The sequence below is a fragment of the Allobosea lupini genome (assembly GCF_900109525.1).
In the GTDB taxonomy this organism is placed as follows: Bacteria; Pseudomonadota; Alphaproteobacteria; order Rhizobiales; family Beijerinckiaceae; genus Allobosea; species Allobosea lupini.
Window position 1 is genome coordinate 388,021 of record NZ_FOAN01000001.1, and the last position, 111,358, is coordinate 499,378.

Sequence of the window (111,358 nt, forward strand, 5' to 3'; positions counted from 1 at the left end):
TGCGGCGGCATCCATCGCTGGCTACTGGGCCGCCAGCACCGTCTCCGAACGCGGCTTGATCTCGACCGATTCGCCACAGCCGCAGGCCGAAACCTGGTTCGGGTTGTTGAAGACGAAGGTCGAGGAAAAGCGGTCGGTCTTGAAGTCGAGCTCGGTACCGAGCAGGAACAGCACCGCCTTGGCGTCGACGACCACGGTCGCGTCCTTCTCGGTCACGACCTCGTCGCCCTTCCCGGCCGCGCGCGCGACCTCGAAGGTGTATTCCATGCCGGCGCAGCCGCCCTTCTTGACGCCGACGCGCAGGCCGAGCGCGGGCGCATCGGGATTGTCGCGCGCCGACTGCGCCATGATCTCGCGAATGCGCCGAGCAGCAGCATCGGTCAGCGAGACCACCTTAAGGCCGGGTATCGAAAACATATCCTCGTCCCTCCTCGACCGGATTCAAGGTCCGGTGAAAACAGGATTGCTGACGGCAACATAAGGATTGGTGAGCGCAACGTCGAGATGCACCGGCCGGGACGGCGCCATTTGCTTGCGTCCATTGCATGGAGCGCACGCCCGTGCACTCTGGCCGCACCCTGCCAGCATCCGACAGACAGCCATGACATCCTATCGCCTGCACCGGCCCGAGGCGCTCCGTGCCCTCACCCGCGCCATGATCACCGCCGCCGGCTGGAGCGAGGACGAGGCGAAGGAGACGGCCGAGCATCTGGTGCTGGCCAATCTCAGCGGCCATGACAGCCACGGCGTCGGCATGCTGCCGCTCTATTTCAACTCGCTTGCCGACGGCAATCTGAAGCCGGAGGCCAAGCTGGCCGTCCGCAGCGAGCTCGGCTCCTTCCTGATCGTCGACGGCAATATCGCGCTCGGCCAGCCGACCGCGCGCAACGCCGTCGACCGCGCCATCACGATCGCCCGGACTGGCGGCGTCGCCGTGCTCAATCTGCTCGATTCCCACCATATCGGCCGCATCGGCCACTATTCCGAGGTCGCGGCGACTGCCGGGCTGATCTCGGTGTTCTGGGTCAATGTCGCCGGGCGTCCGCCGATCGTCGCGCCTTTCGCTGCCAAGCAGGCACGCTTCGGCACCAATCCGATCTCCATCGGCCTGCCGGTGCCGGGCGGCGAGCCGTTGATCCTCGATTTCGCCACCAGTCGCATGGCGCATGGCAAGGCGCGCGTCGCCTTCAACAAAGGCGTCGACGTGCCCGAGGGCTATATCATCGATGGCGAGGGCCGGCCGACCGTCGAGCCTCGCCACGTCTTCGCGCAGCCGGACCTGCCATTGGGGGCGCTGCTGCCCTTCGGCGACCACAAGGGCGCCGGCCTCTCGCTGATAGCCGAACTGCTCTCGGCCGGGTTGATGGGAGCCGCCCGTATCGACCAGAAGCCGCATAAAACCTGGATCATCAATTCGCTGTTCGGCGTCCTGATCGATCCGGCGCGGCTCGAGCCGGATGCGAACCTGCGTCGGCAGCGGATCGAGAGCTATCTGAAATTCGTCCGCGCTGCCGCGCCGCAGGATCCCTCGCAGCCCGTGCTGGCGCCGGGCGACAAGGAGCGCGCGATGCGGATCGAGCGCGAGCGCGACGGCATTCCGCTCGACGACGAGACCTGGTCGCAGATCGTCGCCGCCGCCAAGGCTCATGGCGTCGACGCCGAAAGGGTCTGATCGCGCTCAGCCGTCAGGCTTCTCGCGATCACGCGTGTGCTGCTCGGCGCCCTTCTGGTGTGCCAGCCAGGGCTCGCGGCGGATCGTCCAGAGCTCATAGGCCGGGACGAGCGCGCTCGGTGGGCTGTCCAATGTACCGAGCTTGACCTCGATCTCGTCGGCCCCTTCCGCCCAGCAGAACAGCGGCGAGCCGCAGGCGGGACAGAAGCGCTCGCCGCCGGCGCGGGCCTGCCAGCAGCCGAGTTCGCCGGACAGGGTCGCGCTCGCCCGCGGCCAGATGCCAAAATAGGAGAACGCCGAGCCGGAGCTTTTCCGGCAGGTCTCGCAATGGCAGATGCCGACGCGAATGGGCTCGCCGTCGAGCTCGTAGCGGACCTGTCCGCAATTGCAGCCGCCGGAGAGTTTCATCGTCGCCTCGCATTCGGGTCTTCGCCATCGGCAGCGACAGGGCAACGACATATGAGCCGGTCGGGTTCCATCATTCCGGCAGGCCGGCCTTGCGGAAGCCGTCGACGAAGCGTTCGCGCAGCATGTCATCGCGAAATGGCTCCATCGTCGCCCAGTGGCGAACGCTGAAATCCGGATTGCCGACCAGGAACAGTTCGGCCTCCGCCCTCGCCTCTTCGAGATGGCCGAGCTGGGCAAGGCTCGCGGCCAGGAAGCGGCGCGAGCTCGTCCGATGGGTCTCGTCCCGGCGCAGTGCTTCTACAGCCGCTTGATAGTCGCCGGCGGCGTAGAGCGCCTGGCCGAGCGGCAGATAGTACCAGCTCGCCGGAAACGGGTTCAGCCGGAAGGCCTTGCGAATATGCTCTAGGCCCTCCTCGACCCGCCCGGCCAGCACCGTGATATCGGAGAGCGCTGCCCATGCATCGGCTTCGTTCGGATCGAGCTCGATCGCCCGGGCGAATTCCGCATCCGCCGTGGCGAAGTCGCGCTCATAGGCGAGCAGATAGGCCAGCGTCCAACGGCAGCCGGCATCGTCCTGATCGAGCGCTACGGCCTTGCGCGCCAGGTCAAGGGCGGTGCCGCGAGAGGCTTCGCTCGGCCCGCCGGAGTGCACCCAGCCCATCCAGTGGTTCAAGGCGAGCCAGCGATAGGCCTCGGCATAGTCCGGATCCAGCGAGATCGCGCGTGTCAGCAGGAGGTGCGCTTCCTGCGCGGCCTGCGGCGTGTCGTCCATCAATCGGCGCGCCCGCACGCAGAGTTCATAGGCGTCGAGGCTCTTCGGCCGCTGGCGCGGCAGCGGGGTGCGCAGACGCCCGAGCAGGGCCTCGACGATCCTGGCGGTGACCTCGTCCTGGACGGCGAAGATGTCGCCCAGCTCGCGATCGAAGCGTTCGGCCCAGAGATGATCGCCGGTCAGCGAATCGACGAGCTGGGCGTTGATGCGAACCCTCCCGGCAGCGTGCCTGACGCTTCCTTCCAGCAGGTAGCGCACGCCGAGTTCCTCGGCGATCTCGCGCACCTCCCTTGCCTTGCCCTTGTAGGCGAAGGCCGAATTGCGGGCGATGACGAAGAGCCCCGGGATCCTCGACAGGTCGGTGATCAGGTCCTCGGTCAGTCCGTCCGCAAAGCTCTCCTGCCCGGGATCGTTGCTGACATTGACGAAGGGCAGCACGACGATCGACGGCTTGCTCGGCAGCGGCAAGGGCTCTCGCCTCGCACTGCCCAGTTGTTCGACCACTCCGGCGAAGCGGTAGCCGACACGCGGTACCGTGACGATCCAATCACCACCATTTGCGGGCTCGCCGAGCAGCTTACGCAGTTGTGCGATCTGGACGGTGAGATTGCCTTCCTCGACGGCCATGCCCGGCCAAGCGGCCTCCAGTAGCTCGGCCTTGCTCAGGATGTCGCCGGGCCGTCCGACTAGGGCCGCGAGCAGCTTCAGGCCACGATAGCTGGCGCTGACGGGGACATCGTTCTCGAGAAGCGTTCCCGTGCCCGGATCGAGCACGAAAGGGCCGAAGGCGAAGCGCGATCCCTGCATGGGCTGAATCCATAGTCCGTTTGGAAGTTTTTGGAACTCTTCGGGCGGGCTTAAGGACCAGGCTGCCCGCATCAAGCAGAACGAAACCTCCCTTCACTCCGGGTGCCGTGCGCCCCCGAACCATGGGAGGTTGCCATGCACGATGGTCCCGTTCTCGCACCCAATTCACCTCCGGCTGCCCCACAAGGCCTGCTGGCAACCTGGCGCGAACGCATTCGCGCTCGCTGGAAGCTGGCGCAGATGGCGCAGGAGAATCCGCACCTGCTCAAAGATATCGGCCTGACGAAACAGCAGGTTGAGACCGAGTTCGCCAAGCGCTTCTGGCAACGCTAGCAGATCGTGGCGCCGGCTCCGGACACCCGCCGGCTGCGATTAGGATATCAAGCGATCCGACCCAGCGACTCGCATAGCAGGACGACATGACACTCGCCGAATACAACGCCTTCTGCGCCGCCCTGCCCGCGACCAGCCATGTCGTGCAATGGGGCGGGGCCGATGTCTGGAAGGTTGGCGGCAAGGTGTTCGCGCTCGGCCGCGACGATGCCGAGGGCACACTGTTCGTCTCGTTCAAATGCTCGCCGATGGCCTATGAGATGCTACGCGACGCGCCGGGCTGCCGCCCGGCGCCCTATCTCGCCTCGCGCGGAATGAAGTGGATCCAGCGCTTCTCCGACGAAGGCCTGCCGGACGACGCCTTTCGCGACTATCTGCGCGAGAGCCACCGGCTGGTCGCGGCTGGGCTGACGCGGAAGGTTCGCGCGGAGCTCGGGCTCTCGGCTTGAGCCTTCCAATCCAGAAGCGCGAGTCATCCCGGACAAGCGGCGAAGCTGCCCATCCGGGATCCATTCTGGAGCCTGTCCGAAACAGGTTCCGGAATGGGTCCCGGGTCTCCCTTCGGTCGCCCGGGACGACCCGCGCTCCAAGGATGGAGCTCTAAACCGTCGCTTCGCCCCGCAGCACCGGCACGCAGCCGCCGCCCACCGTCGCGCGGATCTCGCTGCCGACCCGCCGCGCCGTGACCTGCAGCAGACTCGGCCGCCCCATCTCGACGCCCTGTGCGATCTCGAAAGCGATGTTGTCCTTGTCGGACAGCGAGAGGGTCAGGGCGGCGAGCGTCGCGCTGGCGCTACCTGTCGCCGGATCTTCCCAGGTGCCCGATAGCGGCGCGAACATGCGGGCGCGCACCCTCTCGCCATCCCAGGCGTAGAAGAAGATGGACAGGCGCCCCTCCAGGGCCGGATTGGCGGCCGATAGCCGGCGATAGGCCGCGATGTCCGGTGTCGCCCGCGTCAGCGCCTCCGGCGTGACCTCGACAAAGAAGAACTTGACCCCGACCGAGGCCTGCTGCGGCAAATGCCGGCCGGTGAGGATATCTTGCGCCTGAAGTCCGGCACAGCTAGCGACCGCGTCGACCGGCAGCTGGATGCCGAGCGAGAGTGCCTGCGGCGCGGCGATGGTCGCGCCCGTCACCAGCCCGCCGGCATCGCGCGCCACCCGGACCTCGACTAGTCCGGCTATCTCCTCGAACAGCAGGATGCCGTCGCGGTCGCGTCCATGGCTTGCAAGCACGCAGGCCGTGCCGACATTGGGATGGCCGGCGAAAGGCATCTCGGCGGTACGGTGGAAGATGCGGACGCGCGCCGAGTTGGCCGGATCGCTCGGCGGCAGCACGAAAGTCGTCTCGCCGTAGTTCATCTCCGCCGCCAGCGCCTGCATCTCGGCATCGGACAGGCCGCGCGCATCGGTGAAGACGGCGAGCTGGTTTCCGCCGAAGCGGGTGTTGGTGAAGACGTCGACAGTCTCGAACGGATAGGACGGCATGGCGGTCTCCGGCAGCCTGGTCAGGCGCGGAGACTGCCACCCGCTGCAGCGCCGGGGAAATCAGGATTCGGAATGCGACCGATCACGCGCTGACGGGCTTTGATCCAGCCGCACCGGATTCGCCCGAAAAGTGGATTCCACTTTTCGGTCCGGTGCTTAGGCCCACCAGCGCTCGCCGACCGGGAAGCGGCCGGCCGCTTCCTCGATGACCTGGCCGAGCGAGAACAGCGTCTCCTCGTCAAAGGGGCGGCCGATCAGCTGCAGCCCGAGCGGCAGGCCCTGGCTGTCGAGCCCGGCAGGCACGGCGATGCCCGGCAGGCCGGCCATGTTCACCGTCACCGTGAAGACGTCGTTGAGATACATCTCGACCGGGTCGGACGAGCCCTTCTCGCCGATGCCGAAGGCGGAGGATGGCGTCGCCGGCGTCAGCACCGCGTCGATGCCCTGCTCGTAGACAGCTTCGAAATCGCGCTTGATCAGCGTGCGCACCTTCTGGGCGCGCAGGTAATAGGCGTCGTAATAGCCCGAGGACAGCACATAGGTGCCGATCATGATGCGACGCCTGACCTCGGCGCCGAAGCCGGCAGCACGGGTCTTCTCGTACATCTCGACGATGTCGCGGCCCTGCTCGCGCAGGCCGTAGCGGACACCGTCATAGCGGGCGAGGTTGGACGAGGCTTCCGCCGGCGCGACGATGTAATAGGCCGGCAGTGCGTATTTGGAGTGCGGCAGCGAAACCTCGACGATCTCGGCCCCGGCAGCCCTCAGCCAGTCGATGCCCTGCTGCCAGAGCGCGTCGATCTCGGGGTTGAGACCTTCCAGGCGATACTCCCGAGGGATGCCGATCTTCATTCCCTTGATCGAGCGGCCGACAGCCGCCTCGTAGTTCGGCACGGGGCGGTCGACCGAGGTGGTATCCTTCGGGTCGTGCCCCGCCATGGAACGCAGCATGACAGCGGTGTCGCGAACGGTCTTGCCGATCGGCCCGGCCTGGTCGAGCGAGGAGGCGAAGGCGACGATGCCCCAGCGCGAGCAGCGGCCATAGGTCGGCTTGATGCCGACCGTGCCAGTGAAGGCGGCCGGCTGTCGGATAGAACCGCCGGTGTCGGTCGCGGTCGCGGCGAGGCAGAGATGCGCGGCAACAGCCGCGGCCGAGCCGCCGGAGGAGCCGCCCGGCACGAGGTGATTGCCCTCGATCGCGCCAGCAGCCCCTGCCCCGACATTGGAACCCTGCCGACGCCAGGGGTTGACCACCGGCCCGAAAGCCGAGGTCTCGTTCGACGAGCCCATGGCAAACTCGTCATTGTTGAGCTTGCCGAGCATGACGGCACCGTCGCGCCAGAGCTGCGACGAGACGGTCGATTCATAAGGCGGCACGAAGTTGCCGAGGATGCGCGAGCAGGCGGTGGTGCGCACGCCCTTGGTCGCAAACAGGTCCTTGATCCCGAGCGGCAGGCCTTCGAGCGGGCCGGCCTCGCCCCTGGCGAGCTTCTCGTCGGAGGCGGCGGCCTGCTTCAGCGCATGCTCGGGCGTCTCCAGCACATAGGCGTTGAGCGCCCGGGCCTGCTCGACGGCGGCGATATGGGCCTTGGCGAGTTCGGTGGCGGAGAACTGCTTGGCCTTAAGCCCGTCGCGAGCGTCGGTCAGGGTCAGGCGGGTGAGATCGGTCACGGGAAATATCCGGTTCTGACAAGCGGACGGAAATCCCCGGATCGTGCTTCGCACATCCGAGGAAGATCGAATGAGCGCGTCAGGCGCTCACTCGATCACCTTCGGCACCATGAAGTAGTCGTCCTCGGAAGCCGGCGCGTTGGCGACGATATCGGCGGCGATCTCGCCATCGGTCACGACGTCCTGGCGCTTCTTCATCACCATCGGCGTGACCGAGGTCATCGGCTCGACACCTGTGACGTCGAGCTCGTTGAGCTGATCGACGAAGCCGAGGATGGCGTTGAGCTCGCCTTGCAGCTTCGGCACATCCGCATCATCGACGGCGATGCGCGAAAGATGCGCGACGCGTTTGACGGTGGCGGCGTCGACCGACATGGGCTGGCTCCTGCTGGGATCGGCGCAACGACGCCGGACATGGTTCGCCAGCGCTATAGCGCGCGGACCGCCAGTAAGTCAGCACTTACTTGCGGTCCACCGGCTGCGGCTGCTCACAATGGCTGCGGCGTCAGACCGTGACCGCCTTGCCCTTCTCCGGCACCAGCGCCTTGATGCCGCTGCCCTTCAGCCCCTCGACGAAGACTGCTGCATCCTGGGCGATGATCGGGAAGGAGCCGTAGTGGCAGGGGATGGCGAGCTTCGGCTTGACGAAGCGGGTCATCGCCAGCGCCGCGGTCCTGGCGCCCATGGTGAAGCGATCGCCGATCGGACAGATGCAGGCCTCGACGCCGTGGATCTCGGCGAGGAGGGCCATGTCGGAAAAGATGTCGGTGTCGCCCATGTGCCAAAGCGTCTTCTCGCCAGGCGCCTTGATGATCGCGCCATTGGCGTTGCCAACCGGGACGGCCACCCCCGCTTCGCCCATGCCTGCCGAATGATCGGCGCGGACCAGGGTCACCGAGAAGGCGCCGAGATCGACAGTGCCGCCTGTGTTCATCGGCTGGAACGTCTTCAGCCCTTTCGAGGCGAGGTGCATGCAGAGGTCGTAATTGGTGATCACCGTGGCGTCGTTCGCGGCAGCGATGGCGAGCGTGTCGCCGACATGGTCGCCATGGCCGTGGGTGATAACGATATGGCTGACGCCCTTGCCGGCCGCTGCAACATCGCCCTCGAAAGCCGGATTGCCGGTGAAGAACGGATCGATCAGGACCGAGGCGCCGGGCAGGTCGAGCCGAAACGCCGAATGGCCGAACCAGGTGAGCTGCATGATGGTCTCCGCGAAAAGGCGACTGGACAGCGCCTGTCTAGGCCGGCGAGATGGCATAGCCAAGTCGGCCCGAACCCGGAGCTCACGCCTATGACCGACGCAGCCACCCTCGCCCGCCGGATCGCGCAAGGACGGGGCGACGAGCCGGCCGATCTCGTCATTCGCGGCGCGCGGCTGTTCGACCTCGTCTCGGGCGATCTCGTCGAAACCGACATTGCGCTCTGCGGCGACACCATCGTCGGCACCCATGGCCGCTACGAGGGCAAGAAGAGCTTCGACGCCAAAGGCCTGATCGCGGTGCCCGGCTTCATCGACACGCATCTCCATGTCGAATCCTCGCTGGTGACGCCGCTCGAATTCGAGCGCTGCGTCCTGCCGCACGGTGTCACCACCGCGATCTGCGACCCGCACGAGATCTCCAATGTGCTCGGCGTCGAGGGCATCCGCTATTTCCTCGCATGCGCGCAGGCGATGCGGATGGATCTACGTGTCCAGCTCTCGAGCTGCGTGCCGGCGACGCATCTGGAGACGGCGGGCGCTGCGCTCGAGGCCGCCGACCTCACCCCGTTCATCGATCATCCCAAGGTGATCGGCCTCGCCGAGTTCATGAACTTCCCCGGCGTCCTCCATCGCGATCCCGGCTGCCTCGCCAAGCTGGAAGCCTTCTCACACCGGCATATCGACGGCCATGCGCCGCTGGTGCGCGGGCTCGACCTCAACGGCTATCTCTCCGCCGGCATTCGCACCGACCACGAGACCACGACCGCCGACGAAGCGCGCGAAAAGCTCGCCAAGGGCATGGCCATCCTGATCCGCGAGGGCTCGGTCTCGAAGGACCTGCATGCGCTGATCCCGCTGATCACGCGCGACGCGTCGCCCTTCCTCGCCTTCTGCACCGACGACCGCAACCCGCTGGACATCGCCGAGGAAGGCCATCTCGACTACATGATCCGCACCGCGATCGCGCATGGCGCCGACATCCTCGCGACCTATCGCACCGCGAGCCTGTCGGCGGCACGGAACTTCGGCCTGTTCGATCGTGGCTTCATCGGCCCCGGCAAGCGCGCCGACATCGTGCTGGTCGACGATCTCGCGGCCTGTCGCGTCAGACGGGTCTTCGCCGGCGGCAGGCTGGTCGAGGACGCCCTGTTCTCCGACAGGGCAACGGTTCCACCCGTCGGCCTCGCCAGCGTCCGCAGCCGCAGGCTCGCGCCGGAGGATTTCGCGGTGAAAGCGCGCGAGGGGCAGACGCCGGTGATCGGCGTCGTGCCCGGCCGCATCATCACCGAGCGCCTTTCGATGCGCCTGCCGATGCAGGACGGCCTCGCCGTTCCCGATCTCGACCAGGATGCCGTCAAGGTCACGGTGATCGAGCGCCATGGCCGCAATGGCGGCATAGCCTCAGGCTTCGTCCATGGCTTCGGCATGAAGCACGGCGCCATCGCCTCGTCGGTGGGCCATGACAGCCACAATCTCTGCGTCGTCGGCGTCGACGCGGCCTCGATGGCGGCGGCGGCCAACCGGCTTATCGAGACCGGCGGCGGCTTCGCGGTGGCCGATGGCGGCAAGGTCGTTGCCGAGCTGGCGTTGCCCGTCGCCGGGCTGATGAGCGATCAGCCCTTCGAGACGGTGCGGCATGGGCTGGAAGGCCTGCGCGCGGCGGCGAAGGCGCTCGGCGTCGTGCTGGCCGAGCCCTTCCTGCAGGTCGCCTTCCTGACCCTGCCGGTGATCCCGCATCTCAAGATCACCGACAAAGGCCTTGTCGATGTTGATCGATTCGATTTCGTGTGAGCGAGAGACTGCGGTCTTTCCGGGGCTTTGCGCAGGAAAGAGTCCGGAATCCATGAACACCGGAGGCTGCTGAAGAGGCGCGTCGAGTGCCGTTGTCTTCTGGAAGCGACCTGTGTTCATGAGTTCCGGGCTCAGCCCTTCGGCCTGCCCCCGGAAGGACGCGGCATCGTTAGAATGCGACGTCGATGCCCTCCGCCCGTGCCTTGGCCCGCAAAGCATAGCGCCGCATGCCGGGCAGCCGCGTCCCCGGCTGCTCCTCGATCGCATGCGTCAGCATCCGCATGCGCTCAGCGAACCAGTTGCCGCCCATGCTCGCCGGGTCGATGGCGAGGATGAGCTGGCCGGTGTCGGGCGGGCCGCCCTGGTCGTCGAGGAAGGACGAGGCCTGGAAGGCGAAATGGGTGCCGACCAGCGCCGCGGCGAGAATCTCGACCATCATGGCAAGCGTCGCGCCCTTGGCGTCGCCGAGCGGCACCATGGTACCGGCGATCGCCGCCGCCGGATCGGTCGTCGGCTTGCCCTGGGCGTCAAGGGCCCAGCCTTCGGGGATCGGCTCGCCCTTCTGCTTGGCCGCGACGATCGGACCGCGCGCCACCTTGGACAGGGCCATATCGATCACCAGCGGCTCGCGGCCGGCCAGCGGCGCGGCAAACGCGATCGGATTGGTGCCGAAGACCGGCTTGGCGCCGCCCCAGGGCGCCATCGCGCCGGGCGTGTTGGCGAAGAGAAGGGCCACGAGCCCCTGCTCGGCCAGCCGCTCGACATGGAGGCCGGCAGCGCCGCAATGGTTGGAACGGCGGATCGGCGCGGCGGCGATGCCTTGCTTGCGCGCGATTTCGGGCAGTTCGATCACGGCGAGGTCGATCGCAGGATAGGCGAAGCCGTGGGCGGCGTCGATCGCCAGCACGCCGGGCTTGGGCTGGCGCGCGATCGGCACGGCCTGACCGTCGATCTTGCCGGAGCGCAGCATCGAGATGTAGGTCGGCACGCGCGACAGGCCGTGGCCCTTGAGCCCGTCCGCCTCGGCCATGACCAGCGCCAGCGCGACTGAGGCGGCGTTGGCGGCAGAGGCGCCGGCCTCGATGAAGAGATCCGCGACCTTCTGCTCGGCCGCTTCCAGCGAGAGCTTCGTCACGCCCTGCCCTCCAGAGCCGCCATCACCCGCTCTGCCACGAGACCGGAGACGCGCCCGTTCGATTCCACCGTGTTGCCGGCGATGTGCGGCGTCAGGATCAGATTGGGCGTGCCCGCGAATATCTTGGCGCCGTCGGCCTTGAGCGGCTCCTGCTCGAAGACGTCGAGCGCCGCGCCGCCAAGGCGCCCGCCCTTCAGCGCCGCAACGAGCGCCGCTTCGTCCATGATGCCGCCGCGCGCCGCGTTGATCAGGATCGCGTCGGGCTTCATCCTGGCGAAGGCGGCCTTGCCGATCAGTCCGCGCGTCTCAGGCGTCAGCGGCAGATGGATCGAGATCACGTCGGACGTCGACAGCAAAGCGTCGAGCTCGAGCTTCTCGATGCCATTCCAGGCATCGCCAGCGGGAACATACGGGTCATAGGCCGCGACGGTCATGCCGAGCGCCCTTGCGTGCCGCGCCGCATCGCGGGCGATCGCGCCGAAGCCGACCAGGCCCATGCGCTTGCCGGCGATCTCGCGGCCGATCAGCCTGGTCTTGGGAAATTCGCCGGCGAGCATGGCGGCATTGGCAAAATAGGCGCCGCGCAGGAGCGTCATCGCGGTGCCGATCACGTACTCGACCACCGACAGGCTGTTGGCACCAGTCGCCGGGAAAACCTTGATGCCACGCGCCGAGCAGGCTTCCATGTCGATATTGTCGAGCCCGACCCCGAGCCGCCCGACGACTTTCAGGTTCTTGGCGGCTGCCAGCACTTCGCCACGGACCTGCGTCTGGTTGCGCACGATCAGCGCGGGGATGTCGGCGACCAGCCGCGCGAGCTCGTCCGGCTTGCCGAAGAGCTCCGGGTCATGGTGCACGATGTAGCGCGCCTTGAGCGCCGCGACCGCCGCCTCGTCCATGAATTCGGTGATGACGATCTCGGTCATGGCTGTTTCCGCTGTGAAGTCCAGTCAGCCGAGCAGGATGATCCCGCCCGTGGCGACGACGAGGATGACGAGGCTGGTGCCGGTGACCACGGCGAGATGCCGCCAGCCGAGCCGGGCCATCGCCGCGATCGAGGTGCCGAGGCCGAGCGCCGCGATGGCGATCAGCAGGCCCCAGCGCGAGATTTCGAGCAGGATGTCGCGCATCGGCATGTAGATGCCGGCGAGCCCCGCCTGCGTGCTCAGCACGCTGTTGATCAGGCACATGATCAGGAAGACGAAAGCGAAGACCGGTACCGGCACCTTGGCGTCGCCATGGGTCTCGCCATGGCGGGTCAGCCACCAGCCGACGATCAGCACCGCCGGCAGCAGCAGGAAGACCCGGAACAGCTTGACGATGACAGCCGCATTCGCCGCCTCGTCCGAGACCGCCTGGCCGGCACCGACGACCTGCGCGACGTCATGGATGGTCGCTCCAAGCATCACGCCGGTCTGCTGCTGCGAGAGGCCGAGCCAGGCGCAGAGCAGCGGATAGGCCAGCATCGCGATCGTCGAGAGCACGTTCATCGCGATCACGGTGAAGGCGGTGTCGGCGGCCTTGTTGCGGTAGTCGGGCACGACGGTCGAGGTCGCGAGCGCGGCCGAGGCACCGCAGACCGCCGTTGCGACGCCGCCGAGCGCGCCGACGCCTGGCTCACGGCCGAGCAGGCGCGCCAGCACGAAGCCGGCGACGATCGTCGCGGTCATGGCGACGATGACGAGCAGGGCCGTGCCGAGGCCAAGCGCGACGATGTCCCCGAGCGCGACGCGCAGGCCGAGCAGCGCGATCGCCCAGCGCAGCAGCTTCTTGACGCAGAAGGTCATGCCAGGCTCGAAGCGCTTCGTATTGGCGATCGGGTGCAGGGTCATGCCGATTACCAGGGCGATGACGACGGCCGGGAGGCCGACGCGCCCGCCGGCGAGCTGCTTCACGACAGGCTCGGCCAGCACGGAGGCGATCGCCACCGCCGCCGACAGGGCGATGCCCGGTGCGAGCCGGCCGAGCCCGTTCGTCAGGCGCAAGGTCGCCGTTTGGCTCATGATTGCAAGTCGATCCGATACATCAGCCGCTCTTCCGGCCCGTATAATGGCGCAACGAAGCTCTCGACGAAACGTCCGCCGGCCTTCTCGATGATCCGGCGCGAGGCCGCATTCGCCACGTCACAGGTGATCTTCAGGAATGGCAGGCCGACGGTGCGCGCCTCGGCGAGCACCGCCGCCAGGGCGGCGCTGGCATACCCTCGCCCCGCGTGCTGCGGCAGGATGGTATAGCCGACATGGCCGAGCACATGCGGCGGCAATTCCGTGACCGGCTTGCCGGATTCATCTTCCTGCCAGCGCAGATTGATGCTGCCGACGAAGGGCCGCTCCGGCCGGTCGGTCGCGATGATCCAGCGGATCATGTCAGGCAGGCGCGCGACCTCGCTGCCGTCATGCAGGCGGATGGTGCCGCCGCGCTGGTTGAGCCCGGCGACGAAGGCGTCCGGATCGGCCGCGATCGCTGCGAGCTGCTCCGGCGCGACGTTGCGCATCGTGTTCGGCGACCAGCCTGCTTCGAGAGCACGGACATAGGCGGGCAAGGCATCCCGCCCCGGCTCATGCAGTGAAACGATGCTGGAAGCGATGCTGACCGACACGTTTGCCTCGTCGCGCCCGGAGACGCAGTTCCTCAGGCGCTGCGGTATAGCTTGGTCATCGAGAACTCGCGATGGCCGAGCGCCTCGGCTGCCGTGAGGCGGCCATTCGCGGTGCGCACGATGTTTTCGATCAACGCATCACCGGCCTGGGGGATGGTGAGATCACGGCGCAGGATGCCGGAGACGTCGACGTCGATGTGCTCGGGCATGGTCCGCATGGTCTTCGGGTTGCCGGTGATCTTGATGACCGGGACGATCGGATTGCCGATGACGTTGCCCTGCCCGGTCGGAAAGGTGTGCACGACGTAGCCGCCCGCCGCCATCAGGGTCACGCATTCGGCCGCGGCCGAGGAGGTGTCCATGTAGTAGAGGCCCGGCCCCTTTTCCGGCGCCTGCGCCGGCTCCAGAATGTCGATGAACTTGCACTCGCGGCCGATCTTCTCGAGGTTGCCGAGGGCCTTCTCCTCGATCGTGGTCAGGCCACCGGCGATGTTGCCCTTGGTCGGCTGCGAATCGGAGAGGTCGTCGGTCTTGTGAGCCTCGATGACGTCGTCCTGATAGGCCTTCCACATCTTGTACCAGCGCTCGCCGACCTCCGGCGTCGCGGCGCGCGCCTTGCAGAGATGCTCGGCCCCGGTGATCTCGGATGTCTCGCCGAAGACGCCGTAGACGCCGCGCGGGATCCACTTGTCGTACATGTTGCCGACCGTCGGGCAAGAGGACAGGCCGGTCGTGGTGTCCGACTCACCGCACTTGGTCGAGACCCAGAGCTCCTCGATGCCGCATTTCACGCGCGGGAGCTCGGTCGCCCACTGCACGAACTCCTTGGCGACATAGGACGCCTTGGCGATGGTGGCGATGTCGCCATGCCCCTCGATGCCGAAGCCGACCACCGGCTTGCCGGTCCTGGCGATGCCGTCGACGACGCGCTTGGTCCAGCCATCCTCGATGCCGATGACGACCACCGCCGCGACGTTCGGGTTCGAACCGGTGCCGATCAGGGTGCGGAAATGGACCTCGAGGTCTTCGCCGAACTGCAGGCGGCCATAGGCATGCGGGATCGCCAGCGTGCCCTTGATATTGTTGGCGACGGCCTCGCAGGCGGCGTTGGAGAGGTCGTCGAGCGGCAGTAGCAGCACGTGGTTGCGCACGCCGACGCGGCCGTTCTCGCGGCGCCAGCCCATGAAGGAATCGAGGCTGCGGCCGGTCGGGCGCTTGACGAAGGGCGTCTTGAATTCGGGCGCCTCGATCTTGCGGCCCTTCACCTTGGCGAGCTTGCCTTTGACGAGGTCGAAATTGGCGACGATGGAGGACATGGGCGTTTCCTGAAAGGTTGCGGGCTCGACCTGACGGGAGCCTCGTGACGTGATCGGCGAAGAGCCGCGCTCACCAGCGCTTGGTCTTGACGTTATGGACGTGGAGATGCTCGCCCTTGGCGATATCGGCGATCGCCTTGCCGATGTCCTGGCCGTATTTCCAGATCGTATCGCCCTTCTTGATGTCCTTGAGCGCGACCTTATGGCCGATCGGGATGTCCATCTTGGCGGCGAGGCGGAAGTCGGAATTGTCGTGCGTGACGACACAGAGCATGTCGGTTCCGGCCTTCAGGCCCTCGACCACGACGACGCCGACCGTGTCCTTCTTCTCATGCACCAGCAGATGCGGCTTGCTCATGGCTGATATCCCTGACCGTTCCCGTAATCCACGCTTCGCGACCCCTTTTCGAATGGGGCTCGACGCGGCTGCGCCCAAGTCTTATATAAGACATATGAGTGTGCACAAGCTCGAAATCACAGCGCAGCCTCGTGAGCCCGACATGCCGGAGACGCTCGGCTTCCGCCCGCTCTACCGGCAGGTCAAAGCGATCTTCGTACGCCGGCTGATGGATGGTGTCTGGGCTCCCGGCGCGGTTCTGCCAAGCGAAGGGCAACTCGCCGCCGAGATCGGCGTCAGCCAGGGCACGGTGCGCAAGGCACTCGACGAGCTTGCTGCCGAGAACCTCGTCGTGCGGCGCCAGGGTCGCGGCACCTTCGTCGCCGAGCATGACGAGCGCCGCATCCTGTTCCAGTTCTTCAAGCTGGCGCCGGACCAGGGTGCGCCGCGCTTTCCCGACAGCGTCGTGCTCTCGGTGACGACGGGACCTGCTGACGACGCGGAACGTACGGCGCTGGACCTGCAGGAGGCGGCCCCCATCACCCGAATCCGGCGGCAGCGCTCCTTCGACGGTGCGCCGCTGATCGTCGAGACGGTCAGCCTGCCGCAAGCCCTCTTCCCGGGGCTGGAGAACGGGCCGATCCCGAACAATCTCTACAGCCTGTATGCGGGGCACTACGGCATCACCATCGCCAATGCGCGCGAACGGCTGAAAGCGGTGGCGCTCTCGGCGAAGGACGCTGCGGCGCTGGGAGCTGCGGCTGGCGAACCGGCCCTGCAGATCGACCGTATCGCCCTGTCGCTCGATGGCACGCCTGTCGAGCACAGGCTCAGCCTGTGTCTGACCCAGGAGGTTCACTACCTGTCGGACCTGCGCTGAACCGTCCCTGCCCGATTTCGTGCGAGCACCGATCATCTGTATCGGCGCAAGATCAGTTTGTTGCCCTGGATTTCTAAAGTTCCGCTCGAAATCGAGCGAACCAAACTCGAGGACCGAAAAGCCACGAGATTTCGACCAAGCCGACGCAGAGCGGCCGCCCTATTGGAGGAAACGAATGATCGCGCATATCCGCAGATTCCTCATGACGCGCCGCAGCGCCCTCGCTGGGCTGGCCCTGCTGGGCCTGGGCGCTCCTGCCCTGGCCCAAGGCTTCCCGACCAAGCCCATCACCCTGATCGTTCCCTTTGCCGCCGGCGGGCCCAGCGATGTTATCGCCCGCCTGCTCGGCGAGCATATGGGCCGCACGCTTGGCCAGCAGGTCATCGTCGAGAACATCGCCGGCGCCGGCGGCACGGCCGGAGCCAAGCGCCTCGTCTCGGCCGAGGCGGACGGGCACACATTGCTGATCCACCATCTCGCGCTCGCGGCAGCGCCGGCGCTCTACAGCAATCTTGGCTACGACACGCAGACCGCCTTTGCACCAGTCGGGCTCATCAACACCGGGCCGATGGTGATTGCCGGCAAGCTCGCGCTACCCCCGGTCGATGGCAAGTCATTCTTCCCCTACGCCAAGCAGCAGGCCGAGAAGCTCACCGTCGCCCATGCCGGTGTCGGGTCGAATGCGCATCTGTGCGCGGTGCTGATCTCGCAGGCCCTAAGCGTCAAGCTTGCCCAGGTCGCCTATCGCGGCACCGGGCCGGCGATGAACGACCTGGTCGGCGGCCAGGTCGACGTGCTCTGCGACCAGTCGACGACGGCGGTGCCGCAGATCCAGTCCGACAAGATCCGCGCCTATGCGGTGACCTCGCCGGAACGGCTCGGCGTGCTGCCGAACGTCCCGACCTCGCGCGAGGCCGGCACCGAGATCGACATGACGATCTGGCACGGGCTCTACGCCCCCACGGGCACGCCGACCGCTGCGCTCGACAAGCTCAACGGCGCACTGCAGGCCGCATTGAAGGACCCGGTCGTGCTCGAGCGCTTCAAGGCCGTCGGCACCAGCGCCTTCCCGGCGAGCGAATGGACGCGCGAGGCCCATGCCAAGCGCTTCGCCGCCGAGGTCGCCAAATGGGGAGCGGCGCTGAAGGCCGCCGGGCTGACGCCGCAGAACGCCAACTAGAGTTGGCTGGGCCGCTCGCCTCTGCGGGCGGCCCATGCTACCGGCGGCAGATGAGCAATCTCGTCGCCCTGGATCATTTCGTCGCTCTGCCCGAGCACGCACGCCTGCTCGGGCTGGATCTCGGCACCAAGACGATCGGGCTCGCTCTGTCCGATGTCGAGCGCCGGATCGCGACGCCGCTGGAGACGATCCAGCGCATCAAGTTCCGCCAGGACGCTGCGGCGCTGTTGAAGGTGGCGGACAAGCACGCGATCGCCGGGCTGGTGATCGGCCTGCCGCTCAACATGGATGGAACGGAAGGTCCGCGGGTCCAGTCGACCCGCGCCTTCGTGCGCAATCTCGCGCCGCTGACGGCGCTGCCGATCGTGTTCTGGGACGAGCGGATGTCGACGCTCGCGGTCACCCGCACCCTGCTCGACGCCGATGCCTCGCGCGCCCGGCGCGCGGCCGTCGTCGACAAGATGGCCGCCGCCTATATCCTGCAGGGCGCGCTCGACCGGCTCGGCCGCCTCACGGCCGATGCGAGCGAGCCGGGGGAGGACGACTACGGAATGACGTAGCCGCGCTTGATCGCCTTCTTCTGCGCGTCGCGATGGTTCTTGATCGCCCGCTTCTGGTCTTCGATGCTCATGCCGGCGAGCGGATTATTGGGATTGGGGCCGCGCCGATAGCCGCCACCGTCCTGGCCGCCATAACGGCGGTCGTCGCGCCCATAACCGCGATCGTCGCGACCATAGCCCCTGTCGCGGCGGCCCTGATCGTACCCGCCGTCATAACCCCGATCATAGCCGCGGCGACGGCCGTAGCCGTCATCGGAATAGTACTGGGCCGTTGCCGCGCCGGAACAGAGCACCGCCAGGGCGACCGCGCCGCAGCCGGACAGCAGTGTCTTGAGCGAGGGTTTCATCGTTTTTCTCCAAGGTCGGCAAGGCAACGCCCCGGGATCGGAGCCGCGAGCTCCCGTAGGCCATGAAAAGGGCCGCCCCCGTCATGATACGGAAGCGGCCCTTCAAGCCTAGGCGCCAGGCGTTCAGAATTGATTAAGGCTGTTTATCCTGGTCAGCGTTCAGCGATAGCTGCCGCCGGCCGGGTCGCGGATGTTGTCGGGGGCGTAGTAACGCGGCGCGTAGTAGCGGCGCGGCGCCACATAAACCGGCTGCTCGTCATAATAGCCGTCGTCATAGCCATAGACCGGTTCGGCATAGGCTGGTCGGCTGGCAGCGATCGCTGCCGCACCGAGGATGCCGAGGCCGACACCGGCCGCAATCGCTGCGCCGCGATTGCCACCCCGCCAGCCGCGACGATAGTACTGCGAGTAGTCGGCCTGCGCCGCATCGAGACGGCTCTTGTCGAAGCCGACCGGGCGGGTCTCGCCCGCCATGACGGGCGTCAGGCCTGCCGCCAGAACGCTGCCGGTGACGGCGAGCGTCACGAGGAAACGGCTCTTTCCGAAAGCTGACATGGCATTCTCCTTCTCGGCGGGTTCCCGCCTTGACGCCTGATCTAGCTCGCTCCGGTTGAACCGGGCCTGAACCAATCGCGGCGGAATTGCGACTGGCAATCAACCCGGCAATCCGGAAAGTGTTCCTTTCGAGAAAATAACTGCACGCAGTGATTGCATTTCTGGAGATCGAGTAGCAAGAATAGCGGCGTCGAACGCCGGTTCGTTTCCCGAATTAGTGCGGCCACAGGGTTGGGCGAGATGAGGAAAGCAGCATCGCGGCGAATCAAGGAGGATAAAATCTATCGGGATGACAATCACTTGCCTCGAGCTTCCGGCATCGGCCGCAGCACCTCGGCCTCGCCCGGTCCGTACAGCATGGACGCGCTGGCGCGCATGCAATTGGAGGTTGCATCCTATATCGAGGAGATCACCATCGAGCTCGGTGCGATGGCCCGGGCGGCGCAGCTCAGCAGCCTGGCCTATTTCGTCGAAATGACGCGGCTTGAGGCGGCGATCAATCGACGGACCTGCCAATTGCAGCTCGGCGACATGGCCGATCCCGATAGTTCGCCTTGAGGCCGGGTTTTTGCAGATTATTAAACTATAGGTTGCATGAATTCGATTCAGCAACCTGACAGGAGTGTCCGATGCCGGCTTCTCCGACGATCGCCTACCCAAGCAGCGCCCCTCTCTCCTCGCAAGGCCTGTACCGTCATGGCGAACCGGAGGCACTGGCCCTGCAGCTTCTGGTCGAGAAGCGAGCCCGCCAACGCGACCTGCAGCGCGACGTCGCCGTAAAGGCGGCGACTATGCTCGTCGAACTTGGCAACCAGACCCGCGCCGCCGAGCTCGACCTGCTGGTGATCTTCATCGAGCTTGCGGCGGCGGAGGCCGAGCGCGAGCGCAGCCGCTGGGGCGAGGCGGCCGGCTGACCGTCCCGCCTCCAGGGTCAGGTCGACCGTGAAAGCGCGCCGCCGGCGTGGCGCTGCACCATACCCTCCAGTTCCAGTTCCAGCACGATGCGGCTGACCTCGCGCACCGGCTGGCCGCTGGCGCGAACGAGATCGTCCAGCGCCGTCGGCGTTGCCCCGATCAGGTCGAGCAGGCGCCGGCGGGGAGCATCTTCGACGTGCCCCTCCTGCGAGATGGGCTCGCGTTCGAGCTCGAGCTTCGGGGCCGGCAGGATCTCCGGCAGATCGAGCTCGTCCCAGAGCGCTTCCTTCCGGGGTTCCGTACCGGCCTCTTCGCGCGCCAGAATCGGCGCTGACCCGAACAGATCGCCCTGCCGTAGCATCGGCGCCAGGACATCGACGACATGAGCCGTCTCGGCGCAGAGGATCGCGCCTTCGCGAATCAGGTGGTTGCCACCCTCGGCCCGTGGATCGAGCGGCGAACCCGGCACGGCGAAGACCTGACGGCCCTGCTCATTGGCGAAGCGGGCGGTGATCAGCGAACCGGATTTGCGCGCTGCCTCGACGACCACCGTCCCTAAAGCCAGCCCCGAGACGAGGCGATTGCGCCTCGGGAAATCGCGCCCGCGCGGCACCCAGCCGAGCGGCATCTCGCTCAGCGCTGCGCCGCGCCCGCGGATACGATCCAGCAACGGGATGTTCTGCGGTGGGTAGACCTCGTCGAGCCCGCCTGCGAGCACCGCGATCGTGCCGCTCTCCAGGCTCGCCTGATGCGCCGACGTGTCGATCCCTCGGGCAAGACCCGAAACGACGACGAAGCCGGCCTCGCCCAGCTCCCGCGCCAGCGTCGCGGTGAATTTCAGTCCGGCGGCGGAGGCGTTGCGCGAGCCGACCAGAGCGACGCAGGGGCGACCCAGCACCGCCGGGTCGCCTTCGATCGCGATCAGCGGCGGAGCCGAATCGATCGCCTGCAGCGGCACGGGATAGGCGGCCTCGCCGAGCGCGATCAGATGGGCACCACGCCGGCGCAGCGCCTCGAATTCCCGCTCGGCCTCCGCTGGCGTGCACAGCCGAAGCGTCCGCCCGGCCTGCCGGCCGAGCTGCGGCAATGCTTCGAGAGCCCCGGCGGCACCGCCGAAGCGATTGACCAGGGTACGGAAGGTGCGTGGGCCGATGCTCTCGCTGCGGATCAGGCGGAGCCAGTCGAGGCGTTGCCGGTCGTCGAGAGCGAAACCGGCCATCACCATTCAGCCCTTCTGTCCGATCTTGCCCTCGCGGCCGGCGAGCAGCCTGGCGATGTTCTCGCGATGCATGAACCAGAGCAACAATGCGAGGATCGCCATCAGCCCGGCCGCCTGGGCATCGCGCATCCAGAACCAGAGCGGCAGCACCGTGAGCAGGCTGGCGATCAGGGCCGAAAGCGAGGAATATTTGGTCAGATAGGCGATGCTGAGCCAGACCGCCGCGAAGATCAGCGCGATCGACCAATTCAAGCCGATCAGGATGCCGAGGAAGGTCGCGACGCCTTTCCCGCCCTTGAAGCGCAGCCAGACCGGGAAGAGATGGCCGAGGAAGGCGCCGAGGCCGGCGGCGAGCGCAGCCGCCTTGCCGCCGAGCAGCCAGCCGGCGAGTACGACCGCCGCCGTGCCCTTCAACATGTCCCCGAGCAGCGTCAGCGCCGCCAGCTTCTTGTTGCCGGTGCGCAGGACATTGGTCGCGCCGATATTGCCGGAGCCGATCGTGCGCAGATCCGGGCCGCCGCTCAGCCGGGTCAGGATGATACCGAACGGAATCGAGCCGAGGAGGTAGCCGAGGACAAGCGCGGCGAGCCCTATCTGGCTCGGATACGCCCAAGCGAACGCCTCAGCCATGCAACCTCTCCCGCCCGTACGGCCGCAACCCTAAGCTGCTTCGCCGCGATACACCACCCGGCCACCGACCCAGGTCGCCTGCACCAGGCCTTGCAGCCGCGCCTCGTCGAAGGGCGAATTCTTGGCGCGCGATTTCAGCTTGCGCTTGTCGACGACGAAGGGCGCGTCGATGTCGATCAAGGCAAGATCGGCCGGTGCGCCGATCGCAAGCCGGCCGCAGCCAAGCCCGAGCAATTCAGCCGGCCGGCTCGACAGGGCGGCGAACAGCGAGGCAAGGCCGACCCGCTCGCCGTGATAGAGCCTGAGCGCCGCCGGCAGCAGCGTCTCGATGCCGAGCGCGCCATTGGCGGCTTCGGCGAAGGGCTGGCGCTTGGTCTCGACGTCCTGCGGGTCGTGGTCGGAGACGATGACATCGACCAGGCCCTCAGCCACGGCCTCGATCATCGCCAGCCGCTCGTCCTCGTGCCGCAGCGGCGGCGAGACCTTGCAGAAGGTGCGGTACTCACCGACATCGTTCTCGTTCAGGCAGAGATTGTTGATCGAGACGCCGCAGGTGACGGAAAGCCCGTCCTCCTTGGCCCGGCGGATCAGCGCGAGCGAATCCGAGCAGGAGATCATGGCGGCGTGGTAGCGGGCGCCGGAGGCGCGAGCGAGGCGCAGGTCGCGCTCGAGCATCACCGTCTCGGCCTCGTGCGGAATGCCCGGCAGGCCCTTGCGGCTGGCGAATTCGCCCTCGTTCATCACGCCGACGCCGCGCAGATCGGGATCCTCGACATGGTTGATCAACAGCGCGTCGAAGTCGCGGGCATAGATCATGGCGCGGCGCATCACCTGCGGGTTGCGCACGCCATTGGCGCCGTCGCTGAAGGCGACCGCGCCGGCTTCCAGCAGCAGGCCGAACTCGGTGATCTCCCTGCCCTGCAATCCCTTGGTCAAGGCCGCAGCGGGCAGGACATTGACGATCGCCTTGTCGCGGGCACGGCGCTTGATGAAGTCGATGACGGAGGGATCGTCGATCGGCGGATCGGTGTCGGGGCGGCAGATCACCGTGGTGACGCCGCCGGCCGCGGCGGCTTGCGAGCCGGTGCCGAGCGTCTCGCGGAATTCGGCGCCGGGCTCGCCGAGGAAGGCGCGCAGGTCGACGAGGCCGGGCGCCAGCACGAGGCCTTGGCCGTCCTCGACCGGGATGCCGGCGGGCAGCTCCGGACGATCGCCACCCCAATGGACATCGGCGATCACACCGTCGCGGATCAGGACGCTGCCGACGCCCTCGCGGCCGGAGGCCGGGTCGACCAGTTGCGCGCCGATGATCGCAAGATCGCTGCTCTCAGCCATCGCTACGCTCGATCCCATTCTCGCGCTCGCGGCGCTGCGTGAAGACATAATGCCAGAACCCGACCAGCCCCCAGATGCCGATGCACAGAAGCGCGCCGAGCAGCACGATCAGCCAGGTCCAGGCGGAGCGCGGCTCGGCATAGACGAAGCCGGCCACGACCACGAGATAGAGTCCGACGAAGACGATCCTTGCCCGGCGCATCTGTCGCAGCAGCCAGGCGAGGAAGAGCTCCATCCGGCTCAGCCATTCGGGAGATGCTGCGCAAGCGCATCGAGCACCGCCATGCGCACGGCCACGCCCATCTCGACCTGCTCGCGGATCAGCGACTGGGCGCCGTCCGCCACCTCGGACGAGATCTCGACGCCGCGGTTCATCGGGCCGGGATGCATGACGAGCGCATCCGGCGCGGCCAGCGAGAGCTTGTCGCGGTCGAGCCCGAAATAGCGGAAGTACTCCTTCGAGGACGGAACAAAGGCGCCGTTCATGCGCTCGAGTTGCAGGCGCAGCATCATGACGATGTCGACGCCCTCCAGCCCCTTCTTCATGTCGCGGAAAACCTCGACGCCCATGCGCTCTACACCGGTCGGCAGCAGGGTCGAAGGCGCGATCAGGCGGACCTTGGCGCCAAGGGCGCTCAGCAGGATGATGTTGGAGCGGGCGACGCGCGAATGCACGATGTCGCCGCAGATCGCGACGGTCAGCCCGGCGATCCGGCCCTTGTTACGGCGGATGGTCAGGGCGTCGAGCAGGGCCTGCGTCGGATGCTCATGGGCGCCGTCGCCGGCATTGACGACCGAGCAATCGACCTTGCGGGCGAGCAGATTGACCGCGCCGGCGGCATGGTGGCGCACGACCAGAATGTCCGGCCGCATCGCATTCAGCGTCGCGGCAGTGTCGATCAGCGTCTCGCCCTTCTTCACCGACGAGGAGCCGACCGACATGTTCATCACATCGGCGCCCAGACGCTTGCCCGCGAGTTCGAACGAGGCCTGCGTCCGTGTCGACGGCTCGAAGAACAGGTTGATCTGGGTGCGGCCGCGCAGCGTGGCCGTCTTCTTCTCGATCTGGCGCGAGAGCGCGACATAGGTCTCGGCGCGCTCGAGCAGCGCCTCGATATCCAGATGTGACAGCCCCTCGATCCCGAGGAGGTGCCGGTGCGGATAGAGCGATACGGTCGATGTCATTTGAAGACCGCTGTTTAGGGGCGAGTCGTGGCCGGCGCAAGGCGGCGCGCACGTTCTTCAGTGCGTCACTCTGCTTTCAACGCGTAGACATGTGCTTCACCTGGGAACTGGCGGCTGCGCACCTCGGCGGCGTAGGCACGCACCGCCTCCCGGGCCTGTGCTGCGAGATCGCCATAGGCCTTCACGAATTTCGGCACGCGGCCGGTGAGGCCGAGCATGTCGTCGAGGACGAGGACCTGCCCGTCGCAGGCTGCCGAGGCGCCGATCCCGATGGTCGGGATCGCGACCTTTTTGGTGATCTCGACCGCCAGCGGCTCAGCCACCGCCTCGATCACAAGGGAGAATGCCCCGGCATCGGCGATCGCCGTGGCGTCGGCGATGAGGGCCGGCCACTCAGCCTTGCTGCGACCCTGCGCCTTGTAGCCACCGAGCGTGTTGACCGCCTGCGGCGTAAGCCCGACATGGCCCATCACCGGCACGCCCCGCTCGACCAGGAAGCGCACGGTCTCGGCCATCCTCGCGCCGCCTTCGAGCTTTACGGCGCCGGCGCCAGTCTCCTTGAGCAGCTGGGCGGCATTACGGAAGGCCTGTTCACGGCCCTCTTCATAACTGCCGAACGGCATGTCGATCACGACGAGGGAACGCGTCGTCGCGCGCGTCACGGCCTGGCCGTGCAGGCTCATCATCTCCAGCGTCACCGGGACGGTGCTGTCGAGGCCGTAGACGACCATGCCGAGCGAGTCGCCGACGAGCGCGACATCCGCGACCTCATCGACGATCCTGGCCATCGGCGCGGTATAGGCCGTCAGGGCGACGAGCGGCTCGCCGCCCTTGCGTCCGCGGATATCGAGCGAGGTCAGCCGACTTGTCCGGTTCTGCGACGACATGCCAAGCTCTCCATATCAGACGCCGAAACGGCGGCGGCTGCTGACGTAGCCTGACCGCCCTGCCCCGGAAAGCAGAATCGGGTTTGACAGGACCGGCCGCGTGAACCACTTTCGCGCGCAATCCCGAACCGCTATCAACGCGCCCCGCGCCAAGTTCGGCGAGGCTGGCTGCTAGTGCCCGCCTTACCCTTGTCTATGAGATCGAAAGCGTCATGAAGCTCCTCGTCGTCGAGTCGCCGGCCAAGGCCAAGACGATCAACAAATATCTGGGCCCGGACTACGAGGTCATCGCCTCGTTCGGGCACATTCGCGATCTCCCCGCGAAGGACGGCTCGGTCGATCCCGAGAACGACTTCGCCATGCTCTGGGAGACCGAGGGGCGCGGTGCCAAGCAGGTCGCCGAGATCGCCAAGGCGGCGAAGAACGCCGAGAAGGTCATTCTCGCCACCGACCCGGATCGCGAGGGCGAGGCGATCTCCTGGCACGTGCTGGAAGCGCTGAACCAGAAGCGGGCCATCAAGGGCATTCCGGTCGAGCGCGTCACCTTCAACGCCGTGACCAAGGATGCCGTGCAGAAGGCGCTGGCCAATCCGCGCCCGATCGACCAGGCGCTGGTCGACGCCTATCTCGCCCGCCGCGCCCTCGACTATCTCGTCGGCTTCACGCTGTCGCCTGTGCTGTGGCGCAAGCTCCCCGGTGCCCGCTCGGCAGGGCGCGTACAGTCGGTGGCGCTGCGCTTGGTCAGCGACCGCGAACGCGAGATCGAGGCCTTCCGGGCCCGCGAATACTGGTCGCTGATCGCGACGCTCGCAACTGCCAGCGGCGCAACCTTCGATGCACGCCTCAGTGGCGCCGACGGCAAGAAGATCACCCGGCTCGACATCGGCACGGGCGATGAGGCCGCGGCCTTCAAGGCCGCGCTGGAGACCGCAAGGTTCTCGGTCGCCGAGGTCGAGGCCAAGCCGGTCAAGCGCCATCCGCAACCGCCCTTCCAGACTTCGACCCTGCAGCAGGAGGCCTCGCGCAAGCTGGGCATGGCGCCGGCCCGCACCATGCAGGTCGCGCAGCGCCTCTATGAGGGCGTCGACATCGGCGGCGAGACCGTCGGCCTGATCACCTATATGCGGACCGACGGCGTCGACATGGACGGCTCGGCGATCACGGCGGCGCGGCGGGTCATCGGCAAGGAGTTCGGCGACAACTACGTGCCGGACGCCCCGCGCAAATACACGGTCAAGGCCAAGAATGCGCAGGAAGCGCACGAAGCCATCCGCCCGACCGATCTCGGCCGCTTGCCGGCGATGGTCGCGCGTCATCTCGAGCCCGAGCAGGCGAAGCTCTATGAGCTGATCTGGAAGCGAACCATCGCCAGCCAGATGGAATCGGCCTCGATGGAGCGCACCACAGTCGATATCGCCGCCCAGGTCGGGGCCCGCGCGCTCGAACTACGCGCGACCGGCCAGGTCGTGCTCTTCGATGGCTTCCTGACGCTCTATCAGGAGAGCCGCGACGACGAGGAGGACGAGGACTCCAAGAAGCTGCCCCCGATGAAGGGCGGCGATCCGCTGGAGAAGCGCGCCATCGCCGCCGACCAGCATTTCACCGAGCCGCCGCCGCGCTTTTCGGAAGCGAGCCTGGTCAAGCGCATGGAAGAGCTCGGGATCGGCCGGCCTTCGACCTATGCCGCGACGCTGGCAACGCTGCGCGACCGCGAGTATGTCCGCGTCGAGAAGAAGCGCCTGGTGCCCGAGGACAAGGGCATGCTGGTCACGGCATTCCTGGAGTCCTTCTTCAAGCGCTATGTCGAGTTCGACTTCACGGCGAGCCTGGAGGAGAAGCTCGATCTGGTCTCCAGCGGCGATGTCGACTGGAAGGTCCTGCTGCGCGAGTTCTGGGACGAATTCACCAAGGCGATCGGCGAAACCAAGGAACTGCGCGTCGGCGACGTTCTGGAAGCGCTGAACGGCATCCTGGGTCAGCACGTCTTCCCGCCGCGCCCCGATGGCAGCGATCCGCGCAGCTGCCAGGTCTGCGGCACCGGCACGCTCTCGCTCAAGCTCGGCAAATTCGGCGCCTTCGTCGGCTGCTCGAACTATCCCGAATGCCGCTTCACCCGCCCGCTCACGGCGTCCGCCGCCGATGGCGAGGCGTCGGCCGAAGGCGGGCAGGCCGTCAATGGCGTCCGCATCCTCGGCAAGGATCCGGTCACCGATCTCGAAGTCACCGCGCGCGACGGCCGCTTCGGCCCCTATATCCAGCTTGGCGACGGCGAGAAGCCGAAGCGCTCCAGCCTGCCCAAGGGTGAGACCGTCGGCTCGCTGACGCTGGAGAAGGCACTCGCCCTGCTCTCGCTACCGCGGGAGGTCGCGAAGCACCCGACCAGCGGCGAGCCGATCCTCGCCGGCATCGGCCGCTACGGCCCTTACGTCCAGCACGGCAAGACCTACGCCAATATCGACAAGGGCGACGACATCCTGGAGATCGGCGCCAACCGCGCCATCGACCTGATCGTGGCCAAGGAGAGCGGTGCGGGCGGCCGCCGTTTCGGCAATGCCGCGGCGACGCCAGGGCGCGATCTCGGCGAGCACCCGCAGGGCGGCAAGATGGAGGTCAGGGCCGGCCGCTACGGTCCTTATGTCGCATGGGGCAAGGTCTACGCCACGCTGCCGAAGACGATGGCGCAGGAGAGCATCACCACCGAACAGGCGATCGAGCTGGTCAACGCCAAGGCGGCGACCGGCGGTGGCACCAAGAGCAAGGCGAAGGCACCCGCCAAGAAGCCGGCAGCTGCCAAGAAGCCGGCAGCAGCCAAGAAGGCGCCAGCGAAAGCAAAGAGCGCCAAGGCCAAGAAGGCCAGCGCCGCGGAGGAATAGCCGCCATTCGCCCGCAGCGATCTTTCAACCGATTGAAAAAGCGCTCTAAAGCCGATCACGGTTAACTCCGGATTCAAAGCCTCTCGCTAGGTTTCAGCGCCGCAGTCGAGCTAGCGGCCTGCGAGGGGACATCATGAAATCCATCAGGACCCAGATTCTGGGGCTGATCGCGATCGTCGCGGCCGGCGCCTTGGTTGCACTCGGCTGCGCCTTGCTGGCGATGACCCGCATCGACACGATGAACGATCGTTCGTCGCAGCAGAACCACATCGCCCTCGCCGCCGAACGGCTCAATGCCGCGGTCAATCTCGTCGTCGCCGATTCCTACCTCGTCTACACCGCCCGCAACCCGCATTTCGCCGGCATCGCGGCGACGACGGTCGAGGGCGGCCTCGCCAAGGTCGAGGAGCGCCGCAAGGATCTCGCCAGGCTCGTCCCGCCGGCCGAACGCGAGCGGATGGAGAAGATCAGTGGCCTGATCACCGAATTCGTCGCCATCCGGCTGGAGACGACGCGCATGGTCCGCGAGATCTCGGCCCGTGCGGCGGAAGCCTGGGGCAACAGCGACGCCAGCAAGAAGAACCGCGCGACGCTGCAGGAAGAGCTGACGTCGCTGAGCAGCTTCAACGAGACGCTCGCCAACGAGGTCGATGCAGCCTCCAGCGCCTTTTCGGAGCAGGTGCGGACCTGGCTGCCGGTCGCGCTGATCGCGGTGCTCGGCGGCGCGATCTTCGGCGCGCTGGTCTTTTCGCGGCGCTCGATCATCCGTCCTCTCGTCGACCTCGGCGGGACGATGAGCCGCCTCACCGCCGGGGAGATCCAGATCGAGGTGCCACATACCAAGCGCCGCGACGAGATCGGCGAGATGGCCCGGGCAGTCTCGGTCCTGCGCCAGAGCACCGAGCAAGTCGCGCTGCTGCAGGAGCAGGAGCGTGCCGCCTCCGCAGCGCGCATTCGCTCGGCGGATGCGATGGCCTCGGTGGTGTCCGATGTCGGCGAGGTCGTCGCCGCGGCCGCCGCGGGCGATTTCTCCGCTCGGCTCCAGATAGATCATGGCGACGAGCAGATGCAGAAGCTGGTCGCCGGGATCAACGAGATCAATGCTGTCGTCGACAACGCCACCACGGAGTTCGTCGCGGTGCTGCAGGCGCTCGCCGCCGGCGACCTGACCCGTCAGGTCCCGACGGCCTATCGCGGCCGCTTCGCCGAATTGAAGGATGCGATCAACGAAACGTTGTCGCGGCTGTCGGCGACCGTCAGCACGATCCAGACGATGTCGGCGGATGTCGGCCTGTCGGCGCGCGAGATCAACATGGGCGCCGACGATCTCTCCAAGCGCACCGAGGAGCAGGCCTCCTCGCTGGAGGAGAGTGCTGCGACCACCGAGGAGCTCGCCGCCTCCGTCAAGGCCGCCGCCCAGGCCGCCCAGCAGGCGGTGCGCCAGGCCGGCGAGGCGATGCAGGTCGCGCAGGCCGGCGGCAACATCGTCACCGACGCCGTCTCGGCGATGGAACGGATCGAGGCGGCCTCGAAGAAGATCTCCGACATCACCCGCGTGATCGACGACATCGCCTTCCAGACCAATCTGCTGGCGCTCAATGCAGCGGTGGAAGCGGCGCGGGCCGGCGACGCCGGCAAGGGCTTTGCGGTCGTCGCGTCGGAAGTCCGCACGCTCGCCCAGCGCTCGGGCGAGGCGGCCAAGGGCATCACCGGCCTGATCTCCTCCTCGAACACCGAGGTCGAAGCGGGCGTCAAACTGGTTCGCCAGGCCGGCGACGCGCTGACCCGCATCGTCTCCGCCTCGCAGAGCGTCCAGGCGACCGTCTCCGAGGTCGCTGCGGCCTCGAGCGAACAGGCGAACGGCATCGAGGAGATGAGCCAGACCGTCGCCCATATGGACGAGATGACCCAGGCGAACGCGGCACTCGCCGAACAGAGCGCCGCCTCTGCCGGCGCGTTGTCGAGCAAGATCGGCGAACTCAACGCCCTGGTCTCCGGCTTCCGGACCAGTGAGAGCGCCGGCGCCGCCTCGCCGCAGTCGGCTGCGTTCGTCTTGGTCAACGCGTCGGAGCCGGTACGGCTGCAGCAGCGTGCGGAGGCCGCCTTTGCCCAACACAAGCCGGCACCGCGTCGCGAACATGCTGTGCCGGCAGCCATTCCGGCCCCTGCCCGCAAGGTCGCCAATGCCCGCGGCGGCGACGCGGGCTGGGAAGAGTTCTGAAACAGAACACTCGGCCGGGGCCCGCGGCACGCCCCACGCACTTGGTTGAACAGAGACATCGTCGGGGCCAGCTGCAAGCTGGCCCCTTTTCGTTGGTCAGCGCCACCTGATGCGCTGCAGATGGCAGATCTTGACCCGCCCACCCCTGCCATCCGCATGCCAGGAGCAACCAGGACTGCGCGGCCGCCCTTCGTAGACGCGGTAGGCGCCGCGATTGCGGCGATCGAAGCGCTGGTTCGAGGCATCGTGGCCGCCGATGCGGACATTGCTGCCTAAACGCACTTCGGCGGCGGCCGGAGCGGCCACCGCCAGAGGGAGCGCCAGCACAGCAAGCGCCAGCAGAGAGGTCGGAACAGTGGGCGGTCTCGTCATCCGCCGATCAGAGCAGCCGGGCTCCTATGGGGCAAGGCTGGCGGCGCCGCCTCAACTCCGCCCGCCCACCACGACGAGCTGCTTGATCTCGCCGCGCAGGAAGGCCTGCAGGAAGCGGTCGTAGTCCTTGACCGATACACAGCCATTCGAGTCGCCGCGCGGCCCGAGCAGGTAGCTGTGCACCAGCAGGCCGGCGCGGCCGAAGATCTTGCCGCTGCCGCCAACCGGATGCATGCGGATGGCGCGCACGCCGTGGAATAGCGCCTCGCGCTCGGTCAGATTGTAGACGTGCGGCGGCGTCGGGCCATGCATGCGGACATGGACGTAGCGCAGGTCGTTCATCTTGTCGCCAAGGCCGGAATTGGCTTCCAGTCGCTCGCCATTGGGCAAGTAAACGGTGCGAGCGCTGATGTCGTAGACTGCGGTCTTGCCGCTGGCAGCCGGCGCCGTCGATGCGATCGGCGCCGGCATGGGCGCCGGAGCGACCGTGAGGCCGCTGCCTCGGCCGCTGCGCTGGGTGATGTCGTCCTGCGGCGCGGCATAGGCGAGACGTTCGCCGGAGCTCTGCGGGGCATTTGCATTCACGCCGAAAAGCTTCTCGAAGAAGGAGCGGTTGTCGGGGGCAGGCTCGGCCTTGGCGACGATATCCTTGCCCTGGCGCGAGATTGCGCGCGTCGCGAGGCGCGGCTCAGGCGGTGTCGGCAGCTTGAGATCGGACGGGCGCGGAACTGGACGCGGCGCGATCAGCGCGATTCGCGGGGCTTCAGCGGTAGCGGGCTGGACGGCAATAGTGGCCGTCGCCAGGCTTGGGCCGGCCGCCGGCTCAGACGGCGCGATCGAGCCGGTCGTCTCAGGATCGAATACCACGGCCTGCGGGGCGGCGACTGTCGACTGGAAGCGACTGGAGAGCGGTGCGCTCTCGGCGAGAGATTGCGCGACATAGCCAGCGACATAGCCGGGGCGGAGCAGCGGTGTTGCGCTGTGGGGCGATGTCGAATGGGCCAGCGCGTGCTTCTGGGGCGGCAGTGTTGCGGTCGCCGCCTGCTCGGTCTGCCTGCCAGACCAGACCGACGCCCCCGCCATCGCGCCGGCGGCAACGGCCACGACGACGCCAAGGCGGATGAAGGGGCTGCCGCGCCGACGCTTCAGGCTATAGGAATAACCGGCGAACTTGTTCGAGCTACGCATACGCAACGCCTCGGGACACCTTGCAGGCCTCCCGCTGAGGCGCAGCGCCCTGCTCGTCTCGCCGCCGCGCTCGATACGCACCGGGAGACCGTAGCGGCCTGCTAATCAGTCTCGGGAGGCCCCAACCTCACGAGGTTCATTCAGCGCGACCTTGGTTAATTCGCGATGAATCAAAAGCATTTTAGGGAATGCTTCTCGCGCTGCGGCCGTCATCGCCGCAGCGCGTTTCTGTGGCCCGGGCGCCGTCAGGCCAGAGGCTTCAGCCCGGCCTCGATCGCCGTCCGCTTCGGCTCCAGGAAAGGCGGCAGCGAGAGCCCCTCGCCCATGGTCTCGAAGGGCTCGTCGGTGGCGAAGCCGGGCCCGTCGCTGGCGATCTCGATCAGCACGCCATTCGGCTCGCGCAGATAGAGCGAGCGGAAATAGAAGCGATCGACCGGCCCGCTGTTCGGATAGCCAGAGGCGCGCAGCCTCTCGGCCCAGGCGTCGTACTCCCCGAAGCTCGGCGTCCGCAGAGCCAAGTGATGGACGCCGCCGGCGCCTTCGCGGGCCGGAGCAAGACCGGGCTCGACTGCGACATTGAGCTCGGCCCCAGGGCCGCCCTCGCCGATCCGGAAGACATGGATGTCACCGCTGGCGTGGCCCGCGTCGCGATAATCCGCGATGCGCTCCAGCCCGAGCAGCTTGGTCAGAACCAGCTCCGTGCGCTCGATCTGCGGCACCGAGATCGTCACCGGCCCGAGGCCGCGGATCTGATGCTCAGCCGGAACCGGGCTCTTCTCCCAGGCGACGAAGGGAATCGCACCGCCATCGACGATGAGCGTCAGGCGCTGGCCCTCCGGGTCCTCGAAATCAAGCGCCGCGCGGCCATTGAGGAGGCGCGTATCGGAAACCGCGATACCGGCCGCCGTCAGCCGCTCGCGCCAGAAGTCGAGCGAGGTCTCGCTCGCGACCCTGAGCGAGGTGCGGGTGATCGAATGCGTGCCGCGCTTGGCCGGAGCGGCCGGCCAGTCGAAGAAGGTCAGGTCGGTCCCGGGCGAGCCGGCGCCGTCGGCGTAGAACAGGTGATAGGCAGAGGTGTCGTCCTGGTTCACCGTCTTCTTGACCAGGCGCAGGCCGAGCGTCTCGACATAGAAGCGCCGGTTCTGCGCGGCCTGGGCGGTGATGGCGGTGACATGGTGGATGCCGGTGAGCTGCATAATGCGGACCCCTTGGTTGCGTGCTTCATCTGACGAAGCGCTTGCGCTGCTCACCAAGATAATCTTTGCGCCTACGCCATAAAGACGGCGCGCATCCAATCATAAATTGCATGAATGCAATCATGGAACCTGTTTCGGCGGCGAGGACGATTGCGTGGGCAAGCTGCTCTTGTCACCCGGGGATGGCGGCGTGGTGCAATCCTGCGGCTTGTTCTTGCAGTCATAGACCATGGTCGGCGCGGCCGACTGCCCGGCCTGTCCCGCCGAAGGCAGGATCATGTTCTGGCCCTTGTCGACCTGGCTCGGATGCGTCGTAGTCGGACCGACGCCCGAGTTGTCGGGCTGTTTCGTGGTTTGAGGTGTCTGCGCCACGGCTGCGGCAGTCAGCGCGAGCGTCGTCAGCAGGGCAAGCAGCGTCGTCCTGGCAGTCATGGCGGATCTCCGGTTGATCGAGGAAGTCCTTGATCAACCGGCCACCGCCCAATCAGGTTCCGCCTACTCCGCCGCTCGCGCAGCCGGAATGCTCGTCGGATCAGCCGGTGCGCCACCGTGCCGGCTCGGCTTGGCCTTGAGCTTGAGTGTCTCCAGCTCCTCGCGCTCGCGCGGTGTGTTGCGCATGAGCTGGTCCTTGCCCGGCTGGTACTGGACCGGCTGCGCGACGTCCGCCCCATACCAGGCGGCGGCCCTGAGCACGAAGGAGGGGTCGGCAAGGTGCGGGCGTCCCAGCGCGACGAGATCGGCGCGGCCGGCGGCCACGATCGTGTTGGCCTGGTCGGCCGTGGTGATCGCGCCGACGCACATGGTCGCGACGCCGGCCTCGTTGCGGATGCGGTCGGCGAACGGCGTCTGGAACATGCGGCCATAATGCGGGCGGGCGCGCGGCGTCGTCTGCCCGGTCGAGACGTCGACGAGGTCGCAGCCGGCCCCGGCGAAGGCCTCGGAGATCGCGACGGAGTCTTCCGCGCTGATGCCGCCCTCCTGCCAGTCGGTCGCCGAAATCCGTACCGACATCGGCTTGTCCGCCGGCCACATCTGGCGAAGCGCGTCGAAGACTTCGAGCGGGAAGCGCAGGCGGTTCTCGAGCGAGCCGCCGTACTCGTCGCTGCGCTCGTTGGTCAGCGGCGAAAGGAAACTCGCCAGCAAATAGCCGTGGGCGCAGTGCAGTTCGAGCATGTCGAAGCCGGCGCGCAGGCCGCGCTCGGCCGACGCGACGAAATCGGCCTTGACCCGCTCCATGTCGGCTCGGGTCATTTCGCGTGGCACCTGGCTTTCGGGGTAATACGGCAGCGGCGATGCCGAGATGATCGGCCAGGCGCCGTCGGCGAGCGGCCGGTCCATGCCGTCCCACATCAGCTTGCTCGCCCCTTTTCGCCCGGCATGGCCGAGCTGCAGGCAGATCTTTGCAGCCGAGTTGCCATGGACGAAATCGACGATGCGCGTCCAGGCGGCTTCCTGCGCATCATTGTAGAGCCCGGCGCAGCCGGGGGTGATGCGGGCATCGGCCGAGACGCAGGTCATTTCGGTGAAGACGAGCCCTGCCCCGCCGATGGCGCGCGCGCCGTAATGCATCAGGTGCCAGTCGCCCGGAAGGCCGTCCTGTGCGGAATACTGGCACATCGGCGAGACGACGAAGCGGTTCGCCACCTTCATCTCGCGCAGGAAGAAGGGCTGGAAGGCCGGTGGCACCGGCGTGCCGTCGCGGCGCGTCGCTTGATCTGCGCCGAGATCGTCGGCGACCAGCCTGTCGATCGCCGCAACGAACTCGGGGGCACGCAGCGCGAGGTTATCGTAGGTGATCGCCTTGGAACGGGTCATCAGGCCGAAGGCGAAGCGCAGCGGCTCGAAATCCCAGAAGCGCTTCAACTGCTCGAACCAGACCAGCGAGACGTCGGCGGCGTGCTGGGTCTTCTCGACCTCCTCGCGCCGCCCGGTCTCGAAGCCGGCGAGCGCCGCCTTGACGTCGAGCCCGGCGCGATGGAAGGCGCGATGCAGCGCGATCGAATCCTCCATGGCGAGCTTGGTGCCGGAGCCGATCGAGAAATGCGCCGTCGCCTTGGCGTCACCGAGCAGCACGACATTATCGACGACCCAGTTGCTGCAGCGGATCATCGGGAACTGCCGCCAGAGCGAGCGATTGGTGATCAGCCTGTGACCCTGCAGTTCCTCGGCGAAGACCTGTTCCAGGAAGGCAGCTGTGCCGGCCTCATCCAGGCCCTCCAGCCCGGCGCGGGCGAAGGTCTCGGGGTCGGTCTCCAGCACCCAGGTCGATTGCCCCGGCTCGTACTGGTAGCAATGGGCGATGAAGACGCCGTGCTGCGTCTGCTTGAAGAAGAAGGTGAAGGCGTCGAAGGGCCGGGTCGAGCCCATCCAGACGAAGCGGTTCGGCCGCAGATCGACCTGCGGCGCGAAGCGTTCGCGGTCGGCCTCGCGGATGCGGCTGTTGATGCCGTCTGCGGCGACGACGAGGTCGTAATCGCGCTTGAGCGCGGCGACGTCCTCGATCTCCTGCGAGAAGACGAGCTTGACGCCGACCTGGCGCGCCCGCTCTTGCAAAAGCATCAGCAGCGTGCGGCGCGAGCAGCCGCAGAAGCCGTTGCCGGGCACGCGACGCACCGTGCCTTTGAAATGGATCTCGATATCGTCCCAATAGGCGAAGCTGCGAACGATCGCCTCATAGCTCGGCAGGTCGGCCGCCTTGAAGAGGTCGAGCGTCTGGTCGGAAAAGACGACGCCGAAGCCGAAGGTGTCGTCGGGGCGGTTGCGCTCGAAGACGGTGACGTCGAGCTCCGGCCAATCCCGCTTCATCAGCAGCGCGTAATAGAGGCCTGCCGGCCCGCCGCCCACCACCGCAATCCGCATGACGCTCTCCCTCGCTCGTGAAATCATTTTAAACCTAAAATAATTTCGGCTCAAGCCCCGATGGATCGGCCATGTTCCCGACCACAGCGCAGGCTGATCGAGTCAAAGCTAAATCCGCATAATACATTGTCATATCAACGATATTTGTCCTCATCCCTGTTTCTCTCCATCCCTCTTGCAAAATGTTTCAGACCTAAAATATATTGACTGCCAAGAGGGAGTGAACGGCATGGCATCGGCTCTGGCGGGACAACATGCCCTGGTGAGCGGCGGCGGACGCGGCATCGGCCGCGCCATTGCCTCCATCCTGCGCCAGGCCGGCGCCCGCGTCTCGATCATCGGCCGCAATGACGGCATCCTGCAACAGGCGGTGATCGCTGGCGCAGCCGATGCCGCCCATGCCGTCGACGTGACCGATGAGAGCGCCGTGAGCGAGGCGATGGCCGGACTCTCGGCGGGACAACCCTTCGACATCGTCGTCGCCAACGCCGGCGCGGCCGAAAGCGTCAGCTTCCAGCGCAGCGACGCGGAGCTGTTCCGACGCATGGTCGAGATCAACCTGATCGGCACGGTGAACTGCTTCCGTCCCGCTTTGCCGGGCATGACCGAGCGCCGCTCGGGCCGGCTGATCGCGATCGCCTCGACCGCGGGGCATCGCGGCTATGCCTATGTCTCGGCCTATGTCGCCGCAAAGCACGCGGTGGTCGGCCTCGTGCGCTCTCTGGCGCTGGAGACGGCGCGCTCCGGCGTCACCGTCAACGCGGTCTGCCCCGGCTACACCGACACCGACATGGTCGCCGGCAGCCTGACGACGATCGCCGCCAAGACCGGCAAGAGCCGCGACGAGGCGCTGGCGGAGCTGACCAAGGACAATCCGCAGCACCGGCTGATTACGCCGGAGGAAGTCGCGGCCGCCGTGCTCAATCTCTGCGGGCCGCAAAGTCGCGGCATCACCGGGCAGTCCATCCTGATCAATGGCGGGGAATTCTGACCATGGAAATCCCGTCCACCGCCCCCTTGCTCGACCGCGAAACCAAGGCGAGCGAGCGCCCCGGCGACCACAAGGATGAGCTGCGCCTCTGGCTGCGGATGCTGACCTGCTCGACCCTGATCGAGAGCGAGATCCGCACCCGCCTGCGCGAGGAATTCAAGACGACGCTGCCGCGCTTCGACCTGATGGCGCAGCTCGAGAAGTCGACCACCGGCATGACGGTCGGCGAGGTCTCGCAGCGGCTGATGGTCTCGAACGGCAACGTCACGGCCGTCGTCGCCGGCCTGCTCACCGACGGGCTGGTCGACAAGCGCCCGGCGGCGCAGGACCGGCGCGTCCAGGTGCTGACGCTGACCGCCCAGGGCAGGCGCGCCTTCAAGGCGATGGCCGAGCGTCATGAAGGCTGGATCGCGGAGCTCTTCGCCGACCTCGGCCCGGCCGAGATCGGCCAGCTCTTCCGTTTGCTCGGTGGGGTCAAGGCCTCGCTCCACCAGGCCATCAGCAACCGCCAGAACGGCACGCCGACCGCGGCGGGAGAGACCGAATGACCAGCGCAAACCCCGTCACCCTGCCGCTTTCCGGCTTCAAGCCGCAGCATTTCCAGCTCTCGGTCGCCGGCAAGGTCGCGACCGTGACGCTGAACCGGCCGGAGAAGAAGAACCCGTTGACCTTCGAGAGCTATCGCGAGCTGACCGATTTCTTCCTCGCAGCGCAGAAGGAGGAAGCGGTCAAGGCGATCGTGGTGACCGGCGCCGGCGGCAACTTTTCCTCGGGCGGCGACGTCTTCGAGATCATCGGGCCGCTGGTCGCGATGGATACCAAGGACCTGCTCAAATTCACCCGGATGACCGGCGAGCTGGTCAAGACCATGCGCGCCTGCCCGCAGCCCATCGTCGCCGCGATCGACGGCATCTGCGCCGGCGCCGGCGCGATCATCGCCATGGCCTCGGACCTGCGCCTTGGCACGGCCGAGACCAAGATCGCCTTCCTGTTCAACCGCGTCGGCCTCGCCGGCTGCGATATGGGCGCCTGCGCGATGCTGCCGCGCATCATCGGCCAGGGCCGCGCCGCCGAATTGCTCTATACGGGCCGGGTACTCAAGGGCGAGGAAGCCGAGCGCTGGGGCTTCCTCAACCGGCTCATCGCCCGCGAGACCGTGCTCGCCGAGGCACAGGCGCTCGCGGCCGAGCTCGCCGACGGGCCGACCTTCGCCAACGCCATGACCAAGCGCATGCTGGAGATGGAATGGGCGATGTCGGTCGAATCCGCGATCGAGGCGGAGGCGGTGGCGCAGGCGCTGTGCATGCAGACCGAGGACTTTTCCCGCGCCTATCACGCCTTCGCCGAGAAGCGGAAGCCGGTGTTCGAGGGCAACTGAGATGGCTGCGCTCGGCACAGGAATCTTCGGCGACACGCTCGACTGGCCCTTCTTCGAGGCGCATCACCGCGACTTCGCCGGGCGGCTCTCCGCCTGGGCCGACGCCACCCTGCCGGGCCTGCCGCATGACGATGTCGACGAAGCCTGCCGGGCCCGGGTGAAAGCGCTGGGCGAGGCTGGTTTCCTGAGGGCCGCCGTACCGGCCGAATACGGCGGACTGCATGCCGCGCTCGACGTACGCACGCTCTGCCTCGCCCGCGAAATCCTCGCCGCCCGCGACGGGCTCGCCGATTTCGCCTTCGCCATGCAGGGGCTGGGGACCGGCTCGATCAGCGTCGCCGGTTCGCCCGAGATGAAGGCGCGCATCCTGCCGGCGGTGGCGCGCGGCGAGAGGATCGCGGCCTTCGCCCTCTCCGAGAAGGAAGCCGGCTCCGACGTCGCCGCCCTGGCGACAACGGCGACGCCGGACGGCAATACCCATGTCCGGATCGACGGCGAGAAGACCTGGATCTCGAATGGCGGCATCGCCGATCATTACGTCGTCTTCGCCCGCTCCGGCGAGGCGCCCGGCGCGCGCGGCCTCTCGGCCTATCTGGTCGAGGCCGATACGCCTGGGCTTTCCATCGCCGAGCGCATCGACGTGATCGCGCCGCATCCGCTCGCGACCTTACGCTACGATGGCTGCCGCATCCCCGCCGCGAACCGCATCGGCGGTCCTGGCGACGGCTTCAAGGTCGCCATGGCGACGCTCGATATCTTCCGATCGACGGTCGGCGCCGCGGCGCTCGGCTTCGCGCGGCGGGCGCTGCACGAAACGGTTTCCCATGCCAAGAACCGCAAGCTCTTCGGCGGGACGCTCGGCGACCTCCAGCTCTCGCAGGCCGCGATCGCCGACAGCGCGACCGAGGTCGATGCCGCCGCCCTCCTCGTCTACCGCGCCGCCTGGACCAAGGATCGGGGCGCGCCTCGCGTCACCCGCGAGGCGGCGCTCGCCAAGCTGGTCGCGACCGAGAACGCTCAGAAGGTGATCGACCGCGCCGTGCAGATCCATGGCGGGCTCGGGGTCACCCGCGGCGTCAAGGTCGAGGAACTCTATCGCGAGATCAGGGCGCTCAGAATCTACGAGGGCGCCAGCGAGGTGCAGAAGGTCGTGATCGCACGCGACCTGCTGAAGTAGGCGCGAGCATGGTCCGCAAAAGTGGGAACCGGTTTTCCGACAAGACCACGCTCAAAAAATAGACCAGGGGAACGAGATGGGTACCGCAGATCTCATGCGGTCGGGACATGTGGACTCTTTCGCGCGGGACAACCTGCCGCCGCGTGAAAGCTGGCCGCGCCTCGACCTCGCAGCCGCCGGGCTGAGCTATCCGGAACGGCTCAACGTCGTCACCGAGTTCGTCGATCGCCATGTCGCCGAGGGGCGCGGCGAACGCGACGCGGTGATCGGCCCGAGCGAGACCTGGAGCTATCGGGCGCTCGCCGAAATCGTGAACCGCATCGCCAATGTGCTGACCCGCGATCTCGGCATGGTGCCGGGCAACCGGGTACTGCTGCGCGCCGCCAACACGCCGATGATGGTCGCGACCTATTTCGCGGTGCTCAAGGCCGGCGGCGTGGTGGTCGCGACCATGCCGATGCTGCGTGCCGGCGAGCTCGCCTATCCGATCCGCAAGGCAAGGATCGGGCTGGCGCTGTGCGATGCGACGCTGGTCGATGAACTCAAGGCTGCCCAACAGCTTGCAGCAGAACTCTCGACCATCGTCACATGGGGCGATGGCGAGCTAGAAGCCCTGATGGACAAAGCCGGCTACGAGAGTTTCGAGCCGGCTGACACGGCGCAAGACGATGTCTGCCTGATCGCCTTCACCTCGGGCACCACCGGCGAACCCAAGGGCACGATGCATTTCCAGCGCGACCTGTTGGCGATCTGCGACGCCTATGGCGCGCGCGTGCTGCAGGCTGCACCTGACGACCGCTTCATCGGCTCGCCGCCGCTCGCCTTCACCTTCGGGCTTGGCGGAATCGTGCTCTTTCCCTTGCGCATCGGCGCCGCCTGCATCCTGCCGGCCAAGGTGGCACCGCCCGATCTCGCCGAAGCGATCGAGCGCCATCGTGCGACGGTCTGCTTCACCGCTCCCACTGCCTATCGCGCCATGCTCGGCAAACTCGCCGAGCGCGACCTCTCTTCACTGCGCATCTGCGTCTCGGCCGGCGAAACGCTGCCGAAGGCGACCTTCGACGCCTGGCAGGAGGCGACCGGGCTGCCATTGATGGACGGGATCGGTGCCACCGAGATGCTGCACATCTTCATCGGCGCGCCGCGTGGCAAGATCCGGCCGGGCTCGACCGGCCTCCCGGTGCCCGGCTACGAGGCGAAGGTCGTTGACGAGGACGGCAAGGAGGTGCCGGACGGCACGCCCGGGCGCCTCGCCGTGCGCGGCCCGACCGGCTGCCGCTACCTCGCTGATCCGCGACAGGCCAAATACATCCTCGATGGCTGGAACGTCACCGGCGACACCTATCTGCGCGATGGCGACGGCTATTTCTGGTATCAGGCGCGCTCCGACGACATGATCATCTCGGCCGGCTACAACATCGCCGGGCCGGAGGTCGAGGCGTCCCTGCTGACGCATGTGGCGGTGGCCGAATGCGGCGTCGTCGGAGCGCCCTGCCCCGAGCGCGGCCAGATCGTGAAGGCCTATGTGCTGCTGCGCGAGGGCTTCACTGGCGATGCAGCGCTGGCCAAGGCGCTGCAGGAGCATGTCAAGGCGACGATCGCGCCCTACAAATACCCAAGGGCCATCGCCTTCGTGACAACCCTGCCGAAGACCTCTACCGGGAAGCTGCAGCGCTTCGCCCTGCGCGAGATCGCGCGCCTGGAAGCTTCGGCTTCCTGACTATTGCTCGAGAAAGACCACGCCCATGACCAGCGGCACCTCGCCATCCGATTCCGCTTCGCGCCGCGCCCGCGCGGTCCTGCCCGAAGGCTGGCCGCAGCCGCGCGGCTATGCCAACGGCATGGTCGCCGAAGGCAAGGTTCTGGTGACCGGCGGTCTCGTCGGCTGGGACGTCCAGGGCGTCTTCGCCAAGGGCTTCGTCGCCCAGGTCGGCCAGACGCTCGCCAACATCAAGGCCGTGGTCGAAGCCGGCGGCGGCAAGGTCGAGGATATCGTGCGCCTGACCTGGTACGTCACCGACATCGAGGCCTATCGCAACAGCCTGGCCGAGCTCGGCCCGGCCTATCGCGCCAATCTCGGCCGGCATTTCCCCGCCATGGCGGTGGTCTCCGTTCCCGCTCTGGTCGAGCCGGAGGCGATGGTCGAGATCGAGGCGACAGCGGTGCTGCCGGGCTGAGCCGTCGCTCCGGCGCAGTGTAAGACGCGCTAGGAATTTACCAAGAATTAGCCACGATACTCGACGGCGCCGCCTGATCCGGGCGGTGAATCGTCAGGAGTATCGCATGACGAGTATCAGCGGCGCTGGGGGCTTTCGCCCGCCACCGCCAGGAGAGCCGCCGAGTTTCGACAAGCTCGACAGCAATAGCGACGGGGTGCTCAACCTCGCCGAATTCTCCGCCGGCGCGCCGAAAGGCGCCGACAACGCCAAGACAGAGAAACTGTTCAAGGCGATGGACACCGACCAGGACGGTTCGGTCAGCAAGGCGGAATCGGACGCCTTCAAGGCGAAGGCGGAGAAGGCCGACCAGCAGACGCAGGCCCTCCTGCTGATGCTCCAGTCGGATACGGCCAACGCCAAGACGACGGCCGAGACCGACGCCAAGGATGGCGAGGACAAGAACTACTTCGCCAAGCTCGATGCCGATTCAGACGGCAGCGTCGCCAAGGACGAATTCCTGAAGGTGGTCGCTCCCGACGGAGACAGCTCGAACGGCCTGCTAAGCCGCCTCTTCGCCGCGATGGATGCGGACAAGGACGGCCAGGTCTCCAAGGAGGAGATGGCCGACTTCAAGAAGCAGATGGAAGAACGCGCCTCGCAGCGGCCGCCTCCGCCACCATTGCCGGCGGAGATCAGCGGCGCGTCGGAAGCTTATGGCCAGACCTACCAGCTCGGAGCGAAAGCTTCCGCTGGCACGACCTATTCCCAGGCGGCCTGATCACCGCTTGCGCAACGCCGGGCCGGCAGAAGGCCGTCCGGCGCTCTTCGGGATACGCGGTTCAGATGCCCGCCCCGTCATAGAGCGAAGGCGGTGCCTGCTTTGCCCACAGCCTCGCATGCAGGCCCTTCAGCAGCGGCCGCAGCGCGATATCGCCGAGTGCAAGCACGGCCGCGAGACCCCACTGCCCCGTCGACAGCGCCACGACGGCGAAGACGAACAATCCGCTTGCCAGGCGCCAGCTCGCGGCCTCGAACCAAGCGCGTCGTTCCTGCGCACCGCGCCCGCCGACGAGACGCAGGACCGCGCGGCTGACCGCACCAGCCTCAGTGATCGAACGAGCCTTGTCCTGAGCTTTATGGGTCTCGACAAAGCCGAAGGCGACCGTCTGGTTGCTGAGCCTGTCGATCAGAATGAAGCCACCGAGCTCGCGGCTATGCGTGTAGTCGAGCACTGCGAGCTGCCGGTCGAGCGTCAGCGTCGCCAGGCCGATGCCGTTCATCGCCAGGCTGTCGGCCGGTGCCTCGGCATAGCTTTCGATATCGACGCTGTGGTGCAGGCGCACGATCTGCGCGTTGGCGCTCGCAGTGGCGAGCTTCACGATGAACTCGCCGCCTTCGCGCAACGCCGCCTCGCCGGTCCAGAGCAGGCGCGCCTGTAATTCCTGCTTCACCACCGGAGCGTGAGCGACCGAGGCAATGACGTCGCCGCGCGAGACGTCGATCTCGTCCGCAAGCGTGACCGTCACCGACTGGCCGGCGCTCGCCTGCGAGACGTCGCCGGACGGCGCGAGGATGCGGGCGATCGTGCTGCGACGGCCCGACGGCAGCGCCGCGACCGCATCGCCCACGCGCAGGCGCCCGCGCGCGACCGTGCCGGCGAAGCCGCGGAAGTCGAGATCGGGACGGTTGACCCATTGCACCGGCAAAGCGAAGCCGGTTTCGACTTCCGCCTCAGCGACGACCACGACGGATTCGAGCAGGGGCAGCAGCGCCGGGCCGCGATACCAGGGCGTCAGCTTGGAAAGACCCGTGACGTTCTCGCCGTCTCGAGCCGAGACCGGGACGAAGTCGATGCTGGCGAAGCCTAAGCCCGCGACGGCCTTGCGATAGTCCTGCTCGATCTGGCGGAAGACCGCCTCGTCATAGCCGACCAGGTCCATCTTGTTGACGGCGACGACCACATGGCGGACGCCGACCAGCGAAACGATGAAGGAGTGCCGGCGCGTCTGCGGCAGCAGGCCCTTGCGGGCGTCGATCAGGATGATGGCGAGGTCCGCGGTCGAGGCGCCGGTCGCCATATTGCGGGTGTACTGCTCGTGACCGGGCGTGTCGGCGACGATGAAGCTGCGCTGGTCGGTCGAGAAATAGCGATAGGCGACATCGATGGTGATGCCCTGCTCGCGCTCGGCCGAGAGCCCATCGACCAGCAGAGCGAAGTCCGGCGCCGCGCCCTGCGTGCCGAACTTGCGGGAATCTGAGTCGAGCGCAGTGAGCTGGTCGTCGAAGACCGCGCCGGCCTCATAGAGAATCCGGCCGATCAGAGTCGACTTGCCGTCGTCGACCGAGCCGCAGGTGATGAAGCGCAGCAAGGCCCGCGCGCTGCCCTCGGTTCTCTGGCTCTGGTCGTTGGCGGGGTGCGGCTGACCAGCCGGAGCGGGCTGGCCCTTCAACTTCGCGAGCGCCGCCATCAGAAATAGCCTTCCTGCTTCTTCTGCTCCATCGAGCCGGAGCCGTCATGGTCGATGACGCGCCCTTCCCGCTCGGAGGAACGTGACGCACGCATCTCGGCGATGATGTCGGTAAGGTTCGCCGCTTCGCTCTCGACCGCGCCGGTCAGCGGGTAGCAGCCGAGCGTGCGGAAGCGGACCATGCGGGTCTCGAGCTTTTCGCCGGGCAGCAGCTCCATGCGCTCGTCGTCGCGCATGATCCAGGCGCCGTTGCGGCGCACGACCGGGCGCGGCGCGGCGAAATAGAGCGGCACGACCGGGATGTTCTCGAGCGCGATGTAGTCCCAGACGTCCTTCTCGGTCCAATTGGAGAGCGGGAAGACGCGGAAGCTCTCGCCCTGGGCCTTGCGGGTGTTGAACAGCCGCCAGGGCTCGGGCCGCTGGTTCTTCGGATCCCACCGATGCTGGGCCGAGCGCAGCGAGAACACCCGCTCCTTGGCCCGGCTCTTCTCCTCGTCGCGACGGGCGCCACCGAAGGCCGCGTCGAAGCCGTATTTGTCGAGCGCCTGCTTCAGCCCTTGCGTCTTCATCACATCGGTGTGCAGGCGCGACCCCGAGGCGAACGGGTTCACGCCGGCCCTCCGGCCCTCCTCGTTGATGTGCACGATCAGGTCGAGCCCGAGCCGGCTCGCGGTCTGGTCACGGAAGGCGATCATGTCCCGGAACTTCCAGGTCGTGTCGACATGGAGCAGCGGGAATGGCGGCTTGCCGGGATAGAAGGCCTTCATGGCAAGATGCAGCAGGACCGCCGAATCCTTGCCGATCGAATAGAGCAGCACCGGCTTTTCGCAGGTCGCGGCGACCTCGCGGATGATGAAGATCGCCTCGGCTTCGAGCTTCTGCAGATGACTGAGCTGGATCACGCCAAAACCTCCGCGGCCGGCTTGGACCGCACCAACCGGCCGTCCGGGCCGACATGCAGGCCGCACTCCTTGGCGGCTTCCTCTTCCCACCACCAGCGCCCCGCCCGCTCCGGCTCGCCCGGCTGGATGGCGCGGGTGCAGGGCTGGCAGCCAATCGAGAGGAAACCCTTCTCATGCAGCGGGTTGAGCGGAACATCGTGCTTGCGGGCGAAGGCCAGCGCCTGGTCGCGCGACCAATCGAGCAGGGGATTGAACTTGATGAGGCTGCGCTCCCGGTCGGCCTCGGCGAGCGCGACGCCACCGCGTGCGGCCGACTGGTCGGCGCGCAGGCCGGTGATCCAGGCGGCGGCTCCGGCGAGCGCCCGGCCGAGCGGCTCGACCTTGCGGACATTGCAGCAGGCCTTGCGGGCCTCGATCGAATTGTAGAAGCCGTTGATGCCGTGGCCGAGTACGAAGGCCTCGACCGCGTCGTGACGCGGATAGAACGGCATGATCGTGATGCCGTAGCGCGCCTCGGTCTGCGCCCAGAGCGCATGAACCTCACCGAAGAGCCGGCCGGTATCGAGCGTGACGATCTCGATCGGCAGGTTCTGGGTTGCGATCAGATGGGTGACGACCTGATCCTCGAGGCCGAAGCTGGTGGTGAAGACGAGGCGCCCACCAGTGTTCCGCACCAATCCTGCGAGGCGCTCGGCTGCATCCGACGTTCCGAACGCAGCATTGAGGTTTTCGGCCTGTTCCTGCAACTCGACCATGTACTTGCTCTGCGCAGACAAGGCCGACGCGGCCGGCACGATGCCGCCCTCGCCCGCCACGACCTGCCATGTCGTCAGTCAGTGGGATGTTCTGTAAATCGAACAATCCACATATAACTTGAAAGCCTATCAATCAATTTACATCAGATAGCGTGAATTTTCTTATTTCGAGGAAGAAGGAGAAAATCCTTCCCGATCCACCGACTCCGTAGCCTGCTCGCAAGCGCGCCTGAGCCGTTGCCACAGGAACTTTCGCTCAAGCACCTGCGTTGACGGGACATGCAGGCTGGTCCTGCGACACTACAGGGGGACTATCATGGCGAATTCGGCAAACCACGCGGTCGAGAGCTTGCGCAAGGAGCAGCGCGAACAGCGCAATGACGCGAAGAAGGCGGGTGGCTCGGCCGAGAAGGAACTCGACAAGGCGCTGAAGGACACCTTTCCCGCCAGCGATCCGGTCGCGCCGCAAGTTCCGACCAAGCCCGGAGCGCCCAAGCACCGGAGCTGATGCTGACACGCTCCATCGCGGACGGAGCTATTCTCCATCATCTCGGCCTGACGAGATGGAGATGGCTATGCCTGACCGTGCGAGAGTCGATGCCTTTGTCGCCGCCGTCGTGAGCGGCGATCATGTCGGCGCCATTCGCGATTTTTACACTGACGACGCGACCATGCAGGAGAACGCCAACGAACCGCGCCGCGGCCGCGAGGCGCTGATGGCGCACGAGGCGCGCGCGCTGGAGCGGCTCGAGAAGATGCACACGCATCCCCCCGCCGCAGTGCTGGTCGACGGCGACCATGTCGTCGTCCGCTGGATTTTCGACGCGACCGACAAGACAGGCGTGACGCGCCGGCTCGAAGAGCTGGCTTTCCAGCGCTGGCGGGGCGACCGCATCGCCGAAGAGCGCTTCTTCTACGACACCGGAAGCGCGTGGCGGGAGGTCGGTTCAAGCGCAACCTGACAGCAAGGTCAGATCGGGACACCTGAGCTCTCACTTGCAGCTGGTCTCGCCGGAGCGCTATCGACGTGGAAGCGAGAGCGTCGATGATTGCTGGTGATGAGAACGAGGTCCGTCCTGCTGCGGCGTTCCTGCCCAGCGGGGTCCGGCTTCATCTGAAGGAATTCGGATCCCGGGATGCCGAGCCGGTCCTGCTCCTGCATGGCTGGCCCCAGACGTCTTATGCCTGGCGGCACGTTGCGCCGCTGCTAGCAAAGGCCGGATACCGGGCGATCGCGGTGGATCTGCGTGGCTTCGGCCACAGCTCGAAGCCGCCCGACGGCTATGACAAGAAGAGCGTCGCACGCGACCTGCTCGAACTGCTCGACAGCCTCGCCATTCCGTCGTGCTGGGTGGTCGGTCACGACATGGGCGGACAGGTGGCCTATCCGTTCGTGGCGCAATGGCCGGAGCGGGCGAAGGGCCTGGTGTTCATCGAGTCGGGCCTGCCCGGCTTCGGCCAGGAGAACGCCATGAACATCGCGCAGGGCGGGAGCTGGCATTTCGGCTTCAACGCCGCCGGCGACATCGCCGAAGCCCTGGTCGCCGGCCGCGAGCACATGTTCATCCGCCATATGCTGCATCGCGACAAGGTCGGGCTGTGGGACCGCACGGCCATCGCCGAGGCGGACATCGCGGTCTATGCCGCAGCAGCAGCAGCCCCCGGCTGCCTGCGGAGCATGTTCGCCTACTACAGAACCCTGTTGTCGCATGACCTTCAGGACAACCTGGATTTCGGCTCGCGCAAACTGATGCTCCCGGTCCTGGCGATCGGCGCCGAGCACGGTTATCGCGGCGCAGCCCTCGCGACGATGCAGCGGGTCGCGGCAAATCCACAAGGCTGGATCGCCAGCCATAGCGGGCACTATGTTCCTGAAGAGCGCCCGGCCGAACTGAGCGAGCGGCTCGTCTCCTTCTTCGCCGGCGCCGGCTAGAGCAATTCCAGCAACAGTGCGCAGCGGTTTTGCGTCAGGAGTTGCGTGAAAACAGAGAGATGGAGCATTGGAGGCGAACCCGCGTTCGCCGGAAATGCTCTAGGCGCCGGACGGCACCTCGCGCCCACTCAGCGCAGGCCGCTCGGCCCGACCGTCAGCTTGTCGCCAATCTGGATGAATTTGAGGGGATTGCGCGCCTCGTCCGAGAGCCGCGTCTCATAGTGAAGATGCGGGCCGGTCGAGCGGCCGGTCGAGCCGACGCGGCCGATGACCTGGCCTGCGGCGACGATCTGGCCGGCCTTGACGTCGAAGGCCGAAAGATGGCCGTAGCGCGTCGTCACGCCATTGCCGTGATCGAGTTCGACGAGGTTGCCGTAGCCGCCGGCAACCTCTGCACGCAGCACCTTACCTGCCCCGGCAGCGTGCACCGGCGTGCCGGTCTCGCCTCGAAAGTCCATGCCGGCATGCATCGCGGTGCCGCCGGTGAACGGATCGGAGCGCGGGCCAAAATTGCTGGTGGTGGTGTCGTCGGTCGGGACCGGGCGCTGGAATGGGACGATGGTCGCAAGGTCACGCCAGCGCCCGAAAACTGCGCGCGCTTCGCCGAGCTGCATCAGCGCATGCTCGAAGGTACCGGGCTTCACCGTCATCGGTATGAGCGGGCCGCCCATGCCCGGCTGGCCCGGCGGCAGCTTGACCTTGGCAGGATCGAGCCCGATCTCGGACAGCGCTGCCTTCACTTCCTGCACACGGCCGACGAGCTGGCGCCCGAGCGCCGGAAGCTGCTGGTTCTGGCCGTTCTGCACCCGGTCGAGCGATTGGCCGAGTATGGCGATGCGCTGGTCGAGCGACATCGTCTCAGCTGCCTTGACCGCTGCCGCGACCTGCCTGCGCTGTTGCGCCAGTATGGCGGGATTGACGCGATCCAGTACATTCTGGCCATCGGCGAACTGATTGCCGCCCTGCGCCTTGGCGCCGCCCTGCGGCAGGATCGGCCCGACTGCCTGGCCGGTCAGCGCGCCGAGCAGGGCCTGGCGGGCCTCGAGCTCGATCTGACGCGTGATCAGGTCGGCGAGCTGGTCGCCCGCCTTGCCGGACGCAGCGGGCTGGCCCGGCTGCGACGGCAGGCCGGGCGAATTGCCGGATGCGACGATGGCGCTGACGAGGCGACGCTGCAGCGCCTTGAGCTTCTCGTCATAGCTGCTCTGCAGGATGGCCTGCTCCTGCTGGAGTGCCGCGACGCGGCTCTTCTCCTCATAGAGCAGATAGCCGGTGACGCCGGCAGCGACGATCGCCAGGACAGCCAGCATCCAGGGCAGCACGCTGCCGCGTCCCGCCCCTGACCGTCCGCCGCCGCTACGTGGACGCCGCGCTGTCTCGCTCTCCGGCTGGAGAGAGGTGGTGCTGGCGGCCTCGTCGGGCCGTCGCTTCAGGCGAACCGGTTGCACGTCTCTGTTTCCACGTCGAACCCGCCGCGCAAGTATATCTCAAACAGAGATCGGCGGCGATGCTTGTCTTGCTGCTGGCCCCGTTCCGTCATTCCGAGGAGCGTAGCGACGAAGCAATCCAGGGGACGTAGAGCCCGCCACTCGTGAATTGCTTCGTCGCCGTCGCAATGACGCTGGGACCACCACTTCAATTGCAGGCGTAGTGGAAAGCGCCATCCTCCACCGTGACCTTCGCCTCGGTCAGCGGCTTCTTCTCCAATTGCAGGTTGAGGATGCTGCGCGAGAGCGCCGGCAGCATCGAGTTGGTGATGATGTTGTCGATCATGCGCCCGCCCGAATCCGGGTCGTTGCACTGGGCGACGATGTGCTCGACCACCGCGTCGTCATAGGTGAAGGCGGCGTTGTGATTGTCGCGCAGGCGCTTGCCGATGCGCCCGAGCTGGAGGCGCACGATCCCGCCGAGCATCTCGCCGGAGAGCGGGTAATACGGAATCGTCACCAGACGGCCGATCAGCGCCGGCGGGAAGACCTTGAGCAGTGCCGGCCGCAGCGCGACCGCGAGCTCCTCGGAATCCGGACGGCTCGCCTCGTCGCCGGCCATGCGCATGATCTCGTCGGTGCCGACATTCGAGGTCAGGATGATCAGCGTGTTCTTGAAGTCGATGCGCCTTCCGGTACCGTCCTCCATCGTGCCCTTGTCGAAGACCTGAAAGAACAGCTCGTGCACGTCGGGATGGGCCTTCTCGACCTCGTCGAGCAGCACGACCGAATAGGGCTTGCGGCGCACGGCCTCGGTGAGGCGTCCGCCCTCGCCATAGCCGACATAGCCGGGAGGCGCCCCCTTCAGCGTGGAGACGGTGTGAGCCTCCTGGAACTCGCTCATGTTGATGGTGATGACGTTCTGCTCGCCGCCATAGAGCGATTCAGCCAGCGCCAGCGCTGTCTCGGTCTTGCCGACGCCGGAGGGGCCGCAGAGCATGAACACGCCGATCGGCTTGTTCGGATTGTCGAGCTTGGCGCGATTGGTCTCGATGCGCTTGGCGATCATGGCGATGCCATGCCCCTGCCCGACCACGCGCTTGTTCAGCGTCGCGGCGAGGTTGAGCACGGTCTCGATCTCGTCCTTGACCATGCGGCCGACGGGGATGCCGGTCCAGTCGGAGACGACGGAGGCGACCGACTGCTCGTCGACATGGGCATAGATCATCCGGCCCGCCGGATCGATCGCGCCGAGCGCATCGAACTTCTCGCGCAGGCTGGCGCGCGTGGCCTCGGGATCGGCCGGCGCTTCGGCGGGCGCGGCGTCGGCAGATGCCTCGCCACCAGCAGGAACAGCCTCAGCGGCCGGTTTCTCGCCGAGCTTGCCGCGCAGCAGCGTGATCTCCTCGACGAGGGCGAGCTCGGAAGCCCAGTCGGCTTCGAGCGCCTCCAGCTTCGCCGTCAGCGCAGCGCTCTCTTCCTCGATCTTGCCGAGGCGCTCATCGGTGGCGTCGCCGAGATCCTTGTCGGCGATCAGCGCGATCTTCTCCTTCTCCAGCGCGGTAATGGCGACGCGGGCATCCTCGATCGCCGCCGGGGTTGCAGTCTGGCTGATCGCGACGCGAGCGCAGGCCGTATCGAGCAGGCTCACCGCCTTGTCGGGGAGCTGCCGTGCCGGGATGTAACGCGAGGAGAGCTGCACGGCTGCGACGATGGCGGCGTCGGAGATGCGGACCTTGTGGTGCTTTTCCATCGGCCCGATCAGGCCACGCAGCATCGTGCAGCAGCGCACGACGTCCGGCTCGTCGACCTGGACCGGCTGGAAGCGCCGGGTCAGTGCCGGATCCTTCTCGAAATACTGGCGATACTCGGACCAGGTCGTCGCGGCGATGGTGCGCAGCGTGCCACGGGCCAGCGCGGGCTTCAGCAGATTGGCGGCGTCGCCGGTGCCGGCAGCTCCGCCTGCGCCGATCAGCGTATGCGCCTCGTCGATGAACAGGATCACCGGCGTCGGCGAAGACTGGACCTCGTCGATGACCGATCGCAGGCGCTGCTCGAACTCGCCCTTCATCGAGGCGCCGGCCTGCATCAGGCCGATGTCGAGGGCGCAGACCTTGACCCCGCGCAAGGGCGGCGGCACGTCGCCGGCGACGATGCGCTGGGCGAAGCCTTCGGCGATCGCGGTCTTGCCGACGCCGGCCTCGCCGGTGAGGATCGGGTTGTTCTGGCGCCGGCGCATCAGCACGTCGATGACCTGGCGGATCTCGTCGTCGCGCCCGAGGATCGGGTCCATCGTGCCTGAGCGCGCCTTCTCGGTCAGGTCCTGCGAGAAGCGGTCGAGCGCGGTGGTGCCCTTGGCGCCATCCGCCTGCTCTGCGCCCGGCGTGCCGGCGGCGCGCAGCCCCGAGCCGTCCATCGGCCGCAGGTTCTCCTCTTCGGAGTCCTTCCAGATCTTGGCGTACCCGGCGGCGAGCTCCTCGACCGGGATCTTGCCGAACTCCTTGGAGATGCCGGTCAGCGCCCGCTTGAGCTCGAGCGACTTCAGCGCCGCGACCAGGACATGGCCGCTCCGGATCTGGGTCTCGCCGAAGAACAGCGTGGCGTAATGCCAGCCGCGGTCGAGCACGTCGACGACGTTGTTCGCGACGCCGGGCATCTCCGTTTCGTTCTTGCGGAAACCCTCGATGACGCCGCCGATATCGGTGGCCAGCCGAGCCATGTCGAGGCCGTAATGCTGCGCGGTCAGCCCGATATCGGTGGAGCGCCGCTGCAGGATCTGGGCGAGCCAGTGCGCCAGCTCGACATTGCGGTTGCCGGCTCCCTTGGCCTGGCGCAAGGCCTGGATGAAGGCTTCATAGCCGACGCGGTTGAGTTTGCCGGTGACGGCTTCGAGACTGATGTCGGCCATGGCGGTCCCCTATCGTCTGTCTTTTTGAATCAGGTTTGTTTCAATGAAGCTGGCTTGGTGGAAGCTTGCTTGGTCAAGTTCTGGCTTTGCCGGCTGCGCTTCTGGCGCATGCGTTCGGCCGGGTGGAAACGGGCATCGCGGCGCAGGCTGCCGTCCGGGACGTTCCAGTTCGGCGAGATCCAGCTCGACCAGCCGAGCGCGCCGGAGCGGCCGAGCTGCATTGGCTGGACCTTGCCGACCGGCAAAGCGAGCTCGACATCCCATTCGAACTGCTCGCCGAGATAGAAGAACACCGCGTCGGCCAGAGGCTCGCAGCGATCGCCATTCGGCAGGAAGCGGTTGAACTGCTCGAGGTCGCGGGCGACCAGCTTGACCCGGAACTTGTCCTCGACGCTGTAGACGCTGGCGCCGAGCAGGACATTGCTGCCCAAGGCGCATTGGCCGCGGCCGAGCTTGGTCCTGTCCTCGGGGTCGAAGACCAGCCGCATGCCGACGAATTGCTCGACCTCGACCTCGATGTCGAAGAGCCCGGCGAGCAGGCTGCGCAGGCGCGAAGCCGACTTGGCCTGCGCGCCGGTGAGACCGGCATGGGCGAGCTTTTCGGGATCGGGGACGCTGTCACGGTTCTGATAGGGCTGCGAGCCCAGGCCCGTCATGCTGCCGACATAGGCGATGAAGCGGTCCTTGTCGGGCCGGTCATGCTGCGCGACAGGCCGCGAATCCGCCCAGGCCCGGTAGAAGAGCTGCAGGAACCGGTTGTTGAAGATGTCGAGGAAGCGCGGGAAGGCGTCGTCGCGAACGAGCTGCCAGTGATAGCTCTCCTCGGTCGTCGCCAGCGGCAGCGCACCTTGCGGGCCGAGCAGGCCGAGGAACTTGACGAAGAGTCGCAGCCGGCCCTGCAGGTCGCGATCGGCCTCGGCGATGGTCGAGGCCGGAAAGTCCATATAGGGCTGTTCGCCGAGCGCGACGTATTCGTCCCGCCTGGCGGCGACGTCACCGATGCGCTCGCGCTCCGGGAAGCTGCGTTCGATCCGGCGCAGCGCCGCATAGAAATCATGCCGCCAGGGTTCGGCCCGCAACCCTTCGACGAAGGGCGGCTCGACGCGCAGATCGTCGAGCGCGGCCGGTGGCGGCAGGGCTGGCGCGCGCTCGTTCACAGGATACGCCTCGTGCCGGCGCGCGGCGGGAAGCGCATGACCTCGCCGCGCTCGACGGTGCGGATCACGGTCTGCGTGAAATGGTTCATCGCCGCGTATTCGGCGAAGAAGCGGTCGAGGATCGCCCCCAGCAGGAAGACGCCGCTGCCCTCGAACGCCTTTTCGTCGAAGAGGACTGTGATCTCGAGCCCGCGCGCGGCGCCTGTTCCGGCCCGCTGCGGGAAGCGCCGGATCACCGGGCGGCTGTCGACACTCTTGATGCCGCGGATGCGGCGCTCCGTGGCGCTGTCGGCGAGGTCGGCGAAGAGCGAGAGCATCTCGCGCAGCGCCTCGGCGTTCTCGCCGGCGCCACGCTGAACCAGGCCGAGATGGTTGAGGCTGAGCAGATTGATCAGCCGCCAGGTGACGACGCCGGTGCTCGCCGTCTCCGAGCGCAGCCGAAGCTGCGAGACGATCGGCTCGCGCGGCGGGGTTGGACCGGCGAGGGAGGTCACGTCGAGCACGACATTGTCGATCAGGCGGAAATCGGCGCCGCCGACGCCGGTCGGCAGATGCTCGGTCAAATGGCGGTTGGAGCAGAGAGCCCGGATGCTGAGCTCGGCCACGGCTGCGGCATCGGAAACCGTCGCCGGCTCGTAGAGGGAGATGAACATCTCGGTGCCGGTATAGTCGGACGCCCGCCCCTCGCGGCGCTCCGCCGAGGAACGCCGGCGCGGCAGACGCCGCTGCGTGTAGAGCAGGCCGTGGGTCGGCGAAGCGCCTTCGGGTGAGGAATAGAGCGGGTGGACCGGCTGCTTGTCGCGGCCGCCGCTATAGTGCGCGTAGACGTCGAGGATCGAGTGCGGCTCGTAGTCGAGCATGCGGCTGCGATCGGGCACGACGTGATATTCGTGCTCGTTCCGGCGCACCGGGATGCGGTCGGTCGTCTTCTCGAACAGGTTCACCGCGGGGGCGGCATAGAGCGCGAAAATCTCGCGCTGGACCGCTGCCGGCAGGCGCGTGTTGACCTCGTCGAAGACGAAGATGATGTCGACCGTCTTGGCCTTGAGCCGGGACATCACCTTGTCGAGACCGCTCAGCTTGAAGCCGAGGAATTTGCGCGGGAACCAGAACTGCTCGCGCAGCAGGTCGAAGCCGCGGAAGACCCGCGTATCGGCCGGCAGCAGCGCCTCGTCCTCATCGAAGCCGATCTGCTCCAGCGCGCACTCCGCCCCCAACAGCACCACGGGATCGCCGAACTCGTCGAGATAGCGGAAATAGAGGCCGAGGCGGTCGGCGAAGATCTGCTCATAGAGGGCGATCGCATCGGCTTCCGTGCCGAGCAGGTGCACTGTGAGCTCGCGCGTCTTGCAGCCGGCAAACCAGCTGTTCGGCAGCTTGCTCGCCTGCTCCGGCGACGGTTCCTCGGCCGGGTCGCTGGCGATGCGATGGGTCAGCGACAGGCGCAGTCCCGAGAGCACCCGGCCGTCGGCCGGGAGCCCAAGCGCCTGCAGCCGCCCCGGCGCGGCGATGTATTCGGCCGAGGCGACCTCGAACGGCCAGATCGTGACGGGCGAGCTCAGCCGGTAGCGGCAGGCGACGCGTCGGTCGCGCTCGACATAGGTTGCGTCGAGATAGGAGCCACGCGGCACCTCGACCCCCTCGCGCAGGGCCGGGTCGCCGTAGGTGGGCGCGATCCCGGCGAGCAGAGCCGACGGCGTCGGCGCCAGATAGTTCGGGATCAGCTGCTCGAGCAGATTGTTGGTGAACTCGGGGAATTCGTGCTTGAGCTTGAGCTGGACCCGCGCGGCAAGGAAGGCCGCCCCCTCCAGCAGGCCGCCGACCATCGGGTCCATGCGCTCGCCGACGAGACCGCCGAGCCGCTCGGCGATGCCGGGGTATTCCTCGGCGAACTCCTTCGTATGCTCGGTGAAGAGCCTGAGCTCGCGATTGTAGAAGTCGAGGAATTCCTGGTTCATTCCACGCTACCGGTTCTTGATCGCGATCTTGCCGGTGTCGAGTTCGACATCGGCGACGAATTGCACCGGAATATTCAGCGGCTCGCAATTGAGATCTGCCCGCACGATGAAGCGGATCTTGAGCTCGGCCTTGTCGAGCCCCTCGTCGCGCTCGACCACGATCGACTGCTTCATCAGCCGCGGCTCGTAGGCGAGCAGCACCTGCGCGAGCTCGTCCTTGATCGCGCCGACCCGGTGCTCGTCGATCGACTTGTTCTGCACGTCCGGGAAGCCGCAGTTGAGCACGGAGCGGCGGACATGCTCGAAGCGCGACAGATCGGTCGAGGAAGCGAAATTGATCGTGTTGACCAGGGCTTCGAGGTCGAGCGCGATCTCCTGGCGCAGTTTGCTCTCGGTGATCGCGGTCCGCGGCGCAGCGCGGCGCCCAGCCACCACGCGCTCGCCACCGGCGTCGCGCAGGTCGAGCTGGACCTTCGCGTCCTTGGCGCGATGCGCCTCGCGGAAGGCGAACATCAACGGCGGCCGCAACCGGTTCTTCGCCTTGGGGTCGAGCATCTGGGTCATCCCGAACGAAGCTGCTCAATACGACGGACTCCCGGTGATTGCTGCCGCAATCGCGGGGAGTCCGTGCGGAACGTGACAGGATCGGCGACGCCGGTCGAGGCGAGACACCGGAAGCTGCCCTCCAGCCGGGCCCGCCCGAGCGGACCCGGCTGGAATGGCGTATTACTCTTGGTTCTTCTTGAGGTCGTAGGTACCGGTGATCGCCGAACCCAGCGAGCCGTCCTTGTTCTGCGGCTTGTATTCGAACTTGATCTTGGCGAAGTTCAGCGAGAACTGATCGGTCGGGACCGGGTTGCCGCCGGTCGAGTCGCCCGACTGGTAGCTCGACACGAGCAGGTCCTCGAGCGTGACCGTGTAGAACTCCTGCTGGCCCTTGCCCTGCTTGCGGACGTGCAGCACGGCCTTCTTGATGTGCTCGCCGGTCGAGCACTTCAGCATCAGGGTCGCCGAGGCCTTGTTGACGTTGGCCGTGCAGTGCAGGTCCTGATAGCTCGCCTTGCCGGCGCCGCCGCCATGCCCAGCGGCGTGCGTGCCGGAATTGCTGACGCCCCAGGAGAAGGATTCGATCTCGATCGTGTCCTTGTGCTTGGCGTCCTGGCTTTCGCCCTTGATACCGTCGATCTCCAGATGGAAGTCGCTAGCCATGGTGCTCTCCAATTGTTGGCTGATTGAGGTGATTTAGGCATAGAACTCGCGTCGCCTGGAGAGCTCCCCCCATGCGTCGCTACTCTCCCTGCGCCGCGAGCGCAGGGTCGACTGTTGTCCTGGGGGCCGGCGCGCCTAAGGGCCCGCCTGGGTCTCAGGTCTTAGGCGCCGGCAGGCGCGAGACGAGGCTCAAACCGATATCCATGCCCTCGAGCTGGAAGTGCGGCCGGAGGTAGAACTTGGCCGAATAATAGCCCGGGTTCTCCTCGTCCTCGAAGACGTCGATGCGCGCATCGGACAGGGGCTTGCGCGCCTTCGTCTCCTCGCTGGAGTTCAGCGGATCGCCGTCGACATATTCGGTGATCCACTCCTGCAGCCAGCGACGCAGGGGTTCGCGCTCCTTGTAGGAGCCGATCTTGTCGCGCACCATGCACTTCAGGTAATGCGCGAAGCGCGACACGGCGAACATATAGGGAAGTCGCGAAGACAGGTTGTCGGAGGCCGTCGCCGCGACGCCGTCGGGCCCGAAGAAGGTCTTGGGCTTGTAGAGCGACTGCGCGCCGATGAAGGCCGCCTTGTCCGTGTTCTTGCGATGGATCAGCGGGATCAGGCCGGACTTGGCCAGTTCTGCCTCGCGGCGGTCGCTGATCGCGATTTCGGTCGGGCACTTCAGGTCGACGCCGCCGTCATCGGTCGGGAAAGTATGGGTCGGCAGGTTGAGAACCTCGCCGCCCGACTGGACGCCGCGGATGCGGGTGCACCAGCCATACTCCTTGAAGGCCCGGTTGATGTTCACCGCCATGGCGTAGGCGGCGTTCATCCAGGCGTATTTCTCGCCCTTGTGGCCGTCGGTGTCTTCCTCGAAGGCGAACTCCTCGACCGGCTCCGACTTGGCCCCGTAGGGAACCCGCGCCAGCACCCGCGGCAGGCACAAGCCGACATAGCGGGAGTCGGCCGCGTCGCGCAGACCCTTCCAGGCCGCATAATCGGGCGTATCGAAGACCTTGCCGAGATCGCGCGGGTTCGAGAGCTCCGTCCAGGAGTCCATGCCCATCAGGTTCGGGTCGGCGCCGGTGAAGAATGGCGCATGGGCGGCGGCCGCGATCTTGGACAGATCGCGCAGCAACTGCACGTCCGTGGGGGCGTGACTGAAGTGATAGTCGCCGACGAGCGCGCCGAAGGGCTGGCCGCCGAGCTGACCGAACTCCTGCTCGTAGAGCTGCTTGAACAGCGGGCTCTGGTCCCAGCGGGCGCCGGGATAGGTCTTGAGGTTACGGTAGAGCTCGGTCTTGCCGACGTTCATCACCTTGATCTTCAGCTGCGAGTCGGTCTCGGAGTTGAAGACGAGGTAGTTCAGGCCGCGCCAGGCGCTTTCGAGCTTCTGGAATTCCGGTGCGTGCAGCACCTCGTTCATCTGCTCGCTGAGCTTGGCGTCGAGCCGGGCGATCATCTCCTCGATCGTGTCGAGTACGTCGCCCTTGATCAGCGTCGAGTCGGCGAGAGCCTGGTTGACCAGGGTCGCGACCGCGTTCTCGACCTCGCTGGCCGCTCGTTCGGTCTTCGGCTTGAAGCTCTGCTTCAGCAGTGCCGAGAAGTCGTCGGCGCCTTGCGTTTCAGCAGCTGCCGCGCCGGGTTGTTGGATCTGTGCTTCCGCCATAGCCGCCTCGCTTACCCGTTGCTGTCCTGCTTGTCGTCACCAGCCGGCTTTTCGCCGAGCTTGTCCTTCAGCGCCGCCATCAATTGCGGATCAGCCAGAAGGGCCTTGAGCTGGTCGCTGGCCGCGACCTTGCCATCCATGTAGCGCAGGAGGTTGGCGAGCTGCTCGCGTGCCTCCAGCAGCTTGGCCGTCGCCGGAATCTGGCGGGCGATCGCAGCCGGGTTGAAGTCCTCGTATTTCTTGAACTTCAGCGACACGGACAGCTTGTCGCTCCCGTCCCCGAGCTTGTTCGGCACGGTAAAGGCCGCGCCCGGTTCGATCGCGGCCATGCGCTGATCGAAATTGTCCATGTCGATGTCGAGGAACTTGCGGTCGCCAACGTCGGGCTTCTCGACCGCCGAAGCATTGCCCGACAGATCGGCGAGAACCCCCATCACGAAGGGCAGCTCGACCTTCTGGTCGGCATTGTAGGGATCCTCATAGGTAATGTGGACCCGCGGTGGCCTATTGCGGCGAATGAATTTCTGCCCCGAATCTCCGGCCATGACGGCGCCCCTTCCTTTAGAGGCATCACGCAAGGAGAGCGTGATGCCACGCTTACGATCCAGCTCGCTATACCATACACACTTGCCGACCGCTTGACAGTTCTTGTCGAACTGCTCGCATCGGCTGCACAAGATCCAGCCAGCTCAGCTTTGCAGGCGGATGACGTCACCGCATCCACCGAACGAATGAGGCGCGGCGCTCCACGAAGGGACCGTCGCGACCTACTCGCCGCTGCTCTGCCTTATGCCGACTTCAGGCAGGATATCGCCGAGCAGCGACAGAAAATCTTGCTGCGCCAGCGCACAGGCCTTGTCCATCAGCAGCGGCACCGGATTGGACGGCTCGGCGTGACGATAGAAGCCGGCGACGGCCTTCATCCGGGCGATCGCCTCGGCCCGGCTCGCGATGGTGATCGCTGCGACAGGCGCGGCCATTGTCGCGGCGCTCGCCTTGGGCTCAACCTCGGCTTCCTCAGGCTGCTCGCTCTCAGTCTCCTCGTCGGCGCCCTGTTTCCCTTCGTCGTCGGCTTCCTCGTCAGCTCCGTCCCCGGCGTCCGTCTCCTCATCATCGGACGAATTTTCCTCGTCATCATAGGATGAGCTCTCTTCGTCGCCATCGGAGGCGTAGCCGTCGTCCTCACCGCTGTCGTCGCCATAGCCGCCGCCAGAACCATCGCCACCCAGGCGCTCCAGCGGCAGCTGGTATTTCGTGTCGTCGCCGATCTCGAGCATCGCTTTGTCGACGTGCTCCGGGAACATGATCTGGATGACCTCGATCAGCGACTTGCCGATCAGGCGCTGCGCCTGGCCGATCAGCAGCACGGCCGGGCTCGACGGCTCGACCCGGCGGAAATAGGCGAGACAGCCGGCGAGCGCGGCCTGGGCCTCGTCGACGGAGGCGCAGACGCCGGGCGGAAGCGCCGCAACCATAATCGTCCCGGTCGCAGCGCCGCTGACGGCTGCGGGCACCTCGGCGCCGGCGGCGCCCTGCCCGCCGGGCGCCTTCCGTTCGATCGCGGCCTCGAGGAACGCGATGATCTGCCCGACAAGTCCGGCAAGCCGCGGGAAGGTCACCGCTTGGTCGGTGCCGAGCTTCTCGCTCCAGATCGCGCGCAATCGCAACTGCGCGTCCCGGATCGCGGTGACATGGCCGAGCATCGCCGTCAGGTCGGAGAGTTCCACCTCCTTCAGCGCCGCGTTGATTCCGCCGGCGTCGGGGTGTTTCTCATCCTCGCCGGGCCGCAGCTCGCCCGAGGCGACGAGCTGGCTGCGAAACATCACCGGTCCCAGCCGCTTGCTCAGGAACAATGGCGCATGCTGCAGCGGCAGGGCGACGGTGGCGTTCTCGTCGAGCCCCTGCAGCGCGACCTCGCGCATGATGAAGTCGCCGTCCTCGGCCCGAGGATAGACCTCTTCCCAATAGTCGCCGAGATAGCTCACGATCAGCCCGAGGCTCGCGGCGAAACCGGCGATGTCGCGATTGAGCAGACAAAGCTTGCCCGCCAGGACGAAGCCACGCAGGTCGCGGCTCAGCTTGAGCACCTTGCCGAGATCGCCGAAGGCTACGGGAAAATCGATCGTGCTGCGATCGAACGGGATTTGCCGCCCTTCGTCGTCGCGGCGGAAATAGGAGGTCGGCAGCGCCACTTCGAGGCGCGCCATGACGTTCATGACGTCGGGATCGGCATCCGGATCGGGACCGCAGGGATCATCCGCCGAAACCGGCTTCGCCAGATCAGCGAAATTGAGCGCGGCCATGCCCCCTCACGATCAATCGAGCTTATCGGGGCGGCCGCCTGGCCGTCACTCCACCTGCAGCCGCGTCTCGACCCGGCGATTATCGGCCGAGAACTTGTCGGAAACGACGGGCTTGCTCTGGCCGAGGCCGCGCGGGACGAGCTTGGCGGTATCGACGCCCCGATCGCTGAGATAGCGCACGACCGCCTTGGCGCGCCGCTCCGACAGACTCAGATTGTAGTCCGCGGTGCCGCTGGCATCAGTGTGCCCCTCGACCAGGAAACTGCTCGCCGAAAGCTGCGGATCCTTCAGCGCCTTGGCGAACTCGTCGAGATTCACCCGCGCCTCGGGCTCGAGCACGTCGGAATTGTATTTGAACTTGACGACGAGATCGAAGGCGGTCGGCGGCTTCACGACGTGGCCGGCCTTGTTGCATTCGGCCTCGGTGCCGACGCACAGGCCGCGCGAGACGCCGAGATTCGGCTTCGCGGCTCCGAAGTGCTTGACGATATCGTCCGCCTTGTAGGCCTGTGCCTGCGCGGAAAACGGCGACAGGACGCAGAAGCCTGCGGCAAGAGCGGCACTAACCATGACAAGGGCCTGCTTGCGCACGGTCTTCCTCCCGTTTAGGTTCGCTGAGGCGGTTGAAGACTGACGGCGCGAACTATGCCTCGCAGCGTTTGCTGCGTCAATAGTCGTCTCTTGTCGCAAGCCACGAGGTTTTGTTGATGCCCGCCGCTCCAGGACAATCGAAAAGACTTGCCTCCTTTACGACACCGGCGGGTCAAGATGTCTTCTCACTTCTCAAGTTTGAGGCGCGCGAAGCTCTCAGCGAATTATTTGTTTATCAAATCGAGGCTGTGAGTACTTCTCGGGGCGACGATCTTCAAAATTTAATTGGCGAGAAATGCCATATTAAAATGACGCTGAAGAACGGTGAAGACCGGATCTTCAACGGCGTGCTCGTCGAGGCGCAGTGGCTCGGCCGGGAGAAGGATCTCGACCACTACCGCTTCGTGCTGCGGCCCTGGCTCTGGCTGCTCTCGCAGCGCTCCGATTGCCGCATCTTCAAGAACAAGACGGCCCTCGACATCATCAAGACGATCTTCGGGAAAGAGGACAAGGCGAGCTTCGAGGACCGCGTCAGCGAGCCGCCGCCGGAGATCGACTATTGCGTGCAGTACCGCGAGTCCGATCTCGACTTCGTCCTGCGCCTGATGGAGAAATACGGCATCTACTACTACTTCAAGCACACCGAGGGGGACCACAAGCTGGTCCTCTCGGATGCGCGCAACTCGCATGATGCGGTGACTGCCGCAGCCGAGCCGAGCTTCGCCGGAGCCGGCGCCGCCTACCCGTTCATGCCGACCGACGGTGCCCAGAGGCGCCGGATCGAGCATCTGACGCAATGGTCGGCGCAGCGGCGGCTGCGGACCGGCAAGATCGAGATCAAGGACTATGATTTCGAGAAATCCACCTCGGACCTGACGGCGCGCGCCGAGGACGGCTTCCCGCGCACCAAGTCCTACGAGGCTTTCGACTATCCCGGCGCCTATCTCGACCGCGGCAAGGGCGAGAAGCTCGCCCGTATCCAGGTCCAGGCCGAGCAGGCGCAGGACGAGCGGCGCCTCGCCGTCGGCGATGCGCCCAGCCTCAATCCTGGGACCCTGATGACGCTGGCCGATCATCCCGTCGGCTCGGAGAACGCCGAGTTCCTGGTGGTGCGGGCGACGCATAGCTACGGCGTGCAGAGCTATCGCTCGTCCAAGCGCACCGACCAGGCGATCTACCACGGCTCCTACGAACTCCAGAAAGCGACCAAGCGCTTCCGCGCCCCGCTGCTGACACCCTCCCCGCTCCATATCGGCCCCGACACCGCCAAGGTGGTCGGCGAGAAGAACAAGGGCGAGGAAGGCGACATCGACGTCGACAAGTACGGCCGGGTCTGGCTGCGCTTCCACTGGGACCGCGAGAAGGAGTCGACCTCCTGCCGCGTGCGCGTGGCGCAGGCCTGGTCGGGCAAGAACTGGGGCGGCCAGATCATCCCGCGCATCGGCCAGGAGGTCGTGGTCTCCTATATCGGCGGCGACCCCGACCGGCCGATCATCACCGGCGCCGTGGTCAACGACCAGCACATGCCGCCCTACGACCTGCCGGCCAACAAGACCCAATCGGGCCTGAAGTCGGAATCGACCGATGGCGGGGGCAAGTCGGGGAAGTTCAACGAGATCAAGTTCGAGGACCTGGCCGGCAAGGAGGTCTTCTCCATGCAGGCCGAACGCGACCACAAGACCGAGGTCTTCAACCTCGAGACTCGCGACGTCGGCAAGAAATTCGAGGGCGGCCCGACCGACTTCGCCCGCACGACGCAGATCCTGAGCGGCAGCGACAAGCTGCACGTCAAGCAGGGCAAGCGCTATGTCGAGGCTGCTCTGGAGATCAAGCTGGTCTGCGGCCAGAGCGAGATCACGATGACGCCGACCAACATCACCATCACCTCGCCGATGATCAAGGTCGAGAGCACCGCAAAGACCGAGGTCAACGGCGGCGGCATGACCATCATCACGGGCGGCGTCGTCAAGATCAACTGACAGCCTCTGGTACAGCGATGTCGAAACTTCGGTTCAGCACGGCGCAGGAGGTCTTCGAGACCTTCCCCGCCGCGCGCGAGATCATCCAGACCGCGCCGACCACCGAGCCGCCGCTGAGCTTCCTGCGCAAGCTCCTTGCCTCGGGCGATCACAAGGACGCGATCGGCTTCTGCGCATTCCTGATGCCACGCCGCGAAGCCGTCTGGTGGGCCCTGCAGAGCGTCCAGCGCATGCAGCCTGCCGGAACCGCAGCAGATCCCGGCCTGAAGGCAGCCGAAGCCTGGGTTCGCGACCCGACCGACGAGACGCGCCGTGCTGCCCTGGCCTTCGGCGAAAGCGGCCATCACGCCAGCCTCGGCACCTGGGTCGCGCTGGCGGCCGGATATTCCGGCGGCAGCATGGTAGCGGGCCATGCCGTGCCCGCACCGCCGGACTTGACCGCCAAGACGGCGCGGATCGCGGTATTAACCGCACTCGGAAGGGTATCCGAGCCAGAACGCGATGCCGCATTGCGAAATTGCGTCGAAGCATGCATTCGTCTGATCGATGACGAAAGCGGCAGGACGAGAGCATAGCTTGGCCCCGGCGCCGATGCGGCAGCCGGTGTCGGACTATGACGAGGCGGGCGGCCCGACATGGCGCTGACGCTGACGATCGAGAACCAGGCTTCACTGCCGGATGGCGGCCCGCTCAGCGTCACGCTGAGCGGCGGACGCGGGCTGGATATCGGCCGCGACCAGCATCTCGACTGGTGCCTGCCGGATCCGAGCCGGGCCATCTCCGGGCGGCATTGCGAAATCCGCTTCAACGACAACGCCTACTGGCTGCGCGACATCTCGACCAATGGCACCTTCGTCAATGGCGGTGCCTATCGGGTGCAGTCGCCCTACCGGTTGCAGCATGGCGACCGGCTCGAGATCGGCCAATACATCATCGCGGTCGCGATCGACGAGGCGGAGCGCGGAGCCCCCGGCCCGGCCGAGCGAGCGGCGATGCCGCCGCCGCCTGGCGAATCGCTGTGGGACTCGAACGGTGACGAGGCGCCGCCGATCGCCCGCCGCGATCTGATTCCGCCGCAAAAATACCAGCCCGTGCACGCGCCCTTCATCGACTGGGCCGCCGATATCCCGACTCCGTCGGAATCGGCGCAGGTCTATGCTGCGCCGCCGGCTCCGCCTCCCCAACCGTCACGGCCGGACGACCTTGCCTGGGCGCCCTACCAGCCACCGCCGGTGCCCGAGCCGGAGCCGATCGCCCCGATCCCGACGCCGCGCCGGCCCCCCTCGGCCGCGCCGGTCGGCAATCCGTGGGACGAAGCGCCGGCCGTGCCGCCAGCACGTCCGAGTTTCGACGCTCCTTACGACCCGCCGCCCCGGCCCATGGCGCCGCCGCCGCCACCTCCCCCGCCGCCAATGGGCGCCCCGGCGGGTGGCCCGTCGATCTCGGCGGCCGAGTTCATCGCTCGCTTCGCGCGTGGGGCGGGCCTGCCGGTCGAGGAACTGACCTGGCAGGATCCCGGCGCCTTCGCCGAGCAGACCGGCGCGCTGATGCGCCTGATCGCCATCGAGCTGAAGGCGCTGCTGGCGGCGCGGGCCGAGAGCAAGCGCATCGCGCGCAGCTCCAACCAGACGATGATCCAGGCGCAGGACAACAACCCGCTGAAGTTCTCGCCGACGATCGAGGATGCGCTGAAGCTGATCTTCGGCCGGCCGACGAGCGGCTACCTCAATGCACAGAAGGCGTTCGAGGAAAGCTTCAGGGACCTCAAGGTCCACCAGATCAAGACCTATTCGGCGATGCAGCACGCGCTGCGCATGCTGGTCGAGGACCTCGATCCGCAGGCGGTCGCCGAAGGGCTCGACGTCGGGCGCGGGCTCGACGGCCTGCTCTCCTCGCGCAAGGGCAAGCTCTGGGACGCCTATGTCGCGCGCTGGGAGGCGAAGACCGCTCCTTACGAGGACGGGCTGGTCGACGCCTTCATGCTCTATTTCGCCGAGTGCTACGACCGCGGCGGGGGCTGAGCCAAGATCTCAGCCGAGCGGCACGACCATCCCGTCGCGGATCGTGACCTGGCGGTCCATGCGGGAGGCGAGGTCGAGATTATGCGTCGCGATCAGCGCCGCAAGGCCCGAAGCACGCGCCAACGCCACCAGCGTGTTGAAGACGTGCAGCGATGTATGCGGGTCGAGATTGCCGGTCGGCTCGTCGGCCAGCAGCACGCGCGGCGCATTGGCGACGGCGCGGCCGATCGCGACGCGCTGCTGTTCGCCGCCCGACAATTCGCCCGGCAGGTGATCGAGCCGGTCGCCCAGACCAAGGAAGCTCAGCAGCTCGGTCGCGCGCGATGCGGCCTCGGACTTGCCGAGGCCGCGAATGCGCTGCGGCAGGACGACATTCTCAAGCGCGGTGAACTCCGGCAGGAGATGGTGAAACTGATAGACGAAGCCGATCTCGGTGCGCCGCAGCCGGGTCAGGCCCTTGTCGTCGAGCTGCGAGGTCGGCACGCCGCCGATGAAGACCTCGCCGCCATCGGGGCTCTCCAGCAGGCCGGCGACGTGCAGCAGGGTCGACTTGCCGGTACCGCTCGGGGCGACCAGCGCGACGAGCTCGCCCGGCCAGATCGCGAAATCGGCCTTGCGGAGGATCTCGAGCGGACCGTCGGACTGGGGATAATGGCGCTCGATCTGGGAGAGGAAGAGCGCCGGCGTCTCGGTTGCCATTGTCGCGTCCTCAACCCATCCGCAGGGCTTTGACGGGGTCGAGCCGCGCTGCCTTCCAGGCCGGATAGAGCGTCGCCAGCAGCGACAGGACGAGCGTCATCACCACGACGGTGGCAACCTCGCGCCAGTCGATCACCGAGGGAATATCGCTCAGGAAGCGCACGGTCGGATCCCAGGGATTGATACCCAACAGCTTGCTCAAGCCCTTGTTGATGGTCTGGATGTTCCTGGCGAAGAGGATGCCGAGGACGAAGCCGGCGAACGTCCCGACCACGCCGATCGCCGCGCCCGTGATCAGGAAGACCCGCAGCACCGTGCCGCGCGAGGCACCCATGGTGCGCATGATCGCGATGTCCTCTGTCTTGTCCTTCACCAGCATGATCAGGCCGGAGACGATGTTCAGCGTCGCGACCAGCACGATCAGGGTCAGGATGATGAACATGACATTGCGCTCGACCTCGAGCGCGTTGAAGAAGGTGCGATTGCGCTGGCGCCAGTCGGACAGCACGAGCGGCCGCGGCGGGTCGGCCTCGATCCTGTCGCGCACTGCCTGCGTCTGGTCGGGATTGTCGATGAAGATCTCGATGACGTTCACGTCGCCATCGCGGTTGAAATAGGCCTGGCTCTCGCCGAGCGGCATGAAGACGAAGGAGGCGTCGAATTCCGACATGCCGATCTCGAAGATCGCCGTGACCGGATAGGCCTTGATCCGCGGCGCCGTGCCGAACGGCGTCGAAGCGCCACGCGGCGTGACGATGGTGATGGTGTCGCCGACCTGCAGGCCGAGCGAGCCCGCGAGCCGCCGGCCGATCGCGACGCCGTTGGCCGTGGCGAAGCCGTCGAGCGTGCCCTGGCGGACATTGCCGGCGATGAAGGGGATCGACTTGATGTCGCTTTCCGAGATGCCGCGCACCAGGACGCCGCCATTGCCGACCTGCGACGAGGCCAGCGCCTGTCCCTCGACCAGCGGGATGGCGAGCTTGATGCCCTGCACCTGGCGCAGCTTGGCCGCGACCTGCTCGTAATCGTCGAGCGGCCGGTCGATCGGCGTCGCGAAGATGTGGCCGTTGACGCCGACGATCTTCTCCAGCAGCTCCTTGCGGAAGCCGTTCATCACCGACATCACGATGATCAGCGTCGCGACGCCGAGCAGGATGCCAAGGAAGGAGAAGCCGGCGATGACCGAGACGAAGCCCTCGCGCCGGCGTGTGCGCAGATAGCGGCCGGCAAGCAGCCATTCGAAGCCGGCGAAGGCTTTCGTGCCGGTCGGCACGCTCTCCCGAGCCTCGGAGCCGGCGCTCATGACCGCTCTCCTCCGCTCACGCGTTCGTGCCCTTGCCCGGGAAGCGCGCCAGCGCCGCCTCGAGCGAGACCAATTCGCGCTCGCCGCCGGCGCGGCGCTTGAGCTCGACCTTGCCCTCGGCCAGACCTTTAGGGCCGACGATGATCTGCCAGGGTATGCCGATCAGGTCGGCGGTGGCGAACTTGCCGCCCGGGCGCTCGTCGCGGTCGTCATAGACCATGTCGTACCCCTTCGCGGCGAGCCCCTTGTAGAGCTGCTCGCTGGCGGCATCGGTGGCGGCGTCGCCGACCTTGAGGTTGAGCACGGCGATGTCGAAGGGCGCGATCTCGTCGGGCCAGACGATACCGCCCTCGTCATGACCGGCCTCGATCAGCGCGGCGACGAGACGGCTGGGGCCAATGCCGTAGGAGCCGCCATGCAGCAGCACCTGCTGGCCGTCCGGACCGGTGACGCTGGCGCCCATCGGCTCGGAGTACTTGGTGCCGAAATAGAAGATATGGCCGACCTCGATGCCACGGGCGGAGACGCGTTTGTCCTCGGGAATCGCCTCGAAGGCGGCCTTGTCGTGCATCTCCTCGGTGGCGGCGTAGAGGCTCGTCCACTTGTCGAAGATGCCCTGCAGGCCGGGCACGCTGTCGAAATCGGTGTCTGCGGCCGGCGTGTCGAAGGTCAGGTAGTCGCTGTGGCAGAAGACCTCGCTCTCGCCGGTCGATGCGAGCACGATGAATTCGTGGCTGAGGTCGCCGCCGATCGGGCCGGTGTCGGCCCGCATCGGGATCGCCTTCAGGCCGAGCCGGGTGAAGGTGCGCAGATAGGCGGTGAACATGCGGTTGTAGGCGTGCCGCGCCGCTTCCTTGTCGAGATCGAAGGAATAGGCGTCCTTCATCAGGAACTCGCGGCCGCGCATCACGCCGAAGCGCGGGCGGACCTCGTCCCGGAACTTCCACTGGATGTGATAGAGGTTGAGCGGCAGATCCTTGTAGGACTTGACGTAGGAGCGGACGATCTCGGTGACCATTTCCTCATTGGTCGGGCCGTAGAGCATGTCGCGGTCATGCCGGTCCTTGATCCGCAGCATCTCCTTGCCATAGGCGTCGTAGCGCCCGCTTTCGCGCCAGAGATCGGCCGACTGGATGGTCGGCATCAGGATCTCGATGGCGCCAGCGCGATTCTGCTCCTCGCGCACCACCGCACTGATCTTGTCGAGTACGCGCAGGCCGAGCGGCAGCCACGAATAGATCCCGGCGGACTGCTGGCGGATCATGCCGGCGCGCAGCATCAGCCGGTGCGAGACGATCTCCGCCTCCTTGGGCGTATCGCGCAGGATCGGCAGGAAGTAGCGGGACAGGCGCATGGAACACTCGTCGAAGGGGCGATGCACCGAGCGCGCACCGATTCAGATCAGTCCAGAGACACCATCGGCGTTTGCAAATTGCAAACGCTAATGCACGTCGCCGCGAGGCAAATGCACATCGATGGCGTTCGCGAAGGCGTTAGCGCCTGGCGAACTTCGTCTTCAACCTGTCGCTGACAACAGGCGGAACGAAGGCGGAGACGTCGCCGCCCATCGCGGCGATCTGGCGCACCAGAGTGGCGGTGATGTGGCGCGCCTGCGGCGTCGAGGGCAGCAGCACGGTCTGCAACTCGGGCGCCATGGTGTGGTTCATGCCGGCGAGCTGCATTTCCATGTCGAGATCGGTGCCGTCACGCAGGCCACGCACCAGGATGGTGGCGCCGGCGCGCTTGGCCGCATCGATGGTCAGGTCGGCGAAAGTCGTGACCTCGAGCTCAGTCTTGAACTCGGCGGCGACCGGGCCGGCGATGGCGCGCAGCAGCTCGGCGCGTTCCTCGGCGGTGAAGATCGGAGTCTTGCCCGGGTGGACGCCGATGGCGAGGACCAGCTTGTCGACCAGCCGGCAGGCGGCCTCGATCATGTCGAGATGGCCGTTGGTGACGGGGTCGAACGACCCGGCGTAGAAGGCGGTGTGGCTCATGCCCTGAGCGTTAGCCAACGCAGGCTTCCGCGACAAGCCATAGAGCCGGATCGGATCAGGCTGTTTCACCCTGGTCCGTGAATTCGTCTCTCACGTTGAAGTTTAGAGCCCGATAGAATCCGGCTCTATGCGACGCGCAGCTCGCCGATGACATGGTCGACACGCGCATTCAGCGCCTGGGCCAGCCCGGTCAATTCGCTCGCCGCCTTCAGCACCGCATCCGACGCGCCCGTGGTGTTGCGCGAGGCGAGTGCGACCTGACTGGTGGCCTGGCCGATCAGCACGATCTCCTGGGTCGCGGCGAGGACGTCGGCGGCGATGGCGTGGGCCGCCTCATGCTGGCGCTGCATGGTCTGGCTGGTGCGGCGCGTCGCCTCGTTCAGTTCCTGCACCAGTGCACGAATACCGACGATGCCCTCGACCGTCGCGGCGGTCGCCTGGTTCATCGCCTCGATCTGGCGGGCGATATCCTGCGTCGCATTGGCGGTCTGCGTCGCCAGCGACTTCACCTCATTGGCGACGACGGCGAAGCCCTTGCCGGCTTCACCGGCGCGGGCGGCCTCGATCGTGGCGTTGAGCGCGAGCAGGTTGGTCTGGCCGGCGATGGCCGAGATCAGCCCGACCACCTCGGAGACCCGCGCCGCGCCATTGGAGAGACCATCGACGATCCGGCTGACCGAATCCGCGTGCTCGCGCGCCTGGCCGGCGGTCGCATCCGAGGTGCGCACTTCGGCGGCGAGCGCATCGACGGCGCCGAGCAGGTCCTGCGCCGCATGCTCGATCGACTTGACGCTGCGGATGGCATTGCCGGTCGCTGCGTCGGTATCGGCGGCGCCGGCCTGGGTCTCGCGCGCACCTTCCGCGAGCTGATGCGCCGTCGCGTCCAGGGTCTGCGCCGAGACGGAAACGGAGGCCGAGACGGTCCTGACAGATTCTTCGAGTTCGCCTGCCAGCTCCTTCAGCAAGGCGCGGCGGTGCTGTTCGGCATCGGCAAGGCGGATCCCCTGCTCGGCCTCCCGCCGCTGCGCCTCGCCGCGCAAGGTCTCGCGGATCATGTCTATCGACTTGGCGATGCCGCCGATCTCGTCGCGGCGTCCGGCTCCGGGAATGCCTTCCTCGGTCCGGCCCGCGGCAACCCCCGCCAGCCTGTCGGACAGCCGCGTGATCGGGCGGGCCACCGACCAGCCGAGCAGGATCGCAATCCCGAACAGGGGCAGCAGCACCAGCAAACCGGCGGAAACAACGGCGCTACGGATCGTGCCGACCACGGCGAAGGCGTTCGCCTCCGGCTCGGTCAGCCAGAGCAGCCAGCGCTGATCGCCGATGACCACCTCCTGCCCGCTGGCGACAAGCGAGCGGCCATCATGGCTGGTCATGCGGATGAGCGCATGCTCCGGCTGCCCGGCCAATCGACTGCGATCGAGCGTTTCACGCGGTGAGGCGCCATTGCGCCGGGCAGCCGGATTGGAGCGCATGAAGCCGTCGGAGCCGATGACGAAGATCCGCTCGGCCCCGGAACCGGCCGGGTTGAAGGCGAGGACGTCATCGATCAGGCGTGTGTCGACGGCGATGACGATCGTCCCGACCTGTTCGCCCGTCCCGGCTTCGGCATCGTAGAACGGCGCCGCCAGGAAGGCGCGCGGATCGCCGCCGACCGGGTCATAGGGTGCAAAGTCAAGCACAACCTGTTCGCCCGCCGCCTTGCCGCGGGCCAGCTCCACCGATTTTGCCAGGCCGGTGCCGGCGAGATCCTCGTCGCTCAGGAGGCGGCCGAACTCGGGCCCCTTGGTGACGCTGTAAACCACCCTGCCCTTGCGCGAGACCAGATAGATATCGGCGTAATTGAATTGCTTGAGTGCCGCCGAATAGGTCTCGTGGACCGGCACATGCCGCCAGGAATAGCCGTGCTGGTGCTCGCGGCCGGTGCGGGCGACGCGCTCGGTCAGCGAGAGCGAACCGTCACCCTGATAGTAGCCGAGAATGCTGCGGTAATCGTGCGGGCCGAGCTCCAGCCATTTGCCGATCTCGTCGAGCGCCGAGACGGTGAAGGCGCTGCGGGCTTGGACGGCTAGTTCGGCGCGCAATTGCAACCAGCGGCGCTCGATGGCGCGGACATGGCTTTCGGCCAGCGCGTGCATGCGCTCGCGCACGGCGCCCTGCGCCCAGTTCGAGACGGCGAGATAGGCGGACGAGCCTACTGCCAATGCGGCGAGCAGGGCCAGGGCGAGCATGGCGACCGGAAGCCTGATCCTGAGACTGAACACGAATCAGGTCTCCGCCCGACATCGACTGCGCAAGAACAGCCAACACGAGCGCGGTTAACGTTGCTTGAAGCGCTTGACGCGCCGCAACGGCCCTACAACACGCCTGGCAGCGGCGCGAAGGCGGCGAGCGCGGTGGCGCCGCCAAGAACGACGGTGAACAGCGCAATGGCGATGGCTGCCAGCGACACCCGGCGCGGCCGCCGGACGAGAGAGTCGAACTGCATGGATCCTCGATGCGAATCAGTGCGTTACCCAGTCCATGGGTGTCGCGAACGCCTGGCCATGCCGTGGCGGAAAGGTGGAGAAACCATGGCATGCCTCTGCGGCAGCCAGGCCCCTGCACATCGCACTGACAAATTCCTGCCCTCTCGCCGGTTCCAGCGGGGGCGAAAGCGCGCTACACCCCGCCCGCCATGCTGACCCTCAACGACATCACCTATCGCCTCGGCGAGCGCCTGCTGCTCGACCATGCCAGCGCGTTCCTTCCGACGGGCTCGCGCGTCGGCCTTGTCGGCCGTAACGGCACCGGCAAGACGACACTGTTCCGCATCATCACCGGCGACCTTTCGCCGGAAGGCGGCAACGTCGCCCTGCCCAAGGGCATGCGCATCGGCGGGGTGGCGCAGGAGGCCCCGGGCGGGCCCGAAACGCTGATCGAGGTCGTGCTGGCCGCCGATACCGAGCGTGCGGCGCTGATGACGGAGGCGCAGAGCGCGACAGACCCGATGCGGATCGCCGAGATCGAGACGCGGCTCGCCGATATCGGCGCCCATTCCGCTCCCGCGCGGGCCGCGACCGTATTGTACGGGCTCGGTTTCGACGAGGAGGCGCAGCAGCGCCCCTGCTCCGACTTCTCCGGCGGCTGGCGCATGCGCGTCGCCCTCGCAGCCGTGCTGTTCTCCGAGCCCGACCTGCTGCTGCTCGACGAGCCGACCAACTATCTCGATCTCGAAGGCACGCTCTGGCTCTACGACTATCTCGAGCGCTATCCGCATACGGTGCTGGTCGTCAGCCACGATCGCGAATTGCTCGACACCTGCGTCAATCACATCCTGCATCTCGACCAGGGCAAGCTCACCATCTACCGTGGCGGCTATAGCGACTTCGAGAAGCTCAGGGCCGAGAAGCAGGCGCATCTCGCCAAGGCACGCGAGAAGCAGGAGGCCGAGCGCAAGCACCTGCAATCCTTCGTGGACCGCTTCAAGGCCAAAGCATCGAAGGCCAGCCAGGCCCAGTCGCGCGTCAAGCGCCTGGAGAAGATGCAGGAGATCGCGGTCATCCAGGATCGCGACGTCCAGCCGTTCAATTTCCCGGCCCCCGAGCGGCCGCTCTCGCCGCCGATGATCGTGCTCGAGAGCGCCAGCGCCGGCTATGGCGAGCGCAAGGTGCTGCAGCGGCTCAACCTGAGCCTGGCGCCGGACGACCGCATCGCGCTGCTCGGCTCCAACGGCAACGGCAAATCGACCTTCTGCAAGCTGATCGGCGGGCGGCTCGCGCCGCTTTCGGGCGAGATGCGGCGCTCCTCGAAGCTGCAGACGGCCTATTTCGCCCAGCACCAGCTCGACGAGTTGCGGATGGAGGACACGCCGGTCGGCCATATCCGCGAGCTGATGCCGGATGCGCCGGAGGCACGCGTGCGGGCGCGCACCGCGCAGATCGGCTTTCCCGCCAACAAGGCCGACACGCCGGTGAAGAACCTCTCCGGCGGCGAGAAGGCCCGATTGATGCTCGGCATCGCCACCTTCGGCGGCCCTCACCTGCTGATCCTCGACGAGCCGACCAACCATCTCGACATCGACAGCCGCACCGCGCTGGTCAACGCGATCAACGACTATCCCGGCGCCGTCATCCTGGTCAGCCACGATCGCTTCCTGATCGAGGCCTGCGCCGACCGGCTCTGGCTGGTCGGGGACGGCACCGTGAAAAGCTTCGATGGCGACATGGACGATTATCGCGACTTCGTGCTCGGTCGCGACAAGCCGGCCCAGCGCGGCAAGCCCGATGCCGAAGCCGCAGGCAAGGCCGAGGAGCGCAAGGGCGCGGCGGCAAAGCGCCAGGCACAAGGACCGCTCAGGCAGAAGCTCAACCTCGCCGAGGCACGCATCGCCAAGCTGACCGGGCTGATCGAGAAGGTCGACGGCGCGCTCGCTAACGGCGCCTTTGCGCGTGAGCCGGACAAGGCGCTGCAGCTTTCGCGCCAGCGCGGCGAACTGACGGAGGCGCTGGCCGCGGCCGAAGAGGAATGGCTGACGCTGAGCGAGGAGCTGGAGAGCGCCTGACGCCTTCTCAGGGCAGCGGCGCGAGCTTGAGGCCGAGCTCCCTAACCTGCGTCGGGGTGAGCTTCTTGATCGCGACGCGGGTGGTGTAGCTGCCGTACATCTGGCCGCCCGACATATAGTTCCAGTCGCTGACCATCGCGCTGCCGGTCCGGTAGCTGTCGCCCTTGTTCAACTTGTCGAGATGGACGGGATCGTTCGCGATCCTGCCGACGAAGACATCGCCTTCGATCGCCGTCAGGTTCATCCAGATGTGCTCGCGCCCGCGGTCATAGGGAATCGCGACCTTGACGGCATGGCGCTCGCCCTGGCCGCTGCGATAGAGCGCGACGAAATCCGGCAGCGTCTTGCGGGCTTCATCGATCGCCCGGTTCATCTCGCGGTCGGAGGAGCGGAAGTCGATCACCTGCGACGCTGCGGGCAAGGCCATGAGCGCGGCACCCAGAAGCCCAAGGCCACTGAGCACCGCCCGCCTCCGCCGTTGAACCTGCATCTCGACACTCCCGCCTCTGCGTCTTCGGCCGCTCCCGATCGACTGCAAACGCGCCGATCGGCCGAACGGTTGCCTTGGTGGCATCAGAGGCGGATTTCCTGGGCGATGAACGCGCGTCAGCCCTGCTGCTCGGGCTGGCCCGGCTTGACGATCCGGCTCAGGCGGTTGTCGGTGAACATGTAGATCTCACGATTGCCCGGCTCCGAATAGAGAACCTGAACCTCGCGCTGGCCGCGGCCGTTGTCGCCAATCAGGACATCGGTGGGCCGCTTCGCCTTGAGCCTGACGAGCTCGCATTCGGTGATGCCGACCGCGATCTCCTTGGGCAGCGGGCGCGTCGAAGGATCGAGCGAGACGTCGGCGCTGCATTCGCCCTCCGGCGTGAGCAGCGCTTCCTGCGTCGAGACGCGGGCCGAGGCACTGCTGGTACGGGTGCCGCGCTCGTCGGCGACGAAGGAAAACCCGCCCATATCGACGGAACAGCCGGCGAGCGCAGCCGCCAGAGCGAGGGCAACAGGAACTTTCACGCTTTCTTCTCCCAGCGGCCGGTTTCGTCCTGCTGCCAATAAGTGGCGGCGATGCCGAGCGTCCGCAGCTTTTTCCAGTCTTCACGCGCCGAGGCGAGCGCATCGGGATCGTCGCCATCGAACATCAGGATGACGCGCTCGTAAGCATCCAATGCGTCGGGAATGCGGACACCGTCAACGCAGAAGCGCACCTGCGCGCCGTTCGGATTGTCGGAGTTCGTGGTGAGTACGATTGGATTGGCGGCGGCGTCCGGCTCGGCGGCCGTCGCATGCGGGAGGAAGGATTCATCCGCATAGGTCCAGAGCCGGTCGTCGAGTCCGGCCAGACGCTCGCGGCTCGACAATTCGACCACCGCCTTCCAGCCGCGGGAAAGCGAGCGCTCGAGCAGGGTCGGAAGGACCTGTTCGAGCGGGCGCCCCTGCAGATGGTAGAACAGAACCTCGGGCATAATCCTAAGTCGGTTCAATACTTTGGGCGAATCGGTTGATGAGCCGAATCAGCTTTCGTAGTGGTCCGCGACCAGACGGTCGAGCAGGCGCACGCCCCAGCCCGAGCCCCAGGAACGGTTGGTCTCGCTGTTCGGCGAGCCCATGCCGGTGCCGGCAATGTCGAGATGCGCCCAGGGCGTGTCGTTGACATGGCGCTGCAGGAACTGCGCCGCCGTGATCGAGCCGCCATGGCGGCCAGACGAGTTCTTCATGTCGGCAAACCTGGAATCGATCATCTTGTCGTAAGCCGCCGAGAGCGGCATGCGCCAGACGGTCTCGCCGGTCGCCTTGCCGGCAGCGAAGAGCCGCTCCGACAATTCGTCATTATTGGAGAACAGGCCCGCGTTTTCCTGCGCCAGCGCGACCAGGATCGCGCCGGTCAGCGTCGCCAGGTTGACCATGAAGACCGGCTTGAAGCGCTCCTGCGTGTACCAGAGCACGTCGGCGAGGACGAGCCGACCTTCGGCGTCGGTGTTGATGATCTCGATGGTCTGCCCCGACAGAGAGGTGACGATGTCTCCAGGCCGCTGGGCCTTGCCGTCCGGCATGTTCTCGACCAGCCCGATCACGCCGACGGCGTTGACCTTGGCCTTGCGGGCGGCCAGCGCCTGCATCAGCCCGGTGACGCAAGCGGCGCCGGCCATGTCGCCCTTCATGTCCTCCATCCCGCCGGCCGGCTTGATCGAGATGCCGCCGGTGTCGAAGGTCACGCCCTTGCCGACGAAGGCGACCGGCTTGTCGCCCTTGGCGCCGCCGTTCCAGCGCATCACCACGACGCGACTCTCGCGATGCGAGCCCTGGCCGACGCCGAGCAGCGCGCGCATGCCGATCTTCTTCAATTCCTTCTCGTCGAGAATCTCGACCTCGACGCCAAGCTTGTCGAGCTTGGCTGCGCGTTCGGCGAACTCCTCGGGGAAAAGCACGTTCGGCGGCTCGTTCACGAGGTCGCGAGCGAGCTCGACGCCGCCGGCGATCGCCTCGCGCGCCTTCAGCGCCTTTTTGACCGCGGCGGGATCCGGCGCGCGGAGCGTCACAGTCTTCGGCTCGGCCTGGTCCTTGTCGCGGCTCTTGGTCTTGTAGCGGTCGAAGGCGTAGCTTCTGAGCCGAAGTCCGAGCCCGATCTCCGCGATCTCGCCGGCGGACAATTCGCCCTCGGGCAGCGCGGCGATGATGTCGGCGCTGCGGCTATGGCCGAGACGGCCGGCGATGGCGCCGCCGAGCGCGGCGAAATCGAGCTTGTCGCGCTCCGATTCCGACCCGGTACCGACCAGGATCAGACGCTCATAACCTGCATCTTCCGGCGCAAGCAGCGTCAGCCCGGCGAGTGCCTTGCCCTTGAAGCGTTCCGCGGCAGCGGCACGCGCGATCAGGGCATGGGCACCCGAGCCGATCCAATCCTCGGCCACCTTCGGCGGCGCCAGCCTGTCCGAGACGAGGATGACCAGATCCCCCCCGGCAATGGCGTTCAGGGCTTTGACCTCAAGCTTCAGGCGCTGCGACATCGACGGCTCACGGGTTGCGGGAGAAAGACTTGCGGGGACGCCAGCCTGGTAAGGCCAGCAAAGGCCACAAACGATTCCCGTTTGCGCCATGATCGAAGCTATACCATAGGGAGTTCGAGGCGAGCCGTCCAAGGGGAGCGCCTTCTTCAAGGATGCAGGCCCCGGGATCTTCACCCTCGTGCGTTTTGGACTTCTCGATCGCTATATCCTGAAAATCGCCGCCGGCGCGGCGGTGATTCTGCTCGTCGGCCTGACCAGCGTCATCTGGGTGACGCAGGCGTTGCGCGAGGTCGACCTGATCACCGGCAAGGGTCAGACGATCCTGATCTTCTTCACGGTCACGCTGCTGTCGCTGCCGGCGCTGATCGCCGGCATCGCCCCGGTCGCGCTGTTCATGGCGACGCTCTACACGCTCAACAAGCTCAACAGCGATTCCGAGCTGATCGTGATGAATGCGGCCGGCGTCGCGCCACATCGGCTGACGCGCCCCTTCTTCGCGCTGACATTGATCACCGCCGCGCTGGTGGGCTGGATGTCGCTGGTGGTGATGCCCGCCGGCTTCCGGGCGCTGCGCGACCTGATCACGCTGATCCGCGCCGACTTCGTCGCCAACGTGATCAAGGAAGGCCAGTTCGTCTCGCTCGATTCCGGCGTCACCTTCCATTATCGCGAAAAGCAGGGACAGGCCCTGCTGGGAATCTTCATGCAGGACCGGCGCGATCCCAACCAGCCGGCCGTCTACATCGCCGAGCGCGGCCAGTCGGCCGAGGCTGACGGCAACAGCTTCCTGATGCTGGAGAAGGGCACGATCCAGCGCGAGAGCCGCAACCAGAATTCGAGCTCGATCATCTCGTTCGAGCGCTATGCGCTGAATCTGTCGGCGCTGACGGGCGATGCCGACGGAGCCGGCGGCGAGGACGGCGCCAGGGTGATCTACAAGCCGCGCGAACGGACGACCTGGGCGCTGCTCACACAGGACAAGAACGAGCCCTACTACAAGATCCAGGAAGGGCGGTTCCGGGCCGAACTGCACAATCGCCTGTCGGCGCCACTCTACCCGATCGCCTTCATGCTTGTCGCTTTCGCCATCCTCGGCGAGGCCCGCACGACCCGGCAAGGGCGTGCCGCCGCGATCCAGATCGCCATCTTCCTGGTCGGCGCCATCAGGATCGGCGCCTATGCCGCATGGACCGCCAGCGTGCGCTCGCCCATCGCCGCCGCCCTGCTCTACATCCTGCCGCTGGGCACGATCCTGCTGGCGGCCCTGGCGATCGGCTTCGGTTCGCGGACGCGCGTTTTCATCGACAAGCTGACCGAGCCGCTGATCGCGCCCTTCCTCGCCCTTGCAGCCCGTTTCCGGCGCGCCTGATGCTACTGTTCAAGACCTTCGGCCGCTATCTGACGCAGCGCTTCCTGCGCGCGATCCTGAGCGTGTTCGGCACGTTCTTCTTCCTGATCGCGACGCTCGACTTCGTCGAGCTGATGCGCCGCGCAGGCGATTCCCCGACCGCGACGACGCCCAGCATCATCCAGCTCGCGCTCTACCGCGCGCCCTCCGTCGCCGAGCAGATCTTCCCGTTCGCGGTGCTGTTCGGTGGAATGTTCGCCCTGCTCAACCTCAGCCGGAAGCTCGAGCTGGTGGTCGCCCGCTCGGTCGGCATCTCAGCCTGGCAGTTCCTGCAACCGGCGGCGCTGGTCGCCGGCTTGGTCGGACTGGTCTCCGTCGGCATCTACAACCCGATTGCCGCCGAGCTGAAACAGCGCGCCACGGCGCTCGAAGTCTCGCTCTTCGCCAAAACCGGACAGGTCGTCGGCAAGGAGATCTGGATTCGCCAGCGCAGCGTCGACGGCCAGGCGATCATCCGGGCGGCGGCAGCGCTGGATGGAGGCGTCGGGCTCGCCCAGGTCGCCTTCTTTGCCTTCTCGCCCGATGGCGGCTTCAGAGAGCGCATCGAGGCGAAGCAGGCGGTGCTCTATCGCGGCTACTGGGAATTGTCGGAGGCACGCGTCACCTCGGCCACGGAAGAGCCACAGACGTACTCGACATACCTCGTCGCGACGACGCTGGAGCCCGACCAGGTGCGACAAAGTTTCACTCCGCCTGACTCGGTCGGGTTCTGGTCGATGCCGGCCGTGCTCGATCGAACCCAGAAGGCTGGGCTGGATACGACACGCTACGAGTTGCGCTACGAATCGCTCAAGGCGCGGCCACTTCTGCTGATCGCCATGATCCTGGTCGCGGCATCCGTTTCCTTAAGATTTTTCCGGTTTGGTGGTGTGACCAGATTGGTGGTAGGTGGCGTCGCTGCGGGGTTCGTGCTCTATGTTGCGACACAGTTGTCTGAGGAGCTGGGCTCATCGGGGATCGTCAACGCCTCGGTGGCCGCCTGGCTGCCCGCGACCGTGGGCACGCTGCTTGGCGTGCTTGCGCTCCTCCATCAGGAAGATGGCTGAGAATACGGTGGCTATGGTTAATTTTGGATTGAGTTCATGGCTTCCGGCGTAAGACGCATCAGGCGCCTTGCGGCTGCGACCGCGCTGGTGACGACGCTCGCTCCGGTCCTCGGCTGGACAAGCCTTGCCTATGCCCAAGCTCCGACCGGCAAGCCCGGAGAGCGGATGGTCGTCGACGCGCGTGAGCTCGTCTATGACAAGGACAACAACACCGTCTCCGCAGTCGGCGACGTCCAGATTCTTTACCAGGGCCGTACGATCGAGGCCGATCGCGTCGTCTACGACCGCCAGAGCAAGCGCGTGGTGGCGACCGGCAATGCCCGCATCACCGAATCCAACGGCACCGTGATCACCGGTGACCGCTTCAACCTGACCGACGACTTCCGCGACGGCTTCATCGATTCGCTGCGTGTCGTGAACACAGACAAGACCCGCTTCTCGGCGCCGCGCGCCGAACGCACCGACGGTGAGGTCTTCGTCTTCGACAAGGGCATCTACACGGCCTGCGAGCCTTGCGTGGACCAGCCCGAGCGTCCGCCGTTCTGGCAGGTGCGCGCGGCGCGGATCATCCACAAGAAGTCCGAGCAGATGATCTATTACGAGGACGCGCGGATCGAGTTCGCCGGCGTCCCGATTGCCTATATCCCCTATATGTCGGGACCGGATGCGACCGTTAAGCGCAAGACCGGCTTCCTCGCGCCGAAATTCATCAACACCGCGGCACTCGGCTACGGCGTCGGCCTGCCCTATTTCATCAATCTGGCGCCGAACTACGATCTGACGCTGACGCCGACCTACTTGTCGCGCCAGGGCTTTCTCGGCCAGGCCGAGTGGCGGCATCGCTTCGTCAACGGCTCGTACAACATCCGTGCCGCAGGCATCTTCCAGCAGGACAAGGACGCCTACCTGAAAAGCCCGCTCGGTGCTGGCGACGACACGTTCCGCGGCTCGATCGAGACGTCCGGCAAGGTCTTCCTCAACCCGCGCTGGACGTTCAACTGGGACGTCGCCGGCGCGACCGATCGCTACTTCTTCAAGAACTACCGGATCCGCAGCGAGAGTCTCACCACCACGAGCTATCTGCAGGAATCGACCTCGACCGTCGCGCTCAACGGACAGAGCGCCGATGCATGGTTCGACATGCGCGGCTATTATTTCCAGCCTCTGACCTATTACGATTGGCAGAAGCAGCAGCCGATCGTCGCGCCGGTCGTCGATTACAACAAGCGGATCCACAAGCCGTCGATGATCGGCGGCGAGCTGTCGTTCACCGTCAACATAACCAACCTCACCCGAGAGGCGGCGTCGTTCAAGTCGCTGACGCCGGGCAATCAGGACTATCTGGTCAAGAGCGGCGGCGACGCCGCCACCGGCCGGCCGGCCTATAGCCTGTTCGACGGCTGCATTGTCTATGACAAGAGCAAGTGCCTGGTGACGGGCATGGCCGGCACGATCGCGCGCGCCACAGCCGAAGTCGACTGGAGGCGCAACATCGTCGACCCGATCGGGCAGGTCTGGACGCCCTACGCCTCGCTCAGGGCCGACCTGTTCTCGATCAACCCGAACACGACCAAATACGCCAACGCCAACGTCACCACGATCGCGGACGCCTCGGATGAGGTGTTCGGCCGCGCAATGCCGGCGGTCGGCCTGATGTATCGCTTCCCCTTCATCGCCTCGACCTCCTGGGGCACGCATATCCTGGAGCCGGTCGCGCAGGTCGTCGCCCGGCCGAACGAGACCAATAGCCTGCGCGTCGCCAACGAGGATTCGCAGAGCCTGGTCTTCGACGACACCAACCTGTTCGAATGGAACAAGTTCTCGGGCTACGACCGGGTCGAGGGCGGCAGCCGCGCCAATGTCGGCTTGCGCTACAGCGGCACCTTCGGCACCGAGTCATACGCCAACCTGCTGGTCGGGCAGTCCTATCACCTGGGCGGCCGCAACTCCTACACCAGCGGCGACCTCGTCAATGTCGGCCTCAATTCGGGACTGGACACCCGCCGTTCCGACTATGTCGCCAAGGCGCAGTACCAGCCCTTCAAGGGCCTGTTGCTCCAGGCCGGCGGGCGCTTCAACGAGTCGAATTTCGAGGCCCAGCGCATCGATGCCTCGGCTGCGTTCAGCTACAAATTCCTGTCGACCTCGGTCGCATACGGCCGCTACGAGCCGCAGCCGGATCTGGGCATCACCCGCCGCCGCGAAGGCCTGAGCATCACGCAGTCCGTCTCGTTCGCCCAGTACTGGAGCGTGCGCGGCAGCGTCCTGTTCGACCTCGACAAGTACAAATACGACCGCGAGCGCTATCGCGACGCACTGGCGCTCTACCAGTCGAATCCTGGTGCGTACACCAACCCGATTTACCCGAACACCGGGCCGTTCCAGACGGCCTCGACGTCGGTGGGGCTGCGCTATCAGGACGAGTGCACGATCTTCGACATCTCGTACAACCAGTCCTACGCCGATCGCGCGGTCAACGGCGCGCGGACGAACGATACGCGGACCGTCATGTTCCGCCTGGAACTGCGCACGCTCGGCGAGATCAGCTATTCGCAGAACCTCGGCTCGAGCAGCGCGGGCGACGGCGTCTCCTCCAGCAGCCGCTAAGCCCAGTTGCGCCGGTTGCTTGCCCTGACGCAAGGCGATCCGGCGGGGATCGGACCCGAGCTCGCGCTTGCCGCCTGGCGGCAGCGTGAGCGGCGAGGCATTCCGCCCTTCGCCTATCTCGGCGACAGTGCGACGCTTTCAATATTGGCGGAACGGCTGGGATTGCCGGTTCCATTGCGCAGCGTCGGCTGGGACGAGGCCGAGACCTGTTTTGACACCGCATTGCCCGTGATCGAGCTCGAGCATCGCGCGCAGGCGCAATCCGGCCGGCCTGATCCTGCCAACGCGGCGGGCGTCATCGAAGCGATCGAGCGCGGGGTCGAAGCCGTCGAGACCGGCAAGGCCGCCGCGATCGTCACCAACCCGATCGCCAAGAGCGTGCTCTACGCTGCCGGCTTCCGGCATCCGGGCCATACCGAATTCCTGGCCGAGATCGCCGGTCGCGGACGCGAAGCCACACCGCGGCCCGTGATGATGATCTGGTCGGAAGAACTCGCGGTCATCCCGGTCACCATCCACATCCCGCTGGCGGAGGTGCCGGAGCAGCTGACGACCGAGCTGATCGTCGAGACCGGCCGGATCGCCGCCGCCGATCTCAAGCGCCGCTTCGGTGTCGCACGCCCGCGGCTGGCGCTCTGCGGCCTCAACCCGCATGCCGGCGAAGGCGGCGCGCTCGGCAAGGAGGATGCGGCCGTGGTCGCACCGGCAATCGAGCGGTTGCGGGCGCTCGGCATCGAAGCGAGCGGCCCCTATCCGGCCGACACCCTGTTCCACGCGCGCGCGCGCGCCGGCTACGACGTGGCGCTCGGGATGTATCACGACCAGGCGCTGATCCCGATCAAGACCATCGCCTTCGACGATGGCGTCAACGTCACGCTCGGCCTGCCCATCATCCGAACCTCGCCGGACCATGGCACGGCCTTCGACATCGCCGGCAAGGGCATCGCGCGGCCGGACAGCCTGTGCGCGGCCTTGCGGCTGGCCGCCCGCATGGCTGCCGCCGAGCACGGAGCGCCGGCATGAGCAACGCCGCCGCCCAGGACGGATTGCCGCCGCTGCGCGAGGTGGTCGAGCGCCACGGGCTGATGGCGCAGAAGGCGCTCGGCCAGAACTTTCTGTTCGATCTCAATCTCACCGGCCGGATCGCCCGCGCCGCCGGCCCGCTCGAAGGCCAGACCGTCGTCGAAATCGGGCCCGGTCCCGGTGGGCTGACCCGCGCCTTGCTGGCGAACGGGGCGGGCCGTGTCATCGCAATCGAGCGAGACCGGCGCTGCATGCCGGCGCTGGCCGAAATCGCCGCCCATTATCCGGGCCAGCTGGACGTCGTCGATGGCGATGCGCTCGCGGTCGACCTTTCCGGCCTGCTCGGCGGCAGCCCGGCGCGGATCGTCGCCAATCTGCCCTATAACATCGGCACACCGCTGCTGGTCGGCTGGCTCAGCGCCGGTTCCTGGCCGCCCTGGTGGAACTCGTTGACGCTGATGTTCCAGCGCGAGGTCGCCGAGCGGATCGTCGCGACGCCGGAGCAGCGCGCCGCCTATGGCCGGCTCGCCGTGCTTGCCAACTGGCGCTGCGAGACGAAAATCCTGTTCGACGTGCCGAAGACCGCCTTCGTGCCGCAGCCGAAGATCACCTCCTCGATCGTCCAGCTGGTACCGCGCCAGCAGCCGGAGCCCTGCGACCGGCGCCTGCTCGAGCGGGTGACGCTCGCCGCCTTCGGTCAGCGCCGGAAAATGCTACGCCAGAGCCTGAAGGCCGTGTTCCCCGACCCAGTCGCGATGATCGAGGCCGCTGGGTTGTCGCCGACGATGCGGGCCGAAGAAGTCTCGGTCAGCGGTTTCGTCGCACTAGCCAATGCGCTGGCAACAGCGCGGAGCTGATCAGCCGACCTGCTCGCCCAGCAGGGTCTCGACGAAGGCCGGCATGCCGGTGGCACGGCTGCGCTTCAGCCGCTCGGCCGCCAGGATCGAGCGCACCGACTCGTAGGCGGCACCGAGATCGTCGTTGATGATGACGTAGTCGTAGACGTGCCAGCGCGCGATCTCGTCGCGGGCATTGGCAAGGCGGCGCGCGATCACCTCCGGCGCGTCCTCTGCCCGACGCACCAGCCGCGAGCGCAGCTCCGCCATCGAAGGCGGCAGGATGAAGATCGCGACGACGTCCTCGCGCGCCTTCTCCAGGATCTGCTGCGTGCCCTGGTAGTCGATGTCGAACAGGACGTCGCGGCCGGCCTTCAGCGCCGCCTCGACCGGCTTGCGCGGCGTGCCGTAGCCATTGCCATGGACCTCGGCCGATTCCAGCAGATCGTCGCGATCGCGCAGAAGGTCGAAGGCCTCGCGATCGATGAAGCGGTAGTGCACGCCGTCGATTTCGGACGGGCGCCGTCCGCGCGTCGTCACCGAGATCGACAGATCGAGATTGGTTTCCTTCTGCGACAAGGTCCGCGTCAGCGTCGACTTTCCGGCGCCGGACGGCGACGACAGGACCAGCATCAGGCCGCGGCGGGCTGGGCGAATGAGATCGGCCATCGCCGTCACTCCACGTTCTGAACCTGTTCGCGCAACTGGTCGACGACCGTGCGCAGCTCCAATCCGATCCGCGACAATCCGGGATCGCCGGCCTTGGCGCAGAGCGTCGAGGCTTCACGACCGAATTCCTGTGCCAGGAAATCAAGCTTGCGGCCGATCGGCCCGCCCTGGGCGAGCAGCTCACGCAAGGCCGCGACATGGGCATGGAGCCGGTCGATCTCCTCGCGGATATCGGCCTTCACCGCCAGCAGCGCCGCCTCCTGATGCAAACGCTGCGGCTCCAGCGCATTGCTGGCGTCAAGCAGTGAGGCGATCTGTCCCGCGAGGCGCCCGCGGATGGCCTCGACGCTGCGACCTGGATGGGCTTCCGCGGCCAGGGTCAGGCTGGCAATGGAGTCGAGATGGCCGGAGATGATGGCTTCGAGCGCCCGCCCCTCGGCCAGCCGCGCCTGTTTCAGCGCCGCGATCGTCTCCGCCAGCGCCGCAAGCACGGGCTTCTCGAGCTGGGACAGCGCATCCCCGCTCTCCTCGGAGACCTCGACGACACCGCGGATCGCCAGCAGGCCGTCCAGCGTCGCAGGCGCGATGCTCGCAGGCAGCTTCACCTGGCTCGCAGCCTCGATCAGGACGGCGAGCGCCTCCTGGTTGATGCGCGGACGCGGAGCCGAGGCTTCGCTGGTGATGGCGAGGCTGACATGCAGGGTGCCGCGGGTGAAGGCAGTGGAGAACTGCTTGCGGGCCGCCTCGGAGAAGCTGTCGAAACCGGTGGGGACGCGAACGCGGACATCGAGGCCACGACCGTTGACGCTACGGACTTCCCAAGCAAAGGCGTGCGCCCCGGTCGTGCCGGCCGCGCGCGCGAACCCCGTCATGCTCTCGATCGCCATAGGCCGCCGTCTTCCTTCTCGCAACGTAGATGCTGACGCGAATTCTGATCGCTCGATCGGAACGCCGAGTGGAATGCGCGATGCGCGCGGACCCTATTCAGGCCCGGCCTGCTCTACAAGCGCGAGATGTGGAAAGGTCGCTCAGGGCTTCAGCTGCGGGACCTGCTTGGGGCTGTTGAGGTCGAAGGTCTTGTTCAGCAGCGGATCGCGCGTCGTGCCTTCGGAGGCGTCGAAGGCGCGCGCCCGCGTCCCGGCCGCGCCCGCCTGCACAGGCTGGCCGGCCGCCGCACGACGATTGCCGGGAACCGGATAGGTCTCGGGCTCGGATTGGTCGGGCGCCGTCGCCGCCTGGCTGTCGGGGCGGCCGGCGGCCGGCGCCTCGGTGCGCTGATCCGGCCCCGGAGGCGGCTCGGCGCGGTCGACGCCGGCGTCGGCGGCTGGCCGTCCGGAGTCGCGTCTCGCCGATTCGACCTGGCGCCAGCGCGCGACGTTGCGGTTGTGCTGCTCAAGCGTCTCGGCGAAGGCATGGCCGCCGCTGCCATCGGCGACGAAGTAGAGATCCTTGGTCCGCGAATGGTTGACCACCGCCTCCAGCGCCGCGCGGCCCGGATTGGCGATCGGCCCCGGCGGCAAGCCGTCGATCACATAGGTGTTGTAGGGCGTCGCCTGGGTGATTTCGGGGCGCGTGATGCCACGGCCGAGCGTGCCCTTGCCGCCGACGAGCCCATAGACGATCGTCGGGTCGGATTGCAGCTTCATCTTGCGGTTCAGCCGGTTGATGAAGACGCCGGCGACGCGCGGGCGCTCATCGGCGCGTCCGGTTTCCTTCTCGACGATCGAGGCGAGGATCACGAGTTCCTGTGGCGTCTTGATCGGCAGGTCGGCCGGGCGCTTGGCCCAGACCTCGTTGAGGATGCGGCGCTGGTCGCGCGTCATCCGGTCGACCATGGCCTGGCGTGTCGAACCGCGCTGGAACTTGTAGGTATCCGGGAGTATCTGCCCCTCGCGCGGCACCTGGTTGATGTCGCCGGCGAGCAGGTCGTTCTGCTGCAGGCGAGCGATGATCTGCTCGCTCGTCAGCCCCTCGGGGATGGTGATCGAGTGCTCGACCGCCTTGCCCTCGGCGATGACGTCGAGAATGTCCTTCTGGCTGGCGCGCGCCTTGAAGAGGTATTCACCGGCCTTGAGGCTGGCAGCCTTGCCCGAGGTGTAGGCCGCGACCTTGAAGGCCCAGGGATGCTCGATCAGGCCCTCGCGCTGCAACAGATCGGCGATCTCCGTGACCCCGTTCTCCTTCGGGATGATCAGGACGCGATCGGCTGCGAGCGGGCCGGGAGCCTTGCTGCGGCTGTCGAGATAGGCGATGCCGCCGCCAACGGCGCCGGCGAGTACGAGGACAGTGGTGAAGAGCCCGCTGAGCAGGCCGACGAAGGGCGAGCGACGGCGCTTGCGTGCCTTCGGCGGCGGGGCCGGCGGTGCAACGGGCTTCAGCGCTTCGTTGGGGCTCCTCGGCGCAACGCGAGGCGGCTGGCTCATGATGTTTCGCCTGATTCCCTGACATCACGACCGGCAGCGCCGGTGTCGACACCAGCCTGTCGGCCGGGCCGCGGCATTCTTGCACGACGGCGGCGACAGGCTAGCGAAAATTGTGGCGAAAGCGCGCTTGTCCTCAGTCGACGAGGCGGCGCATCACCAGCGAGGCATTGGTGCCGCCGAAGCCGAACGAGTTCGACAGGGCAATGTCGACCTTCCGCTTTTTGGCTTTGTGCGGCACGAGATCGAGCTCGGTCTCGACGGACGGGTTGTCGAGATTGATCGTCGGCGGCACGATCTGGTCGCGGATCGCCAGCACCGAGAAGATCGCTTCGATCGCACCGGCGGCGCCGAGCAGATGGCCGGTCGCCGATTTGGTCGAGGACATGGCGGGCCGGTTCGGCGCATTGGCGAGCAGGCGCTCGACGGCACGCAATTCGATCTCGTCGCCGACCTGCGTCGAGGTGCCGTGTGCGTTAATGTAGTCGACCTCCGAGGCGCGCAGACCCGCGCGCTTCAACGCCGCCTGCATGCAGCGATAGGCGCCGTCGCCATCCTCGGACGGCGAGGTGATGTGATAGGCGTCGCCCGACATGCCGTAGCCGACGACCTCGGCATAGATGCGCGCGCCACGGGCCCTAGCGTGCTCGAGTTCCTCGAGCACGACGACGCCGGCGCCCTCGCCCATGACGAAGCCGTCGCGATCCTTGTCATAGGGGCGCGAGGCCTTCTCGGGCGTCTCGTTGAAACCGGTCGAAAGCGCGCGGCAGGCGCAGAATCCGGCGATGCCGATGCGGTTGATCGCCGATTCGGCGCCGCCTGCCAGCATGACCTCGGCATCGCCGAGCGCGACCATGCGGGCGGCGTCGCCGATAGCGTGGGCGCCGGTCGAGCAGGCAGTGACGACGGCGTGGTTCGGGCCCTTCAGCCCGTGCTCGATCGAGACATAGCCTGCGGCGAGATTGCTGAGACGGCCGGGGATGAAGAAGGGAGAGAGACGGCGCGGGCCGCGCTCCTTCAGCAGCAGCGAGGCTTCATAGATGCCGCCAAGCCCGCCGATGCCGGAACCGATGGCGACGCCGGTCGCGATCTGATCCTCATAGCTTTCGGGCTTCCAGCCGGAGTCACGCAGGGCCTGCGTCGCCGCAGCCATGGCGAAAACGATGAAATCATCGACCTTGCGCTGCTCCTTCGGCTCCATCCAATCGTCGGGATTGAAGGTGCCGTTCGAGCCATCGCCGCGCGGTATACTGCAGGCGATCTGGGCCGGCAGGTCAGAGACATCGAAAGTGGTGATCGGGCCGGCACCGCTTTCGCCAGCCAGAATGCGTGACCAACTCGGCTCGACCCCGCATCCGAGCGGAGTCACCATGCCCAGTCCGGTGACGACGACACGCCGCATCGGTCTTCCTCAATTCAGCTCCGGCGCGCTGGAGCAGGATGCGAAAAAGTGGAAACCGGCTTTTCGCATGAATCCTGCTCCAACTACAGTTGAGAGACGGATTCAGATTTCAGCTGGAAACGCAAGGCGTTTCCAGCTGAAATCATCCGGCTCCGGCGCGCGCCGGGGCCAAGGCCTTGTCAGGCCGACTTCGACAGGAACTTGACCGCGTCGCCGACGGTCACGATCGTCTCGGCCGCGTCGTCCGGGATCTCGACGCCGAACTCTTCCTCGAAAGCCATGACCAGTTCGACGGTGTCGAGGCTGTCGGCACCGAGGTCCTCGATGAAATTGGCGCCCTCGACAACCTTCTCCGGCTCAACGCCGAGGTGCTCGATCACGATCTTCTTCACGCGCTCGGCGACATCGCTCATGGGTCTTTCCCTCAAACCTCAAAAACACACCGCTGACAGCGACGCGTGGGTGAAACTGATTTCCCGGCCCGGATCCTTCGCCTGGCGGCGGACCACGCCGGGTGTTCATGGCTGCACAAACGCAACAACCGGGCCGGCGTCAAGTCCCAAGAGCACGTGCCGAACAGATTGCCACGCCATCTGATCGGATCACGCATCCCCCAACAAGAGCCCGGAGCCGAATCTGCCCATCAGGTTGCGTCAACCTGATCTGTTCGAGCTCCGAAACACCGGTCGGCGCTTGGCCGGCTGGGTCCTTAACACACTCGCAATAGGCTGGCGAGAGCGCAGATCAAACCTTTAAGTGCATTGAAAGACTGACATAACCGGTTCAGATCATTGCCATTCCGCCGTTGACGTGCAGGGTCTGCCCGGTGACGTAACCAGCTTCCTCGCTGGCGAGATAGGCCACGGCCGCCGCAACGTCCGCTCCCCGCCCGAGCCGACCCATCGGCACGTCGGTGAGGATGCTCTCGCGCTGCTTGTCGTTCAGCGCGTCGGTCATCGGCGACTCGATGAAGCCGGGAGCGACGACATTGACAGTGATGTTGCGGCTCGCAACCTCGGCGGCAAGCGACTTCGACATGCCGATCAGGCCAGCCTTGGATGCCGCATAGTTGCCCTGCCCCGGATTGCCGCTGGTGCCGACTACCGAGCCGATCGAAACGATGCGGCCATAGCGCCGGCGCATCATGCTCTTCACCGCCGCGCGCGAGAGCCGGAAGGCGGCGGTCAGGTTGACGGCGAGAACGAGATCCCAGTCCTCGTCCTTGAGACGCATGAAGAGATTGTCGCGGGTGACGCCGGCATTGTTGACGAGGATGTCGAGCCCGCCAAGCTTGGCCTCGGCAGCCGGCACCAGCGCCTCGACCGAATCGCGATCCGACAGATCGCAGGGCGTGACCTCGGCCCGCTCGCCGAGTTCCTTCGCCAACGCCTCCAGCGCTTCGACACGCGTGCCAGACAAGGCTACGGTCGCGCCCTGGGCATGGAGCTTGCGCGCGATAGCGCCGCCAAGGCCGCCGGTGGCGCCGGTGACAAGCGCCTTCTTACCCGTCAGATCGAGCATTGTGCCTCCCCTATCCCGGCTTGTAGCCGGTCAGCCCTTCTGGGCCTTGTAAGCCGCGATGTCGTCGGGGGTTCCGATCGACGCCGCAGCGGATCCTGCCGCGATACGCTTGACCAGACCGGCGAGCACCTTGCCCGAGCCGACCTCATAGAATTGAGTGACGCCGGCTGCCGCCATCGCCTCGACGCATTCGCGCCAGCGCACGGTGCCGGTGACCTGCGCCACCAGCGAAGCCCGGATGGCGGCCGGATCGCTCAGAGGCGCGGCGCCGACATTAGCCATGACCGGCACGGCCGGAGCCTGCATCGCGACCTCGGCGAGCGCTGCCTGCATCGCTTCGGCCGCCGGCTGCATCAGGGCGCAATGAAAGGGCGCGGAAACCGGCAGCAGCATGGCGCGGCGCAGGCCGCGTTCGCCGGCAAGCGCGATCGCCCGCTCGACCGCGGCCTTGGCACCGGAGAGCACGACCTGGCCGCCGCCATTGTCATTGGCCACCTGGCAGACCTGGCTCTGCGCAGCATCGGCCGCGATCGCGCGGGCCTGGTCGAGCTCGACGCCGAGCAGCGCCGCCATGGCGCCCTCGCCGGCCGGCACCGCCTTCTGCATGGCGTCGCCGCGGATGCGCAGCAAGCGGGCGGCATCACTGATCGAGACGGTGCCGGCCGCAGCCAGCGCCGAATACTCGCCGAGCGAATGGCCGGCGACGAAGGCGGCGTCTGTCCTGAGCGAGAGCCCGGCCTCTGCCTCAAGCACGCGGATCGCGGCCAGGCTCACCGCCATCAGCGCCGGCTGGGCATTGGCGGTCAGGGTCAATTCCTCGCCCGGCCCTTCCCACATCAAGGCGGAGAGCTTCTGTGAGAGCGCGGCATCGACCTCGTCGAAGACGGCGCGCGCCACCGGAAAGGCTTCGGCGAGCGCCTTGCCCATGCCGACCGCCTGCGAACCCTGCCCTGGAAAGATGAAAGCCGTCGCCATGTCACAATGGTCCTGAAAACGATGCCGGAGCCGGATGTTTTCGGTCGAAGCGCCACGCGTTTCCACTGAAAACTAGATCCGTCTCTGACTTGAAGTTGAGAGCAGGATGCGAAAAACCAGTTCCCGCTTTTTCGCATCCTGCTCTTGGTTAACAAGTCGGGGCGCAGTCGCACCGTGCAGCTGGCCAAGTCAAGGCGTTTACGCGACGAAAGTCGACTTGCATCAGCTTTTTGCGATGTTTTCCGCTTGCATGATGGACTGCCTCGCGGTAACGACCGCCTCGGTTTGTTCGGCCGGAGGCTGAACGGACGGCGAAGCCATTCCCGCAAGGAAGCGTTTCGTAGGCTCCGCATCAAGGGGCCGCCGTCCCGTGTCTCCGCCTTCGAAGAAATCCTGTCGGGCCTTTATCCAGGGCTCGGAGGGCTCCGCGTCGAACGAAACCGGTGAACGAAGAAAGGCCAATCATGGCATTGTACGAGCACGTTCTGCTCGCGCGGCAAGATGTCAGCGCGCAGCAGGTCGAGGCCCTTGTCGAGCAGTTCAAGGGCATCGTCGAGGCGAATGGCGGTTCCGTCCCCAAGGTCGAGTACTGGGGCGTGAAGTCGCTGGGCTATCGCATCAAGAAGAACCGCAAGGCGCACTACTCGCTGCTGAACATCAACGCTCCCGCGGCGGCCGTCGCCGAGATGGAGCGCCAGATGCGCATCAACGAAGACGTGCTGCGCTTCATGACCATCCGCGTCGAGGAACTCGAGGAAGGTCAGTCGGTCATGCTGCAGAAGCGCGACCGCGACGAGCGTAGCGATCGTTTCGACCGTGGCCCGGGCGGCGGTGACCGTTTCGACCGCGGCCCGCGCCGCGAGCGTCCGCGTCGTGAAGACGAAGCGACCACCGAAGCTACCGCTGGGGAGGCCTGAGCATGTCGACTGCATCCGCCGGCGCCCGCCGCCCCTTCTTCCGCCGCCGCAAGTCCTGCCCGTTCTCGGGCGAGGGCGCGCCGAAGATCGACTACAAGGACGTGCGCCTGCTCTCGCGCTACATCTCCGAGCGCGGCAAGATCGTGCCGTCGCGTATCACGGCCGTCTCAGCCAAGAAGCAGCGCGAGCTCGCCCAGGCGATCAAGCGCGCCCGCTTCCTCGGCCTGCTGCCCTACGTCATCCGCTGAGCGGGTGAAGATTTCCCCGGCGGCGCCCAGCGCCGCCGGGCTTTCGATCCCACGTAGACTTTAGTCGCCAGGCGGTGAAAACCCGTCTGGTATGTTGAGGCGATCAGCCTCTCACCCTGCCCTTTTCGAGCAGCGGGACAGCAGGACGGATATGCTCCCCATCGTCGGCATCGGCGCCGGGCTGGTTTCAGCCCTTCTGTTCACAGTGGTGATCACCGGATCGCCGCTGGCGTTGCTGCTGTCCTATGTCGCCCCGCTCCCCGTCTTCATCGCAGCGCTCGGCTGGAACCACCGCGCCGGACTGGTCGCCGTCGCTTCCGGCACGCTCGCGGTCACCCTCGTGCTCAAGCTCTCGCTCGGGCTCGCCTTCGCCATCGGCGCGGCCCTGCCGGCCTGGTGGATCGCCTATCTCGCCTTGCTGGCCCGCAATGACGACCAGAACAACAGCGAATGGTATCCGCTCGGACGCCTGCTGGTCTGGATCGCCGCCGTCGCGACGCTGGTGACGGTGGGCGGCGCGCTCGCCATCTCCACCGATTTCGAGACCTACCAGCGTGTCATGACGCACGGCCTGCGGCTCGTGCTCAGCGGCGGCGAGGGCATCGGCCCTGTCGTGCGGCTGCCAGCAGGCGTCGACGCCGGCGAAATCGCGGCCCGGCTCGCGGCCCTTGTGCCCGCCGCGGCCGGCGCCTCCTTCGTGCCGATGATCGTCGCCAATCTCTGGCTGGCGGCGAAGGCGGTGCGGGTCTCCGGCCGGCTGCCGCGCCCCTGGCCTCTCATCTCCGCGACCCGCCTGCCGGCGCAGGCCGTGGCCGGGCTCGTCGGCGGGATCCTGCTCAGCTTCGCCGGCGGCTTCATCGGCCTCGCCGGCGCCGCGCTGGCAGGCGCGCTGATCGCCGCCTTCGGCCTCGCCGGGCTCGCCGCCGTCCACGACCTCAGCCGGGGCAAATCCTGGCGGACGCCGACCTTGCTCGCGATCTATCTCGCGCTCGTGGTCATGCTGATCACCGTCTTCCCATTCCTCGCGCTGCTCGGCATCGCCGACGCGCTGATCGACCTTCGCCGGCGCAAGCCGCCGGCGTCGCCTGCTGCCTGAACCCAAACGCCTCTCACGAACTCAAAGGAGAAGACCCATGGAAGTGATCCTGCTCGAACGCGTCGCCAAGCTCGGCCAGATGGGCGAGACCGTCCGCGTGCGCGACGGCTATGCCCGCAATTTCCTGCTCGCCCGCGGCAAGGCCCTGCGCGCCACCGAAGAGAACAAGAAGCGCTTCGAAACCCAGCGCGCCCAGCTCGAGACCCGCAACCTCGAGCTGAAGCGCGAGGCCGACTCGGTCGCCGAGAACCTGGACGGGCAGTCGGTCGTGATCCTGCGCCAGTCGGGCGAGTCCGGGGTGCTCTACGGCTCGGTCTCGACCCGCGACATCGCCGAGGCGCTGGGCGCCGAGGGCTTCACCGTCGACCGCAACCAGGTCACGCTCAACACCCCGATCAAGACGCTCGGCCTGCACACCGTCCCGGTCGTGCTGCACCCGGAAGTCTCGGTCACCGTGACCGTCAACATCGCCCGCTCGGCTGAAGAGGCCCAGCGCCAGGCGGCCGGCGAGAACGTCACCGCCCGCGAGGAGTTCGATCTCGACGATCTCGGCCTCGAAGTCGGCGCGGCGCTGGCCGAGGCCGGCGACGACCGCTGAGCCCTTTCAGAGGCTTGCACGAGTCAATGGGCGCCGTGGCAACACGGCGCCCTTTTCGTATCGCCTGTGAACTGGGGTGGATTGCGTTCCTGACACTCGCCAAGCGCCGGCAAATGCTAGAGTGAACCAGTTCCGACTCATCCCAGCGAGATTGCCTGCAGGCTATGGCCACTGCCACCGCCCTCGTCGCCCGCCTCGAGACCAGTCACGAGGCCAACTTCCGCGTCCAGCCGCACAATATCGAGGCGGAGCAGGCGCTGCTCGGCGCCATCCTGGTCAACAACGACGCCTTCTACCGGGTCTCGGACTTCCTGCAGCCAGAGCACTTCTTCGAGGAGCTGCACCGGCGGATCTTCGAGCTGATGAGCAGCATGATCCGGGCGGGCAAGATCGCGACGCCGATCACGCTCAAGACCTTCGTCGGCGAGATCGATCTCGGCGGCATCACTGCGCCGCAGTATCTCGCCCGGCTCGCGGCCGAGGCGACGACCGTCATCAACGCTGCCGACTATGGCCGGACCATCTACGACCTCGCCGTCCGTCGCCAGTTGATCGGCGTCGGCGAAGAACTGGTGAACGTCGCCTATGACGCGCCGGTCGACATGGCGCCGCGCGAGCAGATCGAGGATGCCGAGCGCAAGCTCTATGCGCTCGCCGAGAAGGGCCGGTACGAGGGCGGTTTCCAGAAATTCGACGGGGCGCTGCGGCTCGCCATCGACATGGCGGCGAGCGCGTTCCAGCGCGCCGGCGGCCTCTCCGGCATCTCGTCGGGGCTGCGCGATCTCGACGCGCGGATGGGCGGCCTGCAGCGCTCCGACCTGATCGTGCTCGCCGGCCGCCCGGCCATGGGCAAGACCTCGCTCGCGACCAATATCGCCTTCAACATGGCCAAGGCCTGGCGCGGCGAGCGCCAGGAGGACGGCACGATCAAGTCGGTCGACGGCGCCATCGTCGGTTTCTTCTCGCTCGAAATGTCGGCCGACCAGCTCGCGACCCGTATCGTCGCGGAACAGTCGGGCATCTCCTCCTACAAGATAAGGCAGGGCCGCATCACCGAGGGCGATTTCGCCCGGCTGACCGACGTTGCCGCCCAGATCGAGAAACTGCCGCTCTATATCGACCAGACCGGCGGCATCTCGATCGCCCAGCTCGTCGCCCGCGCCCGCCGCCTGCAGCGCCAGAAGGGGCTCGACATCCTGTTCATCGACTATCTGCAGCTGCTCTCCGGCTCTTCGAAGGCCGGCCAGAACCGCGTGCAGGAGCTGACCGAAATCACCACCAGCCTGAAGGCGCTGGCCAAGGAGCTCAACGTCCCGATCGTCGCGCTCTCGCAGCTCTCGCGCCAGGTCGAGAACCGCGACGACAAGCGCCCGCAGCTCTCGGATCTGCGTGAATCCGGCTCGATCGAGCAGGATGCCGACGTGGTGATGTTCGTCTATCGCGAAGAGTATTATCTCAAGGGCAAGGAGCCCCGGCCGGGCACCGACGAGCACAACAAGTGGGTGATGGAGATGGAGGCGGCCCATGGTCTCGCCGAGCTCATCATCGGCAAACAGCGCCATGGCCCGACCGGAACCGTCGCGCTGCAGTTCGACGCCGACGTGACGCGCTTCTCCGACAGGGCCGATCAGAGCCATCTACCGGAACGCCTCGAATGAACGCCTTCGACACGCCCGAGAATGCCGGCCACGGCGCCATCCTGACGATCGATCTCGGCGCGTTCGTCGCGAATTGGCGTATGCTGAAGCAGCGCGCCGGCACGGAAGCCGCCGCCGTGGTCAAGGCCAATGCCTATGGCATCGGCATCGAGCCGGCCGTCACGGCCCTTGCCAAGGCCGGCTGCAGGACCTTCTTCGTCGCGCATCTGTCCGAGGCGGTGCGCGCCCGTGCCGTCGCGCCGGAGGCGGCGATTTATGTGCTCAACGGCCTCGCGCCGGAAACCGGCGGGACTTACGCCGAGCACGACCTTTCGCCAGTGCTGGGCTCGCACGAGGAGTTGCTCGAATGGGCCGGCTTCCGGCAGAGCGGCGCCAAGGTCAGGCCGGCGGCTCTGCATGTCGACACCGCCATGAACCGGCTCGGGCTCTGGCCCGGCGAAGGGCTCGACCTGGCACGCGAAAAAAGCGGGGTGGTCGCCGCCGCAGGGATCGGGTTGGTGATGAGCCATTTTGCTGCGTCGGAAGTGATCGACGACCCGGCCAACGCCCGGCAGGTATCGGCCTTCGCCGAAGTCGCCGCGGCCTTTCCCGGCGTGCCCGCCTCGCTGCTGAACTCCTCCGGCCATTTCCTGCCGGGTTGCCCCTCCTACCAAATCACCCGGCCGGGCTATGCGCTCTATGGCGGCAATCCGACACCCGGAAAGCCGAATCCGATGCGGCCGGTGGTCGGGCTCGAGGCGCAGATCATCCAGCTGCGCGAGGTCGAGACCGGCACGCAGGTCGGCTATAACGGCACCTGGACGGCGAAGGGTCGGCGCAAGCTCGCCACCATCTGCCTGGGCTATGCCGACGGCTACCCGCGCAATGCCAGCTGGACCGATCGTTCGCAGGGCGGCTCGGCGCTGGTCGGCGGGGTGCGCTGCCCCTTCGTCGGCACGGTCTCGATGGATTTGATCATCGTCGACGTCTCGGACGCACCGGCCGAGGCGGCCAAACGCGGCTCAGCCGTTACGCTGATCGGGGGCGAGCTCGACCTGGAGGCGGTGGGCGCCGGGGCCAAGACGATCGGCTACGAGATCCTGACCAGCCTCGGCCGCCGCCACGCGCGGCGCTATGTCGGGCTTTGACGCGATGGCTGCCACCTCCATTGTCATTCCGGGGCTTCGCGCCAGCGAAGAACCCGGAAGCCACGACCTGGTGAACGCTTCCTGCAGCGCCAGGCAAAGGCCGCACCCCGTCATGGGTTCCGGGTTCGCGGCTTTGCCGCGCCCCGGAATGACAATGTAGCGATGGCCAAGCGCGGCCCGACTTACGTCTGCCAGGCCTGCGGCGCGGTCTACCACCGCTGGCAGGGCAAGTGCGATTCCTGCGGCACCTGGTCGTCGCTCTCCGAAGAAGCTCAGGCCGCGCCGGTCCCCGGTGGGGGCCGAGTGCCCTCCGGCGGTCGAGCCCGCGGCCGCATCTTCGCGCTAGAGAGCCTGAAGGGCGAGACGCAGGACGCACCACGCATTGTCTCCGGGATCGGCGAGCTCGACCGCGTTACCGGCGGCGGCTTCGTGCCGGGTTCGGTCCTGCTGATCGGCGGCGATCCCGGCATCGGCAAGTCGACCCTGCTGATGCAGGCCTGCGCCGCCATGGCGATGACCGGCCGGCGCGTGGTCTATGTCTCGGGTGAGGAATCGACCAGCCAGGTTCGCCTGCGAGCCCAGCGCATGGGGCTCGCGGAAGCGCCGGTCGACCTCGCCGCCGAGACGAACATCGAAGACATTATCGCCACGCTCGGGCAAGGCGAGCGCCCGGCCCTCGTGGTGATCGATTCGATCCAGACGATGTGGTCGTCCGAGGTCGAGAGCGCGCCCGGCACGGTGACTCAGGTGCGCGGCTCGGCCCAGGCGCTGATCCGCTACGCCAAGACCTCCGGCGCCTGCCTGATCCTGGTCGGTCACGTCACCAAGGATGGCCAGATCGCCGGCCCGCGTGTCGTCGAGCACATGGTCGACGCGGTGCTGTCCTTCGAAGGCGAAGGCACCCATTCCTTCCGCATCCTGCGCGGCCAGAAGAACCGCTTCGGCGCCACCGACGAGATCGGCGTCTTCGAAATGACCGGCGCCGGCCTCTCCGAAGTCGGCAACCCCTCTGCCCTCTTCCTCGCCGGGCGCGACCAGGATGCGCCGGGCGCCGCCGTGCTCGCCAGCATCGAGGGCACGCGGCCGGTGCTGGTCGAGATCCAGGCGCTGGTGGCGCCGAGTGCGCTCGGCACGCCGCGTCGCGCCGTGGTCGGCTGGGAAAACAGCCGCCTGGCCATGGTGCTGGCCGTGCTGGAGACGCATGGGGGCTTAAAGCTCGGGCAGCACGACGTCTATCTCAATGTCGCCGGCGGCCTGCGCGTCGGCGAGCCGGCGGCCGACCTTGCCGTCGCCGCCGCGCTGGTTTCCTCGCTGACCGGGGCGATCCTGCCGTCCGGCGCGGTCCATTTCGGCGAAATCGCCCTGTCAGGCGCGATCCGGCCGGTCTCGGTCGCAGCTGCGCGACTGCGCGAGGCCGCCAAGCTGGGTTTCGAGAGTGCCGTCCTGCCCGCGGCGGGAGCCGATATCGGCGACGGCAACGGCCTGAGATTGCGCCGTCTCAGCCATGTCGGCGAGCTCGTTGCCGAAATCGCAGCAAGCGCTCCCCGGGCTCGTTCCAGTCAGCGCGCTCAGCAAGCAGACCGATGAAGCGGACTCGATATCAGAGCGGAGAGGCGGATTCTCCGATCAGCTTGGATAACCTGATCGAATCCGGCTCCCGCAGTGCAAAATGAGCCGACTGGATGGGTGACGCGCGGCACGCGAGCAGGTATAGCAAAATCCGTCCGGCCCACCCATTTGACGCGTGCCGGCCCCGATTTTGCAGCGAAGCGGCCCTGACATGCCTGTGACAATTCTCGATCTCGTCGTCATCGGCGTGGTGTTGATCTCGGCTTTGCTGGCAGCCGTGCGCGGCCTGACGCGCGAAGTGCTGGCGATCGCCTCCTGGGCCGCCGCCGCCGTCGTCGCCTGGATATTCCATCCACAGCTGCTGCCGCTGGTGCAGCAGCACATCCCGAACAAGACCGTGGCGCTCGTCGCGGTGATCGCGGCCCTGTTCCTGGGGACGCTGATCGTCGTCTCGCTGATCACGGCGCGGATTTCGGACTTCGTGCTCGATTCGCGCATCGGTGCGCTCGACCGCACTCTCGGCTTCGTCTTCGGCGCCGCCCGCGGCCTGCTGCTGGCCGTCGTCGGCTATCTCTTCTTCACCGCGCTGGTGCCGGAAAAGATGCAGCCGGCCTGGGCACGCGATTCGCGCTCCAAGCCGCTTCTGGAAGAAACCGGCCGCAGCCTGCTGACCATGCTGCCTCAGGATATCGATTCGGAATTCGTAAAGAAGCTGCTGCAGCCGAAGACGCCTGAATCGACCGACGCACCGGCCGAGGAGCCGCGCACGCCGGGCACCAATCCACCGGCCGGCGGCACCGCTCCCGCCGATCCGCAGCGCCGCACCCAGGCGCCCGCCACCGACCGGCAGGCGCTGCAGCGCGTGATCGATACGACTGCCCCGGCCGCCACCGGCACGACGCCCGCCCCGGCGCAACGCCGGCCCTGATTGGAACCAGAGCCTGGCCTCATCACAAAAACGGCACCCGTTCTTGCGATGACGCCCCGCTCTAACAAGTAGTTGGCAGATTCTCTCCGTTCGGCGGCCCGCCGAACGGAAGCCGTATTGAAGCCGCGATGGAGCCTTGCGATGAGCCTGATCCACGATGCCGACGCCGTGTTCGATCCGAACGCCGACCGTTTGCGTGAGGAGTGCGGCGTCTTCGGCATCTTTGGCCATGAGGACGCCGCCGCGCTGACCGCGCTGGGCCTGCACGCACTCCAGCACCGCGGCCAGGAGGCGACCGGCATCGTCTCCTTCGACGGCAAGCGCTTTCACACCGAGCGCCAGCTCGGCCTGGTCGGTGACGCCTTCTCCGATGCGAGCGTGATCGAGAAGCTGAAGGGCAAGCAGGCGATCGGCCATGTCCGCTATTCGACCACCGGCGAGACCATCCTGCGCAACGTCCAGCCGCTGTTCTCCGAATTGCATGGGGGTGGCTTCGCGGTAGCGCATAACGGCAACCTGACCAACGGGCTGACGCTGCGGCGCAATCTCGTCCGTGACGGCGCGATCTACCAGTCGACCTCGGACACCGAGGTGCTGCTCCATCTCGTCGCACGCAGCCGCAAGCCGAAATTCATCGAGCGCTTCATCGACGCGCTGCGGCAGATCGAAGGCGCCTATGCCTTCGTCGGCATCACCAACAAGAAGCTTGTCGGCGCGCGCGACCCGCTCGGCATCCGCCCGCTCGTGCTCGGCGACCTCAATGGCTGTCCGATCCTGACCTCCGAGACCTGCGCGCTCGACATCATCGGCGCCAAGTTCGTCCGCGAGATCGAGAATGGAGAGGTTATCGTCATCTCCGAGCAGGGTATCGAGAGCCACAAGCCCTTCCCGCCGGTGCCGGAACGGCCCTGCATCTTCGAGTACATCTATTTCGCCCGGCCGGATTCAATCGTGAAGGGCCGCAGCATCTATGAGCGCCGCAAGGCGATGGGCGCGCAGCTCGCCGCCGAAGCCCCGGCCGACGCCGACGTGATCGTGCCGGTCCCCGATTCCGGCGTGCCGGCGGCGCTCGGCTATGCCCAGGCGAGCGGCATCCCGTTCGAGCTCGGCATCATCCGCAACCACTATGTCGGCCGCACCTTCATCGAGCCGACGCAGAAGGTGCGCGAGCTCGGCGTGCGCCTGAAGCACTCGGCCAATCGCAGCGTGGTCGAGGGCAAGCGTATCGTGCTGGTCGACGATTCGATCGTGCGCGGCACGACCTCGCTGAAGATCGTCAAGATGATGCGCGAGGCCGGCGCCCGCGAGGTGCATTTCCGCATCTCCTCGCCGCCGATCACCCATCCCGACTATTACGGCATCGATACGCCCGACCAGCAGAAGCTGCTCGCCGCGACCCATACGCTCGAGGAGATGCGCCAGTTCGTCGGCGCCGATTCGCTCGCCTTCATCTCGGTCGACGGCCTCTACAAGGCGATGGGGCATGAACAGCGCGATCCGACCCGGCCGCAGTTCACCGACCATTGCTTCACCGGCGACTATCCGACCTCGCTGACCGATGTCGTCGGCGAGAGTGCCAAGCAGCAGATGTCGCTTCTGGCCGCCGGCTGAGCCTTTCGACGGGATTTCGATGACCAAGCCTCTGGAAGGGCGCATCGCGCTCGTCACCGGCGCGTCGCGCGGGATCGGCCGCGCCGCAGCGTTCGCCTTTGCCGAGGCAGGTGCCCATGTGATCGCGCTGGCGCGAACCACCGGCGGACTGGAAGAGCTCGACGACGAGATCAGGGCAATCGGCGGCAGCGCGACCCTGGTCCCGGCCGACCTCGCCGATGCCGCCGCGATCGAGAAGCTGGGCCCTGCCCTGCTCGAGCGCTGGGGCCGGCTCGACATCCTGCTCGCCAATGCCGGCGTCCTCGGACCGCTGGCGCCGCTGACGCATGTGAGCGCCAAGGAATGGGCCGAGGTCTTCGACATCAATGTCAGCGCCAACTGGCGGTTGCTGAAATCGGTCGAGCCGGCGCTGAAAGCCTCCGAATCCGGCCGGGCGATCTTCCTGTCCTCCGGCGCGGCGCATAAGGGCTTGGCCTATTGGGCGCCCTATGCCGTTTCCAAGGCAGCGCTTGAGGCGATGGCGCGCAGCTATGCCGACGAGACCCGCTCGACAAGCTTGCGGGTCATGCTGGTCAATCCGGGCCCCTTGCGGACCCGCATGCGGGCCCAGGCGATGCCGGGCGAAGACCCGATGACGTTGAAGACGCCCGAGGGTCTGGCGCCGCACCTCGTCGAGATCGCTTCGCCGGAGTGGAGCGAGACCGGCAAGATTTTCGACTTCCCGCAGGGCAAGGTGCTGACGCCGCAGATGCCGGCTTAACAACCGGCGTCATTCTCGACCGAAGCGAAGCGCAGAGCCGAGAATCTCAGGCCGATAGAGGCGCCGTCCGTCATGAGATGCTCGTGTCGAGCCCGAGCATGACGCGCCTCTTCACGTCGCCGCATACTCCCGTACCACCGCGATCAGGTCGGGCACCGTCAGGTTCGGCAACGCCGCCATCTCGTCGAGCGAGAACCAGCCGATGCGGACATGCTCGTCGGAGAGGTTCTCGGCCTCGTCGCCGTCCCAGCCGGAAACGACATAGATGTGGTGCAGCGCTGCGCCGTTGCGCTCCGGAAAGCGCTCTTCGGCGGAGAGCATCAGCCGGTAGGTCTGCGGGACCAGCCCGACCTCCTCCTTGCATTCTCGGATGAGCGCGGCATCCAGCGCTTCGCCCGCCTCGACCCTGCCGCCGATCGCGTCCCAGTGATCGGCCCAGGCGCGTTTCCACGAGGCGCGCAGCCCAAGCAGCACCCGCCCGTCGGCGCGCAGGAAGAGCGCGCTGACGGTCTCCAGCATCAGCCCTTGCTCTTGTCGTAGGGGTTGGCGCCGCCGCGGGTGTGAAGCCTGATCGGCGTGCCGGGCAGTTCGAAGGCCTCGCGCAGGTTGTTGACCAGGTAGCGCGTATAGGACACGGGCAGATGGTCGAGCTGGTTGCCGAACAGCGCGAATGTCGGCGGGCGCGCCTTGGCCTGCGTCATATAGCGGATCTTGATGCGCCGGCCGGCGACAGCCGGCGGCGGATGGGCCGAGAGCACGCCTTCGAGCCAGCGATTGATCTTCGCGGTCGAGACGCGACGGTTCCAGACCTCATAGGAGCGGAACACCGCCTGCATCAGCCGGTCGATGCCCTCGCCGGCGATGCCGGAGAGCGGCACGATTTCGACGCCGCGGATCTGCGCCAGCAAATGATGCGCCTTCTCCTTGAGTTCGGCGAGCAGGCCCTGCTTGTCGGCGACCAGGTCCCATTTGTTCAGGCCGATGACGACGGCGCGGCCTTCGCGCTCGCTCAGGTCGGCCAGGGTCAGGTCCTGCTTCTCGAAGGGGATGGTGGCGTCGAGCAGGACGACCACGACCTCGGCGAAGCGGATGGCCCGCAGCGAATCCGCCACGGCGAGCTTTTCGAGCTTCTCGTCGATGCGGGCGCGCTTGCGCATTCCGGCGGTGTCGAACAGCTTGACCGGCCGTCCGCGCCATTCCCATTCGACCGAGATGGTGTCGCGGGTGATGCCGGCCTCGGGGCCGGTCAACAGGCGCTCCTCGCCGATCATCCGGTTGACCAGCGTCGACTTGCCGGCATTGGGCCGGCCGATGATGGTGACGCGCAGCGGCCGGTTCGGATCGATGTCCTCATCAGACGGGGCATCGGCGGGCACGTCGGCCCAGGCCTCCTCCTCGTCCTCCTCCGGCTCGTCGTCGACGTAAGGCGCCAGCGCCTCCAGCAGGTCGGAGGTGCCCTCGCCATGTTCGGCCGAGAACGGCACGGGATCACCGAGCCCGAGCGCAAAGGCCTCCATCACGCCATCCTTGCCCTTGTTCCCCTCGGCCTTGTTGGCGAGCAGGATGACGGGCTTGCCGGAGCGGCGCACCAGCTCGGCGAAAGGCTGGTCCATCGGCGTCAGGCCGAGGCGGGCATCGATCATGAACAGGATGACGTCGGCCTGGTCGATCGCGGTTTCGGTCTGGGCGCGCATGCGGCCAGCGAGCGAATCCTTGTCGGCCTCTTCGAGGCCGGCGGTATCGATCACCGTGAAGCGCAGATGGCCGAGGTTGGCGTCGCCCTCGCGGCGATCGCGCGTGACGCCAGGCTGATCGTCGACGAGCGCGAGCTTCTTGCCGACGAGCCGGTTGAACAGGGTCGACTTGCCGACATTGGGTCGGCCGACGATGGCGATGATGGCGCTCATGATCCGTCTTTAATGCAGCATCGGGCCTCGTCCGGAAAGTGGCTCCACTGTCCGGAAGGGGCCCAAGCCTGGAGGGCGGCCACCTGTGACGGCGGCGCCCGATGTCAGTTCTTGATGGTGACGGGGCCGCCGCGCACCAGCGTGAGATAGAGCTCGACGCGCTGGCGCAGCACCTGCGGTGATTGCGGATCGGCAACCACGGCGTCGAACCAGCGTCCGGCATCCTCGAACAGGTTGGCCTTCAGCGCGGCAATGCCGAGGAATTCGCGGGCCGAATGGCGCCACAGCCCGGTGGGCGTCGCCAGCGGCTCGAGCTCCTTGCGCAGCTCGGCGAAAGGCACGAGGTCGACGCGCAGCATGCCGGCACGCAGGCGGGCGAGATCGCGATAATACTGGTCGAGCGTGGTGTCGTTGGCGAGGGCGTCGAAAGCGGTCGCGCCGGCAGCCGCATCACGCTTGCCGACCTCGGAAGCGAGGCGGAAGCGCGAGAGCAGCCGGTAGCCGGCCGGCGCATTGGCGGCGAGCTCGGTCAGCGTCGCTTCGGCCGCGCTGGCGTTGTTGTCGCGCGAGGCGCGTACCGCCTCCTCGAACCTGGCGCCAACGGCCTCGGCCTTCTTGCGCTCCTGCTGCTGCCAGAACTGCCAGCCGGCAACGCCCGCCACCGCCAGCACGGCGATGGCGATGAAGACATTGCCATATTTCTTGAGGATGGCGCTGGCCTTGTCGCGGCGAACCTCCTCGTCGATCTCGCGGAAAATGTCGGACATGACGCCTCGAATTGATCTTCACGCGCCATCCGCTCGACCAAAATCGGCCAAACCGACAGAATTCGCGCAAAGCTGAAAAGCTGCGGCATGCCGGGTAGCATCTTTGCCGGCGGAATGCGAGCCGGAACGGCCACACGGAGCCGTCAGGGCACGCCTATCGTGACGGCGCGCCCGGCGCAGCCAGGCCAGCCACCACAGCATCGATTAGCTTGTGCCATTCGCCCGGCTCAGCTCCGGCCGCGATCGCAAGAGCAGCGCGGTCATAGGCCGCGCCGAGCAACTGGGCTGTCGCCGCCAGCGGCAACTTCGGCAATGCACCAGCTTGTATCGCCGCTGCGAGCCCTTCGCGAAGCGTCCGTCCGCCATGGCGAGCATCGATCGCGTCGAGCTCCTCGCGGCCGAGCACCGCCGCGGCATCGATCAGCAGAAGCTGGGTTCGGCCCGGTTCCCGCATCGCCTCCAGGAAGGCCGCGCCGCCCCTGCTGAGTGCTTTCAGCGGCGCCAGGCCGGGCCGGGCCGCGCTCTCGATCTCCCGCGCGACCGCCGCCGATTCCACCTCGACCACGGCCCGGAACAGCGCCCGCTTGTCGGCGAAGTGATGGTAGAGCGCACCGCGCGTCACCCCCGCCTCGGCGACAAGTTCCGGCGTGCCGGTCTCGGCATAGCCACGGCTGACGAAGAGCTTGCGCCCCGCCGCAATCAGCGCGGCGCGCGTGGTGTCGGAGCGATCCTTGTTGGACCGGCGTCCAGCTTCTTGCATACGTGCAGCCTGTATGTTAATTCACATAAACATGCAGATTGTATGTTTTTGATGAAAGGCAGGCAAGCCCATGAAAGTCAGCAGCTATTACCCGGTGATCATGACCGACAAGGTCGCCGAGACCGCCGCCTTCTATATTGCTCATTTCGGCTTCGAGGCCCAGTTCGAGGCGGACTGGTATGTCCATCTGCAGTCGACCGTCGACGAGCGGGTGACGCTGGCGGTGCTGGACGGGAGCCACGACACCATCCCCCTCCCCGGCCGCGGCCGCGTCAGCGGTTTGATCCTGAACTTCGAGGTCGAGGACGTCGACGCCGAATATGCCAGGCTGACGGCAGCCGGTCTGCCGACCCTGCAGGAGCTGCGCGATGAATGGTTCGGCCAGCGCCACTTCATCACAGCCGATCCGAGCGGCGTGCTGATCGACGTGATCAAGCCGATCCCGATGAGCGCGCCGCCCGAAGCCCACGCTTGATCGCACCGTTCGTGGCAGGCACCTTGCTTCAGCGTCCACCAACACGCTGCGGCAAGGAGAGCGCCATGAACCGGATCGCCAGCAGGCTCGGAGCAGCCGTTCTCAGCCTCGCCCCGCTCGGCAATGGCGGTGCGGCAGAAGCGGCACCGATCAGGGTCAAGGTCTTCGTCGCCTCGATGTTCGAGATCGGCGCCAATACCGGCGACCGGGCTGGCGAGTTCCAGCACTGGTATGAGCGCTACTGGCAGAAGAGCCAGCCGCACGAGGTGCGCGGCGCGCTGAAGCCGGCCTATTGCAATGACGACGGTGTCTGCGGCGCGGTGCTCGGCATGGGCAAGGTCAACTCATCCTCCTCGATGCAGGCGATCCTGCTCGATCCCGAATACGACTTCTCGCAAGCCTATTTCGTCATCACCGGCGTTGCCGGCACGCCGCCTTCGCGCGGCACGATCGGCGACGTCTCCTGGGGCACCTGGCTGGTCGACTACGATCTCGGCCATCGCTGGGCGCCGGAGGAAGGCAAGCCGGGCGAGCCGGTATTCATCCCGCGCAAGGGCTATGAGGAGTACCGGGTCTTCAAGCTCAACCCGACGCTGGTCGGCTGGGCGACGCGGCTGAGCGCCGGGGTCAACCTGCAGGATTCGGAGTCGGCGAAGCAGTATCGCCAGCGCTATCCGGACGAGAAGGCACGGGCGGCGCCCTCCGTCCAGACCGGCACGCACATGACCGGCGACACTTTCTTCCACGGCCCGGGCCTGTCGAAGGAGGCGCAGTACATGGCGAAGCTCTATGGCGCCGACGACTATGTCATCACCGAGATGGAGGCCGCGGCAATCACGCTGGTGATCAAGCGCCAGTTCGGCACCGACCGGATCCTGAGCCTGCGCGGCGCGGTCAACTTCGACCAGGGCAATCCGAACGAGACGACGCAGCAGCATCTCGACCCGGCACCCGGCCAGACAGCCGGCGGCTTTGCCGAGACCGTGGCCAATGTCGAGGCGGTCGGCTCGCGTGTCGTCGATCACATCGTCGGCAATTGGGGCGAGTGGCAAAAGGGCGTGCCGCCGCTACCGGCCAAGTAAGGCTCAGGCAGAAGCGTCGGCCCGGAACAGCAGGCTGCCATCGCCATAGGAATAGAAGCGATAGCCCTCGGCGATGGCGTGGGCATAGGCGCGCTTCATCACATCGAGCCCGCTGAAGGCGCTGACGAGCATGAACAGCGTCGAGCGCGGCAGGTGAAAATTGGTCATCAGCAGGTCGACGGCGCGGAAGCGATAGCCCGGCGTAATGAAGATCGCCGTATCGCCCGAAAACGGCTTGACGACGCCATCCTCGCCGGTCGCACTTTCGAGCAGGCGCAGCGAGGTCGTGCCGACCGCGACGATGCGGCCGCCGGCGGCGTGAACCGCATTGAGCGCGTCGGCCGTCGCGGCGCCGACCGTGCCCCATTCGGCGTGCATGCGATGCTCGTCGGTGTCCTCGGCCTTGACCGGCAGGAAGGTGCCGGCGCCGACATGCAGGGTGACAAAATGGCTGGAGACGCCGCGCGTCCTCAGCGCATCGAACAGCTCCGGCGTGAAGTGCAGGCCGGCGGTCGGCGCGGCGACGGCGCCTTCCTCGCGCGCATAGGTGGTCTGGTAGTCCTGGGCATCGGCCTGGTCGGTCGCGCGCTTGCCGGCAATGTAAGGCGGCAGTGGCAACTCGCCGAGCCGCGCGATCGCCTCGTCGAGATAGGGACCCGTCAGCGAAAAGCGCAGGCCGATGTCGCCGCCCTCCCCCTTGTCCTCGACTTCGGCCTGAAGCCGGGCGAGCTCGCAGGCATTGCCGGCGCCGTCGCTGTCGAAAACGATCGTCTCGCCGACATTGAGCTTCTTGGCCGGACGGGCGAAGGCGCGCCAGCGATTATCCGCTTCGCGCTTGTGCAGCATGATCTCGATGCGGGCCGAAGCCTCGCCGCGAGTGCGCCTCCCCCAGAGGCGGGATGGGATGACGCGGGTGTCGTTCAACACCAGCGCATCGCCCGGCTGCAGCAGTTCGACGAGATCACGGACGCCGCGATCCGCAAGAGGCTCAGGCGAGCCGGGGCGTACGACGAGCAGCCTGGCCGCATCCCGCGGAGTTACCGGCCGCAGCGCGATGCGTTCTTCGGGCAGATCGAAATCGAAGAGACCGACGTCCATGGACCGATCCTGAAAAATCATCCCGGGCCGACGAAGTCGACCCGGGATGACGTTGTTCGCAACGTGTGGGAACGCCTCAGGCGTCCGCCATCACCTTCATCGAGACGATGGAGTCGGGATCGCGCACCGGCTCGCCGCGCTTGATCCTGTCGACGTTCTCCATGCCCTCCACGACCTGGCCCCAGGCGGTGTACTGCTTGTCGAGGAAGCGGGCATCGTCGAAGACGATGAAGAACTGGCTGTTGGCCGAGTTCGGGTTCTGGGCGCGCGCCATCGAGCAGACGCCGCGGACATGCGGCTCGGCGTTGAACTCCTGGGCGAGGTCCGGATAGCTCGAGCCGCCGGTGCCGGTGCCGTGCGGGCAGCCGACCTGCGCCATGAAGCCGTCGATGACGCGGTGGAAGACGATGCCGTCATAGAAGCCCTCGCGTGCGAGCAGCTTGATGCGCTCGACATGGTTGGGGGCGAGGTCCGGCCGCAGCTTGATCACCACGCGGCCCTTGGTGGTCTCCATGACGAGGGTGTTCTCGGGATCGAGCGACATCAGACTGATCTTTCGTTGGTCGGCACACGGCCGAAGAAGCGGATTGTAATCGGGCGGCCTGCGATACTCCCTCCAAGCCCCGGCGACAACCTCATCGGCGTGCAATCGCGCACGGCCCTCATGAGGGAGTCGCTGAAACGCTCGCGCAGGCCAGTCGGCGCCCGCCGCATCTCCCAGGTGACGCGCGGCTGGCCGAAGAGCGTGCCGTCGCGGCGCAGGCTGAAGCGGACACTGGCGCTGGCGCCGCCGCTCTGGGCATCGAGCGCAGGCGGCTTCCAGCAGCGTCGCAGCGCCGGGCCGATCTGATCGAGCCGGTCGACAGTCTCTTCGCCAATGCCGATCGTCTCGGGATTGACGGTGCCGATGACGCCGCGATCGACGCCGGGCGTCGGCGACGGTGCCACCGGGCGGCGCGCGCCCTCGCCGAAGGGGCCGCCGATACCCGGCATGTAGCGCTGGCCCGATTGCGGAGGCAGCACCGGGTTCTGCGAGCCGGACGGCGGCGGCAGGACGGGGTTCTGAAAGCCCGAGGCAGGCGGCAGGCCAAGATCGCGCGTGTCCTGCGCCTTTACCGGGCCGCCGGCGCAGGCCAGCAGCACAAGCGAGAGCGCGGGCACGCGCGAGCGGCGCATCGGACTACTTGGCGTCCGCCAGCAGACGCATACGGATGATCTTGTCGGGGCCGCTCACCGCGCCGTTATTGGCGCTGCTGCCCTTCTTGATCTTGCGCACGGCGTCCATGCCGGAGACGACCTCGCCGAACAGGGTGTACTGGCCGGTCAGCGAGCCGCAACCCTCGAAGCAGATGAAGAACTGCGAATTGGCCGAGTTCGGGCTCTGCGAACGGGCCATGCCGACCGAGCCGACCTTATAGGGCGTCGGGGTGAACTCGGCCGGGATGTTCGGCAGGTCGGAACCGCCGGTGCCGTCTCCCTTCGGATCGCCGGTCTGGGCCATGAAGCCATCGATGACGCGATGGAAGACGATGCCGTCATAGAAGCCACGCTTGGTCAGGGCCTTGATCTGCTCGACATGCTTGGGCGCCAGGTCCGGCCGCAGGCGGATGGTGACGCGCCCATCCTTGGTGTCGAGCGCCAGGGTGTTCTGCGGATCGAGATTAGCCGGTGCCGGCGCCTGGGCGTTGGCTTGAGACTGGGCCAGGCCGAGCGAAGCGGTAAGCGCCAGGGCGGCGAGCGTGGTGCGAAGCATCGAAAAACCTCTCCTGACCGCCGGAACGGCCCGGCGCATCTGACGTTGCGAGGTAGCGACATCCTATGACTGGAACAAGGCGAGGAATCGCGCCAAGCGAACAATGTTGCACTGCACAAGAGCAATTTGGAATAATTTTGCAAAAAAATCGATCTCGGCCTGCCTAAACAGGTGACAACATTATTGCGATGGGCTAATCACTCTGGCGCTGGGCACGCCCGACCGTTTTCAGGGCGCCGCGGACCAGGTCTCGGGAGGAACAAACAGCCGTTCAGTATATGAGTGCGCGGGAATAATGGTGCGCCGATACTGCGGTAAAAAACAGACTTCCAAAGGCAGGGCGCAAGCCTTGCCTTTTGTTTTTCTGTTACGCAACTCTTCTGGCTTACACCCAATCAATGCCGCGGAACGTCGCTCGGCGACATTCGGTGAGCCTAAAGAGCATTGAGAAGTTCACGGATTTCCTTCAATGCCGTCTCCATGCCGTCGCCGACAGCCCTCGAATGAGCATCATCGTCATTCTTTGGATTCTGCGCCTGAATTCGACTCGTCAGCGGCCGATCAGTAAAGCCCGAGACCGAGCCGTGGATTTCCTTGTTCGCCATATTGGATGAAAAGATGCGCCGCATGCCGAAGATCGCCAACTCGCTTCGGTTGCCTACCGTCTGAAAAAAATTCTGCCGCGCCGCAGCCGAATTCGCAAAGGGCCCAAATAGCGGCGTGTTGAGCCGGCCATTGGTCTCGACGGGTGAGTTCTTCGCTTCGATGGGAAAGAAAGCGGCATCGGCCATCGCCAGATAAGCAACCGGCAAGCCGGCGAAATGCAGGCGCGCCGCAAGATCGACGGCATTGCGCCCGCCCGAACTGGACCCCGCGATGCAGATCTTGCCGACCTCACGCCCTTCCAGTTTCTTCTGAATCAAGTTGGAATGGCGGGTCAGGAACGGTATCGAGGCGACGCCGATCGAGGCCGTCGTGGCGCTCATACGAAATATCTTCCGCCCGGTCCGACTATAAGGGTCCGCATCGGTAATTGGAAAAGTCGCTTCGTTGTCCTCTTTCGTCTGTGAGAAAGTCTTGCCGCCATCGTAGATCACGACGATGTCGAGCGTGTTCTCGGTCTTCTCTCGCTTTTCGCGCTCGGCCTTGTCGCGCTTCAGCTTCTCGCGATCGACCACCGGCAAAACGTCGTCCAAGCTGGAGATCGTCTTCTTGCCGACGACCGGGTCGATGGCGCCCGATCCATTCAGGATTTTTCCATGGGTCTTGAACAGGCGCACCAGAGTGCTGGTCTTGTTGCCGAAGGTCTGAGAGGCGACGTCTTCCGCCTTCATCGCCGCCAGCGCGGCTGCAATGTCCGCGCCCTTCATATGCGAAGCCCAAGTGATCAAGGCGTCGTGCATCACGCCGATATGATTGCCGCGCCTCCGTTCGGGAGGGCCATGGTTTACACCGATGTGAAAACGGTCCTCGCGCAGCGTGTCGATCAACTCGTCGTAGAACTGGAACTTCGATCTGAACGGCCTCGCCATCATCTGACCTTTGCTGTCGGCTATCCGAAAGCAAAAGTTATCGGCGGCTTACAGATCGAGCATCATCCAAATGTACCAGACTCCCGCGAAAACGATCGCGGCCAAGATGCTGGTGATGAGCGCCTTCTTCAACAGCGCAGGCGCAACCGGAGCACCAGGATCCGTGCCCTTCTGGACCTCGCCACTCTCCGCCTGGCTGCGCACGCCGAAAGGCAGCGTCACGAACAGCACCGTCCACCAGATCACGAAGTAGACCGCGAGCCCGCCGCCGATCGTCATGACGGCCTGTCCTCGTCAGCCAGGGCAATGCACGCGAACGCGACCTTGGCGTCGGTCGGCACGCCGAAGCGCGCCGTGTGCCGAGCCGGCAAGCCATTCGGGAAATGCTTCACATATTCAGCATTGCAGGCGGCATAGTCGCCGGGATCGGTGATCAGCATCGTCATCTGCACGACGCGCTCAAGGCTGCTGCCGGCCTCGGCCAGGATGGCGGCGACATGCGCCAGCGCCTGCCGCACCTGCTCGGCCGGCGTCTCTCCCCGCACGACACCCTTCGCAGGCTCATGGGGCGCCGACTGGCCGGAGACGAAGACGAGGCCGCCGGCCCGCGTCGCGAGGCTGAAGGGGCGCGGTGAGCCGGGTTCCGGCTCGCCGAAGAAGGCGATCTCGGAGATCATGGCTCAGGCCTGCTCCAGCTCGACGAGCGTGCCGCAGAAATCCTTGGGGTGCAGGAAGAGCACAGGCTTGCCATGGGCGCCGATGCGCGGCTCGCCCGAACCGAGCACGCGCGCGCCCTGCGCTTTCAACCGGTCGCGCGCCGCGAGGATGTCGTCGACCTCGTAGCAGATGTGGTGGATGCCGCCGTCGGGATTGCGCTCGAGGAACTTGGCGATCGGCGAATCCGCGCCCATCGGCTCCAGCAGCTCGACCTTGGTGTTCGGCAGTTCCACGAACACGACGGTGACGCCATGCTCCGGCTGCGGCAGTGGCTGCGAGACGCGGGCGCCGAGCGTGTCGCGATAGAGCGCGGTCGAGGCGGCGAGGTCCTTCACGGCGATGGCGACGTGGTTGAGGCGTCCGATCATGCAAAGACTCCGTTCAGGCGCGGCG

Annotated in this window: 111 protein-coding genes (1 of these 111 cut by a window edge); 42 read left to right on the top strand and 69 right to left on the bottom strand. The window is 66.6% G+C overall.

What is annotated here, in order from left to right; translation table 11 throughout:
- On the bottom strand, window positions 1-15 hold the 5' portion of the coding sequence (locus tag BMZ21_RS01900) for a TfoX/Sxy family protein (RefSeq protein ID WP_091829223.1). 360 nt of this gene lie to the left of the window's left edge; 15 of the gene's 375 nt are visible here — the first part of the coding sequence; the start codon lies at window positions 13-15; the stop codon falls past the left edge of the window.
- 6 nt (window positions 16-21) lie between these two features.
- Window positions 22-417, bottom strand: a complete 396-nt coding sequence (locus tag BMZ21_RS01905) for a HesB/IscA family protein (protein WP_091829225.1) — start codon at window positions 415-417, stop codon at window positions 22-24.
- 184 nt (window positions 418-601) lie between these two features.
- Here BMZ21_RS01905 and BMZ21_RS01910 point away from each other — a divergent pair, with 184 nt between their 5' ends.
- Window positions 602-1,672: a malate/lactate/ureidoglycolate dehydrogenase gene (locus tag BMZ21_RS01910; RefSeq protein ID WP_091829227.1), complete on the top strand. Its 1,071-nt coding sequence runs from the start codon at window positions 602-604 to the stop codon at window positions 1,670-1,672.
- Between the two features lie 6 nt (window positions 1,673-1,678).
- On the opposite strand, the gene BMZ21_RS01915 is transcribed toward BMZ21_RS01910, so the two are convergent.
- Both BMZ21_RS01915 and BMZ21_RS01920 read right to left on the bottom strand, forming a co-directional pair.
- Window positions 1,679-2,080 (bottom strand): GFA family protein, encoded by a 402-nt coding sequence (locus tag BMZ21_RS01915; protein WP_091829230.1) that lies wholly within the window; start codon window positions 2,078-2,080, stop codon window positions 1,679-1,681.
- 70 nt (window positions 2,081-2,150) lie between these two features.
- Window positions 2,151-3,659: a winged helix-turn-helix domain-containing tetratricopeptide repeat protein gene (locus BMZ21_RS01920; protein WP_091829232.1), complete on the bottom strand. Its 1,509-nt coding sequence runs from the start codon at window positions 3,657-3,659 to the stop codon at window positions 2,151-2,153.
- Window positions 3,660-3,794: 135 nt separating this feature from the next.
- Between BMZ21_RS01920 and BMZ21_RS01925 the strand changes: the two genes are divergently transcribed.
- On the top strand, window positions 3,795-3,992 hold the full coding sequence (locus BMZ21_RS01925) for a DUF1127 domain-containing protein (protein WP_091829234.1): 198 nt from the start codon (window positions 3,795-3,797) through the stop codon (window positions 3,990-3,992).
- 86 nt (window positions 3,993-4,078) lie between these two features.
- Window positions 4,079-4,441, top strand: coding sequence for an MmcQ/YjbR family DNA-binding protein (locus tag BMZ21_RS01930; protein WP_091829237.1), 363 nt, complete (start codon window positions 4,079-4,081; stop codon window positions 4,439-4,441).
- Between the two features lie 151 nt (window positions 4,442-4,592).
- Here the strand turns inward: BMZ21_RS01930 and BMZ21_RS01935 are convergent, their stop codons facing one another.
- The 4 genes from BMZ21_RS01935 to BMZ21_RS01950 form a co-directional block, all read right to left on the bottom strand.
- Window positions 4,593-5,480, bottom strand: coding sequence for a PhzF family phenazine biosynthesis protein (locus BMZ21_RS01935; RefSeq protein WP_091829239.1), 888 nt, complete (start codon window positions 5,478-5,480; stop codon window positions 4,593-4,595).
- Between the two features lie 156 nt (window positions 5,481-5,636).
- Entirely contained in the window at window positions 5,637-7,151 is a 1,515-nt protein-coding gene (gene gatA, locus BMZ21_RS01940; protein ID WP_091829241.1) for an Asp-tRNA(Asn)/Glu-tRNA(Gln) amidotransferase subunit GatA, read from the bottom strand.
- Between the two features lie 87 nt (window positions 7,152-7,238).
- The gene (gene gatC / locus BMZ21_RS01945; RefSeq protein ID WP_091829244.1) at window positions 7,239-7,526 is read right to left on the bottom strand and encodes an Asp-tRNA(Asn)/Glu-tRNA(Gln) amidotransferase subunit GatC; all 288 of its coding nucleotides are present in this window, start codon (window positions 7,524-7,526) and stop codon (window positions 7,239-7,241) included.
- A 130-nt stretch (window positions 7,527-7,656) separates the two neighbouring features.
- Window positions 7,657-8,355: a metal-dependent hydrolase gene (locus BMZ21_RS01950; protein ID WP_091829246.1), complete on the bottom strand. Its 699-nt coding sequence runs from the start codon at window positions 8,353-8,355 to the stop codon at window positions 7,657-7,659.
- A gap of 90 nt (window positions 8,356-8,445) precedes the next feature.
- Between BMZ21_RS01950 and ade the strand changes: the two genes are divergently transcribed.
- The gene (gene ade / locus BMZ21_RS01955) at window positions 8,446-10,146 is read left to right on the top strand and encodes an adenine deaminase (RefSeq protein WP_091829248.1); all 1,701 of its coding nucleotides are present in this window, start codon (window positions 8,446-8,448) and stop codon (window positions 10,144-10,146) included.
- Between the two features lie 169 nt (window positions 10,147-10,315).
- Here ade and BMZ21_RS01960 read toward each other — a convergent pair whose 3' ends face one another.
- The 6 genes from BMZ21_RS01960 to BMZ21_RS01985 all read right to left on the bottom strand — a co-directional run bounded on the left by BMZ21_RS01960 (window position 10,316) and on the right by BMZ21_RS01985 (window position 15,554).
- Window positions 10,316-11,281, bottom strand: coding sequence for an Ldh family oxidoreductase (locus tag BMZ21_RS01960; protein ID WP_091829251.1), 966 nt, complete (start codon window positions 11,279-11,281; stop codon window positions 10,316-10,318).
- Window positions 11,278-12,207 (bottom strand): hydroxyacid dehydrogenase, encoded by a 930-nt coding sequence (locus BMZ21_RS01965; RefSeq protein ID WP_091829253.1) that lies wholly within the window; start codon window positions 12,205-12,207, stop codon window positions 11,278-11,280. Before BMZ21_RS01965 ends, BMZ21_RS01960 begins: the two co-directional genes overlap by 4 nt.
- A gap of 24 nt (window positions 12,208-12,231) precedes the next feature.
- Complete coding sequence (locus BMZ21_RS01970) at window positions 12,232-13,284, bottom strand: YeiH family protein (protein ID WP_091829255.1); 1,053 nt, start codon at window positions 13,282-13,284, stop codon at window positions 12,232-12,234.
- Window positions 13,281-13,880 carry a GNAT family N-acetyltransferase gene (locus tag BMZ21_RS01975; protein ID WP_244543654.1) on the bottom strand — a complete coding sequence of 200 codons (600 nt, stop codon included), beginning with the start codon at window positions 13,878-13,880 and terminating at the stop codon, window positions 13,281-13,283. Before BMZ21_RS01975 ends, BMZ21_RS01970 begins: the two co-directional genes overlap by 4 nt.
- A 32-nt stretch (window positions 13,881-13,912) precedes the next feature.
- Window positions 13,913-15,064: a UxaA family hydrolase gene (locus BMZ21_RS01980; RefSeq protein ID WP_091830488.1), complete on the bottom strand. Its 1,152-nt coding sequence runs from the start codon at window positions 15,062-15,064 to the stop codon at window positions 13,913-13,915.
- A gap of 202 nt (window positions 15,065-15,266) precedes the next feature.
- Window positions 15,267-15,554: a UxaA family hydrolase gene (locus tag BMZ21_RS01985; RefSeq protein ID WP_091829257.1), complete on the bottom strand. Its 288-nt coding sequence runs from the start codon at window positions 15,552-15,554 to the stop codon at window positions 15,267-15,269.
- 142 nt (window positions 15,555-15,696) lie between these two features.
- Here BMZ21_RS01985 and BMZ21_RS01990 point away from each other — a divergent pair, with 142 nt between their 5' ends.
- The 3 genes from BMZ21_RS01990 to ruvX all read left to right on the top strand — a co-directional run bounded on the left by BMZ21_RS01990 (window position 15,697) and on the right by ruvX (window position 18,153).
- A complete protein-coding gene (locus tag BMZ21_RS01990) occupies window positions 15,697-16,413 on the top strand; it encodes a GntR family transcriptional regulator (protein ID WP_091829259.1) in 717 nt (238 codons plus the stop codon).
- 202 nt (window positions 16,414-16,615) lie between these two features.
- Complete coding sequence (locus tag BMZ21_RS01995; RefSeq protein ID WP_167561491.1) at window positions 16,616-17,593, top strand: tripartite tricarboxylate transporter substrate-binding protein; 978 nt, start codon at window positions 16,616-16,618, stop codon at window positions 17,591-17,593.
- A gap of 50 nt (window positions 17,594-17,643) precedes the next feature.
- Window positions 17,644-18,153, top strand: a complete 510-nt coding sequence (ruvX, locus tag BMZ21_RS02000; protein WP_091829264.1) for a Holliday junction resolvase RuvX — start codon at window positions 17,644-17,646, stop codon at window positions 18,151-18,153.
- On the opposite strand, the gene BMZ21_RS30185 is transcribed toward ruvX, so the two are convergent.
- A complete protein-coding gene (locus tag BMZ21_RS30185; protein ID WP_091829266.1) occupies window positions 18,138-18,500 on the bottom strand; it encodes a DUF5320 domain-containing protein in 363 nt (120 codons plus the stop codon). The two genes, ruvX and BMZ21_RS30185, sit on opposite strands and share 16 nt — an antisense overlap.
- Window positions 18,501-18,659: 159 nt before the next feature.
- Entirely contained in the window at window positions 18,660-19,055 is a 396-nt protein-coding gene (locus BMZ21_RS02010; RefSeq protein WP_091829268.1) for a hypothetical protein, read from the bottom strand.
- A gap of 231 nt (window positions 19,056-19,286) precedes the next feature.
- Here BMZ21_RS02010 and BMZ21_RS29820 point away from each other — a divergent pair, with 231 nt between their 5' ends.
- Window positions 19,287-19,613: a hypothetical protein gene (locus tag BMZ21_RS29820; protein WP_143079632.1), complete on the top strand. Its 327-nt coding sequence runs from the start codon at window positions 19,287-19,289 to the stop codon at window positions 19,611-19,613.
- Window positions 19,614-19,684: 71 nt separating this feature from the next.
- Window positions 19,685-19,969, top strand: coding sequence for a hypothetical protein (locus tag BMZ21_RS02020; RefSeq protein WP_091829273.1), 285 nt, complete (start codon window positions 19,685-19,687; stop codon window positions 19,967-19,969).
- 17 nt (window positions 19,970-19,986) lie between these two features.
- On the opposite strand, the gene dprA is transcribed toward BMZ21_RS02020, so the two are convergent.
- The 6 genes from dprA to panB form a co-directional block, all read right to left on the bottom strand.
- A complete protein-coding gene (gene dprA / locus BMZ21_RS02025) occupies window positions 19,987-21,195 on the bottom strand; it encodes a DNA-processing protein DprA (protein ID WP_091829274.1) in 1,209 nt (402 codons plus the stop codon).
- On the bottom strand, window positions 21,196-21,819 hold the full coding sequence (plsY, locus tag BMZ21_RS02030; RefSeq protein ID WP_091829276.1) for a glycerol-3-phosphate 1-O-acyltransferase PlsY: 624 nt from the start codon (window positions 21,817-21,819) through the stop codon (window positions 21,196-21,198).
- A 30-nt stretch (window positions 21,820-21,849) separates the two neighbouring features.
- Entirely contained in the window at window positions 21,850-23,154 is a 1,305-nt protein-coding gene (gene pyrC, locus BMZ21_RS02035) for a dihydroorotase (protein WP_091829278.1), read from the bottom strand.
- Entirely contained in the window at window positions 23,147-23,389 is a 243-nt protein-coding gene (locus tag BMZ21_RS02040; RefSeq protein WP_091829279.1) for a hypothetical protein, read from the bottom strand. Before BMZ21_RS02040 ends, pyrC begins: the two co-directional genes overlap by 8 nt.
- A gap of 5 nt (window positions 23,390-23,394) precedes the next feature.
- Window positions 23,395-24,339 (bottom strand): aspartate carbamoyltransferase catalytic subunit, encoded by a 945-nt coding sequence (locus tag BMZ21_RS02045; RefSeq protein ID WP_091829281.1) that lies wholly within the window; start codon window positions 24,337-24,339, stop codon window positions 23,395-23,397.
- Between the two features lie 65 nt (window positions 24,340-24,404).
- Window positions 24,405-25,226, bottom strand: coding sequence for a 3-methyl-2-oxobutanoate hydroxymethyltransferase (gene panB, locus BMZ21_RS02050; protein ID WP_091829283.1), 822 nt, complete (start codon window positions 25,224-25,226; stop codon window positions 24,405-24,407).
- A gap of 212 nt (window positions 25,227-25,438) precedes the next feature.
- On the opposite strand from panB, the gene topA reads away from it, so the two are divergent.
- Together topA and BMZ21_RS02060 are read left to right on the top strand one after the other, a co-directional pair.
- Window positions 25,439-28,099 (top strand): type I DNA topoisomerase, encoded by a 2,661-nt coding sequence (topA, locus tag BMZ21_RS02055; RefSeq protein WP_091829285.1) that lies wholly within the window; start codon window positions 25,439-25,441, stop codon window positions 28,097-28,099.
- A 133-nt stretch (window positions 28,100-28,232) separates the two neighbouring features.
- Window positions 28,233-30,320, top strand: a complete 2,088-nt coding sequence (locus BMZ21_RS02060; protein WP_091829287.1) for a methyl-accepting chemotaxis protein — start codon at window positions 28,233-28,235, stop codon at window positions 30,318-30,320.
- 96 nt (window positions 30,321-30,416) lie between these two features.
- Here BMZ21_RS02060 and BMZ21_RS02065 read toward each other — a convergent pair whose 3' ends face one another.
- From BMZ21_RS02065 to BMZ21_RS02085, 5 genes are all read right to left on the bottom strand, one after another.
- Window positions 30,417-30,692, bottom strand: coding sequence for a hypothetical protein (locus BMZ21_RS02065; protein WP_091829289.1), 276 nt, complete (start codon window positions 30,690-30,692; stop codon window positions 30,417-30,419).
- A 51-nt stretch (window positions 30,693-30,743) separates the two neighbouring features.
- Entirely contained in the window at window positions 30,744-31,880 is a 1,137-nt protein-coding gene (locus tag BMZ21_RS02070) for a tlde1 domain-containing protein (protein ID WP_167561492.1), read from the bottom strand.
- 245 nt (window positions 31,881-32,125) lie between these two features.
- On the bottom strand, window positions 32,126-33,076 hold the full coding sequence (locus BMZ21_RS02075; RefSeq protein ID WP_091829291.1) for a ring-cleaving dioxygenase: 951 nt from the start codon (window positions 33,074-33,076) through the stop codon (window positions 32,126-32,128).
- Between the two features lie 120 nt (window positions 33,077-33,196).
- Window positions 33,197-33,508, bottom strand: a complete 312-nt coding sequence (locus BMZ21_RS02080; protein WP_091829293.1) for a hypothetical protein — start codon at window positions 33,506-33,508, stop codon at window positions 33,197-33,199.
- A gap of 63 nt (window positions 33,509-33,571) precedes the next feature.
- A complete protein-coding gene (locus BMZ21_RS02085) occupies window positions 33,572-35,935 on the bottom strand; it encodes a bifunctional salicylyl-CoA 5-hydroxylase/oxidoreductase (RefSeq protein WP_091829294.1) in 2,364 nt (787 codons plus the stop codon).
- A 229-nt stretch (window positions 35,936-36,164) separates the two neighbouring features.
- Between BMZ21_RS02085 and BMZ21_RS02090 the strand changes: the two genes are divergently transcribed.
- From BMZ21_RS02090 to BMZ21_RS02120, 7 genes are all read left to right on the top strand, one after another.
- On the top strand, window positions 36,165-36,926 hold the full coding sequence (locus tag BMZ21_RS02090; RefSeq protein WP_091829296.1) for an SDR family NAD(P)-dependent oxidoreductase: 762 nt from the start codon (window positions 36,165-36,167) through the stop codon (window positions 36,924-36,926).
- A gap of 2 nt (window positions 36,927-36,928) precedes the next feature.
- Window positions 36,929-37,474, top strand: a complete 546-nt coding sequence (locus tag BMZ21_RS02095) for a MarR family winged helix-turn-helix transcriptional regulator (protein WP_091829298.1) — start codon at window positions 36,929-36,931, stop codon at window positions 37,472-37,474.
- A complete protein-coding gene (locus tag BMZ21_RS02100) occupies window positions 37,471-38,304 on the top strand; it encodes an enoyl-CoA hydratase family protein (RefSeq protein WP_091829300.1) in 834 nt (277 codons plus the stop codon). The genes BMZ21_RS02095 and BMZ21_RS02100 overlap by 4 nt, the downstream gene beginning before the upstream one ends.
- A gap of 1 nt (window position 38,305) precedes the next feature.
- Complete coding sequence (locus BMZ21_RS02105; protein ID WP_091829302.1) at window positions 38,306-39,481, top strand: acyl-CoA dehydrogenase family protein; 1,176 nt, start codon at window positions 38,306-38,308, stop codon at window positions 39,479-39,481.
- Window positions 39,482-39,557: 76 nt separating this feature from the next.
- Window positions 39,558-41,201, top strand: coding sequence for an AMP-binding protein (locus BMZ21_RS02110; protein WP_091829303.1), 1,644 nt, complete (start codon window positions 39,558-39,560; stop codon window positions 41,199-41,201).
- A gap of 25 nt (window positions 41,202-41,226) precedes the next feature.
- Window positions 41,227-41,658 carry a RidA family protein gene (locus tag BMZ21_RS02115; protein WP_091829305.1) on the top strand — a complete coding sequence of 144 codons (432 nt, stop codon included), beginning with the start codon at window positions 41,227-41,229 and terminating at the stop codon, window positions 41,656-41,658.
- A gap of 106 nt (window positions 41,659-41,764) precedes the next feature.
- Entirely contained in the window at window positions 41,765-42,418 is a 654-nt protein-coding gene (locus BMZ21_RS02120) for an EF-hand domain-containing protein (RefSeq protein WP_091829307.1), read from the top strand.
- 61 nt (window positions 42,419-42,479) lie between these two features.
- Here BMZ21_RS02120 and cysN read toward each other — a convergent pair whose 3' ends face one another.
- From cysN to BMZ21_RS02135, 3 genes are read right to left on the bottom strand one after another with little or no spacing between them, the layout of a single operon-like run.
- Window positions 42,480-44,108, bottom strand: coding sequence for a sulfate adenylyltransferase subunit CysN (gene cysN, locus BMZ21_RS02125; protein ID WP_091829309.1), 1,629 nt, complete (start codon window positions 44,106-44,108; stop codon window positions 42,480-42,482).
- On the bottom strand, window positions 44,108-45,010 hold the full coding sequence (gene cysD / locus BMZ21_RS02130) for a sulfate adenylyltransferase subunit CysD (RefSeq protein WP_091829311.1): 903 nt from the start codon (window positions 45,008-45,010) through the stop codon (window positions 44,108-44,110). Before cysD ends, cysN begins: the two co-directional genes overlap by 1 nt.
- Window positions 45,007-45,825, bottom strand: a complete 819-nt coding sequence (locus BMZ21_RS02135; RefSeq protein ID WP_244543655.1) for a phosphoadenylyl-sulfate reductase — start codon at window positions 45,823-45,825, stop codon at window positions 45,007-45,009. Before BMZ21_RS02135 ends, cysD begins: the two co-directional genes overlap by 4 nt.
- A 256-nt stretch (window positions 45,826-46,081) precedes the next feature.
- Between BMZ21_RS02135 and BMZ21_RS02140 the strand changes: the two genes are divergently transcribed.
- The 3 genes from BMZ21_RS02140 to BMZ21_RS02150 all read left to right on the top strand — a co-directional run bounded on the left by BMZ21_RS02140 (window position 46,082) and on the right by BMZ21_RS02150 (window position 47,698).
- Entirely contained in the window at window positions 46,082-46,273 is a 192-nt protein-coding gene (locus BMZ21_RS02140; protein ID WP_091829315.1) for a hypothetical protein, read from the top strand.
- 67 nt (window positions 46,274-46,340) lie between these two features.
- Complete coding sequence (locus BMZ21_RS02145) at window positions 46,341-46,727, top strand: nuclear transport factor 2 family protein (protein ID WP_091829317.1); 387 nt, start codon at window positions 46,341-46,343, stop codon at window positions 46,725-46,727.
- Window positions 46,728-46,810: 83 nt separating this feature from the next.
- A complete protein-coding gene (locus tag BMZ21_RS02150; RefSeq protein WP_091829319.1) occupies window positions 46,811-47,698 on the top strand; it encodes an alpha/beta fold hydrolase in 888 nt (295 codons plus the stop codon).
- A 128-nt stretch (window positions 47,699-47,826) separates the two neighbouring features.
- On the opposite strand, the gene BMZ21_RS02155 is transcribed toward BMZ21_RS02150, so the two are convergent.
- From BMZ21_RS02155 to BMZ21_RS02205, 10 genes are all read right to left on the bottom strand, one after another.
- Window positions 47,827-49,146, bottom strand: coding sequence for a M23 family metallopeptidase (locus BMZ21_RS02155; protein ID WP_143079633.1), 1,320 nt, complete (start codon window positions 49,144-49,146; stop codon window positions 47,827-47,829).
- Window positions 49,147-49,333: 187 nt separating this feature from the next.
- A complete protein-coding gene (gene tssH / locus BMZ21_RS02165) occupies window positions 49,334-52,033 on the bottom strand; it encodes a type VI secretion system ATPase TssH (protein ID WP_091829325.1) in 2,700 nt (899 codons plus the stop codon).
- A gap of 29 nt (window positions 52,034-52,062) precedes the next feature.
- Window positions 52,063-53,190 carry a type VI secretion system baseplate subunit TssG gene (gene tssG / locus BMZ21_RS02170; protein WP_342029017.1) on the bottom strand — a complete coding sequence of 376 codons (1,128 nt, stop codon included), beginning with the start codon at window positions 53,188-53,190 and terminating at the stop codon, window positions 52,063-52,065.
- Complete coding sequence (gene tssF / locus BMZ21_RS02175; RefSeq protein WP_091829327.1) at window positions 53,187-55,148, bottom strand: type VI secretion system baseplate subunit TssF; 1,962 nt, start codon at window positions 55,146-55,148, stop codon at window positions 53,187-53,189. Before tssF ends, tssG begins: the two co-directional genes overlap by 4 nt.
- Window positions 55,149-55,154: 6 nt before the next feature.
- Window positions 55,155-55,712 carry a type VI secretion system baseplate subunit TssE gene (locus BMZ21_RS02180; RefSeq protein ID WP_244543656.1) on the bottom strand — a complete coding sequence of 186 codons (558 nt, stop codon included), beginning with the start codon at window positions 55,710-55,712 and terminating at the stop codon, window positions 55,155-55,157.
- A 162-nt stretch (window positions 55,713-55,874) separates the two neighbouring features.
- Complete coding sequence (locus BMZ21_RS02185) at window positions 55,875-56,357, bottom strand: Hcp family type VI secretion system effector (RefSeq protein WP_091829329.1); 483 nt, start codon at window positions 56,355-56,357, stop codon at window positions 55,875-55,877.
- 154 nt (window positions 56,358-56,511) lie between these two features.
- A complete protein-coding gene (tssC, locus tag BMZ21_RS02190; RefSeq protein WP_091829331.1) occupies window positions 56,512-58,014 on the bottom strand; it encodes a type VI secretion system contractile sheath large subunit in 1,503 nt (500 codons plus the stop codon).
- Between the two features lie 11 nt (window positions 58,015-58,025).
- Window positions 58,026-58,559: a type VI secretion system contractile sheath small subunit gene (gene tssB / locus BMZ21_RS02195; RefSeq protein WP_091829333.1), complete on the bottom strand. Its 534-nt coding sequence runs from the start codon at window positions 58,557-58,559 to the stop codon at window positions 58,026-58,028.
- Window positions 58,560-58,781: 222 nt separating this feature from the next.
- Window positions 58,782-60,317 carry a type VI secretion system protein TssA gene (locus BMZ21_RS02200; RefSeq protein ID WP_091829335.1) on the bottom strand — a complete coding sequence of 512 codons (1,536 nt, stop codon included), beginning with the start codon at window positions 60,315-60,317 and terminating at the stop codon, window positions 58,782-58,784.
- Between the two features lie 45 nt (window positions 60,318-60,362).
- A complete protein-coding gene (locus BMZ21_RS02205; RefSeq protein ID WP_244543657.1) occupies window positions 60,363-60,908 on the bottom strand; it encodes an OmpA family protein in 546 nt (181 codons plus the stop codon).
- 116 nt (window positions 60,909-61,024) lie between these two features.
- Here BMZ21_RS02205 and BMZ21_RS02210 point away from each other — a divergent pair, with 116 nt between their 5' ends.
- From BMZ21_RS02210 to tagH, 3 genes are read left to right on the top strand one after another with little or no spacing between them, the layout of a single operon-like run.
- A complete protein-coding gene (locus BMZ21_RS02210) occupies window positions 61,025-62,887 on the top strand; it encodes a type VI secretion system Vgr family protein (protein WP_091829338.1) in 1,863 nt (620 codons plus the stop codon).
- Window positions 62,888-62,904: 17 nt separating this feature from the next.
- Window positions 62,905-63,462 (top strand): DUF6931 family protein, encoded by a 558-nt coding sequence (locus BMZ21_RS02215; RefSeq protein ID WP_091829339.1) that lies wholly within the window; start codon window positions 62,905-62,907, stop codon window positions 63,460-63,462.
- A gap of 60 nt (window positions 63,463-63,522) precedes the next feature.
- A complete protein-coding gene (gene tagH / locus BMZ21_RS02220; protein WP_091829341.1) occupies window positions 63,523-64,908 on the top strand; it encodes a type VI secretion system-associated FHA domain protein TagH in 1,386 nt (461 codons plus the stop codon).
- Window positions 64,909-64,917: 9 nt separating this feature from the next.
- On the opposite strand, the gene BMZ21_RS02225 is transcribed toward tagH, so the two are convergent.
- The 6 genes from BMZ21_RS02225 to BMZ21_RS30945 all read right to left on the bottom strand — a co-directional run bounded on the left by BMZ21_RS02225 (window position 64,918) and on the right by BMZ21_RS30945 (window position 71,392).
- Window positions 64,918-65,607 carry an ABC transporter ATP-binding protein gene (locus BMZ21_RS02225; protein WP_091829343.1) on the bottom strand — a complete coding sequence of 230 codons (690 nt, stop codon included), beginning with the start codon at window positions 65,605-65,607 and terminating at the stop codon, window positions 64,918-64,920.
- A 10-nt stretch (window positions 65,608-65,617) separates the two neighbouring features.
- Window positions 65,618-66,910, bottom strand: coding sequence for a lipoprotein-releasing ABC transporter permease subunit (locus BMZ21_RS02230; protein WP_091829345.1), 1,293 nt, complete (start codon window positions 66,908-66,910; stop codon window positions 65,618-65,620).
- A 16-nt stretch (window positions 66,911-66,926) separates the two neighbouring features.
- Window positions 66,927-68,264 (bottom strand): proline--tRNA ligase, encoded by a 1,338-nt coding sequence (gene proS, locus BMZ21_RS02235; protein WP_091829347.1) that lies wholly within the window; start codon window positions 68,262-68,264, stop codon window positions 66,927-66,929.
- Between the two features lie 139 nt (window positions 68,265-68,403).
- Window positions 68,404-68,904 (bottom strand): pantetheine-phosphate adenylyltransferase, encoded by a 501-nt coding sequence (gene coaD, locus BMZ21_RS02240; protein ID WP_091829349.1) that lies wholly within the window; start codon window positions 68,902-68,904, stop codon window positions 68,404-68,406.
- A 125-nt stretch (window positions 68,905-69,029) separates the two neighbouring features.
- The gene (locus tag BMZ21_RS02245) at window positions 69,030-71,168 is read right to left on the bottom strand and encodes a methyl-accepting chemotaxis protein (protein ID WP_091829352.1); all 2,139 of its coding nucleotides are present in this window, start codon (window positions 71,166-71,168) and stop codon (window positions 69,030-69,032) included.
- Window positions 71,169-71,260: 92 nt separating this feature from the next.
- Window positions 71,261-71,392 carry a hypothetical protein gene (locus BMZ21_RS30945; RefSeq protein ID WP_280141462.1) on the bottom strand — a complete coding sequence of 44 codons (132 nt, stop codon included), beginning with the start codon at window positions 71,390-71,392 and terminating at the stop codon, window positions 71,261-71,263.
- Between the two features lie 189 nt (window positions 71,393-71,581).
- Here BMZ21_RS30945 and abc-f point away from each other — a divergent pair, with 189 nt between their 5' ends.
- Window positions 71,582-73,447: a ribosomal protection-like ABC-F family protein gene (gene abc-f, locus BMZ21_RS02250; protein WP_091829354.1), complete on the top strand. Its 1,866-nt coding sequence runs from the start codon at window positions 71,582-71,584 to the stop codon at window positions 73,445-73,447.
- Between the two features lie 7 nt (window positions 73,448-73,454).
- Here the strand turns inward: abc-f and BMZ21_RS02255 are convergent, their stop codons facing one another.
- The 4 genes from BMZ21_RS02255 to BMZ21_RS02270 all read right to left on the bottom strand — a co-directional run bounded on the left by BMZ21_RS02255 (window position 73,455) and on the right by BMZ21_RS02270 (window position 76,455).
- Complete coding sequence (locus BMZ21_RS02255) at window positions 73,455-73,910, bottom strand: YegJ family protein (RefSeq protein WP_167561493.1); 456 nt, start codon at window positions 73,908-73,910, stop codon at window positions 73,455-73,457.
- A gap of 143 nt (window positions 73,911-74,053) precedes the next feature.
- Window positions 74,054-74,464 carry a hypothetical protein gene (locus tag BMZ21_RS02260; RefSeq protein ID WP_244543658.1) on the bottom strand — a complete coding sequence of 137 codons (411 nt, stop codon included), beginning with the start codon at window positions 74,462-74,464 and terminating at the stop codon, window positions 74,054-74,056.
- Complete coding sequence (locus BMZ21_RS02265) at window positions 74,461-74,913, bottom strand: DNA polymerase III subunit chi (RefSeq protein ID WP_091829358.1); 453 nt, start codon at window positions 74,911-74,913, stop codon at window positions 74,461-74,463. Before BMZ21_RS02265 ends, BMZ21_RS02260 begins: the two co-directional genes overlap by 4 nt.
- A gap of 48 nt (window positions 74,914-74,961) precedes the next feature.
- Entirely contained in the window at window positions 74,962-76,455 is a 1,494-nt protein-coding gene (locus tag BMZ21_RS02270; protein WP_091829361.1) for a leucyl aminopeptidase, read from the bottom strand.
- Window positions 76,456-76,633: 178 nt separating this feature from the next.
- Here BMZ21_RS02270 and lptF point away from each other — a divergent pair, with 178 nt between their 5' ends.
- Genes lptF through rsmA form a run of 5 tightly spaced genes read left to right on the top strand, consistent with a single transcriptional unit; the run spans window position 76,634 to window position 83,396 of the window.
- On the top strand, window positions 76,634-77,824 hold the full coding sequence (gene lptF, locus BMZ21_RS02275) for an LPS export ABC transporter permease LptF (protein ID WP_091829363.1): 1,191 nt from the start codon (window positions 76,634-76,636) through the stop codon (window positions 77,822-77,824).
- Window positions 77,824-78,909, top strand: coding sequence for an LPS export ABC transporter permease LptG (gene lptG / locus BMZ21_RS02280; protein ID WP_091829365.1), 1,086 nt, complete (start codon window positions 77,824-77,826; stop codon window positions 78,907-78,909). Before lptF ends, lptG begins: the two co-directional genes overlap by 1 nt.
- Before the next feature lie 36 nt (window positions 78,910-78,945).
- The gene (locus tag BMZ21_RS02285; RefSeq protein ID WP_091829367.1) at window positions 78,946-81,516 is read left to right on the top strand and encodes an LPS-assembly protein LptD; all 2,571 of its coding nucleotides are present in this window, start codon (window positions 78,946-78,948) and stop codon (window positions 81,514-81,516) included.
- 6 nt (window positions 81,517-81,522) lie between these two features.
- Complete coding sequence (gene pdxA / locus BMZ21_RS02290) at window positions 81,523-82,539, top strand: 4-hydroxythreonine-4-phosphate dehydrogenase PdxA (RefSeq protein WP_091829369.1); 1,017 nt, start codon at window positions 81,523-81,525, stop codon at window positions 82,537-82,539.
- Window positions 82,536-83,396: a 16S rRNA (adenine(1518)-N(6)/adenine(1519)-N(6))-dimethyltransferase RsmA gene (gene rsmA, locus BMZ21_RS02295; protein WP_091829371.1), complete on the top strand. Its 861-nt coding sequence runs from the start codon at window positions 82,536-82,538 to the stop codon at window positions 83,394-83,396. The genes pdxA and rsmA overlap by 4 nt, the downstream gene beginning before the upstream one ends.
- Here the strand turns inward: rsmA and gmk are convergent, their stop codons facing one another.
- The 7 genes from gmk to fabD form a co-directional block, all read right to left on the bottom strand.
- Window positions 83,397-84,044 carry a guanylate kinase gene (gmk, locus tag BMZ21_RS02300; protein ID WP_091829373.1) on the bottom strand — a complete coding sequence of 216 codons (648 nt, stop codon included), beginning with the start codon at window positions 84,042-84,044 and terminating at the stop codon, window positions 83,397-83,399.
- A gap of 5 nt (window positions 84,045-84,049) precedes the next feature.
- Window positions 84,050-84,931: a YicC/YloC family endoribonuclease gene (locus BMZ21_RS02305; protein WP_091829375.1), complete on the bottom strand. Its 882-nt coding sequence runs from the start codon at window positions 84,929-84,931 to the stop codon at window positions 84,050-84,052.
- Between the two features lie 141 nt (window positions 84,932-85,072).
- Entirely contained in the window at window positions 85,073-86,467 is a 1,395-nt protein-coding gene (gene mltG, locus BMZ21_RS02310; protein WP_091829377.1) for an endolytic transglycosylase MltG, read from the bottom strand.
- A 133-nt stretch (window positions 86,468-86,600) separates the two neighbouring features.
- On the bottom strand, window positions 86,601-87,866 hold the full coding sequence (gene fabF, locus BMZ21_RS02315; protein ID WP_091829379.1) for a beta-ketoacyl-ACP synthase II: 1,266 nt from the start codon (window positions 87,864-87,866) through the stop codon (window positions 86,601-86,603).
- Window positions 87,867-88,045: 179 nt separating this feature from the next.
- The gene (locus tag BMZ21_RS02320; RefSeq protein ID WP_043236751.1) at window positions 88,046-88,279 is read right to left on the bottom strand and encodes an acyl carrier protein; all 234 of its coding nucleotides are present in this window, start codon (window positions 88,277-88,279) and stop codon (window positions 88,046-88,048) included.
- A gap of 370 nt (window positions 88,280-88,649) precedes the next feature.
- Window positions 88,650-89,387 carry a 3-oxoacyl-[acyl-carrier-protein] reductase gene (fabG, locus tag BMZ21_RS02325; protein WP_091829381.1) on the bottom strand — a complete coding sequence of 246 codons (738 nt, stop codon included), beginning with the start codon at window positions 89,385-89,387 and terminating at the stop codon, window positions 88,650-88,652.
- 30 nt (window positions 89,388-89,417) lie between these two features.
- Window positions 89,418-90,362: an ACP S-malonyltransferase gene (gene fabD / locus BMZ21_RS02330; RefSeq protein WP_091829383.1), complete on the bottom strand. Its 945-nt coding sequence runs from the start codon at window positions 90,360-90,362 to the stop codon at window positions 89,418-89,420.
- 464 nt (window positions 90,363-90,826) lie between these two features.
- On the opposite strand from fabD, the gene rpsF reads away from it, so the two are divergent.
- The 10 genes from rpsF to BMZ21_RS02380 all read left to right on the top strand — a co-directional run bounded on the left by rpsF (window position 90,827) and on the right by BMZ21_RS02380 (window position 100,874).
- Window positions 90,827-91,279, top strand: a complete 453-nt coding sequence (rpsF, locus tag BMZ21_RS02335) for a 30S ribosomal protein S6 (protein WP_091829385.1) — start codon at window positions 90,827-90,829, stop codon at window positions 91,277-91,279.
- 2 nt (window positions 91,280-91,281) lie between these two features.
- Window positions 91,282-91,527: a 30S ribosomal protein S18 gene (rpsR, locus tag BMZ21_RS02340; protein WP_038367644.1), complete on the top strand. Its 246-nt coding sequence runs from the start codon at window positions 91,282-91,284 to the stop codon at window positions 91,525-91,527.
- Window positions 91,528-91,678: 151 nt separating this feature from the next.
- Window positions 91,679-92,623 carry a DUF2232 domain-containing protein gene (locus BMZ21_RS02345; RefSeq protein WP_167561494.1) on the top strand — a complete coding sequence of 315 codons (945 nt, stop codon included), beginning with the start codon at window positions 91,679-91,681 and terminating at the stop codon, window positions 92,621-92,623.
- 37 nt (window positions 92,624-92,660) lie between these two features.
- Complete coding sequence (rplI, locus tag BMZ21_RS02350) at window positions 92,661-93,221, top strand: 50S ribosomal protein L9 (RefSeq protein ID WP_091829389.1); 561 nt, start codon at window positions 92,661-92,663, stop codon at window positions 93,219-93,221.
- Window positions 93,222-93,385: 164 nt separating this feature from the next.
- The gene (locus tag BMZ21_RS02355) at window positions 93,386-94,879 is read left to right on the top strand and encodes a replicative DNA helicase (RefSeq protein WP_091829391.1); all 1,494 of its coding nucleotides are present in this window, start codon (window positions 93,386-93,388) and stop codon (window positions 94,877-94,879) included.
- Window positions 94,876-96,006, top strand: coding sequence for an alanine racemase (gene alr / locus BMZ21_RS02360; protein WP_091829393.1), 1,131 nt, complete (start codon window positions 94,876-94,878; stop codon window positions 96,004-96,006). The genes BMZ21_RS02355 and alr overlap by 4 nt, the downstream gene beginning before the upstream one ends.
- Window positions 96,007-96,168: 162 nt before the next feature.
- On the top strand, window positions 96,169-97,593 hold the full coding sequence (gene radA, locus BMZ21_RS02365; protein ID WP_091829395.1) for a DNA repair protein RadA: 1,425 nt from the start codon (window positions 96,169-96,171) through the stop codon (window positions 97,591-97,593).
- Between the two features lie 193 nt (window positions 97,594-97,786).
- Complete coding sequence (locus BMZ21_RS02370; RefSeq protein ID WP_091829397.1) at window positions 97,787-98,503, top strand: CvpA family protein; 717 nt, start codon at window positions 97,787-97,789, stop codon at window positions 98,501-98,503.
- A gap of 141 nt (window positions 98,504-98,644) precedes the next feature.
- Window positions 98,645-100,114: an amidophosphoribosyltransferase gene (gene purF / locus BMZ21_RS02375; protein ID WP_091829399.1), complete on the top strand. Its 1,470-nt coding sequence runs from the start codon at window positions 98,645-98,647 to the stop codon at window positions 100,112-100,114.
- 19 nt (window positions 100,115-100,133) lie between these two features.
- Complete coding sequence (locus BMZ21_RS02380) at window positions 100,134-100,874, top strand: SDR family NAD(P)-dependent oxidoreductase (RefSeq protein ID WP_091829401.1); 741 nt, start codon at window positions 100,134-100,136, stop codon at window positions 100,872-100,874.
- Between the two features lie 111 nt (window positions 100,875-100,985).
- On the opposite strand, the gene BMZ21_RS02385 is transcribed toward BMZ21_RS02380, so the two are convergent.
- The 4 genes from BMZ21_RS02385 to BMZ21_RS02400 form a co-directional block, all read right to left on the bottom strand.
- Complete coding sequence (locus tag BMZ21_RS02385) at window positions 100,986-101,393, bottom strand: NUDIX hydrolase (RefSeq protein ID WP_091829403.1); 408 nt, start codon at window positions 101,391-101,393, stop codon at window positions 100,986-100,988.
- Window positions 101,393-102,781, bottom strand: a complete 1,389-nt coding sequence (der, locus tag BMZ21_RS02390) for a ribosome biogenesis GTPase Der (RefSeq protein WP_091829405.1) — start codon at window positions 102,779-102,781, stop codon at window positions 101,393-101,395. The genes BMZ21_RS02385 and der overlap by 1 nt, the downstream gene beginning before the upstream one ends.
- A gap of 104 nt (window positions 102,782-102,885) precedes the next feature.
- Entirely contained in the window at window positions 102,886-103,548 is a 663-nt protein-coding gene (locus BMZ21_RS02395; protein WP_091829407.1) for a tetratricopeptide repeat protein, read from the bottom strand.
- Window positions 103,549-103,702: 154 nt separating this feature from the next.
- On the bottom strand, window positions 103,703-104,308 hold the full coding sequence (locus BMZ21_RS02400; protein ID WP_091829409.1) for a TetR/AcrR family transcriptional regulator: 606 nt from the start codon (window positions 104,306-104,308) through the stop codon (window positions 103,703-103,705).
- Between the two features lie 70 nt (window positions 104,309-104,378).
- Between BMZ21_RS02400 and BMZ21_RS02405 the strand changes: the two genes are divergently transcribed.
- A complete protein-coding gene (locus tag BMZ21_RS02405; protein WP_091829411.1) occupies window positions 104,379-104,783 on the top strand; it encodes a VOC family protein in 405 nt (134 codons plus the stop codon).
- A gap of 65 nt (window positions 104,784-104,848) precedes the next feature.
- Window positions 104,849-105,865, top strand: coding sequence for a purine-nucleoside phosphorylase (locus BMZ21_RS02410; protein WP_091829413.1), 1,017 nt, complete (start codon window positions 104,849-104,851; stop codon window positions 105,863-105,865).
- A gap of 3 nt (window positions 105,866-105,868) precedes the next feature.
- Here BMZ21_RS02410 and queA read toward each other — a convergent pair whose 3' ends face one another.
- From queA to mce, 8 genes are all read right to left on the bottom strand, one after another.
- On the bottom strand, window positions 105,869-106,963 hold the full coding sequence (gene queA / locus BMZ21_RS02415; protein WP_091829416.1) for a tRNA preQ1(34) S-adenosylmethionine ribosyltransferase-isomerase QueA: 1,095 nt from the start codon (window positions 106,961-106,963) through the stop codon (window positions 105,869-105,871).
- 76 nt (window positions 106,964-107,039) lie between these two features.
- On the bottom strand, window positions 107,040-107,507 hold the full coding sequence (locus BMZ21_RS02420; protein ID WP_091829418.1) for a peptidylprolyl isomerase: 468 nt from the start codon (window positions 107,505-107,507) through the stop codon (window positions 107,040-107,042).
- Window positions 107,507-108,139, bottom strand: a complete 633-nt coding sequence (locus BMZ21_RS02425; protein WP_091829420.1) for a hypothetical protein — start codon at window positions 108,137-108,139, stop codon at window positions 107,507-107,509. Before BMZ21_RS02425 ends, BMZ21_RS02420 begins: the two co-directional genes overlap by 1 nt.
- A gap of 4 nt (window positions 108,140-108,143) precedes the next feature.
- Entirely contained in the window at window positions 108,144-108,716 is a 573-nt protein-coding gene (locus BMZ21_RS02430; RefSeq protein WP_091829422.1) for a peptidylprolyl isomerase, read from the bottom strand.
- A 434-nt stretch (window positions 108,717-109,150) separates the two neighbouring features.
- Window positions 109,151-110,251 (bottom strand): hypothetical protein, encoded by a 1,101-nt coding sequence (locus BMZ21_RS02435; protein ID WP_091829424.1) that lies wholly within the window; start codon window positions 110,249-110,251, stop codon window positions 109,151-109,153.
- A gap of 45 nt (window positions 110,252-110,296) precedes the next feature.
- Window positions 110,297-110,527, bottom strand: a complete 231-nt coding sequence (locus tag BMZ21_RS02440; RefSeq protein WP_091829427.1) for a DUF1467 family protein — start codon at window positions 110,525-110,527, stop codon at window positions 110,297-110,299.
- Window positions 110,524-110,925: a RidA family protein gene (locus BMZ21_RS02445; protein WP_091829430.1), complete on the bottom strand. Its 402-nt coding sequence runs from the start codon at window positions 110,923-110,925 to the stop codon at window positions 110,524-110,526. The genes BMZ21_RS02440 and BMZ21_RS02445 overlap by 4 nt, the downstream gene beginning before the upstream one ends.
- 3 nt (window positions 110,926-110,928) lie before the next feature.
- Window positions 110,929-111,333 carry a methylmalonyl-CoA epimerase gene (gene mce / locus BMZ21_RS02450; protein ID WP_091829432.1) on the bottom strand — a complete coding sequence of 135 codons (405 nt, stop codon included), beginning with the start codon at window positions 111,331-111,333 and terminating at the stop codon, window positions 110,929-110,931.
- Window positions 111,334-111,358 lie beyond the last annotated feature (25 nt).

Excerpts from the sequence above, each read along its gene's own strand:
- mce (WP_091829432.1), bottom strand. The coding sequence starts at position 111,333 with ATGATCGGACGCCTCAACCACGTCGCCATCGCCGTGAAGGACCTCGCC.
- BMZ21_RS02150 (WP_091829319.1), top strand. The coding sequence starts at position 46,811 with ATGATTGCTGGTGATGAGAACGAGGTCCGTCCTGCTGCGGCGTTCCTG.
- BMZ21_RS02070 (WP_167561492.1), bottom strand. The coding sequence starts at position 31,880 with ATGCGTAGCTCGAACAAGTTCGCCGGTTATTCCTATAGCCTGAAGCGT.
- BMZ21_RS01905 (WP_091829225.1), bottom strand. The coding sequence starts at position 417 with ATGTTTTCGATACCCGGCCTTAAGGTGGTCTCGCTGACCGATGCTGCT.
- BMZ21_RS01920 (WP_091829232.1), bottom strand. The coding sequence starts at position 3,659 with ATGCAGGGATCGCGCTTCGCCTTCGGCCCTTTCGTGCTCGATCCGGGC.
- rpsF (WP_091829385.1), top strand. The coding sequence starts at position 90,827 with ATGGCATTGTACGAGCACGTTCTGCTCGCGCGGCAAGATGTCAGCGCG.
- fabD (WP_091829383.1), bottom strand. The coding sequence starts at position 90,362 with ATGGCGACGGCTTTCATCTTTCCAGGGCAGGGTTCGCAGGCGGTCGGC.
- BMZ21_RS02285 (WP_091829367.1), top strand. The coding sequence starts at position 78,946 with ATGGCTTCCGGCGTAAGACGCATCAGGCGCCTTGCGGCTGCGACCGCG.
- alr (WP_091829393.1), top strand. The coding sequence starts at position 94,876 with ATGAACGCCTTCGACACGCCCGAGAATGCCGGCCACGGCGCCATCCTG.
- topA (WP_091829285.1), top strand. The coding sequence starts at position 25,439 with ATGAAGCTCCTCGTCGTCGAGTCGCCGGCCAAGGCCAAGACGATCAAC.
- BMZ21_RS02120 (WP_091829307.1), top strand. The coding sequence starts at position 41,765 with ATGACGAGTATCAGCGGCGCTGGGGGCTTTCGCCCGCCACCGCCAGGA.
- BMZ21_RS02425 (WP_091829420.1), bottom strand. The coding sequence starts at position 108,139 with ATGCGCCGCTCGCGCGTGCCCGCGCTCTCGCTTGTGCTGCTGGCCTGC.
- BMZ21_RS02020 (WP_091829273.1), top strand. The coding sequence starts at position 19,685 with ATGCCGGCTTCTCCGACGATCGCCTACCCAAGCAGCGCCCCTCTCTCC.
- BMZ21_RS02100 (WP_091829300.1), top strand. The coding sequence starts at position 37,471 with ATGACCAGCGCAAACCCCGTCACCCTGCCGCTTTCCGGCTTCAAGCCG.
- BMZ21_RS02405 (WP_091829411.1), top strand. The coding sequence starts at position 104,379 with ATGAAAGTCAGCAGCTATTACCCGGTGATCATGACCGACAAGGTCGCC.
- BMZ21_RS02270 (WP_091829361.1), bottom strand. The coding sequence starts at position 76,455 with ATGTCGCAGCGCCTGAAGCTTGAGGTCAAAGCCCTGAACGCCATTGCC.
- BMZ21_RS02180 (WP_244543656.1), bottom strand. The coding sequence starts at position 55,712 with ATGACCCAGATGCTCGACCCCAAGGCGAAGAACCGGTTGCGGCCGCCG.
- BMZ21_RS02010 (WP_091829268.1), bottom strand. The coding sequence starts at position 19,055 with ATGTCAGCTTTCGGAAAGAGCCGTTTCCTCGTGACGCTCGCCGTCACC.
- mltG (WP_091829377.1), bottom strand. The coding sequence starts at position 86,467 with ATGAGCCAGCCGCCTCGCGTTGCGCCGAGGAGCCCCAACGAAGCGCTG.
- BMZ21_RS02140 (WP_091829315.1), top strand. The coding sequence starts at position 46,082 with ATGGCGAATTCGGCAAACCACGCGGTCGAGAGCTTGCGCAAGGAGCAG.
- BMZ21_RS02345 (WP_167561494.1), top strand. The coding sequence starts at position 91,679 with ATGCTCCCCATCGTCGGCATCGGCGCCGGGCTGGTTTCAGCCCTTCTG.
- BMZ21_RS02080 (WP_091829293.1), bottom strand. The coding sequence starts at position 33,508 with ATGACTGCCAGGACGACGCTGCTTGCCCTGCTGACGACGCTCGCGCTG.
- BMZ21_RS30185 (WP_091829266.1), bottom strand. The coding sequence starts at position 18,500 with ATGAAACCCTCGCTCAAGACACTGCTGTCCGGCTGCGGCGCGGTCGCC.
- abc-f (WP_091829354.1), top strand. The coding sequence starts at position 71,582 with ATGCTGACCCTCAACGACATCACCTATCGCCTCGGCGAGCGCCTGCTG.
- BMZ21_RS02440 (WP_091829427.1), bottom strand. The coding sequence starts at position 110,527 with ATGACGATCGGCGGCGGGCTCGCGGTCTACTTCGTGATCTGGTGGACG.
- queA (WP_091829416.1), bottom strand. The coding sequence starts at position 106,963 with ATGGACGTCGGTCTCTTCGATTTCGATCTGCCCGAAGAACGCATCGCG.
- BMZ21_RS01970 (WP_091829255.1), bottom strand. The coding sequence starts at position 13,284 with ATGAGCCAAACGGCGACCTTGCGCCTGACGAACGGGCTCGGCCGGCTC.
- BMZ21_RS01925 (WP_091829234.1), top strand. The coding sequence starts at position 3,795 with ATGCACGATGGTCCCGTTCTCGCACCCAATTCACCTCCGGCTGCCCCA.
- fabG (WP_091829381.1), bottom strand. The coding sequence starts at position 89,387 with ATGCTCGATCTGACGGGTAAGAAGGCGCTTGTCACCGGCGCCACCGGC.
- ade (WP_091829248.1), top strand. The coding sequence starts at position 8,446 with ATGACCGACGCAGCCACCCTCGCCCGCCGGATCGCGCAAGGACGGGGC.
- BMZ21_RS02085 (WP_091829294.1), bottom strand. The coding sequence starts at position 35,935 with ATGCGGATTGCGGTGGTGGGCGGCGGGCCGGCAGGCCTCTATTACGCG.
- der (WP_091829405.1), bottom strand. The coding sequence starts at position 102,781 with ATGAGCGCCATCATCGCCATCGTCGGCCGACCCAATGTCGGCAAGTCG.
- tssC (WP_091829331.1), bottom strand. The coding sequence starts at position 58,014 with ATGGCGGAAGCACAGATCCAACAACCCGGCGCGGCAGCTGCTGAAACG.
- BMZ21_RS01980 (WP_091830488.1), bottom strand. The coding sequence starts at position 15,064 with ATGGGCTGGCGCCGCGAGAACGGCCGCGTCGGCGTGCGCAACCACGTG.
- BMZ21_RS01990 (WP_091829259.1), top strand. The coding sequence starts at position 15,697 with ATGCCGGAGACGCTCGGCTTCCGCCCGCTCTACCGGCAGGTCAAAGCG.
- BMZ21_RS02060 (WP_091829287.1), top strand. The coding sequence starts at position 28,233 with ATGAAATCCATCAGGACCCAGATTCTGGGGCTGATCGCGATCGTCGCG.
- BMZ21_RS02075 (WP_091829291.1), bottom strand. The coding sequence starts at position 33,076 with ATGCAGCTCACCGGCATCCACCATGTCACCGCCATCACCGCCCAGGCC.
- gmk (WP_091829373.1), bottom strand. The coding sequence starts at position 84,044 with ATGGCCGATCTCATTCGCCCAGCCCGCCGCGGCCTGATGCTGGTCCTG.
- BMZ21_RS02305 (WP_091829375.1), bottom strand. The coding sequence starts at position 84,931 with ATGGCGATCGAGAGCATGACGGGGTTCGCGCGCGCGGCCGGCACGACC.
- BMZ21_RS01950 (WP_091829246.1), bottom strand. The coding sequence starts at position 8,355 with ATGCAGCTCACCTGGTTCGGCCATTCGGCGTTTCGGCTCGACCTGCCC.
- BMZ21_RS02445 (WP_091829430.1), bottom strand. The coding sequence starts at position 110,925 with ATGATCTCCGAGATCGCCTTCTTCGGCGAGCCGGAACCCGGCTCACCG.
- BMZ21_RS02145 (WP_091829317.1), top strand. The coding sequence starts at position 46,341 with ATGCCTGACCGTGCGAGAGTCGATGCCTTTGTCGCCGCCGTCGTGAGC.
- BMZ21_RS02410 (WP_091829413.1), top strand. The coding sequence starts at position 104,849 with ATGAACCGGATCGCCAGCAGGCTCGGAGCAGCCGTTCTCAGCCTCGCC.
- BMZ21_RS02105 (WP_091829302.1), top strand. The coding sequence starts at position 38,306 with ATGGCTGCGCTCGGCACAGGAATCTTCGGCGACACGCTCGACTGGCCC.
- BMZ21_RS02380 (WP_091829401.1), top strand. The coding sequence starts at position 100,134 with ATGACCAAGCCTCTGGAAGGGCGCATCGCGCTCGTCACCGGCGCGTCG.
- tagH (WP_091829341.1), top strand. The coding sequence starts at position 63,523 with ATGGCGCTGACGCTGACGATCGAGAACCAGGCTTCACTGCCGGATGGC.
- BMZ21_RS02400 (WP_091829409.1), bottom strand. The coding sequence starts at position 104,308 with ATGCAAGAAGCTGGACGCCGGTCCAACAAGGATCGCTCCGACACCACG.
- BMZ21_RS02435 (WP_091829424.1), bottom strand. The coding sequence starts at position 110,251 with ATGATGGCGAGGCCGTTCAGATCGAAGTTCCAGTTCTACGACGAGTTG.
- plsY (WP_091829276.1), bottom strand. The coding sequence starts at position 21,819 with ATGGCTGAGGCGTTCGCTTGGGCGTATCCGAGCCAGATAGGGCTCGCC.
- BMZ21_RS02430 (WP_091829422.1), bottom strand. The coding sequence starts at position 108,716 with ATGCTTCGCACCACGCTCGCCGCCCTGGCGCTTACCGCTTCGCTCGGC.
- coaD (WP_091829349.1), bottom strand. The coding sequence starts at position 68,904 with ATGAGCCACACCGCCTTCTACGCCGGGTCGTTCGACCCCGTCACCAAC.
- BMZ21_RS02110 (WP_091829303.1), top strand. The coding sequence starts at position 39,558 with ATGGGTACCGCAGATCTCATGCGGTCGGGACATGTGGACTCTTTCGCG.
- BMZ21_RS02185 (WP_091829329.1), bottom strand. The coding sequence starts at position 56,357 with ATGGCTAGCGACTTCCATCTGGAGATCGACGGTATCAAGGGCGAAAGC.
- BMZ21_RS01995 (WP_167561491.1), top strand. The coding sequence starts at position 16,616 with ATGACGCGCCGCAGCGCCCTCGCTGGGCTGGCCCTGCTGGGCCTGGGC.
- BMZ21_RS02230 (WP_091829345.1), bottom strand. The coding sequence starts at position 66,910 with ATGAGCGCCGGCTCCGAGGCTCGGGAGAGCGTGCCGACCGGCACGAAA.
- BMZ21_RS02065 (WP_091829289.1), bottom strand. The coding sequence starts at position 30,692 with ATGACGAGACCGCCCACTGTTCCGACCTCTCTGCTGGCGCTTGCTGTG.
- fabF (WP_091829379.1), bottom strand. The coding sequence starts at position 87,866 with ATGCGGCGTGTCGTCGTCACCGGACTGGGCATGGTGACTCCGCTCGGA.
- tssF (WP_091829327.1), bottom strand. The coding sequence starts at position 55,148 with ATGAACCAGGAATTCCTCGACTTCTACAATCGCGAGCTCAGGCTCTTC.
- BMZ21_RS02420 (WP_091829418.1), bottom strand. The coding sequence starts at position 107,507 with ATGTCGCTCGATCCCGAGAACACCCTCGTCATGGAGACCACCAAGGGC.
- tssB (WP_091829333.1), bottom strand. The coding sequence starts at position 58,559 with ATGGCCGGAGATTCGGGGCAGAAATTCATTCGCCGCAATAGGCCACCG.
- gatC (WP_091829244.1), bottom strand. The coding sequence starts at position 7,526 with ATGTCGGTCGACGCCGCCACCGTCAAACGCGTCGCGCATCTTTCGCGC.
- BMZ21_RS30945 (WP_280141462.1), bottom strand. The coding sequence starts at position 71,392 with ATGCAGTTCGACTCTCTCGTCCGGCGGCCGCGCCGGGTGTCGCTGGCA.
- BMZ21_RS02320 (WP_043236751.1), bottom strand. The coding sequence starts at position 88,279 with ATGAGCGATGTCGCCGAGCGCGTGAAGAAGATCGTGATCGAGCACCTC.
- proS (WP_091829347.1), bottom strand. The coding sequence starts at position 68,264 with ATGCGCCTGTCCCGCTACTTCCTGCCGATCCTGCGCGATACGCCCAAG.
- BMZ21_RS01910 (WP_091829227.1), top strand. The coding sequence starts at position 602 with ATGACATCCTATCGCCTGCACCGGCCCGAGGCGCTCCGTGCCCTCACC.
- BMZ21_RS02040 (WP_091829279.1), bottom strand. The coding sequence starts at position 23,389 with ATGGAGCTCTTCCTCGCCTGGCTGCTGCGACAGATGCGCCGGGCAAGG.
- rplI (WP_091829389.1), top strand. The coding sequence starts at position 92,661 with ATGGAAGTGATCCTGCTCGAACGCGTCGCCAAGCTCGGCCAGATGGGC.
- BMZ21_RS01915 (WP_091829230.1), bottom strand. The coding sequence starts at position 2,080 with ATGAAACTCTCCGGCGGCTGCAATTGCGGACAGGTCCGCTACGAGCTC.
- BMZ21_RS02200 (WP_091829335.1), bottom strand. The coding sequence starts at position 60,317 with ATGGCCGCGCTCAATTTCGCTGATCTGGCGAAGCCGGTTTCGGCGGAT.
- BMZ21_RS01965 (WP_091829253.1), bottom strand. The coding sequence starts at position 12,207 with ATGACCGAGATCGTCATCACCGAATTCATGGACGAGGCGGCGGTCGCG.
- radA (WP_091829395.1), top strand. The coding sequence starts at position 96,169 with ATGGCCAAGCGCGGCCCGACTTACGTCTGCCAGGCCTGCGGCGCGGTC.
- BMZ21_RS02095 (WP_091829298.1), top strand. The coding sequence starts at position 36,929 with ATGGAAATCCCGTCCACCGCCCCCTTGCTCGACCGCGAAACCAAGGCG.
- BMZ21_RS02115 (WP_091829305.1), top strand. The coding sequence starts at position 41,227 with ATGACCAGCGGCACCTCGCCATCCGATTCCGCTTCGCGCCGCGCCCGC.
- BMZ21_RS02395 (WP_091829407.1), bottom strand. The coding sequence starts at position 103,548 with ATGTCCGACATTTTCCGCGAGATCGACGAGGAGGTTCGCCGCGACAAG.
- tssH (WP_091829325.1), bottom strand. The coding sequence starts at position 52,033 with ATGGCCGACATCAGTCTCGAAGCCGTCACCGGCAAACTCAACCGCGTC.
- BMZ21_RS01985 (WP_091829257.1), bottom strand. The coding sequence starts at position 15,554 with ATGAGCAAGCCGCATCTGCTGGTGCATGAGAAGAAGGACACGGTCGGC.
- BMZ21_RS02090 (WP_091829296.1), top strand. The coding sequence starts at position 36,165 with ATGGCATCGGCTCTGGCGGGACAACATGCCCTGGTGAGCGGCGGCGGA.
- BMZ21_RS02215 (WP_091829339.1), top strand. The coding sequence starts at position 62,905 with ATGTCGAAACTTCGGTTCAGCACGGCGCAGGAGGTCTTCGAGACCTTC.
- rpsR (WP_038367644.1), top strand. The coding sequence starts at position 91,282 with ATGTCGACTGCATCCGCCGGCGCCCGCCGCCCCTTCTTCCGCCGCCGC.
- panB (WP_091829283.1), bottom strand. The coding sequence starts at position 25,226 with ATGTCGTCGCAGAACCGGACAAGTCGGCTGACCTCGCTCGATATCCGC.
- purF (WP_091829399.1), top strand. The coding sequence starts at position 98,645 with ATGAGCCTGATCCACGATGCCGACGCCGTGTTCGATCCGAACGCCGAC.
- ruvX (WP_091829264.1), top strand. The coding sequence starts at position 17,644 with ATGAGCAATCTCGTCGCCCTGGATCATTTCGTCGCTCTGCCCGAGCAC.
- dprA (WP_091829274.1), bottom strand. The coding sequence starts at position 21,195 with ATGGTGATGGCCGGTTTCGCTCTCGACGACCGGCAACGCCTCGACTGG.
- BMZ21_RS02370 (WP_091829397.1), top strand. The coding sequence starts at position 97,787 with ATGCCTGTGACAATTCTCGATCTCGTCGTCATCGGCGTGGTGTTGATC.
- BMZ21_RS02355 (WP_091829391.1), top strand. The coding sequence starts at position 93,386 with ATGGCCACTGCCACCGCCCTCGTCGCCCGCCTCGAGACCAGTCACGAG.
- BMZ21_RS01935 (WP_091829239.1), bottom strand. The coding sequence starts at position 5,480 with ATGCCGTCCTATCCGTTCGAGACTGTCGACGTCTTCACCAACACCCGC.
- BMZ21_RS02045 (WP_091829281.1), bottom strand. The coding sequence starts at position 24,339 with ATGACATCGACCGTATCGCTCTATCCGCACCGGCACCTCCTCGGGATC.
- BMZ21_RS01930 (WP_091829237.1), top strand. The coding sequence starts at position 4,079 with ATGACACTCGCCGAATACAACGCCTTCTGCGCCGCCCTGCCCGCGACC.
- BMZ21_RS02210 (WP_091829338.1), top strand. The coding sequence starts at position 61,025 with ATGCCCGCCGCTCCAGGACAATCGAAAAGACTTGCCTCCTTTACGACA.
- pyrC (WP_091829278.1), bottom strand. The coding sequence starts at position 23,154 with ATGGCTGAGAGCAGCGATCTTGCGATCATCGGCGCGCAACTGGTCGAC.
- lptG (WP_091829365.1), top strand. The coding sequence starts at position 77,824 with ATGCTACTGTTCAAGACCTTCGGCCGCTATCTGACGCAGCGCTTCCTG.
- BMZ21_RS02225 (WP_091829343.1), bottom strand. The coding sequence starts at position 65,607 with ATGGCAACCGAGACGCCGGCGCTCTTCCTCTCCCAGATCGAGCGCCAT.
- BMZ21_RS02265 (WP_091829358.1), bottom strand. The coding sequence starts at position 74,913 with ATGCCCGAGGTTCTGTTCTACCATCTGCAGGGGCGCCCGCTCGAACAG.
- rsmA (WP_091829371.1), top strand. The coding sequence starts at position 82,536 with ATGAGCAACGCCGCCGCCCAGGACGGATTGCCGCCGCTGCGCGAGGTG.
- BMZ21_RS02385 (WP_091829403.1), bottom strand. The coding sequence starts at position 101,393 with ATGCTGGAGACCGTCAGCGCGCTCTTCCTGCGCGCCGACGGGCGGGTG.
- cysN (WP_091829309.1), bottom strand. The coding sequence starts at position 44,108 with ATGGCGGCGCTCGCGAAGTTGAAGGGCCAGCCCGCTCCGGCTGGTCAG.